This is a genomic window from Streptomyces sp. STR69 (assembly GCF_024519455.1).
Taxonomy (GTDB): Bacteria; Actinomycetota; Actinomycetes; order Streptomycetales; family Streptomycetaceae; genus Streptomyces.
In genome coordinates this window covers 232992-342223 of record NZ_JALJRY010000007.1, presented here as the reverse complement: position 1 = coordinate 342223, position 109232 = coordinate 232992, and the positions used below count along the sequence as shown (strand labels likewise).

General features: G+C 69.9%; 128 protein-coding genes and 2 pseudogenes (2 of these 130 cut by a window edge). 86 read left to right on the top strand and 44 right to left on the bottom strand.

Annotated elements, in window-relative coordinates:
• The 22 genes from OC490_RS15915 to OC490_RS15810 form a co-directional block, all read left to right on the top strand.
• Positions 1-713 carry the 3' portion of a hypothetical protein gene (locus OC490_RS15915; RefSeq protein WP_262058572.1) on the top strand. Its footprint begins 226 nt before the window's first position, so 713 of the gene's 939 nt are visible here — the last part of the coding sequence; its start codon lies beyond the left edge, outside the window; the stop codon is at positions 711-713.
• Positions 713-1870, top strand: a complete 1158-nt coding sequence (locus tag OC490_RS15910; RefSeq protein ID WP_262058571.1) for a hypothetical protein — start codon at positions 713-715, stop codon at positions 1868-1870. Before OC490_RS15915 ends, OC490_RS15910 begins: the two co-directional genes overlap by 1 nt.
• The gene (locus OC490_RS15905; RefSeq protein ID WP_262058570.1) at positions 1867-2619 is read left to right on the top strand and encodes an exonuclease domain-containing protein; all 753 of its coding nucleotides are present in this window, start codon (positions 1867-1869) and stop codon (positions 2617-2619) included. The genes OC490_RS15910 and OC490_RS15905 overlap by 4 nt, the downstream gene beginning before the upstream one ends.
• Complete coding sequence (locus OC490_RS15900; protein WP_262058569.1) at positions 2616-2990, top strand: hypothetical protein; 375 nt, start codon at positions 2616-2618, stop codon at positions 2988-2990. The genes OC490_RS15905 and OC490_RS15900 overlap by 4 nt, the downstream gene beginning before the upstream one ends.
• A complete protein-coding gene (locus OC490_RS15895; protein ID WP_262058568.1) occupies positions 2990-3328 on the top strand; it encodes a hypothetical protein in 339 nt (112 codons plus the stop codon). Before OC490_RS15900 ends, OC490_RS15895 begins: the two co-directional genes overlap by 1 nt.
• Positions 3325-3621: a hypothetical protein gene (locus OC490_RS15890; RefSeq protein ID WP_262058567.1), complete on the top strand. Its 297-nt coding sequence runs from the start codon at positions 3325-3327 to the stop codon at positions 3619-3621. The genes OC490_RS15895 and OC490_RS15890 overlap by 4 nt, the downstream gene beginning before the upstream one ends.
• Positions 3618-4211 carry a Holliday junction endonuclease gene (locus OC490_RS15885; RefSeq protein ID WP_262058566.1) on the top strand — a complete coding sequence of 198 codons (594 nt, stop codon included), beginning with the start codon at positions 3618-3620 and terminating at the stop codon, positions 4209-4211. Before OC490_RS15890 ends, OC490_RS15885 begins: the two co-directional genes overlap by 4 nt.
• Positions 4208-4663: a hypothetical protein gene (locus OC490_RS15880; RefSeq protein ID WP_262058565.1), complete on the top strand. Its 456-nt coding sequence runs from the start codon at positions 4208-4210 to the stop codon at positions 4661-4663. Before OC490_RS15885 ends, OC490_RS15880 begins: the two co-directional genes overlap by 4 nt.
• A complete protein-coding gene (locus tag OC490_RS15875; protein ID WP_262058564.1) occupies positions 4660-5967 on the top strand; it encodes a DNA cytosine methyltransferase in 1308 nt (435 codons plus the stop codon). Before OC490_RS15880 ends, OC490_RS15875 begins: the two co-directional genes overlap by 4 nt.
• Entirely contained in the window at positions 5964-6251 is a 288-nt protein-coding gene (locus OC490_RS15870) for a WhiB family transcriptional regulator (protein WP_262058563.1), read from the top strand. Before OC490_RS15875 ends, OC490_RS15870 begins: the two co-directional genes overlap by 4 nt.
• Positions 6248-6502 carry a WhiB family transcriptional regulator gene (locus OC490_RS15865; protein ID WP_262058562.1) on the top strand — a complete coding sequence of 85 codons (255 nt, stop codon included), beginning with the start codon at positions 6248-6250 and terminating at the stop codon, positions 6500-6502. The genes OC490_RS15870 and OC490_RS15865 overlap by 4 nt, the downstream gene beginning before the upstream one ends.
• Positions 6499-6687, top strand: a complete 189-nt coding sequence (locus OC490_RS15860; RefSeq protein WP_262058561.1) for a transcription factor WhiB — start codon at positions 6499-6501, stop codon at positions 6685-6687. The genes OC490_RS15865 and OC490_RS15860 overlap by 4 nt, the downstream gene beginning before the upstream one ends.
• 124 nt (positions 6688-6811) lie before the next feature.
• Complete coding sequence (locus tag OC490_RS15855; RefSeq protein ID WP_262058560.1) at positions 6812-7177, top strand: hypothetical protein; 366 nt, start codon at positions 6812-6814, stop codon at positions 7175-7177.
• Between the two features lie 3 nt (positions 7178-7180).
• On the top strand, positions 7181-7990 hold the full coding sequence (locus tag OC490_RS15850; protein ID WP_262058559.1) for a YfdQ family protein: 810 nt from the start codon (positions 7181-7183) through the stop codon (positions 7988-7990).
• A gap of 312 nt (positions 7991-8302) precedes the next feature.
• On the top strand, positions 8303-9802 hold the full coding sequence (locus OC490_RS15845) for a DnaB-like helicase N-terminal domain-containing protein (RefSeq protein ID WP_262058558.1): 1500 nt from the start codon (positions 8303-8305) through the stop codon (positions 9800-9802).
• Positions 9803-10130: 328 nt separating this feature from the next.
• Positions 10131-10937 carry a hypothetical protein gene (locus OC490_RS15840; protein WP_262058557.1) on the top strand — a complete coding sequence of 269 codons (807 nt, stop codon included), beginning with the start codon at positions 10131-10133 and terminating at the stop codon, positions 10935-10937.
• Positions 10938-10942: 5 nt separating this feature from the next.
• The gene (locus OC490_RS15835; RefSeq protein WP_262058556.1) at positions 10943-11389 is read left to right on the top strand and encodes a DUF2493 domain-containing protein; all 447 of its coding nucleotides are present in this window, start codon (positions 10943-10945) and stop codon (positions 11387-11389) included.
• Positions 11390-11466: 77 nt separating this feature from the next.
• Entirely contained in the window at positions 11467-12297 is an 831-nt protein-coding gene (locus OC490_RS15830) for a hypothetical protein (protein ID WP_262058555.1), read from the top strand.
• Between the two features lie 2 nt (positions 12298-12299).
• Positions 12300-12431, top strand: coding sequence for a hypothetical protein (locus OC490_RS15825; protein ID WP_262058554.1), 132 nt, complete (start codon positions 12300-12302; stop codon positions 12429-12431).
• Positions 12428-12814 carry a hypothetical protein gene (locus OC490_RS15820; RefSeq protein ID WP_262058553.1) on the top strand — a complete coding sequence of 129 codons (387 nt, stop codon included), beginning with the start codon at positions 12428-12430 and terminating at the stop codon, positions 12812-12814. The genes OC490_RS15825 and OC490_RS15820 overlap by 4 nt, the downstream gene beginning before the upstream one ends.
• A 159-nt stretch (positions 12815-12973) precedes the next feature.
• Entirely contained in the window at positions 12974-13681 is a 708-nt protein-coding gene (locus OC490_RS15815; RefSeq protein ID WP_262058552.1) for a hypothetical protein, read from the top strand.
• 134 nt (positions 13682-13815) lie between these two features.
• Entirely contained in the window at positions 13816-14073 is a 258-nt protein-coding gene (locus tag OC490_RS15810; protein ID WP_262058551.1) for a hypothetical protein, read from the top strand.
• 66 nt (positions 14074-14139) lie between these two features.
• Here OC490_RS15810 and OC490_RS15805 read toward each other — a convergent pair whose 3' ends face one another.
• From OC490_RS15805 to OC490_RS15785, 5 genes are all read right to left on the bottom strand, one after another.
• Positions 14140-14580, bottom strand: coding sequence for a DUF6233 domain-containing protein (locus OC490_RS15805; protein ID WP_262058550.1), 441 nt, complete (start codon positions 14578-14580; stop codon positions 14140-14142).
• A 53-nt stretch (positions 14581-14633) separates the two neighbouring features.
• Positions 14634-14870: a hypothetical protein gene (locus OC490_RS15800; RefSeq protein WP_262058549.1), complete on the bottom strand. Its 237-nt coding sequence runs from the start codon at positions 14868-14870 to the stop codon at positions 14634-14636.
• A 72-nt stretch (positions 14871-14942) separates the two neighbouring features.
• On the bottom strand, positions 14943-15140 hold the full coding sequence (locus OC490_RS15795; RefSeq protein ID WP_262058548.1) for a hypothetical protein: 198 nt from the start codon (positions 15138-15140) through the stop codon (positions 14943-14945).
• Complete coding sequence (locus tag OC490_RS15790) at positions 15137-15520, bottom strand: DUF6221 family protein (protein WP_262058547.1); 384 nt, start codon at positions 15518-15520, stop codon at positions 15137-15139. The genes OC490_RS15795 and OC490_RS15790 overlap by 4 nt, the downstream gene beginning before the upstream one ends.
• A gap of 5 nt (positions 15521-15525) precedes the next feature.
• Positions 15526-15822, bottom strand: coding sequence for a hypothetical protein (locus OC490_RS15785; protein ID WP_262058546.1), 297 nt, complete (start codon positions 15820-15822; stop codon positions 15526-15528).
• Positions 15823-16018: 196 nt separating this feature from the next.
• On the opposite strand from OC490_RS15785, the gene OC490_RS15780 reads away from it, so the two are divergent.
• The 47 genes from OC490_RS15780 to OC490_RS15550 all read left to right on the top strand — a co-directional run bounded on the left by OC490_RS15780 (position 16019) and on the right by OC490_RS15550 (position 47599).
• Positions 16019-16222: a hypothetical protein gene (locus OC490_RS15780; RefSeq protein ID WP_262058545.1), complete on the top strand. Its 204-nt coding sequence runs from the start codon at positions 16019-16021 to the stop codon at positions 16220-16222.
• On the top strand, positions 16222-16416 hold the full coding sequence (locus tag OC490_RS15775; protein ID WP_262058544.1) for a hypothetical protein: 195 nt from the start codon (positions 16222-16224) through the stop codon (positions 16414-16416). The genes OC490_RS15780 and OC490_RS15775 overlap by 1 nt, the downstream gene beginning before the upstream one ends.
• Positions 16417-16556: 140 nt before the next feature.
• Complete coding sequence (locus OC490_RS15770) at positions 16557-17657, top strand: DUF2637 domain-containing protein (protein ID WP_262058645.1); 1101 nt, start codon at positions 16557-16559, stop codon at positions 17655-17657.
• Complete coding sequence (locus OC490_RS15765) at positions 17654-18202, top strand: hypothetical protein (protein ID WP_262058543.1); 549 nt, start codon at positions 17654-17656, stop codon at positions 18200-18202. Before OC490_RS15770 ends, OC490_RS15765 begins: the two co-directional genes overlap by 4 nt.
• Positions 18199-18708, top strand: coding sequence for a hypothetical protein (locus OC490_RS15760; RefSeq protein WP_262058542.1), 510 nt, complete (start codon positions 18199-18201; stop codon positions 18706-18708). The genes OC490_RS15765 and OC490_RS15760 overlap by 4 nt, the downstream gene beginning before the upstream one ends.
• Positions 18708-19373 (top strand): hypothetical protein, encoded by a 666-nt coding sequence (locus tag OC490_RS15755; RefSeq protein ID WP_262058541.1) that lies wholly within the window; start codon positions 18708-18710, stop codon positions 19371-19373. The genes OC490_RS15760 and OC490_RS15755 overlap by 1 nt, the downstream gene beginning before the upstream one ends.
• Positions 19374-19451: 78 nt before the next feature.
• A complete protein-coding gene (locus OC490_RS15750; protein ID WP_262058540.1) occupies positions 19452-19703 on the top strand; it encodes a hypothetical protein in 252 nt (83 codons plus the stop codon).
• A 157-nt stretch (positions 19704-19860) separates the two neighbouring features.
• Positions 19861-20223, top strand: a complete 363-nt coding sequence (locus tag OC490_RS15745) for a hypothetical protein (RefSeq protein WP_262058539.1) — start codon at positions 19861-19863, stop codon at positions 20221-20223.
• Positions 20224-20379: 156 nt separating this feature from the next.
• The gene (locus OC490_RS15740) at positions 20380-20631 is read left to right on the top strand and encodes a hypothetical protein (protein WP_262058538.1); all 252 of its coding nucleotides are present in this window, start codon (positions 20380-20382) and stop codon (positions 20629-20631) included.
• Between the two features lie 15 nt (positions 20632-20646).
• Positions 20647-20937 (top strand): HNH endonuclease, encoded by a 291-nt coding sequence (locus OC490_RS15735; RefSeq protein ID WP_262058537.1) that lies wholly within the window; start codon positions 20647-20649, stop codon positions 20935-20937.
• A 2-nt stretch (positions 20938-20939) separates the two neighbouring features.
• Positions 20940-21242: a hypothetical protein gene (locus OC490_RS15730; protein ID WP_262058536.1), complete on the top strand. Its 303-nt coding sequence runs from the start codon at positions 20940-20942 to the stop codon at positions 21240-21242.
• Positions 21243-21244: 2 nt separating this feature from the next.
• On the top strand, positions 21245-21550 hold the full coding sequence (locus OC490_RS15725) for a hypothetical protein (RefSeq protein ID WP_262058535.1): 306 nt from the start codon (positions 21245-21247) through the stop codon (positions 21548-21550).
• Position 21551: 1 nt separating this feature from the next.
• Positions 21552-22091, top strand: coding sequence for a hypothetical protein (locus tag OC490_RS15720; RefSeq protein WP_262058534.1), 540 nt, complete (start codon positions 21552-21554; stop codon positions 22089-22091).
• Positions 22092-22110: 19 nt separating this feature from the next.
• Positions 22111-22293: a hypothetical protein gene (locus tag OC490_RS15715; protein WP_262058533.1), complete on the top strand. Its 183-nt coding sequence runs from the start codon at positions 22111-22113 to the stop codon at positions 22291-22293.
• 142 nt (positions 22294-22435) lie between these two features.
• On the top strand, positions 22436-22843 hold the full coding sequence (locus tag OC490_RS15710; RefSeq protein ID WP_262058532.1) for a hypothetical protein: 408 nt from the start codon (positions 22436-22438) through the stop codon (positions 22841-22843).
• 28 nt (positions 22844-22871) lie between these two features.
• On the top strand, positions 22872-23069 hold the full coding sequence (locus OC490_RS15705) for a hypothetical protein (protein ID WP_262058531.1): 198 nt from the start codon (positions 22872-22874) through the stop codon (positions 23067-23069).
• 2 nt (positions 23070-23071) lie between these two features.
• Complete coding sequence (locus tag OC490_RS15700; protein ID WP_262058530.1) at positions 23072-23284, top strand: hypothetical protein; 213 nt, start codon at positions 23072-23074, stop codon at positions 23282-23284.
• Between the two features lie 4 nt (positions 23285-23288).
• Positions 23289-23729, top strand: a complete 441-nt coding sequence (locus OC490_RS15695) for an ATP-binding protein (protein ID WP_262058529.1) — start codon at positions 23289-23291, stop codon at positions 23727-23729.
• Positions 23730-24274: 545 nt separating this feature from the next.
• A complete protein-coding gene (locus OC490_RS15690) occupies positions 24275-25864 on the top strand; it encodes a terminase (RefSeq protein WP_262058528.1) in 1590 nt (529 codons plus the stop codon).
• Positions 25858-26097, top strand: a complete 240-nt coding sequence (locus OC490_RS15685; RefSeq protein WP_262058527.1) for a hypothetical protein — start codon at positions 25858-25860, stop codon at positions 26095-26097. Before OC490_RS15690 ends, OC490_RS15685 begins: the two co-directional genes overlap by 7 nt.
• Positions 26094-27428 (top strand): phage portal protein, encoded by a 1335-nt coding sequence (locus tag OC490_RS15680; RefSeq protein ID WP_262058526.1) that lies wholly within the window; start codon positions 26094-26096, stop codon positions 27426-27428. The genes OC490_RS15685 and OC490_RS15680 overlap by 4 nt, the downstream gene beginning before the upstream one ends.
• Positions 27428-28672: an HK97 family phage prohead protease gene (locus OC490_RS15675; protein WP_262058525.1), complete on the top strand. Its 1245-nt coding sequence runs from the start codon at positions 27428-27430 to the stop codon at positions 28670-28672. The genes OC490_RS15680 and OC490_RS15675 overlap by 1 nt, the downstream gene beginning before the upstream one ends.
• A 67-nt stretch (positions 28673-28739) precedes the next feature.
• Entirely contained in the window at positions 28740-29984 is a 1245-nt protein-coding gene (locus OC490_RS15670; RefSeq protein WP_262058524.1) for a phage major capsid protein, read from the top strand.
• Between the two features lie 67 nt (positions 29985-30051).
• Positions 30052-30456: a hypothetical protein gene (locus OC490_RS15665; protein WP_262058523.1), complete on the top strand. Its 405-nt coding sequence runs from the start codon at positions 30052-30054 to the stop codon at positions 30454-30456.
• The gene (locus tag OC490_RS15660; RefSeq protein WP_262058522.1) at positions 30456-31139 is read left to right on the top strand and encodes a hypothetical protein; all 684 of its coding nucleotides are present in this window, start codon (positions 30456-30458) and stop codon (positions 31137-31139) included. The genes OC490_RS15665 and OC490_RS15660 overlap by 1 nt, the downstream gene beginning before the upstream one ends.
• Positions 31140-31151: 12 nt before the next feature.
• Entirely contained in the window at positions 31152-31967 is an 816-nt protein-coding gene (locus tag OC490_RS15655; RefSeq protein WP_262058521.1) for a hypothetical protein, read from the top strand.
• Positions 31967-32434, top strand: coding sequence for a hypothetical protein (locus OC490_RS15650; RefSeq protein WP_262058520.1), 468 nt, complete (start codon positions 31967-31969; stop codon positions 32432-32434). The genes OC490_RS15655 and OC490_RS15650 overlap by 1 nt, the downstream gene beginning before the upstream one ends.
• Positions 32435-32448: 14 nt before the next feature.
• Positions 32449-32652, top strand: a complete 204-nt coding sequence (locus OC490_RS15645) for a hypothetical protein (protein ID WP_262058519.1) — start codon at positions 32449-32451, stop codon at positions 32650-32652.
• Positions 32653-32655: 3 nt separating this feature from the next.
• A complete protein-coding gene (locus OC490_RS15640) occupies positions 32656-33642 on the top strand; it encodes a phage tail tube protein (protein WP_262058518.1) in 987 nt (328 codons plus the stop codon).
• Positions 33643-33649: 7 nt separating this feature from the next.
• Positions 33650-34165, top strand: a complete 516-nt coding sequence (locus OC490_RS15635; RefSeq protein ID WP_262058517.1) for a hypothetical protein — start codon at positions 33650-33652, stop codon at positions 34163-34165.
• A gap of 11 nt (positions 34166-34176) precedes the next feature.
• On the top strand, positions 34177-34764 hold the full coding sequence (locus tag OC490_RS15630) for a hypothetical protein (RefSeq protein WP_262058516.1): 588 nt from the start codon (positions 34177-34179) through the stop codon (positions 34762-34764).
• Positions 34765-34829: 65 nt separating this feature from the next.
• A complete protein-coding gene (locus OC490_RS15625) occupies positions 34830-38486 on the top strand; it encodes a hypothetical protein (RefSeq protein ID WP_262058515.1) in 3657 nt (1218 codons plus the stop codon).
• Between the two features lie 4 nt (positions 38487-38490).
• Complete coding sequence (locus OC490_RS15620) at positions 38491-40944, top strand: LamG domain-containing protein (RefSeq protein WP_262058514.1); 2454 nt, start codon at positions 38491-38493, stop codon at positions 40942-40944.
• An 11-nt stretch (positions 40945-40955) separates the two neighbouring features.
• Positions 40956-41420: a hypothetical protein gene (locus OC490_RS15615; protein ID WP_262058513.1), complete on the top strand. Its 465-nt coding sequence runs from the start codon at positions 40956-40958 to the stop codon at positions 41418-41420.
• Positions 41417-41914, top strand: coding sequence for a hypothetical protein (locus tag OC490_RS15610; RefSeq protein WP_262058512.1), 498 nt, complete (start codon positions 41417-41419; stop codon positions 41912-41914). The genes OC490_RS15615 and OC490_RS15610 overlap by 4 nt, the downstream gene beginning before the upstream one ends.
• A 10-nt stretch (positions 41915-41924) precedes the next feature.
• Positions 41925-42167 carry a hypothetical protein gene (locus tag OC490_RS15605; RefSeq protein ID WP_262058511.1) on the top strand — a complete coding sequence of 81 codons (243 nt, stop codon included), beginning with the start codon at positions 41925-41927 and terminating at the stop codon, positions 42165-42167.
• A 157-nt stretch (positions 42168-42324) separates the two neighbouring features.
• Positions 42325-42564, top strand: a complete 240-nt coding sequence (locus OC490_RS15600) for a hypothetical protein (protein WP_262058510.1) — start codon at positions 42325-42327, stop codon at positions 42562-42564.
• Positions 42564-43421 (top strand): peptidoglycan-binding protein, encoded by an 858-nt coding sequence (locus OC490_RS15595; RefSeq protein ID WP_262058509.1) that lies wholly within the window; start codon positions 42564-42566, stop codon positions 43419-43421. The genes OC490_RS15600 and OC490_RS15595 overlap by 1 nt, the downstream gene beginning before the upstream one ends.
• Before the next feature lie 21 nt (positions 43422-43442).
• Positions 43443-43748: a hypothetical protein gene (locus OC490_RS15590; RefSeq protein ID WP_262058508.1), complete on the top strand. Its 306-nt coding sequence runs from the start codon at positions 43443-43445 to the stop codon at positions 43746-43748.
• Positions 43748-44236 carry a hypothetical protein gene (locus OC490_RS15585; RefSeq protein WP_262058507.1) on the top strand — a complete coding sequence of 163 codons (489 nt, stop codon included), beginning with the start codon at positions 43748-43750 and terminating at the stop codon, positions 44234-44236. The genes OC490_RS15590 and OC490_RS15585 overlap by 1 nt, the downstream gene beginning before the upstream one ends.
• Positions 44236-44589, top strand: a complete 354-nt coding sequence (locus tag OC490_RS15580) for a hypothetical protein (protein WP_262058506.1) — start codon at positions 44236-44238, stop codon at positions 44587-44589. The genes OC490_RS15585 and OC490_RS15580 overlap by 1 nt, the downstream gene beginning before the upstream one ends.
• Positions 44590-44705: 116 nt before the next feature.
• Positions 44706-44900 carry a DUF397 domain-containing protein gene (locus OC490_RS15575; RefSeq protein WP_262058505.1) on the top strand — a complete coding sequence of 65 codons (195 nt, stop codon included), beginning with the start codon at positions 44706-44708 and terminating at the stop codon, positions 44898-44900.
• Positions 44901-45059: 159 nt separating this feature from the next.
• A complete protein-coding gene (locus OC490_RS15570; RefSeq protein WP_262058504.1) occupies positions 45060-45308 on the top strand; it encodes a hypothetical protein in 249 nt (82 codons plus the stop codon).
• Positions 45305-45799 carry a DUF6879 family protein gene (locus OC490_RS15565; RefSeq protein WP_410098626.1) on the top strand — a complete coding sequence of 165 codons (495 nt, stop codon included), beginning with the start codon at positions 45305-45307 and terminating at the stop codon, positions 45797-45799. Before OC490_RS15570 ends, OC490_RS15565 begins: the two co-directional genes overlap by 4 nt.
• A 7-nt stretch (positions 45800-45806) precedes the next feature.
• The gene (locus tag OC490_RS15560; RefSeq protein ID WP_262058503.1) at positions 45807-46658 is read left to right on the top strand and encodes a helix-turn-helix domain-containing protein; all 852 of its coding nucleotides are present in this window, start codon (positions 45807-45809) and stop codon (positions 46656-46658) included.
• A gap of 177 nt (positions 46659-46835) precedes the next feature.
• Positions 46836-47180, top strand: coding sequence for a hypothetical protein (locus OC490_RS15555; protein ID WP_262058502.1), 345 nt, complete (start codon positions 46836-46838; stop codon positions 47178-47180).
• A gap of 20 nt (positions 47181-47200) precedes the next feature.
• Positions 47201-47599, top strand: coding sequence for a hypothetical protein (locus tag OC490_RS15550; RefSeq protein WP_262058501.1), 399 nt, complete (start codon positions 47201-47203; stop codon positions 47597-47599).
• 88 nt (positions 47600-47687) lie between these two features.
• On the opposite strand, the gene OC490_RS15545 is transcribed toward OC490_RS15550, so the two are convergent.
• Positions 47688-47873, bottom strand: coding sequence for a helix-turn-helix domain-containing protein (locus tag OC490_RS15545; protein WP_262058643.1), 186 nt, complete (start codon positions 47871-47873; stop codon positions 47688-47690).
• Between the two features lie 581 nt (positions 47874-48454).
• Here OC490_RS15545 and OC490_RS15540 point away from each other — a divergent pair.
• Positions 48455-48583, top strand: a pseudogene (locus OC490_RS15540) (3-hydroxyacyl-CoA dehydrogenase family protein); the annotation flags it as partial.
• A gap of 204 nt (positions 48584-48787) precedes the next feature.
• Positions 48788-49045, top strand: a complete 258-nt coding sequence (locus tag OC490_RS15535; protein WP_200714457.1) for a hypothetical protein — start codon at positions 48788-48790, stop codon at positions 49043-49045.
• Here OC490_RS15535 and OC490_RS15530 read toward each other — a convergent pair.
• From OC490_RS15530 to infC, 10 genes and pseudogenes are all read right to left on the bottom strand, one after another.
• A complete protein-coding gene (locus OC490_RS15530; protein ID WP_262058500.1) occupies positions 49042-49656 on the bottom strand; it encodes an NUDIX hydrolase in 615 nt (204 codons plus the stop codon). The genes OC490_RS15535 and OC490_RS15530 overlap by 4 nt on opposite strands.
• 69 nt (positions 49657-49725) lie before the next feature.
• On the bottom strand, positions 49726-51066 hold the full coding sequence (locus tag OC490_RS15525; protein ID WP_262058499.1) for a transcriptional regulator: 1341 nt from the start codon (positions 51064-51066) through the stop codon (positions 49726-49728).
• A 200-nt stretch (positions 51067-51266) separates the two neighbouring features.
• Positions 51267-52382, bottom strand: coding sequence for a PP2C family protein-serine/threonine phosphatase (locus tag OC490_RS15520; protein WP_262058498.1), 1116 nt, complete (start codon positions 52380-52382; stop codon positions 51267-51269).
• A 192-nt stretch (positions 52383-52574) separates the two neighbouring features.
• Positions 52575-55079: a phenylalanine--tRNA ligase subunit beta gene (gene pheT / locus OC490_RS15515; RefSeq protein WP_262058497.1), complete on the bottom strand. Its 2505-nt coding sequence runs from the start codon at positions 55077-55079 to the stop codon at positions 52575-52577.
• On the bottom strand, positions 55079-56206 hold the full coding sequence (pheS, locus tag OC490_RS15510; RefSeq protein ID WP_262058496.1) for a phenylalanine--tRNA ligase subunit alpha: 1128 nt from the start codon (positions 56204-56206) through the stop codon (positions 55079-55081). The genes pheT and pheS overlap by 1 nt, the downstream gene beginning before the upstream one ends.
• Before the next feature lie 155 nt (positions 56207-56361).
• Positions 56362-57489, bottom strand: a complete 1128-nt coding sequence (locus tag OC490_RS15505) for an ATP-binding protein (RefSeq protein WP_262058495.1) — start codon at positions 57487-57489, stop codon at positions 56362-56364.
• A 56-nt stretch (positions 57490-57545) separates the two neighbouring features.
• Positions 57546-58394 carry a TrmH family RNA methyltransferase gene (locus tag OC490_RS15500; protein ID WP_262058494.1) on the bottom strand — a complete coding sequence of 283 codons (849 nt, stop codon included), beginning with the start codon at positions 58392-58394 and terminating at the stop codon, positions 57546-57548.
• Positions 58395-58572: 178 nt separating this feature from the next.
• A complete protein-coding gene (gene rplT, locus OC490_RS15495) occupies positions 58573-58956 on the bottom strand; it encodes a 50S ribosomal protein L20 (protein WP_019066261.1) in 384 nt (127 codons plus the stop codon).
• Between the two features lie 102 nt (positions 58957-59058).
• Positions 59059-59253, bottom strand: coding sequence for a 50S ribosomal protein L35 (rpmI, locus tag OC490_RS15490; RefSeq protein WP_073499621.1), 195 nt, complete (start codon positions 59251-59253; stop codon positions 59059-59061).
• A 108-nt stretch (positions 59254-59361) separates the two neighbouring features.
• A pseudogene (infC, locus tag OC490_RS15485) lies at positions 59362-60097 on the bottom strand (translation initiation factor IF-3).
• Between the two features lie 340 nt (positions 60098-60437).
• Here infC and OC490_RS15480 point away from each other — a divergent pair.
• Entirely contained in the window at positions 60438-60809 is a 372-nt protein-coding gene (locus OC490_RS15480) for a DUF1844 domain-containing protein (RefSeq protein ID WP_200714450.1), read from the top strand.
• Between the two features lie 4 nt (positions 60810-60813).
• On the opposite strand, the gene OC490_RS15475 is transcribed toward OC490_RS15480, so the two are convergent.
• Positions 60814-61548 (bottom strand): SseB family protein, encoded by a 735-nt coding sequence (locus tag OC490_RS15475; protein WP_262058493.1) that lies wholly within the window; start codon positions 61546-61548, stop codon positions 60814-60816.
• A 150-nt stretch (positions 61549-61698) separates the two neighbouring features.
• Between OC490_RS15475 and OC490_RS15470 the strand changes: the two genes are divergently transcribed.
• Positions 61699-62697: a class A beta-lactamase-related serine hydrolase gene (locus tag OC490_RS15470; RefSeq protein WP_262058492.1), complete on the top strand. Its 999-nt coding sequence runs from the start codon at positions 61699-61701 to the stop codon at positions 62695-62697.
• 69 nt (positions 62698-62766) lie between these two features.
• Here OC490_RS15470 and mycP read toward each other — a convergent pair whose 3' ends face one another.
• Together mycP and OC490_RS15460 are read right to left on the bottom strand one after the other, a co-directional pair.
• Positions 62767-63942 carry a type VII secretion-associated serine protease mycosin gene (gene mycP, locus OC490_RS15465; RefSeq protein ID WP_262058491.1) on the bottom strand — a complete coding sequence of 392 codons (1176 nt, stop codon included), beginning with the start codon at positions 63940-63942 and terminating at the stop codon, positions 62767-62769.
• Positions 63939-64811 (bottom strand): hypothetical protein, encoded by an 873-nt coding sequence (locus tag OC490_RS15460; protein WP_262058490.1) that lies wholly within the window; start codon positions 64809-64811, stop codon positions 63939-63941. Before OC490_RS15460 ends, mycP begins: the two co-directional genes overlap by 4 nt.
• Positions 64812-66859: 2048 nt before the next feature.
• On the opposite strand from OC490_RS15460, the gene OC490_RS15455 reads away from it, so the two are divergent.
• The gene (locus tag OC490_RS15455) at positions 66860-68062 is read left to right on the top strand and encodes an amino acid deaminase/aldolase (RefSeq protein ID WP_262058489.1); all 1203 of its coding nucleotides are present in this window, start codon (positions 66860-66862) and stop codon (positions 68060-68062) included.
• Between the two features lie 45 nt (positions 68063-68107).
• Here the strand turns inward: OC490_RS15455 and OC490_RS15450 are convergent, their stop codons facing one another.
• The 3 genes from OC490_RS15450 to OC490_RS15440 are packed head-to-tail and all read right to left on the bottom strand — an operon-like array spanning position 68108 to position 71654.
• Entirely contained in the window at positions 68108-68890 is a 783-nt protein-coding gene (locus OC490_RS15450) for a 3-oxoacyl-ACP reductase (protein ID WP_262058488.1), read from the bottom strand.
• The gene (locus OC490_RS15445; protein WP_262058487.1) at positions 68887-70281 is read right to left on the bottom strand and encodes an aldehyde dehydrogenase family protein; all 1395 of its coding nucleotides are present in this window, start codon (positions 70279-70281) and stop codon (positions 68887-68889) included. The genes OC490_RS15450 and OC490_RS15445 overlap by 4 nt, the downstream gene beginning before the upstream one ends.
• Positions 70282-70289: 8 nt before the next feature.
• A complete protein-coding gene (locus tag OC490_RS15440) occupies positions 70290-71654 on the bottom strand; it encodes a glutamine synthetase family protein (RefSeq protein WP_262058486.1) in 1365 nt (454 codons plus the stop codon).
• Positions 71655-71750: 96 nt separating this feature from the next.
• Here OC490_RS15440 and OC490_RS15435 point away from each other — a divergent pair, with 96 nt between their 5' ends.
• On the top strand, positions 71751-72485 hold the full coding sequence (locus tag OC490_RS15435) for a FadR/GntR family transcriptional regulator (RefSeq protein WP_262058485.1): 735 nt from the start codon (positions 71751-71753) through the stop codon (positions 72483-72485).
• A 64-nt stretch (positions 72486-72549) separates the two neighbouring features.
• Positions 72550-73266, top strand: a complete 717-nt coding sequence (locus OC490_RS15430) for a gamma-glutamyl-gamma-aminobutyrate hydrolase family protein (protein ID WP_262058484.1) — start codon at positions 72550-72552, stop codon at positions 73264-73266.
• On the opposite strand, the gene OC490_RS15425 is transcribed toward OC490_RS15430, so the two are convergent.
• Entirely contained in the window at positions 73238-74206 is a 969-nt protein-coding gene (locus tag OC490_RS15425; protein WP_262058483.1) for a phosphotransferase, read from the bottom strand. The two genes, OC490_RS15430 and OC490_RS15425, sit on opposite strands and share 29 nt — an antisense overlap.
• A gap of 73 nt (positions 74207-74279) precedes the next feature.
• Positions 74280-75203 (bottom strand): LysR family transcriptional regulator, encoded by a 924-nt coding sequence (locus OC490_RS15420; protein WP_262058482.1) that lies wholly within the window; start codon positions 75201-75203, stop codon positions 74280-74282.
• Between the two features lie 70 nt (positions 75204-75273).
• Between OC490_RS15420 and OC490_RS15415 the strand changes: the two genes are divergently transcribed.
• Positions 75274-76398 (top strand): TDT family transporter, encoded by a 1125-nt coding sequence (locus OC490_RS15415; protein ID WP_262058481.1) that lies wholly within the window; start codon positions 75274-75276, stop codon positions 76396-76398.
• On the opposite strand, the gene OC490_RS15410 is transcribed toward OC490_RS15415, so the two are convergent.
• The 4 genes from OC490_RS15410 to OC490_RS15395 form a co-directional block, all read right to left on the bottom strand.
• The gene (locus OC490_RS15410; RefSeq protein WP_262058480.1) at positions 76310-77029 is read right to left on the bottom strand and encodes a helical backbone metal receptor; all 720 of its coding nucleotides are present in this window, start codon (positions 77027-77029) and stop codon (positions 76310-76312) included. The two genes, OC490_RS15415 and OC490_RS15410, sit on opposite strands and share 89 nt — an antisense overlap.
• Complete coding sequence (locus tag OC490_RS15405) at positions 77029-77592, bottom strand: helix-turn-helix domain-containing protein (RefSeq protein WP_019066149.1); 564 nt, start codon at positions 77590-77592, stop codon at positions 77029-77031. Before OC490_RS15405 ends, OC490_RS15410 begins: the two co-directional genes overlap by 1 nt.
• 339 nt (positions 77593-77931) lie before the next feature.
• Positions 77932-79728 (bottom strand): ABC transporter permease/substrate binding protein, encoded by a 1797-nt coding sequence (locus OC490_RS15400; RefSeq protein ID WP_262058479.1) that lies wholly within the window; start codon positions 79726-79728, stop codon positions 77932-77934.
• Complete coding sequence (locus OC490_RS15395) at positions 79706-80779, bottom strand: glycine betaine/L-proline ABC transporter ATP-binding protein (protein ID WP_262058478.1); 1074 nt, start codon at positions 80777-80779, stop codon at positions 79706-79708. The genes OC490_RS15400 and OC490_RS15395 overlap by 23 nt, the downstream gene beginning before the upstream one ends.
• Before the next feature lie 221 nt (positions 80780-81000).
• Here OC490_RS15395 and OC490_RS15390 point away from each other — a divergent pair, with 221 nt between their 5' ends.
• Together OC490_RS15390 and OC490_RS15385 are read left to right on the top strand one after the other, a co-directional pair.
• Positions 81001-81930 (top strand): 5'-3' exonuclease, encoded by a 930-nt coding sequence (locus OC490_RS15390; protein ID WP_262058640.1) that lies wholly within the window; start codon positions 81001-81003, stop codon positions 81928-81930.
• Between the two features lie 89 nt (positions 81931-82019).
• Positions 82020-82859 carry a siderophore-interacting protein gene (locus OC490_RS15385; protein ID WP_262058477.1) on the top strand — a complete coding sequence of 280 codons (840 nt, stop codon included), beginning with the start codon at positions 82020-82022 and terminating at the stop codon, positions 82857-82859.
• A gap of 169 nt (positions 82860-83028) precedes the next feature.
• On the opposite strand, the gene OC490_RS15380 is transcribed toward OC490_RS15385, so the two are convergent.
• The 3 genes from OC490_RS15380 to OC490_RS15370 all read right to left on the bottom strand — a co-directional run bounded on the left by OC490_RS15380 (position 83029) and on the right by OC490_RS15370 (position 85635).
• Complete coding sequence (locus tag OC490_RS15380) at positions 83029-83805, bottom strand: ABC transporter permease (protein ID WP_262058476.1); 777 nt, start codon at positions 83803-83805, stop codon at positions 83029-83031.
• Entirely contained in the window at positions 83802-84830 is a 1029-nt protein-coding gene (locus OC490_RS15375; protein WP_262058475.1) for an ATP-binding cassette domain-containing protein, read from the bottom strand. Before OC490_RS15375 ends, OC490_RS15380 begins: the two co-directional genes overlap by 4 nt.
• Before the next feature lie 184 nt (positions 84831-85014).
• Positions 85015-85635: a PadR family transcriptional regulator gene (locus OC490_RS15370; protein WP_262058474.1), complete on the bottom strand. Its 621-nt coding sequence runs from the start codon at positions 85633-85635 to the stop codon at positions 85015-85017.
• Positions 85636-85857: 222 nt separating this feature from the next.
• Between OC490_RS15370 and OC490_RS15365 the strand changes: the two genes are divergently transcribed.
• The 3 genes from OC490_RS15365 (at position 85858) to OC490_RS15355 (ending at position 89937) form a co-directional block, all read left to right on the top strand.
• The gene (locus OC490_RS15365) at positions 85858-87390 is read left to right on the top strand and encodes an amino acid permease (RefSeq protein ID WP_262058473.1); all 1533 of its coding nucleotides are present in this window, start codon (positions 85858-85860) and stop codon (positions 87388-87390) included.
• 378 nt (positions 87391-87768) lie between these two features.
• Entirely contained in the window at positions 87769-88884 is a 1116-nt protein-coding gene (locus tag OC490_RS15360) for a terpene synthase family protein (RefSeq protein WP_262058472.1), read from the top strand.
• A 108-nt stretch (positions 88885-88992) separates the two neighbouring features.
• Positions 88993-89937 (top strand): RluA family pseudouridine synthase, encoded by a 945-nt coding sequence (locus OC490_RS15355; protein WP_262058471.1) that lies wholly within the window; start codon positions 88993-88995, stop codon positions 89935-89937.
• 17 nt (positions 89938-89954) lie between these two features.
• Here the strand turns inward: OC490_RS15355 and OC490_RS15350 are convergent, their stop codons facing one another.
• The 6 genes from OC490_RS15350 to OC490_RS15325 all read right to left on the bottom strand — a co-directional run bounded on the left by OC490_RS15350 (position 89955) and on the right by OC490_RS15325 (position 95436).
• A complete protein-coding gene (locus tag OC490_RS15350) occupies positions 89955-91433 on the bottom strand; it encodes a cytochrome P450 (protein ID WP_262058470.1) in 1479 nt (492 codons plus the stop codon).
• A gap of 53 nt (positions 91434-91486) precedes the next feature.
• Positions 91487-92107, bottom strand: coding sequence for a GTP-binding protein (locus tag OC490_RS15345; protein WP_262058469.1), 621 nt, complete (start codon positions 92105-92107; stop codon positions 91487-91489).
• Entirely contained in the window at positions 92088-92486 is a 399-nt protein-coding gene (locus OC490_RS15340; protein WP_262058468.1) for a DUF742 domain-containing protein, read from the bottom strand. The genes OC490_RS15345 and OC490_RS15340 overlap by 20 nt, the downstream gene beginning before the upstream one ends.
• Positions 92483-92890, bottom strand: coding sequence for a roadblock/LC7 domain-containing protein (locus OC490_RS15335; RefSeq protein ID WP_019066134.1), 408 nt, complete (start codon positions 92888-92890; stop codon positions 92483-92485). The genes OC490_RS15340 and OC490_RS15335 overlap by 4 nt, the downstream gene beginning before the upstream one ends.
• Entirely contained in the window at positions 92887-94470 is a 1584-nt protein-coding gene (locus tag OC490_RS15330; RefSeq protein ID WP_262058467.1) for a sensor histidine kinase, read from the bottom strand. Before OC490_RS15330 ends, OC490_RS15335 begins: the two co-directional genes overlap by 4 nt.
• A gap of 330 nt (positions 94471-94800) precedes the next feature.
• Positions 94801-95436, bottom strand: coding sequence for a TetR/AcrR family transcriptional regulator (locus tag OC490_RS15325; protein ID WP_262058466.1), 636 nt, complete (start codon positions 95434-95436; stop codon positions 94801-94803).
• 174 nt (positions 95437-95610) lie between these two features.
• Here OC490_RS15325 and OC490_RS15320 point away from each other — a divergent pair, with 174 nt between their 5' ends.
• Genes OC490_RS15320 through atzF form a run of 4 tightly spaced genes read left to right on the top strand, consistent with a single transcriptional unit; the run spans position 95611 to position 102213 of the window.
• Entirely contained in the window at positions 95611-96435 is an 825-nt protein-coding gene (locus OC490_RS15320) for an urea amidolyase associated protein UAAP1 (RefSeq protein WP_262058465.1), read from the top strand.
• A complete protein-coding gene (locus tag OC490_RS15315) occupies positions 96432-97031 on the top strand; it encodes an urea amidolyase associated protein UAAP2 (RefSeq protein WP_262058464.1) in 600 nt (199 codons plus the stop codon). The genes OC490_RS15320 and OC490_RS15315 overlap by 4 nt, the downstream gene beginning before the upstream one ends.
• Positions 97028-100537, top strand: coding sequence for a 5-oxoprolinase/urea amidolyase family protein (locus OC490_RS15310; protein ID WP_262058463.1), 3510 nt, complete (start codon positions 97028-97030; stop codon positions 100535-100537). The genes OC490_RS15315 and OC490_RS15310 overlap by 4 nt, the downstream gene beginning before the upstream one ends.
• Before the next feature lie 20 nt (positions 100538-100557).
• Positions 100558-102213, top strand: coding sequence for an allophanate hydrolase (gene atzF / locus OC490_RS15305; protein ID WP_262058462.1), 1656 nt, complete (start codon positions 100558-100560; stop codon positions 102211-102213).
• Positions 102214-102302: 89 nt separating this feature from the next.
• On the opposite strand, the gene OC490_RS15300 is transcribed toward atzF, so the two are convergent.
• From OC490_RS15300 to OC490_RS15270, 7 genes are all read right to left on the bottom strand, one after another.
• A complete protein-coding gene (locus OC490_RS15300) occupies positions 102303-105167 on the bottom strand; it encodes a DEAD/DEAH box helicase (RefSeq protein ID WP_262058461.1) in 2865 nt (954 codons plus the stop codon).
• A gap of 86 nt (positions 105168-105253) precedes the next feature.
• A complete protein-coding gene (tatC, locus tag OC490_RS15295) occupies positions 105254-106216 on the bottom strand; it encodes a twin-arginine translocase subunit TatC (protein ID WP_262058460.1) in 963 nt (320 codons plus the stop codon).
• Positions 106217-106264: 48 nt separating this feature from the next.
• Positions 106265-106546, bottom strand: a complete 282-nt coding sequence (gene tatA, locus OC490_RS15290) for a Sec-independent protein translocase subunit TatA (protein WP_262058459.1) — start codon at positions 106544-106546, stop codon at positions 106265-106267.
• A 260-nt stretch (positions 106547-106806) separates the two neighbouring features.
• Entirely contained in the window at positions 106807-107001 is a 195-nt protein-coding gene (locus tag OC490_RS15285; RefSeq protein WP_262058458.1) for a hypothetical protein, read from the bottom strand.
• A gap of 19 nt (positions 107002-107020) precedes the next feature.
• Positions 107021-107323, bottom strand: coding sequence for a hypothetical protein (locus OC490_RS15280; RefSeq protein WP_262058457.1), 303 nt, complete (start codon positions 107321-107323; stop codon positions 107021-107023).
• Positions 107320-108345 (bottom strand): helix-turn-helix transcriptional regulator, encoded by a 1026-nt coding sequence (locus OC490_RS15275; protein WP_262058456.1) that lies wholly within the window; start codon positions 108343-108345, stop codon positions 107320-107322. Before OC490_RS15275 ends, OC490_RS15280 begins: the two co-directional genes overlap by 4 nt.
• A gap of 19 nt (positions 108346-108364) precedes the next feature.
• Positions 108365-109232 carry the 3' portion of a helix-turn-helix transcriptional regulator gene (locus OC490_RS15270; protein WP_019066121.1) on the bottom strand. 86 nt of this gene lie beyond the right edge of the window, so 868 of the gene's 954 nt are visible here — the last part of the coding sequence; the start codon falls outside the window, past its right edge; it ends in the stop codon at positions 108365-108367.

The following is a 109232-nucleotide window of genomic DNA, read 5'->3' as shown; positions in this document are numbered from 1 at the left end:
CCGCGATGGCGAACCTCCCGTACCTCGTCCGCTCCAGCCTCTTCCCGGACCAGCGCACCGAGGCCTACGACTGGCTCCGCCGCGCCCACACCCGCAAGAAGGACGAGCGCAAGGACGTCGGCTCCGCCGTCCACAAGCTGATCGAAGCAAAGGTCCTCGGCACGCCGATCCCCGAAGAACTCCTCGACGACGAGGAGTTGGCCCCCTTCCTCGACCACTTCCTCCGTTTCGTCGCCGAGTGGCAGGTCGAGTTCGAGGCCTCCGAGATGGTCGTGGGCAACGAGGAGCAGGGCTACGCCGGCACCCTCGACTACCTGCTCCGCTCGCCGCTGATCGCCGCCGCACTCGCCGCGTACCTCGGCACCGCCGTGCCTATGGACTCCGTGTTCTGCGGCGACACCAAGACCGGCGGTGAGCTGGACGTCAAGGGCGTCTACCCCGAGGCCTCGTTGCAGATGGCCGCGTACCGCAAGGCGAAGGTCGCGTGGCTGCGGGACGGCACGCAGGTGCCGATGCCCGCCACGTTCCCGACCGGTGTGGTGCTGCACCTGCGGCCGGAGGGCTACCGGCTGATCCCCGCGGTCGCGGACGACGCGGTGTTCGAGGCCTTCCTGACCGTGAAGCGCAACTCGGAGTGGACGTCCGGGCTGTCGAAGACGGTCATCCGTCCCGCCCTCACCCTTCCCACGATCACCGAAGAGAGGGCCGCCTGATGCCCATCCTCGACCTCCAGATGCGGATGCGTCAGCTCGGCGAGATCCGCCTCGGGCACGTCGTCGCCACCTCCAACGGCAAGACGCGCCCCGCCAAGCTCGACAAGTTCCGCTTCACCTCCGCCTCGCGCGAGATCCTCACCAGCGTTGCCGAGCTGTACGGCGGCGAGGTCAAGCCCTGGACGCCCGCGAACGGCGGCCCCAGCGAGTTCGAGGTGTACTCGACGGTCAACCGGCTCCCGGTGCTCATCCCGCCGCGGGACGCGGTCTCGCAGTGGTACGAGCTGTACGCCGGGTCGAAGTGCCAGCGGCGCTGCGACGGCGTCACCGAGCACAAGTCCGACCGGCCGTGCATGTGCGACCCCGAGAACCGCGACTGCGCCATGACCACCCGCGTCAACGTGATGCTGCGCAACGTTCCGGCGCTGGGCCAATGGCTGCTCATCTCCAAGGGCTACCACGCCGCGGTGACCCTGCCCCCGGCCGCCGAGCTGCTGGCGCAGGCCGGCGGGTACGTCGCTGGCTGGCTCGGGATGGAAGAGAAGTCGGCGATCGTCAAGGGGCAGTTGGCCCGCTTCAAGGTGCCGACGCTGGACGTGGAGATCACTCCGGCCGCGCTGATGGCGGGCGAGGTGATCGGTGGCAAGACTGAGGTGGCGAAGGGCCCGGAACGAGCGGCGATCGAGTCCGGCCCGACCAAGGCGGCGGGCCCCGACCGCGACTACCTCGCTGAGGCGAAGGCGGCTGGCACCCAGGCCGAGGCGCTGGCCGTGTTCCAGGCAGCCAAGAACGCCGGCGCGCCTGTCGAGTACCAGGAGCAGCTCAAGGCGATCGGGTTGACCAAGCCGACGACGACGCCGTCGAGTCAGGGCACGAAGCAAGAGCAGCCGATCGACGATCTCGCTCAGGACACGGAGTTGCAGTACGTCGAGGGCCAGCACCCAGCCGACGAGGTAGTAGACGCCGAGATCGTCGACCCGGCTGCCGCACAGGACGTGTGGTTCCAGATCATCGCCGCCGCAGGTCAGTTCCGCCTGACGACGGAGCAAGTGGAGGGCGCGTTCGCCGAGCGCCACGGCGGGCTGCACCCGTCCTCCGGGAGCGTCGGCCAGCTGGAGACCTTCCTCGCCGCGGTGAAGGCCGGTGAGGTCCGATGACCACCTTCGCCGAGATCCGCAAGGGCTCCTTCGACACCGAGACGACCGGCCCCAACCCGCTCGAAGACCGCATCGTCACCGCCGCCATCGTCGTACGCGGCGGCGGCCGGGACGACAGGGTCATGTCCTGGCTGATCAACCCCGGCGTCCCGATCCCGGCCGAGGCCACCGAAGTCCACGGGGTCACGGACGAGATGGCGGCCGAGGGCGCCGACCCGAAGGAAGCGCTGGAGGACATCGCCGAGACCATCGCCGCCGCGCTGCGGTACGGGATGCCCCTCGTCGCCTTCAACCTGTCCTTCGACTGGACGATCCTCGTCCGCGAGCTGGAGCGGAACGGCCTGCCGTCCATGGTCGACCGCCTGCCTGGCCTCCGCGCACTGCCGCTCGTCGACCCGCACGTCATCGACAAGCAGGTCGACAAGTACGTCAAGGGCACCGGCATGCGGAAGCTGAAGCCGACCGCCGAGCGATACGGCGTCGAACTGGCCGACTGGCACACCGCCGAGGCCGACGCGCTCGCCGCACTCCTCATTGCGGAGGCGCAGTTCAACCGATACCCGCACCTCAACACCTACGGCCCGCAGCAGCTGTTCGCGGCTCAGCGGACGTGGCGTGCGGAGCAACAGGCCGGGTTGCAGCAGTGGTTCCGCACCAAGGCCACGGCCGAGCAGGGCGGCGACCCCAAGAAGGTCATCGACGGATCGTGGCCGCTGGTCCCCGCGCCCCGGGCGGGTGAGGGTTCGTGAACCCCATGACCGGCGAGCAGCGCACCGCCGTGCAGAACGCGCTGGGCTTCAACGTGGCGGCCGACCCGGACGCAGTCGTCCGCGCAGTGCACGCCGCCAAGTACGCCGACCTCCACCGCAGCGACCCGGCCGCGATCACCCGGGCCGTGGCCGGCGCGCTGTCGCTGGCGAAGCGGCTCCTTGCCATCGAGGACGACTACGCCACGTTCCGCTCGACCGTCGCCCGCCTCGTCGTCGCGAACAACCGCGGTGATGACTACGGGCTCGGCGAGCTCGCCTCCGGGCTGGAGCAGGCCGGGATCGACCTCAAGGACGACTACGACGTCGCGGACACCCTCGCCCGCGCAACCGAGCAGGAGGGATGGTTGTGATGCTGATCTCCCGAGCCCGCTACGAGCGGGACATGGCCGGCCTTCGGGCCGAGGCCGCGCGCCTGATGAAGGAGCGCGACACCGCCCGCGAGGAGCGCGACGCCTTCCAGGCCGCGGCCAAGACGAGCGCCGAGCACTTCGTCCAGGCCGACGCCGACAAGGAGCAGCTCGCCGCCGCGGTCGAGGGCAAGCCGTTGATCGAGGGCGGTCGGACCGGCGGGCTGACGTCGCTCGCGGCTCTGGCTGCTCGCGATCACGAGCGTGCCCGCGGTCTCCAGAAGCAGCTCGACATCCTCCAGGCCGCCGTCCTGCGCTGCACCTGCGGAGGTGCGGCATGAACGACCAGATCACCGTCGGTGCCGCGTCGCTCGTGAGCGCGCTCATCCTCGCTGCCCTCGCTGGCCGTTGGTACGTGCGGCCGGAGCCGTCCGGTCAGCACCGTAGGCCCGCTCGTCCGCTGTTGCTGCGGCCGGTGGAGGCCCTCGACCGGACCGCTGCTCTGTGTGCCAGTCAGGGCATCGTCACGCTGCACGTCCGGACGCTGGTTACGCGGCAGTTCATCTGCCTGGAGTGCCGCAACCCGAGCCCCGACCCGCTCGCCGTAGACGCGTCTGCGGAGGGAGCGAAGTGAGCACCCCCTCTCTGTTCAGCACCGAGGTTCCGGCCGCCACCACGGCGGCCGGGCCCCGGCCCGCCGTCATCGGTCTCGACCTGTCGCTCACCGCGACCGGCATCGCCTACGCCGACGGCACCACCGCCACCATCAAGACCAAGCAGAGCGACGGCGACCGGCGCCTGCTTCACATCGCCGAGGCCATTCAGTGGGCTGTCGGCACCGGGGCCGGGCCGATGGGCTCCGACGTGCGCCCGTCGCTGGCCGTCATCGAGGACATCCCTCAGAACTCGTTCGCCGCCAAGCCGATCAGCATGGTGCACGGCGTCGTCCGCTCGGTCCTCATCGAGGCCGGCGTCCCGTACGTCCTCGTCACCGCCGCCACTCTCAAGGCGTACGCGACCGGGAAGGGCTCCGGCGACAAGGTCCCGATGGCCATGGCCGCGTACAAGCGGGCAGGGCGGGAGTTCGCCGACGACAACCAGTGCGACGCGGCCTGGCTCCGCTGGGCTGGCCTCGACTGGCTCGGTTACGCCGAGTTCGAACTCCCGAAGGCCCAGAAGGACCGTCTCGCGAAGGCGAAGTGGCCTCCGGCGGTGGCTCGATGATCGAGATCACCATCCGCCTCAAGCCCGGCCGCGCCCTCCACTTCGCCGCCCTCCTCCGCACCGCCGCCGACCTCGAAACCGACCCCGGCCAGGCCAAGCACTACCGCGGAGCCGCCCGCCACATCGAGCGACTGCCCAAGTCCCGCACCCTGCCCCGCCGTCGACCCGGCCGCCCGACACCCACCCGACCCGCATCCGGGCCGCGCCCCATCCGCTACACGCCCCGTGTCCAGCGCCCCCGACACCCGGGGATCGACGAGAGCGCAGTGCAGTGCGTCGTCCTCAACGTCCACCCGCTGCCCGTGCTCTCCCGCGCGGAAGCACGGCTCGCCTGCTGGCACCTCACCGGACGCGGGTATAGCGCGGCGGAGATCGCCGACCGGCTCCAGGTCGCGCAGCGCACGATCAACCGCTGGCGCGCCGAGGACCGACAGGCGGTGACCACCCGATGAGCTGGACTTTCCAACACGACTGGGACATCGACTTCACCGACCTGTTCTGCGGACTCGGTGGATCCACCCGGGGCCTCGTCGAGGCCGGCATGCGCGCCCGCCTAGTGATGAACCACAACCGCGTCCAGGTCAACGCGCACGAGGCGAACCACCCGGGCGTGGAGCACCTGTGCGAGGACATCCATGCCTTCGACAAGCGCAGCCTGCCCAAGACGCGTGTCCTGTGGGCGTCTCCGATCTGCACCGAGATCTCCCCGGCTGGCGGACGGAAGAGGACGTACGGGCAGACGTACATCCTGGGAGCGGACGGCAAGGAAGTCCGGGTCGACGAGCACGGCAACCCGATCCAGCCCGGATTCGAGCGGACCAGGGCCACGGCGCTGGACATCATCGCCGCGGCCGAAGTCCACCGGTACGACGCGGTGCTGTGCGAGAACGTCATCGAGTTCTTCACGGACTGGGAACTCTTCGACTGGTGGCTCGGCGGCTTCAAGATCCTCGGCTACAACCACCAGATCGTGTGTGCCTCTAGTGCGCACCTCGGCGACGACGACAACGAAGCCGCCCCACAGCACCGCAACCGCGGCTATGTCGTCTTCACCCGCGAAGGCATCCCGCTGCCCGACCTTGAGGTCCGTCCACGGGCTTTCTGCCCCGAGTGTGGGCCCGTTGAGGCACGGCAGGTGTGGCGCAACCCGCGTCGCCGCAAGATGGGCAGCTGGGGCGTGCAGTACGACTACCGCTGCCCGAACCGGCAGTGCGGGTATCTCATCCTCGACCCGGCCGTACGGCCCATCGGCGATGTCATCGACTGGTCGATGCCCGGCACTCGGATCGGCGACGGGCGCCCGGACCGGAAGAAGTTCACCCCGTACGCCGCCTCCACGCGCGAACGGGTCGCGGCTGGCCTGGCGAAGCACGGGCATGATCCGCATGTCGCGATGCTGCGCCGCAACACCACAGCTGTGGCCACGACGGGTCCCGTCCCCGCGGTATCCGCACAGGGACGTCATCACGCCCTGATCGTTCCCAATGGTCGCAAGGGCGCCGTCCGTACGACGGCGGAGCCGCTCACCACGGTGGCGTGCAAGCCGCACCACAGCCTCGTGCGGCCCGCTCCGGAGGTCGACGACTGCACTCTGCGGATGCTCAGCCCGCGCGAACTGGCGAGCGCGCAGCGGTTCCCGACGGACTACATCCTCCCGGACAGCACCCAAGAGGATCAGATCCTCGGCATCGGCAACGCCGTCAGTGTGAACGCTGCCCGCTGGCTCGGCGAGCGCGTGAAGGCGGTGCTGTCGTGAGCCAATCCACCGAACCCACCACCGACTGGCGGAAGTTCGCCATCTGCCGCGAGGTCGACGACGACACCTTCTTCCCCGGCCCCGGCGACATCCGCGGCATCAACTACGCCAAGGAGATCTGCGCCGGATGCCCGGTGGCGCGACCCTGCCTCATCAGCGCGCTCCGCGAAGAGGGCGGCCGGGCGAAGAGCAACAGGTTCGGCGTCCGTGGCGGAAAGTCAGCCGGGCAGCGGTACGCGATGTACACGGCGTACCGGCGGCAGCAGCAGCGGGCAGCGGCATGAGCGGCCGATACCCCGCCTTCGACACGGCCTTGGACTGGGCCAAGGCCGCCGCCTGCCAGGGCTACGACGTCGAGGAGTTCTTCACCGAGAGCAAGATCCGGGTGCGCGAGATCAAGAACCTGTGCGCCCGTTGCCCCGTCCGCCGGCAGTGTCTGGACGAGGCGATGCGCACGGAGGACACCTCCCGCTACGGCATCTACGGCGGCCACACCGCAGCCGAACGCGCCGACCTGGCACGAGGCATCCGATGAGCGGCTGGCTCGGCGGCGTCCAAGTCCGTCGCACCGACTGGGGACAGACCCCCATCGCGGACTTCCTGTGCACCGCCTGCGGCACTCACAAGCGGGTCGCCGGCCGGGACAAGGTCCGCGACTTCATGAAGGCCAACCCCATCGGCGACCACAAGCCCAACTGCCAGCCCACAGAGGCCACTTGACGGGCGGTCGACCTGACAGCGCACCCCCAGCGCTGCGACCGCCACCCGGGGCCAGCGACTTCCCCCAAGCGCTGGCCCCGGGACCCCACGCCAGCACCACCAACGCAGAAAGGCACCACCGCACATGACCGTCCAGCAGACCGAGACCGAGGCGCAGCCCGCGGAGTTCGCCGCCTTCCTCGTCGGCCACCTCAACGGCCGCGTCCACCACTCGCTCAGCGAGGAGCTGCACGAGCTGCTCCAGGCCGTCGCCACGCACGGCAAGAAGGGCCAGCTCGTCATCAAGGTCCTCGTCGAGCCATCCAAGGGCCACGTCGAAGGCGACCCCCTCGCCATCAGCGTCGAGTCGGACCTGAAGGCCCCCAAGTCCACCCCGCCGGCCGCCATCTACTTCGTCGACGACGACGGCAACCCGACCCGCAACGACCCCCGGCAGATGCAGCTCGACTTCCGCACCGCTCCCGCCACCACCGACTACAAGGACGCCTGATCCATGACGAACACCGACAACGCGCAGGTCATCGTTGACACCGCGCTCCGCGCCGCACCACCCGTCATCCTCGAACCCGGCAAGGTCCACGCCTTCAACACCCCGGGCGGCGTCCAGAAGTTCGACCTCACGGGCCCCGAGTACACGGGCATCCCGCCGCGGAAGGCCGGCACCACCACCGTCCGCGACGCCCGCTCCTGGAACGCGTACTTCACCAAGCACAGCACCGACGCCAGCGAGGTCTACGCCGACAGCGAGCGCCTCACCGTCACCGCGGTCCTCGACGCACACGCCGCCGACGAACCGTCGTGGGGCAATCACCGTCTCGTTCTGTCCCTGTTCATCACCGACGCGTGGAAGCAGTGGCTCAAGAACGACGGCGAACTCCTCAGCCAGGAAGACTTCGCCGAGTTCCTCGAAGACCACCTCCCCGAACTCCTCGACCCGTCCTCCGCGGACATGCTGGAGATCGCGCAGTCCCTCCAGGCCAACACGAAGGTCGACTTCCAGTCCGGCATCCGGCTCGCCACCGGCCAACGGCAGTTCCAGTACGTCGAGACCCAGACGACGAAGGCCGGGCAGAAGGGACAGCTCACCGTCCCGGAGACGTTCGTCATCGGCCTCATCCCCTTCGAGGGCAGTGAGGGCTACCGGCTCACCGCCCGCCTCCGCTACCGCATCACCGACCGCGGCCTGCGCATGGGCTACAAGCTGGAACGGCCCGGCGACATCCTGCGTACCGCGTTCGCCGACGTCGTCAACGCGATCGACGGGGACATCGCGCAGCCGATCCTGAACGGGACCCCGGCCTGATGGCCGGCCGTACGAGGGGCAGTGCTGGCCCCCGGCGCTGCCCCTCGTGCGGCGCCCCGATCCTCACCCAGTCGGTCGGCCAGGTCGCCGCCATCCAGGCCTGCGTCGACCTCCCGCCGCCGGACGAACCCCGCCCGTACGGGCCCGCGCGAGCGGCAAGCACCGCGCACGACCTCGTCTGGTGCCTGCCCCGCCGCCCCTTCGGCGCCCTCCGACTGCGCTGGACCAGCGGCCGACACCCACCCGACTGCCCACACCAGCACCTGACCACCCACCAGTGCCCGCCAACCAGACTTTTCTGAGGAGACGAGCGTGACCAACGTCCGCCACATGAGCCCGCACGACACGGCGGACGACGACGGCCTCAACCGATTGCCCCCCAGCGACCCAGATGCCGAACGCGCCCTCATCAACCGCTGCATCAACTTCAGCGACGAGTACAAGACAGCCGCAGACATCGTCGGAAGCGACGACTTCACACAGCCCGCCTACCGCACCCTGTGGGACGCCATCGGCCAGCAGCTCGCCGAGAGCAAGCCCGTCGACCCCGTCAGCCTCCGCGCCACCATCGAGACAGCCGGACAGCTCCGCCTCTTCAGCAACGGCGCCCTCATCTGGGACATCGCCCGCGAGATCGGGCCCGGCGACGCCGAGTACTACGCCGGTCTCGTCCACGCCAAGACCCGGCTGCGCCGCATCGACGACCTGGCCGTACGCCTGCGCTCCGGAGTCCTCAACGGGGGTGCCGCCGAAGACCTCGAAGAGCAGATCACCGGCTATGTCCAGCAGCGCAGCAGCCACGCCACCGGGGGCTCACGCTTCGTCCCCGGCGGATCGTTCATCCTCGACCGGCCCGACACCGTCCCCGCCATCTGGGGCGAAGGCGACAACGTCCTGTGGGCCGAAGGCGAAGCGCTCATCATCGCGGGCCCCGCTGGCGTCGGGAAGACCACCGTCGGCCAGCAGGTCCTCCTCGCCGCGATCGGCATCCGCCCGCACGCCCTGGGCCTCGCCGTCCGCCCCGCCAAGCGCGTGCTGTACCTCGCGTCCGACCGTCCCCAGCAGGCCGCCCGCTCCATGGCCCGCATGGTCACTCACGAGCACCGAGACCTCCTCAACCAGCACCTCACCTTCTGGCCCGGGCCGCCGCCGAAGGACTTCATCAAGGACCCCGGCGTCCTGCTCCGCCTGTGCAAGCAGGCCGACGCCGACATGGTCTGCCTCGACTCTCTCAAGGACATGGCCGGCGAACTCGCCTCCGAGGAAGGCGGACAGGCCATCAACTCCGCGATCCAGCGCACCCTCGTCGAGGGCATCGAGGTGCTGGCCCTGCACCACCACCGCAAGCAGGGCGGCGGCAAGGAAGGCGGCAAGGAGCCCACCAGCCTGGACGAGCTGTACGGATCCACCTGGATCACCGCGGGCGCCGGTTCGGTCGTGTCGCTGTGGGGCGCGGCCGGCGACCCGATCGTCTCCTTCAAGCACCTCAAGCAGCCCTCCTCGGAGTGCGGCCCGTGGCGCCTGAAGCACGACCACCCGGCCGGTGTGACGGAGGTGTGGCACGAGGTCGACGTGCTCGACATCCTCGCGCACGCCCGCGGCCCGCTGACTCCGCACCAGCTGGCGTGCCAGATCTACAGCCCGGACAAGGGCAAGCCGTCCGCGTCGGAGGTTGAGAAGGCCCGTCGGCGGCTCGACCAGCTCGTCGAGAAGGGCCTCGCCCACAAGATCTCGAACGGTGGTGGGCGAGGGAGCCAGACGGGATACGTGGCTGCGTTCTCGGCGACCGGCGAACTCCCCGAGGCGGGCTGATGACCTGTCACAAATTAACTCACGCGAATACTCACGATGCTCACGCTAACGCTGCAAACAAACTCACGCAGGAACTCACGCAGCTCACGGTAACCGGCATCAGTGCAGGCCAGAAACTCACGCCGAAACTCACGCGGTTCACGATCACACAGAGTGAAAACTCACGGCAAATACTCACGCCGAAACTCACGCGGTTCACGTTTTCGACGAAACCGCAGGTCAAAAACTCACGCGAAACTCACGCCACTTACTCACGGACCCCCCTCTCTAAAGAGAGGGAGGGGGGTCCGACTCCGTGCAAACAACCCACCCACCCCAGGAGCACCCAATGCCCCACCGCCTCGACCCGAACCCGCACAGCCCGTACGCCGACGCCACCCCCAACGTCCGCCACATCTTCCCCAGCCCGATCTTCTTCCCCGAGGCCAGGCCCGGCGTCCTCGCCCTGACGGCCTGCGAGGGCATGGCCGTCGTCCCCGAGGCTCTCGTCGAGACCGAGCCGGACGCCGAACTGCCCGATGGCCTGTGCCCGGACTGCGTGACCGTGATGCGCGGCGGTGAGCCGCCGAAGCGGCCGTCGTCGGAGTGCGGGGAGTGCGGGACGGCGACGTGGCACGGCGCTCTGTGCGCGCTCTGCCGTCAGGAGAAGCACGAGGCCTGGTGGCCGACCCGACCGGGCGCACCCCGCACGAACACCCCGGACGTCGTCACCGTGGACGCCGACGGCCGCAAGCACACCGCCGTCGTCATGAAGCGCTACTGCAACGGCTGCGACAGCCCGGTCGGCGACGTCACCGACGCCGAGGTCGCCCGCGCCGTGGCCGGGCAGCCGCTGGCCGACGTCCGCGCCGAGTGCGCGCACTGCCGGCCGCTCGTCGAACTGGAAGCCGCGGGCTGCAAGACCTGGCACCTGACCCCGCGCAACTACGAACTCATCGACTGGCAGCTCGACCGCGACGGCGTCTTCACCAAGGCCTTCACCGAGGTCGTCGACGGCAAGGTCACCACCGTCGGCCTCCGCGTCGGTCAGAAGCCCGGCCACGTCGTCGCCCGCTTCGGGGACTGGCTGATCCGGCACCGCGACGGCACGTTCACCGTCCACGCGGCCCCGGCCGCCGTCGAGACGAGCGAGTGACCGCCATGACCACGACCTACCGCATCCTCATTACCGGCAGCCGCGACTGGACCGACCACCGGGCCATCGAGAACATCCTCACCACCGCCGGCGCCCTCGCCATCGCGCAGGGGCAGCGCCTCGTCGTCGTCCACGGCGGATGCCCCACCGGCGCTGACCGGATCGCCGACGCCTGGGCCCGCTGGCACCAGAACCGCGGCCAGAACTTCGACATCGAGGAGCACCCGGCCAAGGGCCACCCGACCGAGGACTTCGGCGAGTGGCCGGGCGCAGGGCCGCGCCGCAACGCCTACATGGTCCGGCTCGGGGCGGACGCGTGCTTCGCGTTCATCGGCCCGTGCACGTCGCCCCGCTGCCGTCGTACGGAACCGCACCCGTCGCATGGGGCAAGCAGCTGCGCGGACCTTGCCGAGCAGGCCGCGATCCCGACCAGGCGCACGTACTCCGCATGACCACGAGCACGGCCGCCCGCGCTCGAATCGCGGGCGGCCGGCCACCCCGATCCCACCACACCACCAGGAGCCACACCATGACCATCACCGTCGCCTATCGAGTCCAGTGCTCAGGCCCCTGCCGCCGCTGGCTCTCCCTGCCCGACTGGTACACGCCCGGCGAAGACCTCCCCCTCGCCGCACTCGAACCGCGCGAGACTGCGGCCCGAGCCGGACTGTGGCCAGACGAGACCGCCGCTCGCCGCGCAGCGTTCGCGGCTGGCTGGTCCAGCGGTACATGCCCTGACTGCCGCACTGTTGAGGAGCGGGGCGATCCCGCTGCCCCGGCTGCCGTGCCGCCCGCAGACCAGACCGCGCTCCGCGACCGCATCGCCACCGCCATCATCCAGTCCGATGGCGTGCCGTCCCAGGAGTTCGTGGCGGAACTCCACTGGACGGCTGCTCTTCGCGAAGCCGACGCGGTCATGGCCGTACTGCGGAACCTCACGCTGCGGGAGCTGGAGCAGCTTGCCCGGCCGAACACACCGCCATCAAGGCCGAAGCGCCCCCGCTGCCCGCACTGCAACCTCCCACACGACCTCACCCCCGGCGGCCTGACCGAGGCCGCGTGCCAGTCGATCCGCGCGCGCATCGCGGCGGCCGAGCAGCGTCACACCGAAGGCGACCACGGTGGGTGCGCAGCCGTCGACTGCGAGACGGTCCGGGCCCGGCGCGAGGCGCGGCAGGACCCGACACCGGACGGCGAGGCGGCCATGCTGCGTCCGCACTTCAACGTCACACCCGGCAACGCCACCGTCGACCCGGCGATGTGCCCGTCATGCAAGGGCGACAACCAGGAGGCGTTCGCCCTGTGCCCGCGCTGCGCCGCCGTCTCGTCCGGGCAGCCTGGCGCGGACCGGGAGACCTGACCGTGCACCAGGTCCCCGCGGCCCCCGGCTGGTACCTCATCGCCGGACTCACCTGCCTCACCCTCGGCGCCTGCTGCTTCATCGCCTTCCTCATCTCCGCCACCCGCGCCGCACTCCGCCGGAGGAACAGATGACACCCGCCCTACGCACCGCCCGCACCTGCACCGCAGCCGCCATCCTCAGCGCCTGCGCAGCCGCCTACGGAGCCACCGTCAGCCCCTTGCTCATACTCCCCGGCACCTACGTCGGCGCCATCGCCTACTGGTGCGCCAGCCGCGCCTACGACACCCATCGCCAGATCCTCGCCCGCCACGTGCAGGAGCAGCGCGCCGCCGCCGGACCGGCCGAACTCCCGTCGCCGTGCTGCCAGTTCTGGCTCCACTCCGACGGCGAAGTCCACGGGCCCGGCTGCAAGCGACCGGTGTTGCCGCGCCGCGACACCTACCGCCTCGACTACGCGGACCGCCGCGCGTTCGAGGAGATCACCGCCCACCTCAACGACCGGAGCGCCTCATGACCGATCTGGCCACGCCCGAAAGGTGGAAGCAGGCCGGCCTCCACGTCGCGCAAGGACGCTGACACGACGAAGGGGCGCGCCTCACGACCTCCCCAGGCCAGGCACGCCCCATCCGGTGGCCATCACGATACGCCGCCCCACCAGCAACACGGAGCCCCGATGACCACCACCGCCACGCACCTCCGTACCATCGCCCTCCACTGGACCGACCTCCACCAAGCCGCCGGCCAACCCACCACTATCGGCGCCTTCGGCCTCGGCCTCCGCAGCTACCTCGCCGCCCTCGAAGACGCCGACCAACTGGAATACCGCCAGCACCAGGCCGCGCACCTTCGATCGTTGGAGCGCGACCCGATCCAACTCGGCGACCGCCCCACCCCCGTACGACTCCACATCCTCGACACCATGCGCGCCGTCGAGGCAGCACTCCACGACTGCGCCGACCACATCGCCGCCACAGTCCAGCGGCCACCCATGCCGTTCGCCCCGAAGCAGTGGCCAGCCGCCGACCGCCAGCGCCGCAACGCCCTCGCCCACGCCGATATGGCGGACCCGCGCCGCTGGAGGTGGACCGGGCACCGCCGCCCCGTCCCGTACACGGCGCTGTGGCTGCTGGCCCGGGTCGAGTCGAAGGCCGGCCCTTTCCGGAAGCTGACCGTCGTAGAGGTGGATCAGATCGGGATCGTCGCCGCGGGCGCGGCCGAGCGCGTCGAGCGCGCCCTGGACATCGCGGCGCAACGCCGGACGCTGGAACAGCGGCACGACTGCGGCGGCCGGATCGACATCCACGGCGGGGACGGCCGTCCGCCGGTCGCGCACTGCACGGGCTGCGGGCGGGTATGGGGCGAAGGAGTTATCGCGGCATGAGCGGGCGGGACGAGGCAATTCAGCAGGCCATGGGGCGGATCCGTCGGAGCATGGAGCGCACGATCAAGAGCTACTTGGTGATCCAGCCGGAACGATTGCGGTTCACGCCCGGACACCCGCTACCCTCTCCGGCCATGACGAGCAGAGAGCCGGAAGTCGCCGGCGACGTAGACGAGCAGGACTGGCCCGCGGCACTCAACCGGGCCCTGGAGAAGAACCGTCAGCTGGACGCCCAGATCGTCCGCGAGCGGGAGGAAGCCGCCGCGAGGACCGGCGCGCTTGTGGCCAAGCTGGGCGGCAAGGTCGTCCTCACGGCGGCGGAGATCAGCGCCGCGCAGGGCACCTACACGGAGTACCTCGATGACGGAAGCCTCAGGCTGACGGTCCGATAGCAGCAGGCGCAGAGCGCTCGTCCTCCAGTGTGGGGGCGGGCGTTCTGCGCTTTGCTGCTCCGGCCCTCACGCGACGTCGATGCCCAGCTCGGTGTCCGGCCGGCAGAACTGGCAGGCCTCCAACTGCGCGTCCGTGAGCGCCAGTCGGGCGTCCTGCGGCGAGACGGGATGCGTGCGGTTGCTGCTCATCGTGCAGTCGTCGAGGTGCACGGCCGCCTCCTGCGGGCCCGTCGGTGTCCGCCGTTGCTCGATCATGAATCCGGTGGACTGGCGCTGTGCGCGCGTGGGCGCGGGACCGAGCGCAGCTGGAGCAGCGGACGTCGTACGGTGCGGCGAGGGGGGCGTGGTGTTGGCCGGTCCTCGGTTCTCGGCCACGGTGAGGGCGTGCCGTACGGCCTCGACCTGGAGCCGCAGGTACGTGATCACGGTCTCCTCCTCGGTGAGCTGCTGCTCCAGGTATCCGAGGATCGCCCGGAGGCGGGCGGGATCCGGAGGCAGTTCGTTCATGCGTTCGATTCAAACACCCCGCCTGTGCCCCGTCGAGCCAGGGGCCTGCCCGGCTATCCGGCCGGATCCTCCTCGGAGTGCCGCGCAGCCGTCTTGACGGCCTTCTCGACCTCGTATCGGTTCTCGCCGGACTCCGCCGCATGCTCGGTGATCGCGGCCTGGACCGTCTCGGATGCCGTGCGCCAGGCCTGCCACTGCGCCTCGTACTCGTCGCCGATGAGGCCGGCCAACTTGGCCCGTTCGGTCTCGGCGGCGCGCTCCAGCGGGATCAGGCGTTCGATGTCTGCCACGTGCACGGAGTGTAGGTGGGGCAGCAGCGAGCCCCCGACCGGCGCGCAGACGGGGGCTCGGGGATAGCGCGGCTACTCGCCGTACAGCTCGACGCAGAGTCGCAGTTCCTCGGGCGTGAGGTCCTCCCCGAACAAGAACGCGTCCCGTACCGTGACCTCCTGCTCGGTCGGCTCGACAGTGCGGTGCGTGCGGACCTGTTGGGCCGGGTCGTGGCCGTGCGGGAGAGCGCAGCCTCGGGCGCCCCAGTAGACGCGGCAGACCTCGCTCACGGCCGCCATTCCTCGCGGTAGCCGGGGCGGCCGACGTAGGACAGGGCAATCACTCGCACCGCTTCACTTAGCGCGTTGGCGTACCCGCGCGCGTACTTGACATCGATGACGCCGGTCGGGGCGCCCCGCGACCAGGCGGCGAGCATCTGTCGCTTGGCGTCGATCTCCCGCAGCACCCGAGCCGGATCATGCTCCGCGATGTGCTCACCGCGCTCCCGGTCTATGAAGTCCTGCGATCCGACCGCCACCAGGTCGCGCTCCCGATGCGTGATGACGGCACGCCCGTCGTAGTGCCAGTTGGGGCCGTCTTCCTCGGCCGCAGCCGTGGCGCGCGCCGTGTCGATGTCGAGCTGGACGTTGAGCCACTGGACCAAATCCACGCCGCTCACTCCTCGGACTCGCCCTTCTTCGGTGGCCGCTTCGAGCCCCTTAGTCCCTTCGCGATCTGCTGCGCCCGTGTCGGATGCACGCCGAGCACGGCGCCGATCTGCTGCCATGTCATCCCGGAGTCCTTCATCCGCTGGACCCGCGCCTGACGCAACTCACGCAGACGCGCATGGTTATCCGGCCAGGTATCGAGTACCTGCGTGACCGCCTTGGCACACGCCTCATCGTCCTGCATCCGCTCCAGGCGCTCGATGGCTTCCAAGAGTCGACGCACCTCCTCGACCTGCTCGTCCACTGACGCTCCCTCCGTGCCGTGGAGCGCGACAACCCGACTCTAGACCCTAGGGTCTTGCACAAGCTAGACCCTAGGGTCTAGCGTGCTGAGTCGGGGGAGCCGCGATCGGTTCCCTGCAACGCACAAGCCCCCGGCCCGGAGCTGGAACTCCACATGGACCGGGGGCACCTACCCCGACTCTCTCGAAAGGGCAGGCATGCCCGAGCCTACCGATCAGGCCCCTGAGCAGCACAGCCCCGGCACGCAAGAGCCCGTCGACACCGACCCCCAAGCCTCCGTGCCCGAACTCCTCCGGCGCTGCGCCGCCGACTACACCCACACCACCACCGTCGCCGACGCGCACGAAGCGCAAGGCGGCACCGGCGAACGCGAAGGCGTACTCCCCGGAGGCGACAGCTGATGGTCTGGCGCCGCAACCGAGACCAGTCCACCCGCGACTACCCCGCCGCCGGAACCTCCGTCACAGGCAACGCCGGACGCTTCCGCCGCGCCAAGACCGCCGGCGCCCGCCAGGCCGCGAGCGAGGGCCAGGACTGGGAGGACGACCACTGGCGCCGCATCCCTAAGACCGCATGGTTCCGCGGCCAGGGCTGACCACCCACCAACCCCACCCCAAGCCGCCGCGCCCCAGACGTCCCCGCCGGGGCGCGGCCCTCTTCACGCAGCAGGGAGCCACCGTGGAGACGCCCACCGGCGACCGCCCCACCCTCACAACTCTCCAGCGCCGACTCGTCATCGCGGTCGCCGCCGGCGCCGCCATCATCGCCGCGATCGGATTCGCCGGCTCATACGCCGCCGTCCGTCACCTCGCGGAGCGCAAGCACTTCGGTGCGTTCGCCACGGTCTTCCCCGTCGGCATCGACGCCGGAATCCTCGTCCTGCTCGCCCTCGACCTGCTCCTCACCTGGCTGACCATGCCGCTCGCGCTGCTGCGTCACACGGCATGGCTGCTCACCGCGGCAACGATCGCGTTCAACGGCGCGGCGGCCTGGCCCGACCCGCTCGGTGTCGGCATGCACGCGACGATCCCCGTCCTGTTCGTGGTCGTCGTCGAGGCGGCACGACACGCGATCGGCCGCACCGCCGAGATCGTGGCCGGACGCCACATGGACTCCGTCCGCCTGGTCCGGTGGCTCCTCGACCCGATCTCCACTTTCCGGCTGTGGCGGCGCATGAAGTTGTGGGAGCTGCGCTCCTACGACCAGGTGATCCAGTTGGAGCAGTCCCGGCTCGTCGAGCGGGCCCGGCTGCGCGCCCGGTACGGCCGTCGTTGGCGGAGCAAGGCTCCGGTGTCGGCCGTCATGGCGTTGCGGCTCACGCGGTACGGGCGGCCCCTGGCCCCGGTCTCGGGCGTGCTCGACATCGAGCACGGCTCAGCCCCCACCGCGCCCGAGCTGCCCTCGGCTCAGCCCGTTGTGAACCGTGAGCCCGAGCCGTCTGAGCCTGAGCCGGTCGACTATGAGACGACCGTCGCCACCGCGCTCCACGTCACCGGCCGTGAGCCGAAGCCCGTGCTCGACGACCCCGTGAAGTTGCCCTCGCAGACCTCTGACCAGCACGTCTCACGTGAGCCCGTCTTGAGCCCGGCTGATCCGGTCATCGTGAGCCGCCCTGAGCCGGGCGAGCCGAGCCCTGAACCCACTGGCGAGACGGGCGGCTCAGGAGACGACGAGATCGAGCAGCAGATCCTCACCCTGGCTCACCGGCTCAGGGCTGGCGAGCGGCTCACCAAGACCACCGCGGCTCACCTCCTCGGCGTGAGCCCGGCCACCGCCGGCCGACGGCTCAAGGACGCCCGCGACCGGATCGGCGACGGAACGGGGTTCTACACATGAGCCGCGAGCCGGGCGCCGACGAGCGCCGAATCCGCCACCTCCTACGCCAGCACGGCGTAGGCCCCGACGCGCACGGAGACGCCATGGCCACCGACGACTGGTGGGAGCAGCTCTACGACGACAAGGTCACCGACACGGAGCCGAAGGGCGACGAGCCGGATCATCGCTTCCAGCCCCAGCCCGACTACTGGCCGCGCCCCCACATACCGGCCATCCTCACCCAGCCGCGCGAGCGCGCCACCGCCGCGATCAGCCCCAAGACCCGCCGCTTCCTCTACAACGCCAGCGCAGCCGGGACGGGCTGGCTCCTCGGCCTCTACCAGCAGTTCGCCTCAGCGATCGCCGACTGCGGCCACCAGACCAGCATCGCGGGCGCACTCACCCTCGGCATCGGCGGTACCGCGCTCATCGCCCATCTGTGGGACCGCCGCACCCGCCACTGGTGGCCCGGCATCGCCTGGGCCGCCCGCATCCCCCTTGCCACCGCCCTCGTCGCGCTCGCCCTCTACGCGCCCGCCGCCTCCGGAACAGGACTCACACCGTGAACACCCACCTGCTCGCCGCCGCCCCCGCCATCAGCGTCGAGGGCGGGAAGATCCTCGGCACCGTCGGCGCCGGCGGTATCGCCACCGTCCTCACCCTGATCCTGTGGGTCGGGATCCGTGAGCCCAAGGGTGGTGGAGGTGACGGTCCGGGAGGCAAGGGCGGGGGGAAGAAGTCCCGCATCCGTAAGCGTCTGACCAGCGACCAAGCCCAGTGGACGGGCGTGGTCGCGGGCACGCTGTACATGGTGGCCGGGTCGATCTGGGTCGTGGGCAAGAACCTCAGCGACGCGTTCGCCTCGGTGTTCACCAACGGCGGCTTCGGCACGGCGGGCCTGGGCGCGGTGTCGCTGCTCCTCGCCAGCATCATGTACTTCCGGGAGCTGTCCCCGGGCAAAGCTGCGATCACGGGCATCGTCGCAGCCGGGGTGTGGGCGCAGGCCGGGGGGATCTGGGGGCTGCCGCAGGCTGTGATCCTGACGGGCGCGCATGCGGTGGGGGCCGTCTGATGAAGATCGTTAAGAAGGTGGGGGAGCAGATCCTCCCCCACTGGCTCCGCGCCGAACTCCGGCCCGTCCTCGTCTTCACGGGGGCAGGCACCGCCCTCTGGGCCGGGTCCTGTGAACTCGTCGAACGCGCCTGGAAAGCCGCCGCCGACTACAGCACCCGCGACCGATTGTTCGCCCTCGGAATCGCCGGATATCTTGCCGCGTACGGCTGCTGGCACGCTCCGCAGATCGCACGGTTCGCGATCCCCGGGGCCGTTGTCGCGTGGTGCGTGGCCGCATGGTGGGTCACCCCGATAGCCCCCCGTCCCGGACCTGCCGAGCAGCTGGTCGACACCGCACCGGAACTCACCCTCGCCGAACTCGTCGCCATCGTCCGCCGCGTCGCCGCACACAGACAGGGCGCACACCTCGCCGACCTCCTTGCCGAACCCGAACTCGACGGCTGGACACAGGCCGAACTGAAGGCCACCGTCACCGGCCACTTCGGGCTGCCCGTCGAGGAGTTCAAGCTCATCCTCGGCAGCCGCCAGCGCGTGCGCGACGGGGTCCGCGTACGGGACCTCCCGCCGGCCCCCGCCCTCGCGGACCCCGTGGGGGCCCCGCAGGACCCGGCCGCAGGCCCCGCTCCCCAGCCCCTTCCGCCCGCCTCCCAAGGGCCCGGGTAGGACGGTAGGAATCGCAGGTCAGCGTTCGTTTCCTACCCTTCACCTACCGGCCGCCTACCGCCCGACAGGGGAGCCCTGATGCCATACGAGTACCGCTGCCGGAAGTGCCGCGCGGCCAGCCCGCCGGTGACCCGCAGACAAGCGGAGGGGTACCGGGAGGAGCACCGAAACGTCGAGCACGGCGGCCTCGTCCCGAGGGGTGAGTCGATCGTGCGGGTGCCAGGGAGTGCCCCGGATCCGGACGGCCGGTACGTGTCGACGGGTCTGGTGCTCGCCACCCTTGTGGTGTTGGCGGTGGCGGAGGAGATCGCCCGGCTGTGGGGGCGGTAGGCGACTGCCGCTGCCACACTGGAGACTGCGCGCCGGGTCACGCCCGGCAACGAGGCCCCACCGCGTTCCCCCGTCGCGGTGGGGCTTTCGCGTTCCCGGGGTGCCATGCGATGGCCGCGGCTACGATCCCCGCACGCGCCGCACCCCGGGGGAAACCATGCGAAACACCACTGCCGCTTTGCTCGCCCTGCTGCTCACCGGAGCCGCCGTCGGCTGCTCCTCCAGCGGACACGACAAGGCCGACGCGAAGCCGCTCGCCACCATCACGGTCACCAAAACCGCTGCGCCCTCACTCAGCCGGGACGAGATCAAGGAGCAGTGCACCAACGCCGTTGCCGAAGCGGCCCCAGGGTGGGAGGACTGGAGCTTCGACCCTGGAGCGTGGGCCGACGATCCGCGAACCCCGAAGGTCTGCCTGGGGTTGAAGGATGACGAGGACCCGACGCGGGGGAACCTGGACTACTCAAGGGCGCTGATCGACGGCCTGAACGCGGCAGACGACCCACGGGCGAGTCAGTAGACAGAGAGCAACCTGGGGCCGCACTGAACCTCAACCATGCTTGACGTTTCCGCCGATCATGCCGCACCATGGGCCGCAGATCTGGCATGCCCGGAACCAGGAGCCCCAGACCCGGCATCATGACCCCCGACAGCACCACACGCCCTTGGGGGGACCATGAGCGACTACAGAGCCGTCCAGACCGCCGTCCGCGTCGAGAAACTCCGCATCTGGTTCGCCTGGGCCTGCGGCAACTTCATCCTCCTCGCCATCGCCCTCGCCACCCAGCACACCCACATCGTCAGCGTCATCACCCAACTGCTGCTCGTCGCCGGCTTCCTCGCCCTCACCGTCGCCCTCTTCCGCATGACCGGCGCCCTCAACCGCAAGGCCGCAGCAGCCCGCAACGAGGTCCTCGGCGACCTGTAGCGCGAGGAGGCGCCCGTGCCCCGCAACCCGCGCAACGGGCGCCCCTACCGCACCCTCTGCATCAAGCAGCGCGCCCTGCTCCTGCCCTGCTGGTGGTGCGGCGGACCCATCCGCTACGACATCACCGGGTACGCAGCGCAACGCCACCGCGACGCCTTCACCCTCGACCACGCCACCCCGCTCAGCCGCGGCGGCGACCTCCTCGACCCCGCCAACGCCCGCAGCGCCCACCGCCGCTGCAACAGCGCCCGCGGCAACCGCACCGACGCCGCACGCCAGCCAGTCCGAGCCTCCCGGAAGTGGTGACCATGCCCGACTACGAGAACGTCCACCCGCCCCTCGCCCAACACCTGCCGGGACCGGACCTATCCGAGGCACAGCCGCTCCGACCGCGCGTGTTCTCACTGATCCGCGACCACGACGTGACGGGCGTGTCCGGTACCGGGCGCGTCGCCAACGGCGTGCTGTGGCCCGACGGCTCGGTGTCGATCCGCTGGGTCGGTCCTCGCCCGTCCATCGTGTTCTGGGACACCCTCGTGTACGCCGAGGAGGTCCATGGGCACGGCGGTCACACGCGCATCGTGTGGGACGACGAGACCCAGGAGGCCTGACCATGGCGACCGACCCTGACCGACCCTGCCCGCACGAGAACTTCGACGCCTTCGTGGACGTCAACCGGATCACCGCGAGCGACAACGACCCGACCGTGGTCGGCTACGCGGCCGGCATCAAGGTGAAGTGCCGCGACTGCGACGAGCCGTTCCGTTGGACTGGTGTCCCAGCTGGTGTCTCCCCTGCCCGACCGACATGCAGCGTGGACGAGACCGAGTTGCGCGCGCCGCTGCGCCCCGCGTCCGCCGACCCGGACTTCGGACTAGGTCTGCCAGGGTTCGCCGTGCAGTTCCACGGTCAGGGGTGACGTGACCGTCATCGTCGGCCTGGTCCACCGCAAACGCGTCCACCTCGCCGGCGACTCCGCAGGCGTCGCCGGATACCAGCTCACCATCCGCCGCGACCCCAAGGTGTTCACCAACGGCCCCTACGCCTTCGGCTTCACCACCTCCTTCCGCATGGGCCAGCTCCTCCACCACGCCTTCCAGCCCCCGCACCCCGAAGGCGACCTCGACCGCTTCATGGCGACCACCTTCGTCACCGCCGTCCGCACCTGCCTCAAGGACGGCGGCTGGGCACGCAAGGACGCAGAACAGGAACAGGGCGGCACCTTCCTCGTCGGCATCCACGGACGCCTCTTCAGCGTCGACAGCGACTACCAAGTCGGCGAGCCAGCCGACCAGTACGCCGCCGTCGGATGCGGAGACGAACTCGCCCTCGGCGCTCTCCACGCCACCGCTGGACTCGGCCTGTCCCCACGTGAACGCCTCACCGCAGCCCTCCGAGCTGCCGACCACCACAGCGCTGGCGTGGCGGCCCCGTACACGTTCACGAAGACCCCCCGCTGACCTACCGGAGGTAGCGATAGTGGCCGACTCACGGGTTGAGCTGCACCTGTGCCACGAGTGCCAGGGGCTGGAGGTCATCGAACTGCGGAAGGTGGAGATGCCGCCCTCCGTCATCGTGGTGGACGGCGTGCCACTGACCATCATCGGAACTCGGTACGAGTGGCCGCAGCGCGCTCCATGCCCGGGCGCCGAAAGCGCGTGAAAGGTGTCCCGACACGCCTCCAGGTCCCTCCCGTGCGCCATGGTGCACACCTGGGCAGCGGCGGGATGCGGCAACCGTAAGGCCCGCACCGGCGCCCCGTCCTAGGCAACGGGGCGCCGCTCACACCACAGAGGCGGTGACCGTGAACGGCCCTCACCTCACGCTCTTCAGCGCCGACCTGCTGTCCAAGTGGGGCTTCAACGACGGCAGCGACCCCGACGTCTGGCTGGACTACTGCGAGGCCAACCACGTCGACTACAACGAGGTCGACTTCCCGCTCACCACCCTGGTCCGCCAGCACCTGATCCCCGCCCTCAACCAGGCAGTAACCGTGTGCGACATCGAGACCAGCCACAACCCCATCAGAGTCGACAGCATCGACGGCCGCGACGTGACATACCTCTGGCACGACAGTCACTCCGCCGACGTCGATGCACTCCTCACCCCCGAGCACGTCGACGTGCCGCTCGCCAACGTTCTGCGCCTGGTGCTCGCCGAGGCAGGGCTCACGGAAGCACCCCGCTACACCGGACCGCTCGGCACCGCCTGACACCGCGAGCCTCACGGAGGTGGTGACCGTGCGCGAGCTGCTTCACCGCATCGCCCGGCGCTGCCCCACCCACGACCGAGCCTCGTACGCCAAGACGCGCCGGCTGGAACAGAGCCTCGGCATGGCACCCGGCCCGCCACCCGACAGCTTCACCGACGCGCACAGAGACCCCGACCTCATCGACTGTGGCAACTCCTGGTGCCAGCAAGCCTCACGGAGGTGGTGACCATGGCCGTACTCAGCAGGCAGCAGCTTGTGCTCATCGCACAGGCTGCCGAGGTACTTACACAGCTGCGGGGCGCCGCGTTCGACAACAGGACACCCAAGCCTCCAGAGCGCATTGACATCGTGCCAGGCGTCCTGGCGCTGATCGTCACTAAGAACCAGGGCCTCAGCACGGAGCACTACGCACTGGAGACTGCGCCAGGCGAACAGGAGTGACGCCATGCTGTATGTCGTCACCGGGCCGCCGGCCGCAGGCAAGTCCTCCTGGATCGAGGCCCGCGCCAAGCCGCGCGACATCGTCATCGACCTGGACCGCATCACCCGTGCCCTCACCGGCCCCGGTGCACCCCAGTGGAACCACGAGCCGATCGCGTCCAAGGTCGCGATGCGCGCCCGCTACGCGGCCATCGACGAGGCGGTCAAGCACCTCGAGTCCACCGACGTGTACCTGATCCACACCATGCCCAGTGACGCCTGGCGCGCCCGCTACCAGCGGCTCGGTGCCGAGATCATCACCGTTGACCCGGGCGAGCAAGTGGTGCGCGAGCGTGTCCGAGCGATGCGATCGAGCTCGATGGAACGCGTGGTCACGCGCTGGTACCGGCACTACGGCGGGGGCAAGAGCAGGCCGGCCACCGCGCAGTCGTCGCGCGAGTGGTGACGCACCGCCACCGTCCTCCGGCCCATCACGGAGTGCTACACCACGGCCCGTTCGGGACGCTCCGCGCGACTCGCCCATGATCGTTCAGGTGGTCGGGGGAGAGAGTGGATCAAAAGTTCAGCGCTTCCCTGGGCGACCCCAAACGCCCTTGTCGCCCGGTTCTCTCCCCGAGCCGATCGCTAATCACCGCGAACCGAGTTCGACCCATTTAGCGGACCATGATCACGACCCGAGGCCGTCACACTCCGTGACGATCACCTGTTGTCACGCTCCGTGATGGCGTGTCGGATCGGAGGCGATCATGGACGAGCCCGGAGCGAAGCGAGTCCCCGCGGACGAAGTCGCCAAAGCGACCCGCGCAGAACTCGATGACCTCGGCGTATCTCCCGATTCGAACGCCTCTGCCGCCGCCGCGATGCGCCTGGCGAAGATCATGGACTCGTCGGTGGACCCCAAGGAGATCGCGGCAGTCGCCCGTGAGCTACGCCAGGCCATGCACGTAGTGCGAGCGCTGGCGCCTCCGAGGGACAGGGGGGACATCGTCGATGAGCTCGCTTCTCGCCGCCCCCGCCACAGCGCGTAGCAGGCCCGACCCGATCGGCTGCCAGAGCCCGCGGATCATCTCCACCCCGCACTACCGGCGCGTCGAGACCGGCCGCTGGAGCGGCATCGAGGACCGGGCCGCGCTCGACTTCCGCTCCCCTGCTGGTCAGGAGGCCATCGAGCTGGCTGCGGACGCCGGGCTGAAGCTGGACTCGTGGCAGCAGCTCGGCCTGCACCACAGCCTCGCCGAGGATGACGAGGGCCGGTGGACCTCCTTCGAGGTCGTCCAGAACGTGACCAGGCAGAACGGCAAGGGCGGATACCTCGAAGCCCGGCAGGTCGCCGGCGTGATGCTGTTCGGCGACAAGCTGGTCATCCACACCGCGCACGAGTTCAAGACCGCGCGCGAGTCCTTCCGCCGACTGGACGAGCTGATCAGCGGCTCGTACGCCCTCAGCCGCCGTGTGAAGCGCGTCATCCGTGCGCACGGCGAGGAGGGCTTCGAGTTCCACAACGGCGCCCGGATCCTGTTCCTGGCGCGTACGGGCAGCTCAGGGCGTGGCTTCTCCGGCGACCTGGTCGTGATGGACGAGGCAATGTCGCTGCGGTCCGCGCCGATCGGCGCGCTGCTGCCGATCATGTCCGCGCGTAGGAACCCGCAGCTCGTCTATACCTGCTCGGCCGGCATCGGCCAGGACAGCGAGCAGCTGGGTCTGCTGCGAGCCCGGGCGCTGGCGGACAGGCCGGAGCCGGACGAGTCGCTGACGTACCTGGAGTGGTCCGCCGAGCTGCACACGCGGGAGTGCCCGCGGGACGAGGACGGGCGGATTGTGTGTGCCGAGCACGATCACCGTGAGGACGTACGGACGTGGCAGCGGGTGAACCCGGCGCTGGGGATCCGGATCCGGGTGCAGGCCGTACGGCGCGAACTGGCGACCATGCGGCCTGACTTGTTCGACCGTGAGCGGCTGGGTGTGGGCGAGTACCCGGCGCAGGCCGAGGAAACGTGGCAGGTCATCGCCGAGGACGCATGGCGAGCGCTGCGCGTGCGCCAGTCCGGTCTGGCCGATCCGGTGGGTTTCGCCATCGACACGAACCCCGAGCGGTCCTGGTCGGCCATCAGCGTCGCCGGCGGAACGACCGATGACGGACGGCACGTCGAGGTGGTGGACCACCGGCCCGGTACGGACTGGGTGATCGAGCGCGCGGCCGATCTCGACGAGAAGTGGTCACCATGCGTGTGGGTGATCGACGAGGGCGGACCCGCTGGATCTATGGCTCCGCTGCTGCGGAAGAAGCTCGCCGAGCGCGGCCGTGACCACTTGGTCGTGGCACCGAAGGTTCGTGAACTCACGCAGGCCACCGGGCAGTTCTACGACCGCGTACAGGACCGGAGCCTGCAGCACCTGGACCAGGCGCCCATGGCGACCGCGTTGAGCGGCGCGACGAAGCGCGATGTCGGCGATGCGTGGCTGTGGTCACGGCGGGGCGACGGTATCGACGTGTGTCCGCTGGTGGCCGGGACGTACGCGCTGTGGGGCTGGGAGCAGTACCACGACGTGGAGCCGGAAGGGGCGCCGAACCTGTGGTGAAGAAGGAGCCGGCCGAGCCGGAGGCCCGTACGAGCGCCGGTGACCTGTTGGTCCTGGAGGTGGTGTTCGTTCTCGTCGGGGTCGCCGGGCTGGCGCTGTGGAGTGTTCCCGCCGCGCTGGTCGTGGCTGGCGTGCTGGGGGTGCTGGCGTGCGAGCGGGCGATGTCGCGGGCGGACAGGCGTGCCGCAGGGGCGGGGCGCGGGCGGGAAGCGACGGGAGGTGAGCGGACGTGAGCGGGCTTTTCGGGCTGTTCGACGGGCGGACTGAGCGGGGGTTGGAGAGCCCTGCACAGCCGCTCACCTCCGCCGCGCTGAGCGAGTTCCTCGGCGGGGTGCCGTCGGATGCCGGGGTGCCGGTGTCGGAGACGACGGCATTGCGGACCCCAGCGGTATGGCGGGCGGTCAACGTGATCGCAGGTGTGTCGTCCGCGTTGCCACTGCCGACCTACAAGGTCGGCACGAAGGAACGGCAGACCTCCGACTTGCTGGCCAACCCGCACCCCGACCTGACGCCGGTGGAGCTGTGGCGTTTCGTCTACACGTACCGAGTGTTGTGGGGCAACGGCTACGCTCAGAAGATTCGCGACGGCGCCCGACAGATCCGCGAGCTGTGGCCGATCTCCTCGGACCGCGTGCAGGTGGACCGGGAGAGGCCGTCTGACGAGAACCCGTCGGGGAAGTGGTTCTGGGTTACGGACGACTGGGGCGTGGTCCACCGGCTGACTCCGTACGACGTCTTGCACATCCCGGGCCTGGGTTACGACGGTCTCACCGGCTGCTCGCCGGTGCGGATGGCGTCGCAGGGCATCGGCCTGGCGCAGGCCGCCGAGAAGTCCGCTGCCCGGCTGTTCGGCTCCGGGAACCTCGTAGGTGGCGTGCTGCAGACGGAGCAACGCCTCGACCAGGACCAGGCCGCGCGGCTCAAGGAGCGCTGGAAGTCGAAGCTGTCCGGCGTGCACAACAGCCACGAGATCGCCGTGCTGGACAGCGGGGCATCGTTCCAGCCGGTCGCGATGCCCAACGTGGACGCCCAGTTCCTCGAGTCGAGGGAGTTCGAGAACGCCGAGATCGCGAGGATCTTCGGCGTTCCGCTGTTCCTGCTCATGGAGACCAGCAAGTCCACGAGTTGGGGCACGGGGCTGGAGCAGCAGGCGCAGGGCTGGGTGACGTTCGACCTCAACCCGACGTGGCTGACGCCGACCGAGCAGCGCGTGACGAAGGAGCTCTTGCCGCCGGAGCAGTACGCGAAGTACCAGATGGGCGGGCTGCTGCGCGGCGACAGTCAGGCGCGGGCGACTTTCTACCGGGCGATGCGGGATGTGGGCGCGTTCTCGGCGAACGACATCCTCGATCTTGAGGACAAGCCGCCGTTGGAGGGGCCCGAGGGCGACTTGCGTCTGCAGCCGCTGTACATGGCCCCGCTCGGCAGCAACCCCCTTGCCCCGGACGGCGATCAGTCATCGTCGTCGGCTGCGGCGGGGTCGAACAGGGCGCGGGCGGTCGCGCTGATGCTGGAGGCGCAGCGACTGCTGGCGGCCCCTGACGAGACAGAGGAAGGCTTGTGATGAGGACTCTGACGAGGACGACGACCGAGGAGCGCCGCCGCCTGCCTCTGTCGACGGCGGACGTGATGATCCGGGCCGTCGAGGGCGATACCGCGGATGAGCGGTTCCGCGGGTACGCCGCGAAGTTCAACTCCCGTACGGCGATCGGGAATCCGCTGCGGTGGGGGTTCTACGAGGAGATCGCCCCGGGTGCTTTCACCAAGACCCTGCAGGAGGGCGACGCCCGTTTCCTGGTCGACCACGACTCGTACTACGTGGTCTCCCGGGTCACGGCCGGCACGCTGGCCTTGGCGGAGGACGCGGTCGGCCTGCCGGTCGACTCGGCACTGGACACGGCCCTGTCGTACGTCAACGACCTGAAGGCCAACGTCCGCAACGGCAACATCACCGGGATGTCGTTCGGGTTCTATGTCCTCAAGGACCAGTGGTCGGTCGAGACGATCGACACGTCCGAGGGGCCGGTTGAGGTCGAGGTTCGGCGGATCCTGGAGGTCCGCCTCATCGAGGTCAGCGCGGTCACTTTCCCTGCGTACGAGGACACCGAGGCGGAGCTCGCCTCCGTCGCCTCCGCGCTCGTCAGCCGCGGGGACCAGGCTGCGATCGAGAAGCGCGCCGCGTTCCGTCCGGAGCTGCGGGACCTGCTGCAGCTGGTCGGCGGCAACCAGGGCGACCAGGCTGCGGGCGACGTCGCGCCGGCGGAGCGGGCGGCGGCGGTCGCCGAGGAGCGGGGCGCTTTGGCGGTCCACTCCACCGACACGTCGGATTCGTCCTGGGACGGGCCGGCCAACTCCAGCGACCTGCCGGGCAGTGAGTCGGCGCTGCGGCAGGCGCACGCCTGGGTGGACCCCGACGGTGACGCTGACGCGAAGGCCTCGTACCGGCTCATCCACCACTTCGTCGATCCCGACGGGAACGTGGGCGCGGCGTCAACGGCCGCGTGCACCACGGCGATCGGCGTCCTCAACGGAGCCCGCGGCGGGACGACGATCCCCGAGGAAGACCGCGCAGCTGTCTACAAGCACCTGGCCCGGCACCTGAAGGACGCCGGGATCAAGGCACCAGAACTCAAGCAGGTCGAGGGCGAGCCGGGTGAGTCCACTCGCGAGACCAGCACAACGGAGAACGCAGTCGCGGACGCGGACGGCGCCGAGCCGGCAGAGACCACTCGGACCCGACTGGACGCGCGCGAACTCCGCATGAGGGGGCTGGCAGCACGCTACGGCCTGCCGCTCACCTCCTCGTAGTCCCCACTCACCCCGAGGCCCTGGCCGTTCCTGGCCCGGGCCTCTCGCATGCCTGGGAAGGACAGACATGCCCGCACAGCTCGACAGGCTGATCGAAGAGCAGAACAAGACGTGGCAGCGGATGCAGGACATCCAGACCCTCGCCGAGACCGAGAGCCGCGAGTGGACGGCCGAGGAGCGCACCAACTGGGACGCGGCCGAGGCGCGGCTGACCGAGGTGTCCGGCGACATCGAGCGCCTCAACAAGATGGCCGCGCTCGACAAGATCGACCGGTCCAAGGTCGTCACCACGACCGGTGAGCCCGCGGACCGGCGCGGCGGAGACAGCGAGGAGCAGGCGAAGCGGTACGCCGACGCGTTCTCCACCTACCTGCGCGGAGGCATGGACCGCCTCACCTCCGAGCAGCGCAACATGATGATGGACCAGCAGGTCGACCTGCGGGCCATGGGCGGCAACACCGACGTCGGCGGCGGATTCACCGTCCCGGACGAGTTCCGCAACATCATGACCGAGACGATGAAGGCTTTCGGCGGTGTCTTCGGTCTGGCCGACGTCATCACGACGTCGACCGGCGCGGACCTGAACTGGCCCACCAACGACGACACCTCCAACGAGGGCGAGATCCTCGGCGAGAACACCGCCGCGGGCGAGCTGGACATCCAGGTCGGCGGCAAGAAGCTGAAGGCCTACACGTTCAGCTCGAAGCAGGTCCGGCTGTCCCTGCAGCTCCTGCAGGACTCGGCGTTCGGCCTTGAGGCGTGGGTGCCGAAGAAGCTCGGCGAGCGCATCGGCCGCCGAGCCGCGCGGGCCTGGACCACCGGCACCGGTGTGGACCAGCCCGAGGGCATCACCACCAACGCGATCGTCGGCAAGACCGGCGCGGGCGGCCAGGTCACGTCGATCATCTACGACGACCTGGTCGACATCGAGCACTCCGTCGACGTGGCCTACCGCGCCGGCGCGCAGTACCTGATGCACGACCTGATGCTCAAGGTCATCCGGAAGCTGAAGGACACCCAGCAGCGTCCGCTGTGGCAGCCGATCCCCGCCCCGGGCTTCCCGGCCACCATCAACGGGTTCACGTACAACATCGACAACTCGATGCCCGTCCCGGCGGCCAGCGCCAAGTCCATCGCGTTCGGCGACTTCAAGGCCGGCTACCTGATCCGTCAGGTCCTCGACGTCCAGACGCTCCGCCTGGTCGAGCGGTACGCCGAGTACCTGCAGGTCGCGTTCCTCGGCTTCTCCCGCATGGACGGCATGATCAACGACTCGTCGGCGATCCGCCTGTACCAGCACCCCGCCAGCTGACCAACTCCGCTCACGGGCCCAGGACTTCGCGCCTGGGCCCGTCCGCGTTCACAGAGAGGAGCGCGTCGTGAGGGACGCGTACGCAAACGTCACCGTCCGGGAGACCCTGGCGATCGTCGCCCGCACCGCTTCGGCGAACGGCACCGGCGTGGACCGGGTCGCCGCCGGGGTGATGTTCCAGGACGCCGCGATCATCGTCCACACCGGGACGATCACCGACGGCACGCACGCCATCGACGTGCAGGAGTCCGACGACAACACCACGTTCACGTCGGTGGCAGCCGCTGAGCTGCAGGGCACGGAGCCGAGCATCGGTGCGGCCGACGACAACAAGATGTACGTCGTCGGCTACAAGGGCACGAAGCGGTACCTGCGCGCCGCGGTGACCGCGTCCGGCACCACGTCGGGCGGGATCTACGGGGCGTCGGTGCTGCTGGCCAACCCGCGTAACGCGCCGGTGGTGCAGCCCTGATGAGGCGCATCCGCGTACTGGAGGCGATCGCCGGGGCCGACTTCTCGTGGGCTCCCGGCGACGTCGTCGAGGTGAGCGAGGAAGCCGCCACGTCGTGGGCGGACGGGCACCGCGCCGTCCTCGTCGACGGCGGCCAGGAGCAGGACGGCGTTCAGCAGCCGTCGACGGTGCACCACCAGGTGCCCGTGGTGTTCGGCGAGGACGGCGCGCCGCTCCAGGTCCTCGCCTCGACCGTCGAGGAAACCGGGCCGCCGGATGCTGCCGAGGACAACGGCCAGAAGTGGGTGCGCTGGTCGGTCACCATCCGGCTGCCCGTCCCGGCTGCCCCGGACGACGAGCAGCCCCCAAGGCCTGAGGATCCTGCGGACCTTGAGAACGAGGACCCCGACCAGGAGGCCGAGGCGCCGGCGCCCCCGACCCCGTTCGATCCGCGCGAGCACACCAACAGGGAAGTGCTCGCCTACCTCGACACCGTCGGAGAACAGGAAGCGCTGCGCGTGCTCGACATCGAGGCGGACCAGGACACCCCGCGGGCCGGCATCTGCAAGAACCGCGACCAGGTCCTCGCCGATGCGCGGGCACGCGACGCCGCGACCGGCGGCAGCCAGGCCGGAGCGGAGAAGGCCGCGGACTACTCGCGGGGCGGAGGCGGGGAGCCCTCGCCCGAGACCCGCGCCTGGTAGAGGAGGTGTGCGGTGCCGTACGACCTCGGCGCGACTGCGCGCCTGACCGCCGAGTGCCGGGACCCGGGCGGCGCCCTCACCACCGCGGCGACCGCCGTAGTGACCGTGACGCTGCCCGACGGCACCCTCGCCACCCCCACGCCAGAGGAGACCGCGACCGTCGGCCTGTACCAGGCCGACTACGTCACGGACGCTCCCGGACGGCACACGGTGCGCTGGCTGTTCACCACCCCGGCGCACGCCTACACGGATTCGTTCGACGTCCGTGACGAGGCGCCTCCCACGGTCCTGTCCCTGACCGACGCCAAGAGCCTGCTCAAGAAGGAGGGGTCGGCCGACGATCCGCTGGTGCGGTTCTGGCTGGAGGCCACCACCCGGGCCGTCGAGTACTTCGTCGGACCGGTCGTCGTCCGCACGGTGACCGAGGACCAGCAGGTCAGCCTCGCCCAGGCGATCACCCTGCGCAAGGTCCCGGCGATCGCCCTGCAGTCCGTCACTTCTCTGCGGAACGGCGGCTCCGGGTACGACACCGCCGCCCTCCATCTGGACCCGGTCACCGGCCTGGTGACCCGGAGAGACGGAGGCCTGCTCCGGGGCCCGTTGCAGTTCGTCTACAGCGCCGGCCGCCCAGTCATCACCGGCAACATCCTCGGCGCCGCTCAACTGATCCTGCAGCACCTGTGGCGCACCCTGTCCGGTCCCGGCCGGCCGCAGCGCGGGGGCGACGACTTCGACGTCACCGAGCCCATCCCGGGCCTTGGCTACGCAATTCCCAACCGGGCGAAGCAGCTGCTCTCTCCGGACGACGACGGACCAGGAATCGCCTGATGCCCACGACTTCAGCCCTGCCCGGCGCGATCACTCAGCTCCTGGTCATCCTGCGGGAGCCCGCCATCGACAAGGTCGACGTCATCGACGGGCCACCCGTCAACGACGTTCAGACGCAGGACTTCATCGCCGTCGGCTGGGTGCCCGACGGCGACCAGGCCGCCGAGCTCCAGCAGAGCTTCAACTCGGCCGGCGCACGGACCAAGGACGAAACCTTCGCGATCAGCGGCTGGATCGACTGCTGGTCCGGCGACACTGACTTCCCCGCCGTACGGGCCCGGGTGTTCGAGCTGCTCGGCGAGATCGAGCAACGCATCCGCGCAACAGGCCTGCACCCCGAGGCGCCGACCCTCAACGGCTCGGTGCTGTGGGCGGACCTCTCGGCCGGCGTGCTGCGCCAGTCCCACACCGATCAGGGCGCACGGGCCGCCCTGGGCTTCACGGTGACCTGCCACGCCCGGATCTGAGGAGGAGGACCCCCATGGCGCGTGTGCGCTTCCTGGGGCACGAGCCGGTGACCGTGCCCGAGCTGGGCCGGACCGTCGAGCCCGACGAAGTCGTCGAGGTCCCCGATGACCGCTACGAGGGCTACGTCTGCCAGCCCTCGAACTGGGAGCCGGTCGAGGAGCCCAAGACGGCAACCTCGAAGAAGCCCGCGGCCAAGACGCCGCAGAAGGAGAGCTGAGTCATGGCCATCGGATCGGGCCTCGGCGCCCAGATCGGGATCATCGCCGAGAGCAGCTACGGCACCTTCGCCGCTCCGACCAAGTTCATCGAATTCACCAAGGAGTCGCTGGTCCTCAAGAAGACGACGGCTCAGTCGGCCGGCATCGCGGCCGGCCGACTCCTCCCTCTGTCCTCCCGCCGCGTCCTGACGCGCAAGGAGGTCCAGGGCTCCTTGGAGATGGAGATCGCCAACAAGGGTATGGGGCTCATCCTCCAGACCCTGATGGGTACTTCGGTCACTCCCGTGCAGCAGGCCGCGACGACCGCCTACCTGCAGACCCACACCCTGGCCAGCGTCGCAGGCAAGTCCTTGGTCATCCAGAAGGGCGTGCCGCTCACCAGCGGGACCGTCACCGACAAGACGCTGCTCGGCTGCAAGATCACGTCGGGCGAGTTCTCGTGCGGTGTCGGCGAGATGCTCAACGGCAGCTTCGAGATCGACGGCAAGGACTGCGACGAGACGCAGACGCTCGCCGTGGCCAGCTACTCGAACATGTCTCCGTTCCACTTCGGGCAGATGGCGCTGAAGATCGGCACTTTCGGCGCGGAGGCGGCGCTGGACGGGATCCGGAAGGTGTCGTGCAAGATCGAGCGCCCGCAGGACGTCGAGCGGTTCTACGCGAACCAGTCGGCGTTGAAGAAGGAGCCGATCGAGAACGACCAGGTCAAGATCACCGGCACGTTGGAGTCGGACTACACCGGGACCACCCTGGACGACCTGCACACCAGCGACGGCGCGACCAGCCTGGTGTGGGAGTTCATCGGCCCGATCATCGCGTCGACCTACACGGAAACGTTCCGGATCACCCTGCCCGCGATCAAGCTGGACGAGGGGCCGCCGACGGTCGACGGGTTCGGTGTCGTGAAGCCGACGTTCAACTTCACCGGTCTGTACGACGGCACCAACCTCCCCAAGATCGAATACATGTCGACCGACGTCACCCTGTGAGACCGCCATGGTGCGCGACATCCGTATCACCGGTACCGGCCAGCTGATCGAGCTGGCGGCGCGGCTGCGCCGGGCCGGTCACGAGAACATCCGCCAGTCCTTCACGCGCCGCATCCGCCGTGCGGCCGAGCCGCTGCGCGCGGACCTGCAAGACGCCGTACGGAAGCAGTCCCTTCAGTCCACGGGGCGTGGCGCTGGCAAGCGCAGCGGCCCCTCTCCGACCACCCGGCCGTTCCGCGAGAACATCGCCCAGGCCATCCGGATCAGCGTCCGGACCACGGGCAGCCCTGGCGCCAAGGTCTGGCTGGACAAGGCGCTTCTCCCACCGGACATTCCGGTCGGCGCGGTGAACCAGATGAACGACACCGGTCGCCTGCGCCACCCGGTGTTCGGCAACAAGAAGCGCTGGTCCACGCAGTCCGCCGACCGCGGCTTCTGGGACAACACCGTGCGCGCACACACCGACCGCATCACCAACGAAGTCGCGCGCGTGACAGATGACGTGCGCCGACGCCTCGAATAGGAGCACCCCCGTTGATCGTCATCTACACGCCCAAGGGCGGCGAGCCCGAGCAGTACGACGCCAACAGCCTGAAGGTGTCGGAGGCGTCGATCGTGCAGCGCACCGTCGAAATGAAGTGGCAGGAGATCCTCACTGGCCTGGAGCGGGACGACCTGGAGGCGATGCGCGGCATCGTCTGGGTCATCAAGAAGCGCTCGCAGCTGGCGCTGCGCTGGGGCGACTTCGACCCCGGCGTGCTGGAGATGACCTCCCGCATGGACGACGACGAGATCGAGCGGTGGATCACCAACGCGGTCGCGAGCGCCGACCCCGAACTGGAATGGGAGACCATCCAGACCATCATCGGCAGCCGGATCGATGAGGTCGCCGCCAACCCGGAGCGGGCCCGCGCGGTACTCGCGGCGCAGGCCCCGGACCCAAAAGCCGAGCCCCCCGAGCCGGACAGCGAGAGCGCGCCGGCGGCAGTGACGGCGGAGGGTTCGAGCCCGAGCCCGACATCGTTCGAGCCCGAGACAGCTACCTCGCGCTCTTCGCCCACCTCCTCCACATCCCGCCGCGCGCGGTCGACGACCTCCTCGTCAGCGACTTCTACAACCTGACGGCCTGGATCGACCGACACCAGGCGGCGCAGCAGACACAATCCGGGGGGTAGCCGATGCCGTCCATGACCTTTGTCCTCAACGGCCGGGACGCGCTCACCCGGGTCCTGGACCGGGCGGGCGACGCGAGCGACCGGCTCGGCCGCCGCCTGATGACGGCCTCCATCAACGGGGACGCGGCGGTACGGCGCTTCACCGACAATGCCAGCCGGAACCTGGCTGGTCTGCAGCGGGACAGCGACGCCGGCGGCAAGGCCCTTGAGGAACTCGGCAAGGTCACCAAGCTCCTCGCCCCGGCCGCGATCCCGGCCGCCGCCTCGCTCGCGCCCATCGCCGCCGGGGCGGGCACGGTTGCCGTTGCCACGCTGGCGATGACGGCGGCGATCATCCCGCAGATCGGTGCGCTCTCCGATGCGGCCGAGGCGGAGAAGAAGTACCAGGACGCGGTCGCGAAGAACGGCCCCCGGTCGCAGGAAGCGATCGCTGCCCAGACCGCGTATGTCCAGTCGGTCAGCAAGCTCCCGCCGGAGACGCGCGAGGCCGCGGCGGCGCTCGGTGTCCTGAAGAACACCTATCAGCAGTGGTCGGACAGCCTGGCCGGTGACACGATGCCGACGGTCACCAAGGGCTTCGAGATCCTCAACAGCCTGCTGCCCAAGACCGAGGGTTTGGTCAAGGCGACGTCGGTCGAGGCCGACCGGTTCGTGACCATCATCGGCGGGGAGATGGCCTCACCTGGCCTCGACCGGCTGGACAGCAGGTTCACGTCGTTCGCGCAGAAGACTCTGCACAAGGTCAACGACGAACTCGTGCACCTGCTCAACGCGGGTCAGGGGACCGACGTCGGCGGCCCCGCCCGCAAGTTCATGGACTGGGCCAAGGCTCAGGGCCCGGCGGTCGCGAGTGTCCTGATGAGCGTGGCGAACGCGCTGATCCACGTCCTCGACGGGGCCAGCGGCGTCGGTGTCGGCCTGCTCCAGGTGGTTGAGGTGGCCGCCCGGCTGGTCGGCGCCGTACCGCCCAGCGTGATCGCGACGTTCCTGCAGCTCGCGCTCGCGCTGAAGGTCACGAAGGCGGCGGCGCTCGGCCTGGCCGCCGGGCGTAACGCTCTGGCCCTGTTCGGCGGTCAGCTGGTCGCGATGCGCACGGCTGCCGCCGCGACGCCCGGGAGCCTGGCCGCGGCGCGCGCCGCCATCATGGCCCTGTCCACCACGGCGAAGGTGGCGATCGCCGGGACGGGAATCGGCCTGCTGCTCATCGGGCTGTCGCAGCTGTCGGAGAACTCGCGGGAGGCGCCGCCGGACGTAGACAAGCTGACCAACTCGCTGCGTCAGCTGGGCTCGACCGGAGCCGTGACCGGCGAGGCAGCGCGCGCGTTCGGCAAGGACCTGGACGGCCTCCACGGCAAGGTCGCCGCGCTGACCGACCCGTCGACGACGGACAAGGTGCAGCAGTTCCTGGTGGGCTGGACCGGCTGGGACTCCACCCCGGTCAAGGACGCCAAGGCCAACATCGACGCGATCGACAAGAGCCTCGCGAGCCTGGTGTCCAACGGGCAGTCGGACCTGGCGGCAGCCGCGGCCAAGCGGCTCACCGCCGAGTACGGCAAGGGCGGCCGGGACACCTCCGAGTTCACGAGCAAGCTGAACGACTACAAGTCAGCGCTCGCCGACTCGAAGTTCGAACAGGACCTCACGGCTGCGTCGATGGGCCTGTTCGGCGCGCAGGCCCAGAGTGTGCAGGCCAAGCTCAACGCGCAGAAGCAGAGCGCCGACGGGCTGCGCCAGAGCATCCAGGCGCTCAACGATGTGCAGCGCAAGGGCCTCGACGGCATGGTCGGGTTCGAGGCGAGCATCGACGCCGCGACGAAGGCAGCGCGCGACAACGCCGGCGCGCTGTCGATGTCGCACGGGCAGCTCGACCTCAACAGCGAGAAGGCCCGCAACGCGGCCACCGCCCTGAGCGACCTGGCCTCGAAGACGGACAGCGCGGCGGCGGAGGCCCGGGAGTCCGGCGCCTCCTGGAGCGCGGTCAACGACATCTACGAGCGCGGCCGGACGGCGCTTCTCCGCTCAGCCGAGGCCATGGGCCTGACGGAGACCCAGGCCAAGCATCTCGCGGACCAGATCCTGCGGACGCCGGACAAGACTGCCCAGCTGAAGGGCAACATCGAGGACCTGGAATCCAAGGTCACCGCGGCGAAGAGGAAACTCTCGTCGGTGCCGTCCTCGAAGAAGGCGGCCGTCAAGGGCGACATCTCCAACCTGCTCTACGAGGTCTCGCGCGCCCAGGCGAAGCTTCGCGCCATCGACGGAACGACGGCCGTCACCTACATCCTCATGAAGACGAAGACCTCGAACGCGGGGAGCGTCTTCCACGAGGGCGGCAACTACGCCACCGGCGGCCCCATCGGGTTCCCCGGCGGCGGCCCGATCAGCGGCCCGGGTACGGGCACCTCGGACAGCATCCCGATCATGGCCTCGAACGGCGAGTACATGATCAACGCTCGTTCGACCGCCAAGTACGGGCCCCTTCTGGACGCGATCAACGCCGGCACCCTCGGCACGGGACACGGCATGTCGGGCGCGGGCGCGGCCGTTGCCCAGGGCCTCGCCTCCGGCATGTCCGCTGCCACCGGCGACGTTGACGCCGCGGCCCGGACGATGGCGGCGGCGGTCGTCACCGGCATCAGCGACGAGCTTGAGATCCGCTCGCCGTCGAAGAAGACGAAGGCGCTCGCCGCGGATGTCGGCCGGGGCTTCGTTATCGGGCTGACCGGCACCCAGGCCAAGATCAAGTCGGTGTCCGCCGACCTGGTCAAGGACATCAGGACGGCCTTCTCCGGGAAGAAGGAGTCCGGCCTGGTCCGGATGGTGGACCAGGACACCAAGAAGCTGCTCAGCATGGCGGCCAAGCGGGACAAGGTCGCCGCGACGATCGCCACGGCGAAGGCCTACGCGTCCGACGTCACCAAGAACGCGCGGGAAGGCGCGGGCCTGTCCAACCTCGGGCTGGAGCCGGAGCAGGTCTCCGCCGGGAGCATCAAGGCGGGGCTCGCGGGCAAGCTCGCGCAGGTCAAGCAGTTCACGAAGTACATCGACATCCTCGCGAAGAAGGGCCTGAGCAAGGGTCTGCTGCGGCAGATCCTCGACATGGGCCCGGACGCGGGCTACGCCTACGCGAGCGCCCTCGTCGGCGCGGACAAGAGCACGTTCAAGTCCATCAACTCCCTTCAGTCCCAGCTCGACACGAGCACGACGACGCTGGGGAAGCTGGGCGCGGACAAGCTGTACGACAGCGGCAAGAACGCCTCGAAGGGCTTCCTGGCTGGGCTCCTCTCCCAGGAGGGGGACCTGGAGAAGGCCATGCAGAAGCTGGCGCTGAGCATGCAGAAGAGCCTCAAGAAGGCTCTCGGCATCAAGTCGCCCGCGACCAAGATGATCCCGGACGGCATCAACACCGCGAAGGGCGTGGCGGTCGGTGTTCTTGCAGGCTTGCCGCACGTCGACCGTGCCATGGACACCATGGCCGGCCGGATGGTCGGCCGCCCGGCGGTGGCCGGACGTCCCGCTGTCGCGGGTGGGGGCGGCGGCCAGTTCTTCAACGTCCAGGTCGATATCCACGACGCCATGGACCCCGTCGCTGTCGCCCGTGAATTCCAGCGGATTCTCGTGCAGTTCGGCCGGGTCCAGGGCACAACCGTCTCGCTGAAGGTGGGGTGATCGTGTGGCTCTGCTGGTCGAGATGGGATGGGGCGGGCTGATCCAGTACCCCGACACCATCACGTGGACGGACATCAGCACCCGCGTCGACATCCTCAAGTCGGGGGTGGCCGTCACCCGGGGCGCCTCCGACGAACTCTCGGAGACGCAGCCCGGGACCGCGACGCTGCGGATCGACAACAGCGACGGCGCCTTCACCCCGGGCAACGCGTCCTCGTCCTACTACCCGTTCGTGCGGCGCAACGCCCCGATCCGGATCAGCGTGGCCGTGATGCCTACGCTGACCGGGTCGGCGCCGTACCCGCTCGCGATGCTGGGCGACGACTTCGACGACGGCCGCATCAACACGACGCTGTGGTCGGCCAATTTCGGTACGGTCTCCGAGGTCGGCGGCAGAGCCCGTATCAACGCTGCGGCGGGAGTGACCAGCGCGTTTGTGTCGGCCCGCCAGTGGCGCCTGTCGTCGTCGAACACTGCGGTCAAGCTGGTGACGGTTCCCGCCGGCGGCACCAACGCCCGTACCTCGATCATGGCCAACTCGGTCACGAGCGGCACACGGATCGGGTTCGAGTACAACGCCACCACCGGGTTGCTGTCCTGCAAGAGCGACGTTGGGTTCGCCGACGGCGCGGCGGTCGCGCTGACCTATGCCCCTATCGATCACGCGTGGCTGCGGATCCGCGAAACGTCCGGCACCGTGTACTGGGAGACCGCACCGGACGGCTACGACTGGACAGTGCGCCGCACCCTGGCCACACCGGCCTGGGTCGGCACCGACCAGGTCACCGTGCAGCTCTCCGCCACCCGCGACGCGGGCACCACCGACTTCGCCGAGTACGACCTGATCGGCGCCGAGGTCCGCCCGCGGTTCTACGGCACGGTCAACGAGTTCCCCATCGCATGGGAGGGACTCGCCTCCTACGCCACGATCTCGTGCACGGACCTGTTCAAACGCCTCAACCGCCTGCCCACCCTGCGGAGCATGCTCGCCGAGGAGATCCTCAGCGAGGACCTCACCGGCGTCACCGACTTCATCGGCGCCTACTACCCGCTCACCGAACCGAGCGGCTCGGCCGCGGCCGGCGACCTGTCCGGCACCGGCTGCGGCGCGCTGGCCGTCACCCAGGTCGGGGCCGGCGGCACGCTCGACTTCGGCGCGGACGGCCTGGCTGAGACCGGCGACACCTCGCTCACCCTCACCCCGTCCACCGCCACCGCCGGCAAGTACCTGACCGGCGACCTCGGCTCCGCCTTCGCCGCGAACACCAACTCGTGGGCGTTCAACATCGAGTTCTGGATCAAGACCACCACCGTGGGCCGGGCCATCCTCGGCCTGTACGAGCCGAGCCTTGACCATCAGCTCGTCCTCGCCCTGAGTGCCTCCGGCGAGCTGACGGTGGAGGACACCGACAGTGGCGGCTCCCTCGTCGTGCACAACTCCGGGACCGTCCTGACCGACGGGAACTGGCATCACGTCGTCTACGACACCTACGGCACCGCCCAGGTCTTCATCGACGGCGCGCCGGGCCCGGTCATCTTCACGTTCACCCCGCAGTACGCGCTGCGGAATCTGCACGTCGGCGGATACCGCAGCGGCCGGCTGTTCAACGGACAGATCGCCCACCTCGCGATCACCTTCGCAGGCGGTGACGTGGGCACCCAGCTGATGACCCACTACTCCGCGGGCACCGCCGGATACTCGGGCGAGACCGCAGACGTGCGGATGCAGCGCCTGGCCCGGTACGCGGGCATGCCGTCCGTCACCGTCTTCGGCACCATCCATGACCCGATCGCCTCCCAGGGGCCCGCCGGATCGACGGTCGTCGCCCGCATGCGGGAGGTCGAATCCACCGAGTCCGGCAAGTTGTACGCCGAGCGCGACTATTTCGGGCTCGCCTACCAGTCCCGGTCCGTGCGCTACAACCCGAGCCCGGCCAGCGACGTTTTCACCATCGCCTACGCCGACCTGGAGACCGGGCAGGTCGGCCTGGCCGACGACGACCAGAAGCTGGTCAACGACGTCGAAGGATCGAGGCCGGGCGGCGCCACCCAACGGGTCACCGCCCCCTCCTCGGTCCTCGCGTTCGGCTCTTATCCGAAGCAGCTGAACATCCTCAAGACGTCCGACAACAGCGTGCTGGACGCCTCCTACTGGCTGGTGTCCCGCTACGCCAACCCCAGCCCCGAGCTGCGCGAAGTCCCGATCGAGGCGTACACGATGTCGAACTACCTCGACATCCTCGACGCCGAGATCAGCGACTGCTTCTCCGTCACCGCGCTGCCCTCGCAGTCCCCGGCCTCGACACTGCGCGTCACCGTCGAGGGCTACACGGAGACGATCAAAGAGAAGTCGCACGTCATCCAGTTCCACACGTCGGCCGCGCTCACCGACAGCGTGTGGGTCCTCAACGACACCACCTACTCGGTCCTCGACTCCACGACCCGCCTCGCCTACTGAAAGGGGACGCCGTGGCCATCGCCGTCGTGCGCGCCGAGACCTTCTACACGCCGCCGCCTCCCGAGCCCGCGGACGCCTGGGCACTTCTGCCCGCCGCGCTGCTGGTGTGGCGCTGGTACGAGACCCGCATGGGGCGCCGGGTCAGCCCGCCCGAGGACGACGTCGAGGACGTGTACTTCGCGCGCATCAACCAGAACCGGTGGATCGCCGACTGCACCAGCTGCGGATCGGCGGCCGTCGTCTCCCCGACCGACCCTCGCTACGCCTGCACCGAATGCCAGTGGGGCTGGTGCGCGCTGATCTTCCCGTCCGACGTCGCCGCGGTCGAGGCCGGACTCGTGGGGCTCAAGCCCGGGCTGCGGAACTGGTGGAACGAGGACGACCCGAACAATCCCGACCGGCTCACCGCGGTCCTCGACGCCATCCACATCCCCGAGGGCGACGTCGAGGACGACTACGAGGGGGAGGGCTCGTGACGTTCGCCCCGCGTACCTGGGTCGTCGGCGAGGTCGTCTCAGCGGCGCTGATGAACCAGGAGCTGCGCGATCAATTCAATTCCTTCTTCGGGGCCTGGTCGTCGTACACCCCGACGTGGACGGCGTCGACCACCAACCCGGTGCTGGGCAACGGGACGATCGTCGGCCGGTACATCAAGGTCGGCCGGATGGTGTTCGGCCACATCAACCTGATCATGGGGTCGACCACCACCTACGGCAGCGGCAGCTACAACTGGACACTGCCTGTCGCCTCCGCCAACGCGGGCGCGAACTTCATCGGGACCTGCCAGTTCCTCGGTACCGACCGGTGGCCCGGCACCGCCGTCCTCGCCGGGAACGCCACCACCGTCAGCGCGTTCTTCAACATCACCAACGCCAACACCCGCGTCGACTTCATGAACGCGACCCGGCCCGAGACCATCGCCTCCGGTCACCAGGTCCGCATCACCTTCTTCTACGAAGCCGCATCCTGAGGAGCTGTTCATGGAGTTCACCACGCCTGTCCCCATCGGCACGGACACCAGCCCGCTGTACCAGGTCACCGTCAACGACAACGGTCAGGACGGCGGCTCCACCAGCCAGCTCATGGTCTCCGGGTTTCCCTCCGCCCTCGACCTCACCGCCGCCGACGCCGCGGTCCGCGCCCTGGCGGAGTCGTTCACGCAGGCCACCGGTTCACGCATCGTCGGCATGAGTCGCATCACGGTCGCCAACACCGACCTGTAGTCGCGCCCCCACACCGCCCGCCCCGAGCCAGATGGCCGGGGCTTTTCTCATGCCTGGAGGCCCGATGGCCGGACAGGACTGCCGCTGCTCGGTCTGCGGATGCTGCCGTCACGACCACCGCGGCTGGAACCACCCCTGGACACCGAAGGAGAACCCTGTGCCTCAGCAACAGCCGTCCATCGGACGGATCGTTCATGTCCCCGTCGATCCGGCGACCAGCAACGGGGCTGTCATTGCCCCGGCCGTCATCACCCGCGTCTGGTCCGAGACCACAGTCAACGTCCGCGTGCTGCACGACGGAGAGTCCATCACCTGGCGGACCTCCGTCGTCTACCGAGAGAACCTCGACGGTGTCGAGGGCACGCCTGCGGTGTGGACCTGGCCGGAGCGTGTCTGATGCCTGAGCTGTGGATGCCGGGCGCGACCCGGCTGGACATAGGCGACCACGCCGCGACCGACGGCGGACCCGCGAAGGCCATCCCGCACATCACCTGGGACGAGAACGGCACCGCCGCCCGCCCGCTCCCGCTCGTCCCGTACGAGACCCTCGTCGCCTACTTCGGGAAGAACGCGTTCGGCCGCACGGTCGCCCCGCACATCCTGTGGGACCCGTTCACCGGTCGGTACACGCAGTTCGTCCCGGCGACCTCCCGCAGTAAGAGCCTGGCCGACAAGGCTGGCGGGACCCGCACGAACCGCGCGGGCAGCGTAGTGCTCCAGATCGAGGCCTTGTTCTTCCCGTACTGCGAGGTCGGCGGGAAGGTCTACGCGAAGCTGAAAGACACCCCGTGCAAGGGGTGGGCCGAGCTGCACGCGTGGGTGAAGTCCTGGGGTGTGGCGGATGCGTGGCCGAATGGCCGCCCGGAGAACTGCATCCGCAACGAGAAGACGTGGGAGACCAAGAGCGGCTGGTACCCGCACAAGGCCGTCCCCGAGAACGACCACAGCGACCCGCTGTCGTGGCCTGAGTTCCCGACGGCCCCGGCGCAACCCCCGACGAAGCCGACGTACGAGCCGTTCCCCGGCGAGGCCTGGTTCAAGAAGGCACCCCGGTCAGCGATCGTCACGGCAATGGGGAAGCGGCTCGTCGCCGAAGGCTGCTCCGCCTACACCGACGGTCCGGGCCCTCAGTGGACGGCGGCCGACAAGGCGTCGTACGCGAAGTGGCAGCGGAAGCTCGGCTACACGGGCACCGCCGCCGACGGCTGGCCCGGCGCCACCTCCTGGGCCGCTCTCAAGGTCCCCAACGTCTGACCTCCCGAAAGGAACCCCGCCATGCAGGTCCACCTCGACAGAGCCTACGCACTCGCCCTCGTCGCGAACTTCTTCCTGCCCGTCCTCGTCGGCCTGGTCACCACCCGGGTCACCTCAGCCGGGCTCAAGGCCGTACTCCTCCTCGCGCTCTCGGCGGCGAGCGGCTTCGTCGTCGAACTCGCCAACGCAGGCCCCGGCTACAGCGTCACCACCGGCGTGATCCTGACTGTGGTCGCGTTCGTCCAGGGCGTCGCAGCGCACTTCGGCTTCTGGAAGCCGGTCGGCGTCGCAACCAAGGCGCAAGACGCCTTCGCCAAGGCAGCCTGATGCTTGGCCCGGCCCAGCGAGTGTCCCGGCGCCTGGGCCCGCTCGGCGCCGGGCTCCTCATCGTTGGCCTCCTCTGGATCAACTGGGGCATCGGCCTCGCGCTCGACCCGAGATACGGCACCGTCCGGGGAGCCGCGGCACTGACCGCGGTCGCCGACGTCTGTGTGTGGGGCTGGGCCTGGATCGGTGCCGGACTGCTTTCCACTCTGGCGGCGTTCCTGCCGAATCGGTGGACGTGGGTCGGCTTGGTCCCGGCCGCCGGGATCCCCGCGATCTGGGCAGCGGCCTACGTCATCGCGCGCCTACTCGGCGAGTTCCCGCAGGGCTTCAACAGCGGCTTCACCTGGCTCGGCTACCCGGTCCTGCTCGGACTGCTCGCAGCGGCGACCCGGCACCTACGCGCTGAGCGCCGACAACGGCGCGCGCTGGACGAGGAGGTGGAGCACCTGCGGCTCACAGCCGCGAACACCGCGAGAGGGGGAGCTTGATGGGCGGGGACATGACGCTGTACGGGCTGATCGCGATCGTCGCCGGGTCGGTGACCTCGGTCGCGATCGCCCTGATCAACCGGGACCGCCCCGACGAGGACCCGCCGGCACTCGGCCTGGCGATCGTGGAGGATCTCGCCGATCCGGATCTGACGACCGTTGAGGGCATCGCCCGCATGGTGGTGCGGCAGGGTCGGCGCATCCGCCAGTTGGAGCTTGCGCAGGCCGACGACCGAGCGCGGATCGGTGCGATGTCCCGATACATGCATGTACTGAAGACGACGATTCGCACGCTGGGCGGATCAGTACCCGAGCCGGACCCGCGCGACGCCCACCTCATCGACCAGCGTTGAACGATTTCGGCCCTCACTGCCTTCGGGCGGTGGGGGCCGTTTCGTCATGCCCAGGGGCAGGCCCGGTCTTCTACGCTGCGAGTCGGGAACACCATCGGCGAAGTGAGGGGCGCGTTGTGCAGGGACCCCAAGACGAGCCATTGGACTGGAAGACGTCTACGTACACCGACACGGGATCGTGCGTCGAGTGGGCACGTCCCGCCGCTGGCATCCTGGTCCGCGACACCAAGTGCCGCGAGCGCGCCCACGTGGCGATCGCAGGCCCCGCGTGGACGGGCTTCGTCGGCTGGGCAAAGACCGCCACGGTCTGAACGGCCAAAGGCCACCTGCCAGTTGTCGTGACTTGGCGGGTGGCCTTTCGTCATTTCCGGCCGAAGTCACTTGGCGTGACGCCGTCTTGACGAGTCGTCGCTGATCGGACGACGGTGTGATGCACCAACGTGCAACACACCGACACGACGGAGATCGCCATGCAGCTAGAGTTTCTGGGCATCATCCCGAACACGCCGCACGTGGACTCGCCGACGATCTGGCTCGACAAGGAGACAGGCGACCTACTCATCCAGTCCTACAAGGCCACGGAGGACGAAGTGGCGGCCTGCCAGGAGATCGGCTCGATCCCTGGGCACTCCACCGACGTCCCCGACCACGAGACGATCATCCGCCTGCCGAAGGTGATGCGGCAGTTCATCCCCCGCGACGACGAAGGCGACCGGTGACCTTTACTGAACGACTCCGGGCCGCACAGCGGACGGCCTTCCACCTGGAGATGCGCGACAGCTACACCCCGAACGACCCGACGTATCTGAGCTGGAGGCGTGGCGAGCACCTCGACATGGCCGAGTTCTACCGGCCGTGGACGGAACTGGTACAGGAGGCCGTCGGGCGCGGTGTCGTCATGCGCCGGGCCCGCATCGTGTCCGAGCCGGTCACGGACTACATCCGGTTCGAGCACGCCACGACTCCGCAGAACCTCGCGGCCGGAGAAGCGGTGCGGTGGCTGCCGCGTCGGCGGGCCTCGGACATCGCGCTGCCAGGCAACGACTTCTGGATCCTGGACGGCAAGGTCGTGCGCTTCGGGCACTTCTCCGGCGACGGAGACGTCCTCGGCGACGAGTGGACCCAGGACCCTGCCGTTGCTCGACTGTGCTCGTCCGCATTCGAGGCCGTATGGGAGCGCGCCATCCCGCACGAGGACTACAAGGTCTGACCGAGCGATGCCCGCGCCACCGTCTTCCAGCGCCCAAGCCGCACGCCAGGCCCTCGCCGCCCGGCTGCGAGACCTACGCCTGGACGCGGAATTGACGGTGCGCGGGCTCGCATCGAGCACGAGTTGGAGCCACTCGAAAGTCTCCCGAATCGAGAACGGGCGGACGGCGCCGGCGCCTGAGGATGTGCGCGCGTGGGCGCGCGCGTGCGCGGTCGAGGACCAGGCCGAGGAACTCGTCGCCGCGCTGCGGGCCGTCGAGGGAATGTGGATCGAGTGGAGCCGGATGGAACGGTCCGGACTCAAGGCCGCTCAAGAATCCGTCCGTTCCCTGTACGAGCGCACGCGCGCGCACCGCGTGTATGACTCCTGGCTGATCCCTGGTCTGCTGCAGACCGTGGGCTACACCACAGCGATCCTCCACGCGACCCGCCGGCGGCGACGGCTGATCGACGATGTGGACGCTGCGGTCGCCGAGCGCATGGATCGTCAGCACGTCCTCTACGAGGGGCGCCGCATCTTCGCGTTCGTGCTGGAGGAGGCCGTGCTGCGGAACGGTATCGGCGGTCGGGAAGTGATGCGGGAGCAGCTGCGCCACCTGCTCACCGTGGGATTCCTGCCGAACGTCAGCTTGGGCATCGTGCCGATGCAGCCGGACCGTTCGGCGATGCGCCCCGTGGAGGACTTCTGGATCTTCGATAGCGCTCAGGTCGCCGTCGAGCTGGTCTCCGGATACCTCACCATCACCCAGCCGCGCGAGCTGGCCATGTACGTGGACGTGTTCCAGGAACTCGCTCACCTCGCGGTACACGGCGACAAGGCCCGGTCCCTCATCCACGACGCCATCGCCGCACTGGGATGAATTCGTGCACCAACGTGCACCAAAGTAGAGCCCGGAGTCGCACTCTCCGTACGGTCCGTAACAGACCCGGACGGACGGAGGTGCACGGACATGGCTATGCCCAAGAGCATTGCCCGGCTGCATGAAGCTGGGGACGCGTGGCTCGCCGGATGCTCCCCGCATCCGACCGTCGTCCGTATGACGTGGGAGAAGGAAGAACTCGCCCCGATAGCCACCGGCACACGCTGGCTCGCAGCCGAGACACGCCTCCTCCCCGCGATGCGCGCCCTCAATCGGAAGTGCCACGGCCCTGTCCTCTGCGACACAGAGACAGACGCTGCCTGGTGGCTCATGCCCGCCACCGCCGCTGACGCCTTGTCGGGGATTCAAGAAGTCCGCGTCCGGCGCGCTGGATGGACGCTGCGCTGCCCGCCGACCGGCTGGCAGTTGGAGGGCCGCTTCTGGATGAACCGCCCTGACGGCTCGGGACTCCTGACCGACCCCGCGGCGCTCGTTGCCGCACTCGGCCATGCCGGAAAATGACTCTCTGCGGAGGTATCAGGATGACGATCACCGAGGGGACCGCAGCAGTCGAGGACGAAGTCCCGACGCTCGGCCAGCTGCTCGTGCAGTCCGCGAGGGCCGGTCGGGACAGGATCGCCGCGCAGGCCCTCGCGGACGAGGGGACGATCCTCGCCCAGTCGGCCGTCCGCGCCGTGCTCGTCGCCGAGGAGGACGGCGCGCCGATATGCAGGTGGGAAGGGCTGATGGGGCGTCTCTACGGCCTCGGCCTGGACGACCACCAGAGGGCGTTCCTCGGCCTCGTTCTGTCGATCGTGGGCATCGGGCACATCACGTTGGCTGTCGTCCCGGATCTCGACGAGCGGCGGATGCTGATCGTGCAGCGGACGATTCTGCGGCTAGCGGGCAACGACCGGGTCGCGATCGGCCCCCGCCTGTGAGACCCCCGGGGCCGGCAGCCCCCTAAGCTCCGCCGGTCTCGGGCTGAACGGCCGTCTGTGACGGAGCGGGGTAGGGCGGGTGGCCGCTCTACTTCACCAGTTCCGTGAGAGGGACGCCCATCGCGTCGGCGATGCGGATCAAGGTGTCGAGGAGAGGCGATGCGTGGCCTCCCTCGATCCGGCTGTACGTGGCGACGTCGATCCCAGCCCGTCCGCACACGTCAGGTTGCGTCATGTTGTGGGCCTCGCGCACGCGACGGATCTGCTCCCCCACCTGGCGGCGGCGGGCGAGGACCCGAGCGTCGGGCGGAGTAGGACGAGACACCCGTCAACGCTCGCCACCTCATGATCAGCAAGGAATAGGGTCGACCCTAATTTGTGTGATCTTGCTTGAGGCTGGGCATCCTGATGATCGCCCCACTCCTGCAACAGCGGCGCCTTCGCGACCCACAGCCCTGCGGCTCTGGCATATGCCGCAGGGCTAAGGCTAGTGTGGGGTATTCGAACGTGTGTTCACTCGAATGGGTGAGTGACACATCTATATCGAATCAGTTAGACATGACGTCAGCTGCCGCTCGACTGCGGCATAACCCAGAACGCCCGTCGACGAAGCCGTTGGGAAGCGCGCCTCATCGACGGGAGGGCAGTCCCTCTTGCGCCGCCAGTCAGCGCAAGGGGGACTTGTCGTTTGCCCACTTCAGGGGCCGTTTCGCGAGGGGGCCCTGAGGGAGGTTTCGTCGCCCCAGGGGGGTTCCAGGGGGTTCCGTAGCGGGCTAACACGGAACATGAAGGAATAACGCGACACAAGCATGTTGCCTGGTCAGCACCACCCGGAGACTCAACGCCGCAGATCACTCCACCCACAGCTCGATGTACGAGGAGTACAAGGAGCCGCTCTACGCCGCTCCCCCGCTGCTCCAGCGCATGGTCGACGCGGGCCGCCTCGGCCGTAAGTCCGGCTCGGGGTTCTACACCTACGGCTGAGCACCCGCCTCGCGGCAACTCACCGTCACATTACGGCCGTTACGGGCCCGGCGCTCATCGGAGTGCCGGGCCCGCGGCATTCACACACCGTGTGCGCGCCGGGCCCGCATATGCCGCTCGCACACTCTCCCCTGGCGTCCACCAGGCGAGTTGACTCTTCATGCGCATGCAAGGGATGTTCCGACTACGGAAAGGAGCGGACACGTGACCGCCGACCCCGAGCATCCCGTGGTACATGGAGAACTCGCAGAGTTACGCCGCCGCCTCGACGTCGCCTACGCGCGCGTCGAGGGAGGGCTGGCCCTGCTCAGCCATCGCACCGAGGAGACCGACAAGGAAGTGGATGATCTGAGCGCGCGCATCGTTGCACTGGAGCACACACGGTGGCCGCTGCCGGCCATTGCCGCACTGACCGCCGTGGGTGCACTTGTCGTGACTGTCTGGCAGGCGTTGGGACGCTAGAGCCCGAAGGGCGGTCGGTCGGCTGCGGGTCCGTCGTGGCTGGTCGCGCAGTTCCCCGCGCCCCTTTGGGGCGCTGCATCCTCCCCCAGCCTCAAGTGGTGCAACAGCAGTAGTGCGGCTGCCATGTTGGCGGCCGGGACCTCCCCGCGGGCGACCATGTCGGGTACGAGTTTGAGCGGTACCCATTCCCGGCGGTCCGACTCGAAGTCGTCCACGGGGTGTCCGGTGTACTCGCCCTCGTCGGCCCAGTAGATGTGGTGCCGGGCGTCCGTGAGCCCGTTGGACGGCTCCACGCTCATCAGGTGGTGCAGGGGCCCCGGCCGCCAGCCGGTCTCTTCCTCCAGTTCCCTGGCGGCTGCGCGCACGATGTCCTCGCCGTCCTCGACGACGCCCGCCGCGAGCTCCCACCCCCAGCTGTCGGTGATGAAGCGGTGGCGCCACAGGAGGAGAACCTCGTTCGCCTCGTTCACGACCGTCGCCACCGCCACCGGCCTCAGCCGTATGAGGAAGTGGTCGAGGTGTCGGCCGTCGGGTAGTTCGACATCCGCGAGATTGACGCTGAACCAGCGGTTTGAGTACACAGTTTGTTCGTTCTGTTTCGTCCACTGCACGGTTCTGCCACCTTCCGTCGAGTAAGTGGCAATATCGCAGCAGGGACTGTGTTGTGGTCTACGACGCCTTTACAGCGGTACGCGCAGTGCCCCGTCGATGAGTTCGGCCGCCTCGGCCGTACCCGCGCAGTCGCTGCGCACCAGGTACTCGCGCACCGCGCGGAGTCTGTCGCGCAGCCGCTGGGACTCCATCCCCCGGGCCTGCTCGGCCATCTGCACCGCCGTGGCCACCGCTTTGTCGGCGTTTCCCCGGCGCAGTTCGATCTGGCTGAGCATGGCGAGGCGGTGCACCCGGCCCCGGTCGTGCGCCGGAGTGTCCACGGCCGCCATGGCGTGCTCCCCCGCAGCCGTCAGATCGCCCAGGCTGAGCAGCGCCTCCGCCACCTGGACGTTGACCAGGCCCGGCTGGACATAGCCGGTCTCGTCGGGCTCGTATCCGCGCCGGATGCGTTCGGCGGCCTGTTCGGCACGACGGATGCAGGAGAGCGCGCTCGTGCCGTCGCCGAGGTGTGCGTACGCCTTCGCCTGCATCGCGTACAGGTCGGAGGCGAGCGCCGGGGTGATCTGCCGCCCCGCAGCCCGCAGCGCGGCCTCCGCGAAGGCGACGGCCTGGCGGAACTCCCGCATGAACAGGGACTGGTTGACGAGCAGCGCGATGACGTACGCGCCGAGTCCCCTGTCATTGCTGGCCTTTGCGAGCCTGAGCGCCTGGTGGAAGTAGCGCTGGGCGAGTCCGTGCGCGTCCGAGTCGTAGGCGCAGATGCCCGCGATGGCCACCAACCCGCCGGTCGCCCGGTGCAGTTGACGGCCGGTGGCGTCGGTGTAGCTGCCGCGCAGCAGTGGGGCGGTCTCGGAGTTGAGGAAGCCGACAATGCGGGTGCGGGTCGCCACGCCGCCGGCCTTGCGGTACATCTGCTCGTAGTGGGCACGGGCCGCGCGCAGCATCTCGATGTCCGCCATGCTCACCCGGTGCCGGCCGCCGCGCGAGACGTCCACGTCGTCCGGTGGGTTCTCCCACTCCCACACCGGCATCACGGCGGGCGTTCCGGTGACCGCGGGCGCCCCGAGGATGTGCGGGCGCTGCTGTTCGTCGGAGCGCCACAGGGCGGTGGCCCGCTCGACGAAGCCGGAGAGGGAGGTGCCGTGCGGGGTGGCCGGTTCGCCCGGTACGCCGAGGCCGATGTCGTCGAGGGTGACGGGTCTGTGCAGGCGGGTCGCGAGGACCTCACAGATCAGGTCGGGGACCTGGCCCCGCGGGCGCTGGCCCTTCAACCACCTTGCCACGGCGGTGTGTTCGTACCGGAGTGCGAGGCCTCGGGCGCGGCCCGCCTGGTTCACATGTGCGGCAAGTCCCGCGTGCGAGATGCCCGCCTCGTCCAGGATCGCGTCGAGGAGTGTGTTGGGCTGCATGGATGGCCCCCCGGTGACTCGGTGCGGACAGAGTAGTGCGGTTGGGTTCACACGGGGTGTGAACGGAGTGCGTGGATCCGGGGTGTGTGCGCGCTGTTGCGGAGAGTTTCCAACCGGTTGACTGGATTGCCTCGCAAGAGGCCGGCCGGGCCGCCGGCTCCCCCTCGTAAGTGCGGCGGCCTGGCTCTGCGGTGCACTGGCTAACGGTAGTTCGTCGGCTGCGGGTGCGTTGTGGCTGGTCGCACGGTTCCCCGCGCCCCTGGGTTGGCGCACTTGGCCTTGCGGTCATTGCGGAGGACGAGTAACGCCACGTCGTCCGTCGGGGTGCCTCCGGTGTGGCGCAGCAAGGCCGTGAAGACCGAGCCCAGCAACGACTGGGGCACGGGGAGCGGGTGTTGGGCCGCCGACGCTGCCAGGACGTCCGCCAGCGGGAAGAATTCGCCCCTTGCGTCCCGCGCGTCCTCCGCTCCGTCCGTGTACAAGAACAGCGCCTCGCCCGGGAGCAGTTGACCGCAGCAGACGAAAGGCAGCAGCGCCGGCAGGGGAAACGGGCCGAGAGGCGGGAGAGGATCTGCTCGGGCCAGCAGCTCGGCACCCGTCCCGCTCAACCGATAGGGCCACGGATGACCGCAGTTGAGGGCGCGGAGTTCGCCGTCCGCGCCGATCTCCAGCAGCAGTACCGTGACGAACTCCTCGGCCACCGGGCTGTCGGGGTCCAGCGCGCCCGACGCGGGGTGTTCCGCGCGGGCGCGTTCGCGCAGGTGGCGGGCGAGGGCGCGGTCGAGGCGGCGTAGGACGCCCTCCAGGTCGGGTTCGTCGTGGGCGGCCTCGCGGAAGCTGCCGAGGACCGCGGCGACCGTGCCGATCGCGGCGATGCCGTGGCCGCGTACGTCGCCCATCACGACCCTGACGCCGTGCTCGGTGGCGATGACCTCGTACAGGTCGCCGCCCACCACCGCGCCGCGTTCGGCGGAGAGTTGGGCGGCGGCGATGTTCAGGCCGTCGAGGCGGGGTGGCAGTGGGCGGAGCAGCGCGTTCTGGGCGGCGCCCGCGATCTGGCGGATCTGGCGGAGTTCGCGCAGCAGGGAGCGGCGGACCTGGACGATGAGACCGGTGCCGACCGCGAAGAACACCGCGCTGGTGACGATGCGTGCGCCCATGTCGTTCTGCTGGGCGAGCGGGCAGGTGAGTTTGTAGGTGATCGCCATGGCGCCCCACATCGTGGGCAGCCCCAGGGCGAGCGCCCGGCGCAGTGGACGGCGGGTGCGCGGCCTCGGGCGCGGCCTGCGGGGAACCCCAGCCTTGATGCGGATCATGCCTGTGGCCCCCCAAATAGGCCCCGACAGCGCAATCGGACCGACCCCGAAAGGCCGGTCCGATTCTGTCGACCGCATGCCTCGATCGGGCCAGATCGCCCGAACTTCTCACCCGAACGAGTGAGGTGACATGAGACAGGTGCATTTATGCAGGTAGGGACCGTCTCGATACGGAATCGGCCCCTCCCGCGATCAACCCCTCAGTACGGCTCCCGTGCGCTCGGCCGCCAACGCCACCGCCGCGTCCCGAGCCGCCGACGCCTCGTCGACGGTCAGCGTCCGGTCCGCCGCACGGAAACGCAGCGCGTAGGCGAGGGACTTCTTGCCCTCGCCCAGCTGTGCGGCGTTGTCGTAGACGTCGAACAGCCGGATGGACTCCAGCAGTTCACCCGCGCCCTCGCGCAGCGCCGCCTCGACGTCCGTGTGCGGGACCGAGGCGTCGACGACCAGGGCGACGTCCTGCGTGGCGACCGGGAACGTGGAGATCTTCGGCCCCTTGGGGACGCCCGCCGACGCCGACTCCAGGACGTCCAGGTCCAGTTCCATCGCGCTGGTGCGCGCGGGCAGACCGAGCGTCTTCAGGACACCGGGGTGCAACTCACCGGCGTACCCGATGACTTGCTCAACACCCTCGACGACGACCGCGAGTTCGGCGCAGCGGCCGGGGTGCCAGGGACCGTACTGGCCCTTGCGGACGAGGAGTTCGGTGCCGGCCTCACGCGCGAGGACCCGCGCCGACTCGACCGCGTCGGCCCAGTCGGACGGGCGGCCCTTGCCCCACCAGCCGGCCTGCTCACGGGCGCCGGTGAGGACGACGGCCGCGTGCCGGGGCTGCAGCGGGAGCGCCTCGGTGAGGGAGGCGATCTCCTCGTCGGTCGGGCGCCGGTCGACCGGGAGTCGTACGGCGATCTTCAGCTCTTCGCGCGGGTGGAAGACCAGGCCCGTCTCGAAGAGCGCGAGGTCGTGCGAGCCGCGGCCGTCGTTGCGCCGCAGGGCACCCAGCAGGCCCGGCAGCAGAGTCGTGCGGAGTGCGGGCTCCTCGTCGGAGAGCGGGTTGACCAGCTTGACGACCTTGCGGTTCGGGTCGTCGGCGGTCAGACCGAACTGGTCGAAGACGTGCTCGCCGACGAAGGGGTAGTTCGGCGCCTCCACGTAACCGGCGCCCGCGAGTGCGCGGCCGACGCGGCGGTGCAGGCGCTGGCGGTCGGTGAGGCCCCGGCCCGCGGGGGGCTTGGGGAGCGTGGAGGGCAGGTTCTCGTAGCCCTCAAGGCGGATGACCTCTTCGGCCAGGTCGTTCGGGTCGGTGAGGTCAAGGCGCCAGGACGGGACGGTGACGATCAGCTCGTCCTGCCCGTACACGTCGCAGCCGACCTGCTGGAGTCGGCGTACGACGGTCTCGCGGCCGTAGTCGACACCCGCCACCGTGTCCGGGTGGTTGGCCGGAATGGTGATGGTGTGCGGGGCCGAGGGCGCGATGACCTCGGTGACACCGGCGTCCGCCGTGCCACCCGCGAGGAGGACCAGGAGGTCGACCGTGCGCTGGGCCGCGGCCGACGCGGCCTGCGGGTCGACGCCCCGCTCGAAGCGCTTGGACGCCTCGGAGGCCAGCTTGTGGCGGCGGGCAGTGCGCGAGATGGAGAGCGCGTCGAAGTGCGCGGCCTCGACGACGACCTCGGTGGTGGTGTTCTCGGTGTCGTCGATCTCGGTGTTGGCGCCGCCCATGACGCCCGCGAGGCCGATGGGGCCGCGGTCGTCGGTGATCACCAGGTCCTGGGCGTCCAGCGTGCGGGTGACGCCGTCGAGGGTGACGAGCTTCTCGCCCTGCTCGGCCCGGCGCACGCCGATCGGTCCCTGGACGCGGGAGCGGTCGTAGGCGTGCAGGGGCTGGCCCAGTTCCAGCATCACGTAGTTGGTGATGTCGACGGCGAGCGAGATCGGGCGCATGCCCGCCTTCTGGAGGCGGCGGGTCAGCCAGAGCGGGGAGCGGGCCTCGGGGTCGAGGCCGGTCACCGTGCGGGCGGTGAAGCGGTCGCAGCCCATCGGGTCGGAGACCTGTACCGGGTAGCCGAAGGCGTTCGGGCCGGGTACGTCGAGGAGGGCCGGGTCGCTCAGCGGGAGGCCGTAGGCGATGGCGGTCTCGCGGGCGACGCCGCGGATCGACAGGGCGTAGCCGCGGTCGGGCGTGACGGCGATGTCGAGGACCTCGTCGACGAGCTGGAGCAGCTCGATCGCGTCGGTGCCGACCTCGTGCTCCGGCGGCAGGACGATGATGCCGTGGGAGCCGTCGTCGCCCATGCCCAGCTCGTCGCCGGAGCAGATCATGCCGTGCGAGGTCTTGCCGTAGGTCTTGCGCGCGGCGATCGCGAAATCGCCCGGCAGGACCGCACCGGGGAGGACCACGACGACCTTGTCGCCGACGGCGAAGTTGCGGGCGCCGCAGACGATCTCCTGGGGCTCACCGGTGCCGTTGGCCTGGCCGACGTCGACCGTGCAGAAGCGGATCGGCTTCTTGAAGCCCTCCAACTCCTCGATGGTGAGGACCTTGCCGACGACGAGCGGGCCCTTGAGGCCGTCGCCCAACTGCTCGACGGTCTCTACCTCGAGGCCCACGGAAATGAGCTTGGCCTGGACGTCGCGGCCGGTCTCCGTCGCCGGCAGGTCGACGTACTCCCGCAGCCAAGAAAGCGGGACGCGCATCAGATCTCCATCCCGAACGGCCGGGTGAACCGGACGTCGCCCTCGACGATGTCTCGCATGTCTTCGACGTTGTGGCGGAACATCAGCATCCGCTCGATGCCGAACCCGAAGGCGAAACCGCTGTACTTCTCCGGGTCCACACCACAGGCGACGAGCACGCGCGGGTTGACCATGCCGCAGCCGCCCAGCTCGATCCAGCCCTCGGAGGAGCAGGTACGGCAGGGGCGGTCGGGGTTGCCGACGGACTCGCCCTTGCAGACGTAGCAGAGCATGTCCATCTCGGCGGACGGCTCGGTGAAGGGGAAGTAGTTCGGGCGCAGCCGGGTCTTCATCTCCGCGCCGAAGAGCGACTGGACCATGTGGTCCAGGGTGCCCTTGAGGTCGGCCATGGTCAGGCCCTCGTCGATGGCGAGGAGCTCGATCTGGTGGAAGACCGGGGTGTGCGTGGCGTCCAGCTCGTCCGTGCGGTACACGCGGCCGGGGCACACGATGTAGACCGGCGGCTCGCGGTCCAGCATGGCGCGGGCCTGCACGGGCGAGGTGTGGGTGCGCAGCACGACACCGGACTCGTCGCCCTCGGTGCCCTTGGGGCCCTGGACGAAGAAGGTGTCCTGCATCTGCCGGGCCGGGTGGTCCGGGGTGAAGTTGAGCGCGTCGAAGTTGAACCACTCCGCCTCGACCTCGGGGCCCTCGGCGATCTCGTATCCCATGGACACGAAGACGTCCGCGACCCGCTCCATGAACGTGGTCAGCGGGTGCCGGGCGCCGGCCGGGACGCGGTCGTACGGCAGCGTGACGTCCACCGCCTCCTCGACCAGGACGCGGGCGTCGCGGTCGGCCTCCAGCTCGGTCTGGCGGGTGGCGAGGGCCTTGTTGACGGCGCCCCGGGCCTGCCCGACGAGCTTGCCGGCCGCGGCCTTGGCCTGCGGGGGCAGCGCGCCGATCTCGCGGTTGGCGAGGGCGAGCGGGGAGGTGCCGCCGGTGTGGGCGACCTTGGCCTCCTGGAGCGCGTCGAGATCACCGGCGGCGGCGAAGGCGGCGAGCGCCTCGTCCCGCATGCGCTCGATCTCTTCCGGTTTCAAGGCCTCGACCTCTACAGGGTCGTACGACTTATTCGGTGCCGACATCTCTTCCCGTGCTTCCGGTTGGCTGGCGGATGGTCCCCGTCCCGACTCGACTCGGGGGACGCGTCGTCGTCCCTGAAACGGGGACGCAAAGGTGCCAAAGGCCGAGTCTAACGGGGGTGAAGTGTGCGGACGCGCCCGTGGGTCCTCGGTCGGCGCTACTGGAGATACGCCGGGGTGCCCACGGGCAGCATAAATCGGAACTCGGCGCCGCCACCGGGGGCGCGGCCGACCGTGATGGTGCCGCCGTGGGCTTCGACGATGCCCTTGACGATGTACAGACCGAGTCCGGTGCCGCCGCGCTTGCTGCCCCGCCAGAAGCGGGTGAAGACGCGGTTCATGGACTCCTCCGGGATGCCTGGGCCCTCGTCGCTGACCGTCACCGAGGTGCCGGTCTCCTCCCCTTCGCGGGGGGATGCCGAGGCCGTGACGTCGATGGTGACGGTTCCCTCGCCGTGGCGCACCGCATTTTCCAGCAGGTTGCTCAGCACCTGGTCGACCTTGTCGGGGTCGGCCCACAGGTCGGGCAGCGGCTGCTCGACGCGGAGCATGAACCGGTCGGCGGGCTGACCGGCGGCGACGTACGCCTGGATGTGACGGCCGACCGCCGCGCCCATGTCGACGGGCTGGCGGCGCAGTTCGAGCCGCCCGGAGTCGATGCGGGAGATGTCGAGCAGCTCGGCGATGAGCCGGGTGACGCGGTTGGCGTCGGCGTCGACGGTCTCCAGCATCAGCCGCTTCTGGTCGTCGGTGAAGCGTTCCCACTTGGCGAGCAGGGTCGCGGTGAAGCCCTTGACGGAGGTGAGCGGGGAACGCAGCTCGTGGGCGACGGTCGCGATCAGCTCGGCGTGACTGCGCTCGGTACGGCGACGGGCCTCGGTGTCGCGCAGCGAGACGACGACCCGGCGGACCGGACCGAGGGGTTCCGCCCGGACATAGCGTGCGGTGACGAGCACTTCATGCCCGCCCGGCAGCAGCAGATTCCGCTCGGGCTGCCGTACCCGGATGGCCAACCCGCCGTAGGGATCGGTCAGTTGCCACCAGCGGCGGCCCTCCAGGTCCTCTAAGGGGAGGGCCTTCTCCAGCCGCTGTCCGAGGGCGTCGGCGGCGCGGACGGAGGTGATGCGCTCGGCGGCGGCGTTGAAGCAGACGACATGGCCGTGCTCGTCGGCGACGACCAGGCCGTCGGCCAGTTGGTCGGGGTCGATGCCGAGGTCGTCGTGCCGGGCCGTGGACGGCCGGGGCACGCCGCGTGCTCCCGGCGCGCTGCTCGTGCCGACAGTCATCCCCGTACCCCACCTCTTCTCATACGGCGCAGGTGGCCCCCGAGCTGGTCACCCTACTAGCTGTCGGTGACGGAGCGGCACCCTCCGGAGCCGCGCTGTGCACGGGCAGACGCATACAGACATACGGCGGCGGCGGTGGCGAGGTTCAGGCTCTCGGCCTTCCCGTGGATCGGAACCCGCACGACGGCGTCCGCGAGTGCGCGGGTCTCCTCCGGAAGCCCCCAGGCCTCGTTGCCGAACACCCAGGCGGTGGGCCCGCCCATGGTTCCCTGGTCCAGCTCGTCGTCGAGGTCGTCGGTCCCGGCCCCGTCTGCGGCGAGGATCCGCACCCCGATCTCCTTGAGCCCGGCCACGGCCTGCTCGACGGGCACCCCGACAGCGACGGGAAGGTGGAAGAGCGAGCCGACGGAGGCGCGAACCGCCTTCGGGTTGTAGAGATCGACAGAAGCGTCGGTCAGTACGACGGCCTCGGCACCGGCGGCATCGGCACAGCGCAGGACGGTGCCGGCGTTCCCGGGATCGCGCACATTCGCCAGTACGGCAACGAGCTTGGGCCGACCCTTGAGGATCTCCTCGAAGGGGGTGTCGAGGAACCGGCAGACCCCGACCAGCCCCTGCGGGGTAACGGTGGTCGAGATGTCGGCGATCACCTGCTCATCGGCGAGATGCACCCGGGCACCGGCGTCACGGGCCTCGCCGACGATGTCGGCGTACCGCTCCGCGGCTTCAACGGTGGCGAACAGCTCGACAAGCGTGTCCTTGTACCCGGCGGCCTCCCGCACGGCTTGCGGCCCCTCAGCCAGGAACAGCCGCTCCTTGCTCCGAAAGTTCCGCCGAGCGAGCCGCCGGGCGGCAGCAACACGAGAGGAACGGGGAGAAATGAGTTCGGGACCACCAGGGGACATGTTCTGCTTCACCTTCAAATCTCCGGACAACCGCAACCCCCAGGGGGCGCGGGGAACTGCGCGACCAGCCACAACCGGTCGGCACCCGAACAACTACCGAGGCCGGGCCAGCAACAAAGGACCCGCAGGATTCAACCTGCGGGCCCTTCAATCACGTCGGCTCAACGCCAGCGCAGCGTCACGCGGCCTTCGGCGCGTTGACGTCGCTCGGCAGCGCCTTCTGCGCAACCTCGACCAGCGCGGCGAACGCACCGGCGTCGTTGACAGCCAGCTCCGCGAGGATCTTGCGGTCGACCTCGATGTTGGCCGCGTTCAGACCCTGGATGAAGCGGTTGTAGGTGATGCCGTTGGCGCGGGCAGCGGCGTTGATGCGCTGGATCCACAGCCGGCGGAAGTCGCCCTTGCGCTTCTTGCGGTCGTTGTAGTTGTAGACCAGCGAGTGGGTGACCTGCTCCTTGGCCTTGCGGTACAGACGCGAACGCTGACCGCGGTAGCCGGAGGCGGCTTCGAGGATCGCCCGGCGCTTCTTGTGGGCGTTGACTGCCCGCTTGACGCGTGCCACTTGTTTAACTCCTTGTAGCGGGGCCGTGGTTGGACTCACACGGCCCGGAATCGATGGGGTCCCGGTCCAGACGTACGGCGCTCGACGGGAGCGCCGCGTACGTCACTTGCCGAGAAGCTTCTTGATCTTCTTGGCGTCGCCCGGGGCCATCTCGGCAGTGCCGGTGAGGCGCCGCGTCACGCGGGACGACTTGTGCTCAAGCAGGTGGCGCTTGCCGGCACGCTCGCGGAGCACCTTGCCGGAGCCGGTGATCTTGAAGCGCTTACTGGCACCGCTGTGCGACTTGTTCTTCGGCATAGCGCCGTTATCTCCTCGTCGGTGGCGCTCCGGTGCCCGGTCGTGAAACCGGGCACAGGTGGAGCGTCGCTCTTGTTTCGGTTACGTCCCTGGACTGGCGTCCGGGGATCAGGCGTCGGCGCGAGCCTCGGCCGGGGCCTCGACGGTCTCGACCTCGGCGGCGATGTCCTCGTCCCCGATGACTTCGCCTTCGATGTCTTCGCCTTCGAAGTCGGACTCCGCGGCGTTCTGCGACTTGCCCGGGTTGGCCTTCGCCTCAGCCTTGCGGGCCGCCTGGGCCTCACGGGCCTCGGCCATCGCCTCGGTCTTCTTCTTGTGCGGGCCAAGCACCATGATCATGTTTCGGCCGTCCTGCTTCGGGTTCGACTCGATGAACCCGAGGTCCTCGACGTCCGTGGCGAGCCGCTGCAGCAGTCGGTAGCCCAACTCGGGCCGGGACTGCTCGCGACCACGGAACATGATCGTGATCTTGACCTTGTCGCCCTGCTTGAGGAACCGGACGACGTGACCCTTTTTGGTGTCGTAGTCGTGCGGGTCGATCTTCGGCCGGAGCTTCATTTCCTTGATGACCGTGTGCGCCTGGTTCTTGCGCGCCTCACGGGCCTTCATGGCCGACTCGTACTTGAACTTCCCGTAGTCCATGAGCTTGCAGACCGGCGGACGTGCGTTCGCCGCCACCTCGACCAGGTCGAGGTCGTACTCCTGCGCCAGCTCCAGGGCCTTGGCAAGCGGAACAATCCCGACCTGTTCGCCGCTCGGGCCGACAAGTCGAACCTCGGGAACGCGAATCCGGTCGTTGATACGGGGCTCGGTGCTGATGGATCCTCCTCGGTTAGCACCACACGGCCATCTGGCGGACGGCCGCGTTTGTCTCTGTTAGACAGACCCAACCGCGCCGGAACATGAAAAATGCCCCGGACGATCACAAGACGGGGCTCCAAAACACTGCCGGAGCACCGCCGCGATGATCGCGGGGCGCGCTTTCGGGCGACTCCATCGTCCGTACGGAACGATGGCAACCGCCTGACCGGGGGTGACCCGCCGTCCGTGAGGACAGTCAGGTGGGAGATCGGAGCCTCCACTTGTTGGCCGGGCACGCGAGTGCCTGGCCGGTCATCACACAAGGTTAGCAGCTACCCGGGGGTGGTGCGAACCGCCGTACACCGGGCCCTATCGTGTGGGGCATGAGTGACACGCCCCCCGAGTCCGCGAATCCCGACTCCCCCGACTTCGACGCCCTGACCCGCGACATCGCGGAGGTCCCGGCTGTCGAGGTGATCGTGACGGTCGCCGTCAATCTGATGAGCGCCGCCGCCGTGAAGCTCGGTCTGACCGACGAGGGCGACAAGTACAAGGACCTGGACGAGGCCCGCAAGCTGGTCACCGCCCTCGCCGGGCTCCTCGACGCGAGCACGACCGAGATCAGCTCCTTCCACGCGGCCCCGCTGCGCGACGGTCTGAAGTCGCTCCAGCTGGCGTTCCGCGAGGCGTCCCTCGTCCGCGACGAGCCGGGCCAGGGCCCGGGCGAGAAGTACACGGGCCCGGTCTACGGCTAGCGGCTCACCCCACACGTACGTAAAAGGGCTCGCCCGGAGGCGTCGTCCCGGCCGGCAGGACTGCCAGGTCGAGGCCGCGCACCAGGCGGGCCCGCAGCGTCTCCTCGGCCGCGAGCCGGCGCGCGACCGCGTGAATGCCGCCGGCGTGCGGCACGGCGGGCTCGAAGACGAGGGCGAGGGTGCCGTCACCCCGGCCCGGACCGAGGTAGGCACGCAGCACCGCGCGCACATCGGTGAGCGCGGCGCGGACCGCCTCCGCGACCGCCGGATCGGCGAGCGGGTCCACGCTGGTACGCCCCTCGGCGAGGGCCAGCAGCGCGGGCCCCGACAGCTCGAAGGACACCGGCCCGGCCAGGTCCAGCACGATCGTGTCCGCCTTCTCGTGCGCGGCGGCCTGCAGGGCCTGGTGCAGCGGTACGGCCACGGGTCGCGCCGCCGGGTCCCAACGGGCCAGCGAGTCGCTGGACGTGAAGGCGGGCAGCGCGGTGCGACCGCCGGCCTTCAGGGTGGGGACGGCCATGTCACTGGTCTTCTCGCGGCGCAGCCCCTTCTCGTCCACCTCGACCTCACCGAGCACGGCCACCACGGGCACGAGCAGCCGGGCGCCCTTGAGGGCCGCCAGGACGGGATCCACGGCGGTGCGGTCCTCGGCCCAGGCGGCGAGCGCCGCGCTCAGTGCGGGATCGGCCGAGCCGTCGTCGTCGGAGTAGCCGGAGTCGGGAATGTTCTTGTTCGCCACGGTGACCGACCCTATCGGGGGGATGCTGCAGGGCTTGTGCGGGTCCTGAAACGCGGGGGACACAGCTTTCACACGTTTCTCAGACAGCGTTGACAGACATCTAACTTTCGCCTCACGGTTCGCACAGTCGCCGCCTCCACGATCGCGGGCATGGAGTCTTCCAGAGCCGCCCGCCGAAACCACCGCGCGCGTCCCTCCCGGCGCCGTCCGCTCCTCTACACCGCCCTCGCCACCGTGGCGGTCGTGGGCGGTACGGCGGCCGGAACCGTGTACGTGAAGGCACAGGCGCACTCCGGCCCCGTATCGTCGGCTGCGGCGCCGTCCGCCTCGGCATCGGCGTCCGCATCGGGCAGCGGGGAGGCGACGGTGGAACCGGTGACACAGCCGGCGGTGGACTACGACGCGCTGCTGGCCAAGGCCATGAAGTCGGTGACCCCGGCCGGCGACCAGAAGGTGTCGGTCGCCGTGCTCGACGTGGACTCCGGCGAGAGCGCGACGTACGGCAGCGCGGCCTACGACACGGCGAGCATCGTCAAGGTCGACATCCTGGCGACACTGCTGCTGCAGGCGCAGGACGCGGGGCGGCAGCTGACCGCGACGCAGAAGGCGTACGCCACCACGATGATCGAGAACAGCGACAACAACTCCGCGACGGCGCTGTGGAACATGATCGGCACGGCGGACGGGCTCGACACGGCCAACAAGACGTTCGGGCTGACCGGCACCAAGGGTGGCGACGGCCCGCTCTGGGGGCTCACGCAGACCACGGCGGCGGATCAACTCACCCTGCTCCAGCAGGTGTTCGGGGACGACTCCAAGCTGAGCTCGGCCTCGAAGTCGTACCTCCAGGGGCTCATGGGGAAGATAGAGGCCGATCAGCAGTGGGGGGTGTCGGCGGCGGCCGACGGCTCCCAGTGGCGGCTGAAGAACGGCTGGCTGGCGCGGAGCGCGACCGGGCTGTGGGACGTCAACAGCATCGGGCGGGTGACGGCCCCGGACGGGCACGAGTACCTGATCGCGGTGCTGTCGAAGGGCAGCACGACGCAGAACAAGGGCATCACGCTGATCGAGGCGGCGGCGAAGGCGGGGGTCGCGGCGTTCGCGGGGTCCGACTCCTCCACGTCGGCCTCCGCGTCCGCCACCGACTGACTGACTGCCGTACGGCTGTTCCTGGTCGCCGGAAGATTGCTTGCGGGAGAAGATTGCTTGCGCGGGTCCCTAGAAGCCCGCGGGTCGTCTGCGTCGGCCGCGCCACAGGACGACCGCCGCCACGAGCAGGACCCCGCCGGCGCCGCCCGCGAGGGGGCCCGCCCAGTCGGACGTACGGCTGTCGGTCTTGACGGGGTCGGGTCCCGCGCCGAAGTACTTGTTGCCGTAGGCGGCGGCGTGCAGGCTCGTCGGCTTGAGGGCGGCGGCGGCCTTGATCGCGGCGGCGGGGTCGATGAAGCCGAAGCCCCGGGAGTCGTCACGGCCGCCGGCCGGGGGGTTGCGGGCGGTGTCTTCGAGGAGCTTCTTGATCTGGGCCGGGGTCAGCCCCGGGTGGGCCGCCTTGAGGAGCGCCACCGCGCCCGACACGAAGGCGGACGCGGCGCTGGTGCCCCAGCCCTCGTAGTACTTGTGGTCGGGGTCGGCGATGACGACGTTCACACCGGGCGCGCTGACCGTGGCGTACCAGCGGCGGGTGGAGAAGGAGGCGCGGGTGCCGTAGCGGTCCACGGCGGTCGCGGCGATCACCCCCGGGTAGGCGGCCGGGTAGGAGACGTGGTCGCCCTTCTCGCCGCCGTTGCCGGCGGAGGCGACGACGGCGACGCCCTTCTTCAGGGCGTACTGCACTGCCTCGTCCTCGGCGGGCTCGGGGTGCGCGGAGGCGGAGTCGTCGCCGAGGGAGAGGTTGATGACGTCGGCGCCGTGGTCGGCGGCCCAACGGATGCCGTCCGCAAGGGCGTTGCCCCGGGTGGTGCGGGCCTTGCTGCGGGCGGAGTCGCCGTCTTCGAGGATCACGCGGACGGGCAGGATCTTCGCCTCCGGGGCGACACCCATGACGCCGTCTTCATCCCCGGGACCATGTCCGTGCCCGGCGATGATGCCGGCCATGGCGGTGCCGTGCCGCGCCCAGGCCCGGTCCCCCGGCTTCGCCCCGAAGCCGACCATGTCCTTGCCGGTGAGGACATTGCCGGTGAGGTCGGGATGGTCGGCCTCCACTCCGGTGTCGAGGACGGCGACGGTGATGCCCTTGCCCTTGGTGGTCTGCCAGATCTCCTGGGTGTTCATGGCGTCCAGGGCCCACTCCTGGGCACGTATGCCGTCGGCGTGCGCGACGGTGGACGGGACCAGGGCGAGGGAGGCGGCCAGGAGGGCGCTCACCAGCCCGGCCCGGCGGGACGTGACGCTCATGAGTTCCCCTCCGAAGCCTTCGAGGTCGCCGCCGCCTTCGACGTTTTCGACGTCTCTGAAGCCGAGGTCTCGGAGGGTGAGTCGACGGTCTTGCGCAGGCTCCGCTCCACACGGTCGGCGAGCCCCTCCGCCTCGTTGCCGAGACCCGACTGCGAGGGGGCCGTGGTGGAGCCGGAGGTGACGGCTTCGTCGGCGGGTTCGGGTGCGTCGACGGTACGGCCGTCCGCCCAGCCGGAGACGGCGTAGACGACGACGGGCGCGTCGGTGAGGACGGAGACGGTCCAGGAGGCCCGCTGTTTGTCGCCGAAGGAGGCGGCGACGGTGCCCTTCGCGGTGTACGGGCGGGGCAGGAGGTCGGTCCGGTCGCCGAGCTTCTCGTTCTTGAACCGGTTGGACAGCGAGGTCATCGCGGCGATGTCGGCCTTGGTGAAGAGGAGGCCGACCGTCGTGACATAGCTCTGGGTGGCGTCGGTGTAGGTGGCGCGCAGGAGCCGTTGGCAGCCGACCGGGGCGAGCACCCTGCTCAGCAGCGGGTCGAAGGCGCCCGCGCAGCCGGTGTCCGGGGCCACGGCGATCCGGGTCCAGGTGCGGTCGGCGCCGCCGGGGCCCGCGCCCTGGCCCTGCACGGTGGGCGGGAACAGCTGGTCGACGGGCACGCTGTGCCACAGCTGTCCGGCGGCGGCGAAGGTGCTCGCACCGCCGTCGTCCCCGTCGTCGCCGGTGAGCCAACTCCCGGTCACCGCACCGCCGATGAGACCGAGACCGAGCACGACACAGGCGGCGACAGCGACGGTACGGGACCGTATCCGCGCCCCCAACGGCCGCGGCCGTACCCGCTCGTCGTACCCCTCGGGCTCCCCGAACGACACAACCGGCCGCCCGCCGACGGGAGTTACCGGCGCGCTCCAGGAAAAGGCGGGATCGGGACCGGAGTTGACCCCGGGCCGCGGCATTTCGGACGCGGGACGGAGGGGCGTGCCGGGGGCGGCGGGCGACCAGGCACTGGTACCGGTGTCGTTGGGGACGGGGGCTGGAGTGGGTGCGGGAACGGCCTGAACTGAGCTACTGGGAGCGGCAGATGACCAGGGGGCGGTGCTGGTGCCGGTGCCTTCGGCGGTGGGCCCGGAGGAGCCCGGGCCCGGGCCGGACGCCGCGGGGCCGGCGGGAGGGGCATCGGCAGGCCGGGACCCGGCAGTTCCGGTACCGGTACCGGAGGAGGGATACGGCGCACCGGCACCTGAAGGCGACCACACACCGCGCGTGGGCGCACCGCCCGTGGGATCCGTGAACGATTCACCCCGCCACGGGGCGGCGGGGGACGGCCCCGGCCGAGAGGTGGTCTCCGACGGGTCCTCGGGAGCAACAACCGGGCGCGACGGGGGTGTTGCCGGCCGTGCGGGGGTCTCGCGTTGCCGGTCGCCCGTCGGCGATGCGGCCTCGGTCGCGGGCCGTGACGGTTCTGCGGGATCGGGAGACGTCACCGGACGGGGCGGCGGCGAAACAGGGGAACCGGGAGGCGTCGCCGGGCGGGACGGCTCCTGCCGCGACCGATCGGACGGCTGACGCGGAGCCTCACCCGCAGGACGGGGCGGAACAGTAGGACTGGGAGGCGTCGCCGGGCGGGTGGGGTCCTGGCGCGGTCGGTCGGGTGCCTCGCGCGGAGCCTCGGGCACAGCGCGTGGTGGGGCAGAGGGGCGCGGTGGGCCGGGCGGGGTGTCGGAGGCTGTCGACGGGGCCGGGCGGAGGGGTGTGGTCGTCTCCTGCCTGGTTTCCCGGGGTGGTTCGTCGGCCCCCGTCGCCGCCGTGGGTCGATGAGGCGGCCGGGGCGGGACCGTGCCGGGTCGTTCGGGGTTCGTGCGGCGCGGGTCGGTCGCGGATGCCGGCGGGGTGTCCGGGAAGCGTGCCGAGGCCGGTGGAGGCGGGGGGCTCACCGCGTCGGCGGCGGCGGGCGAGAAGGGGCGAAGACCGGGGAAGCGCGGCCTGGTGTCGGAGGAGCCTGATGTCGACGAGCCCGCGGAACCTGAACCGGCTCCAGCTCCGGACCCGGCTCCGGCCCCAGATCCATTGCGGGCCTCCGAGCCGTCGTTCCCGGAGCTGTCGTTCTCGAAGTTCTCGAAGCCGCCGCTCTCGAAGCGGTTGCCCGGAGAAACCGAACCCGCGTCGAACACGTTGCCCGGAGCCGGAGCGCGGTCCGTCTCCGAACCGTTGGCCCGGAGTCCCGCGCCCGCGTCGGCCCCGGCGCTCCGCCTGGCCGCGCGCCTGGCGTTGCCGCCCTCCCACCATCCCGTGCCGGGCCGGTCGCCACCCCAGGTGGCCCTGCCGTTCCCGTCGCTCTGGGTGCCGCTGCCGGCCGACGCTGCATCCGACCCCGACGTCTCCGGTCCGCCCTGCGCAGCCTCCGTGCCCGACGCCGACGGAATCGGACCACGCCCCGAAACTGTCCTCGAAGCGGCTCCGGAAGATCCCCCGGTGCCGGAATGCGGTCCGTCCAAGTCCTCGCCTGTTGTGTCGTTCACGGGCTGCGTCGAACTCCCCGAAGGGGCCTGCGGCGAGGTGGGGTGTGACGGTACGGGGGCGCGCCGCGCTTCCGTGCTCATGCACCCCCCGTTTCCTCGTACCCGGGCCACCGTTTGTTCGTCTGCGGGCCGGTGTGCTCCTGCCCTTGTTCGTATACGCGCCGACGTCCACCCCGCCTCACCCGGCACGCACACAAAAAACAAAAGTCGTCCCGAGCACGCATACCCGCCGCGGCGGACCGCCATCCCGAGCGCGGTCGAACGACCGGCGGCGTTTCCTCCGTGCGTGCGCGTCACTCTACGGGTTGCCCCCGCTCGAACGGGAACCAGTCCACGCCCCCGGGGCATCTGCCCGGAACGTCCCCCTACCCTGCGGTAATCCTGTCTGGCAGGCTGCGTTCATGACTGCGCGCGCCGCCGACCGGGCCCGTTACGACCGGGCCACCGCCCACCTCGACGCCCCTCTCGCGATCGTCGACCTGGACGCCTTCGATGCCAATGCGGACGACCTCGTCCGCCGGGCCGGCGGCAAGCCGGTCCGCGTCGCCAGCAAGTCCGTCCGCTGTCGAACCCTCCTCGAACGCGTCCTGGCCAGGGACGGCTTCGCGGGCCTCATGTCCTTCACCCTGGCCGAGTCCCTCTGGCTCGCCCGCTCCGGCTTCGACGACGTCCTCCTCGCCTACCCCTCCGCCGACCGCGCCGCCTTCGGTGAACTGACCGGCGACCCCAAGCTCGCCGCCGCCGTCACCGTGATGATCGACGACCCGGCCCAGCTCAAGCTCATCGACGACTCCCGCGACGGCGGGACCGAAGTGGTGCGTGTCTGCCTGGAGTTGGACACCGCGCTGCGGATGCTCGGCGGCCGGGTGCGCATCGGTGCGCTCCGTTCCCCCCTCCGCTCCCCCGCCCAACTCGCCGACATCGCAAGGACGGTGTCGCGTCGCCCCGGCTTCAAGGTCGTCGGAATCATGGCCTACGAAGGCCACATCGCCGGTGTCGGCGACTCCGTCGCGGGGCGGCCCTTCCGGTCCCGCGCCATCCGGCTGATGCAGGCCACCGCCAAGCGTGAACTCGCCGAGCGGCGCGCGGAGGTGGTGCGGGCCGTACGGGCCGTCGTACCGGATCTGGAGTTCGTCAACGGCGGTGGCACCGGCAGTGTCCAGTACACGGCGGCCGAGGATTCCGTGACCGAGATCGCGGCCGGTTCCGGGCTGTACGTACCGCGTCTCTTCGACAACTACACGTCGTTCACCGCCCGTCCGGCCGCGCTCTTCGCCCAGCCCGTCGTACGGCGCCCGGGCGTCGGCGTGGTCACCGTCCTCGGCGGCGGCTACCCCGCCTCCGGCGCCGCGGGCCCCGACCGGCTCCCGGTGCCGTATCTCCCGGAGGGTCTGCGCTACGACCCCCAGGAGGGGCCCGGCGAGGTGCAGACGCCGCTGCTCGGCTCCCCCGCCGACGATCTGCTCATCGGCGACAAGGTGTGGTTCCGGCACGCGAAGGCGGGTGAACTGTGCGAGCGGTTCGACTCGTTGCACCTGATCGAGGGCGACCGGGTGACGGCCACGGTCCCGACCTACCGGGGCGAGGGCATGACCTTCCTGTGAGAGTTCACGGGGTCGACTGCCCCCGCTCCGGCGGGGGTTCACGGCTTACATCGGGGTGACGTACGCCCCTGCGATACCGCCGTCGACCAGGAAGTCGGCGGCGTTGACGAACGACGAGTCGTCGCTGGCCAGGAACGCGACGGCGGCGGCGATCTCGGTCGCCTCGGCGAAGCGGCCCACCGGGATGTGGACCAGGCGGCGGGCGGCCCGCTCGGGGTCCTTGGCGAACAGCTCTTGCAGGAGCGGGGTGTTGACCGGTCCCGGGCACAGCGCGTTGACGCGGATGCCCTCGCGGGCGAACTGCACGCCCAGTTCACGGGACATGGCCAGCACACCTCCCTTGGAGGCGGTGTAGGAGATCTGGGAGGTCGCCGCGCCCATCCTCGCCACGAAGGACGCCGTGTTGATGATGGAGCCCCTGCCCTGGCGGCGCATGTACGGGATCGCGGCCTTGCAACACAGGTACACGGAGGTGAGGTTGACGTCCTGGACGCGCTTCCAGGCCTCCAGCCCCGTGTCGAGGATGGAGTCGTCGTCGGGCGGCGAGATGCCCGCGTTGTTGAAGGCGATGTCGACGCTGCCGTAGGTGTCGAAGGCGGCCTTGAAGAGCGCCTCGACCTGCTCGGGGTCGGTGACGTCGACCTTCACGAAGAGTCCGCCGACCTCGTCGGCCGCCGCCTTGCCGTGGGTCTCGTCGATGTCGCCGCAGACGACGTTGGCCCCTTCGGAGGCGAGCCGCCGCGCGGTGGCGAGGCCGATGCCGCTGCCGGCTCCGGTGATGACCGCGGTACGGCCGACGAGACGCCGGCAAACAATCTCTGAGGTCACTGTGCTGGGCCCTCCGTGCTGGTGGAGACGTCGCTGATGAAGACGTTCTTGGTTTCGGTGAAGGCGGTGAGCGCGTCCGGGCCGAGTTCGCGGCCGATCCCCGACTGCTTGAAGCCGCCGAAGGGGGTCCAATAGCGGACGCTGGAATGGGAGTTGACGGACAGGTTGCCCGCCCGGACGGCCTTCGAGACGCGCAGCGCGCGGCCGACGTCACGGGTCCAGATGGAGCCGGAGAGGCCGTAGTCGGTGGCGTTGGCGAGGGCAATCGCCTCCGCCTCGTCCTCGAAGGGCAGGACTACGGCGACGGGGCCGAAGACCTCCTCGACGGCGACGCGTGCGTGCGGGTCGACGCCGGTGACGACGGTGGGCGGGAACCAGAAGCCGGGGCCTTCGGGGGCCTTGCCGCGGATGCCGGCCAGGTCGTCGGTGACGTACGAACGGACGCGCTCCAGTTGGACCTTGGAGATCAGCGGGCCCATGTCCGTCTTCTCGTCGGCCGGGTCGCCGACCGTGACCCCCTCGATCGCGGGGGTCAGGAGGTCCAGGAACCGGTCGTAGACGCTGCGTTGGACGAGGATGCGGGTGCGGGCGCAGCAGTCCTGGCCGGAGTTGTCGAGGAAGGACATGGGCGCGGCTGCCGCTGCGGCCTCGATGTCGGCGTCGGCGAAGACGATGTTGGGGCTCTTGCCGCCGAGTTCGAGGGTGACACGCTTGAGGAGTTCCGAGCCCTTCGCCAACACCTGTTTGCCTACGGCCGTTGACCCGGTGAACACGATCTTCGCGACGCCGGGGTGCTCGACGAGCGCGGTGCCCGCGACCGGGCCGTGGCCGGGCAGCACCTGGAAGAGGTCCTCGGGAAGGCCTGCCTCCAGGGCGAGTTCGGCCAGTCGGAGCGCGGTGAGCGGGGTCGTCTCGGCCGGCTTGAGGATGACCGCGTTGCCCGCGGCGAGCGCCGGTGCGGTGCCCCAGGCGGCGATCGGCATGGGGAAGTTCCAGGGCGCGATCACGCCCACCACGCCCAGCGGTTCGAGGATCGTGATGTCGAGGCCGCCCGCGACCGGGATCTGCCGGCCGGTCAGCCGCTCCACTCCCCCGGCCGCGTAGTCGAGCAGATCACGGACGTTGCCGGCCTCCCAGCGGGCGTTGCCGACCGTGTGCCCGGCCTCGCGCACCTCCAACTGGGCGAGTTCTTCGAGGTGTTCGTCGACCGCGGTCGCGAAGCGGCGCAGCAGCCGGGCGCGGTCGGCGGGCGGCAGCGCGGCCCACTTCGCCTGGGCCCGGGCGGCGCGTACGACGGCGGCGTCCACGTCGGCCGCGGTGGCGGCCGGGACGGTGGCGATGACCTCCTCGGTGGCGGGGTTCAGTACGTGCAGCGGGTGCTCGGCAGGCAAGGGGGTCCTCACAGGCGTTCGAAGGAGCGGCGCAGCTCCCAGTCGGTGACGGCGGCGTCGAAGGCCTCCAGTTCGACGCGCGCCATGTTGCGGTAGTGGGCTACGACCTCGTCCCCGAAGGCGGCCTTGGCGATCGGACTGTTCTCCCACAGCTCGGCGGCCTCGCGGAGGTTGGTGGGGACGTGGGCGTAGTCGCCGCTGTAGGCGTTGCCCGCGCAGGCCTCGGGCAGCTCCAGCTTGTGCTCGATGCCGTAGAGCCCGGCCGCGACGAGCCCCGCCACCGCCAGGTGGGGATTCACGTCCCCGCCGGGCAGCCGGTTCTCGAAGCGCATGGAGCGGCCGTGGCCGACGACCCGGAGGGCGCAGGTGCGGTTGTCGTAGCCCCAGGCGACGGCGGTCGGCGCGAACGAGCCCGGCTGGAACCGCTTGTAGGAGTTGATGTTCGGGGCGTAGAGCAGCGAGAAGTCGCGGAGCGCGGCGAGCTGTCCGGCGAGGAAGTACCGCATGACCTCCGACATGTCGCCCTCGGCGTCTCCGGCCATGGCGTTGCCGCCGTTGCCGTCGCCGAGCGAGAGGTGGATGTGGCAGGAGTTGCCCTCGCGCTCGTTGTACTTCGCCATGAAGGTGAGCGAGACGCCTTCCTGGGAGGCGATCTCCTTGGCGCCGGTCTTGTACACGGCGTGCTGGTCGCAGGTGACGAGGGCGTCGTCGTAGCGGAAGGCGATCTCGTGCTGGCCGGGGTTGCACTCGCCCTTGGCGGACTCGACGGTGAGACCGGCGGCGGCCATCTCGTTGCGGATCCGGCGCAGCAGGGGCTCGATCCGTCCGGTCCCCAGCACCGAGTAGTCGATGTTGTACTGGTTGGCCGGGGTGAGGTCTCTGTAGTTGGCGTCCCAGGCCTGTTCGTACGTGTCCTTGAACACGATGAACTCCAGCTCCGTACCGACCTGCGCGGTGAAACCGTGCTCGGCGAGGCGCTCCAGCTGGCGGCGCAGGATCTGGCGGGGTGCGGCGACCACCGGCGATCCGTCGTTCCAGGCGAGGTCGGCGATGAGCAGGGCGGTGCCCGCGTTCCAGGGCACACGGCGGAGGGTGGACAGGTCCGGGTGCATGGCGAAGTCGCCGTAACCGCGCTCCCACGAGGACATCGCGTAGCCGTCGACCGTGTTCATCTCGGTGTCGACGGCGAGGAGGTAGTTGCAGCCCTCGGTGCCGTGTTGGAGCACGTCGTCGAGGAAGAAGCGGGCGGCGAACCGCTTGCCCTGGAGCCGGCCTTGCATATCGGGGAAGGCCAGGACGACAGTGTCGATCTCGCCACTGGCGACGAGGCGTTGCAGTTCCTCGACGCCGAGCGGGGGTGTGCGGTCTGCCACGGGAAAGCTCCTTCGGCTTCTGCGCGCTTTTTCCGGCCGGGCCGGAAGCCATAAGGTATTGCGGAGAACCATTGCTTGGGAAGGGGGTGCCGCCATATGTCGCTGGATGCGGAGGAAGGCGTCGAGGACCGGTTGACCCCGGTGCTGCGGCCGGTGCGGGCGGGCAACGGCTTCGAAGAGGCGCTGGAACAGATTCTGCAGGTCGTACGGCTGGGTCTGGTGCCGGGGGGCGAGCGGTTGCCGGCCGAACGGGAGCTGGCCGAGCGGCTGGGGATCAGTCGGGTGACGCTGCGCGAGGTTCTGAAGGTACTGCAGGACCAGGGGCTCGTGGAGTCGCGGCGCGGACGCTACGGCGGGACGTTCGTGCTGCCGAAGTCGGACGCCGGCGGCGAGGACGAGCTGCGGCGGCGGATCAGCGCGGTCGACATCGAGGACGTACTGCGGTTCCGGGAGGTGTTGGAGGTCGGCGCGACGGGCCTGTGCGCGACGCACGGGCTGAGTGCCGAGCAGGGCGGGCGGCTGCGGGACGCCCTCGCCCGCACGCACGACGCCCCGCTCGCCGACTACCGCCGCCTGGACACCCTGCTCCATCTCACCCTGGCCGAGCTGTGCGGTTCGCCGACGCTGACCGCGCAGTACGCGGCGGTACGGGCCACGGTGAACGATCTCCTCGACTGCATCCCCCTCCTGGTCCGCAACCTGGAGCACTCGCAGCGGCAGCACATCGCGCTGGTGGAGGCGGTGCTGGACGGGGACGCGGACGGGGCGCGGGAGATGATGCGGGAGCACTGCGCCGGGACGGCGGCTCTGCTGCGGGGCTTCCTCGCGTGACGGGTGGGGTAGTTCAATGGTTTCCTTCGAGTCCATTCACGTCGCTTCGCGGTCGGAGGAAAGCATGGCGGGCAGGCCGCTGATCGGCATCAGTACGTATCTGGAGGCGGGGGCGCGCTGGGGCGCCTGGGAGCTGGAGGCCGCGCTGCTGCCGGCCGGCTACCCGCGGCTGGTCCAGCAGGCGGGCGGTCTCGCCGCGATGCTGCCGCCGGACGCCCCCGAGCACGCGGCGGCGACCGTGGCCCGGCTCGACGGCCTGGTGATCGCGGGCGGTCCGGACGTCGAACCCGTCCGCTACGGCGCCCGGCGCGAGCCCCGCACCGGCCCGCCCGCCCTCGCCCGGGACGCGTGGGAACTCGCCCTGATCGAGGCCGCGTTGGCGGCCGGTCTGCCCCTGCTGGGCATCTGCCGGGGCATGCAGCTGCTGAACGTCGCCGTGGGCGGCACCCTCGTCCAGCACATCGACGGGCACGCGGAGACACCGGGAGTCTTCGGCCGCCACCCGGTCAAGCCGGTGCCGGGAACGCTGTACGCGTCGGCGGTACCGGAGGAGACGTCCGTACCGACGTTCCACCACCAGGCCGTGGACCGATTGGGCGCGGGCCTCGTGGTCTCGGCCTGGGCCGCGGACGGCACCGTGGAGGCGGTCGAACTCCCTTCCGCCGACTGGGTGTTGGGGGTGCAGTGGCACCCGGAGATGGGCGAGGACCTGCGCGTGATGCGGGCCTTGGTGGCAGCGGCCACGGTCGCCGCTACGGCACCGTCTCCCACCGGGTCCTGAGCCAGGCGAGGGCCGCGTCGCCCTGCGCCCGCTGGAAGGCGCGCAGGGTGGGCAGGCCCGGCGGCGGTGGCCGCAGCGAGTGCTCGACGAAGAAGCCGGCGAGGCCCGCCAGGGTGGCGGTGACAGCGGACGGGTCGGCGCCCTCGGCGAGCGGATGTCGGGTGAACAACCCCTCGGGATCCGGCCCGCCTTGGGCCCGCACGCACGGCAGCATGACCAGCAGGTCGAACCAGGGGGCGGCCCGGACGGCGTGCGGCCAGTCGACGAACACGACCCCGCCGTCGTCCGTGAGCAGCATGTTGTCGGCCCGCAGATCGGCATGCGCGAGGGTGTCACCGGCCGCGGACTCGGCCCAGGGGGCGGCGAGTTGGGCGAGTTCGGGGAGGTGCGTGACTGTCCACGGGTCGAGTCGTCCAGTGACGTCGTCCACCGCGCCGTCGAGCAGGTGCCGCCAGCCGTCGAAGGCGCCCGCGAGGCTTTCGGCCACGGTCGGGGCGGCCACGGGAGACGGTGTGAGAGCGCGCCCCAACTGCTCCACGGCATGCAGGACCCGTGCCAACTCAGCCTCCTGCCAAGGGACATGAGGCTGCCGCCCCACCACCTCCTCGAAGACCAGGACGACCCAGGTGCCGTCGTCATGGGTGCCGAGGAGGCGAGGGGCGGGGACTGCGGCCGGGAGAGCCGCGGCGTTGCGGGCTTCCATGCGGTGCAGCTTCGGGCTGTGCGGGTTGGCCTCGGCACTGACCGCCTTGACGAAGGCGCGCGTACCGTCGACGGTCCGCACCCGAGCGGCGGTCCCCGGGGAGAATCCGCCGGCCTGAGTGACGGCCCGCGTCACGGGCGATCCGAGCAACCGCGCGACGGCGTCGTGCACGTGGGCTGGGAGGTCTTCCCAGGGGGTGCGGACGCCGGTGGCGGGCGGGGCGGTGGGAGGAGACATGCGGGCCATGGTGCGGGAGCGGTACGGGCGCGTGCCAAGGGTTTTCACCCTCGGGGCTCCTGCAACAGGGACCTCAGCCCCGGGTCAGGGACAACAGCTCACGGGCCGGGCCCGTTGGTCTGTGGCCTGTGGGCCAGACCGCTCTCAGGTCTCGGGCCAGGGTGACTCCCTCCACCGGGATGCGGACCAGGCGTCGCGTCGACAGTTCCTCGCCGACCGCCAGTTCGCTCAGGACAGCCGGCCCCGCTCCGCTCACCGCCGATGCCTTGACCGCCGTAGTGGAGGACAGCTCGATGAGAGGGCGGGCCAGGCCGCCCAGCGCCGCGTCCAGGACCTGGCGTGTGCCCGAGCCCTTTTCCCGGAGGATCAGCGGTGTCGACGCCAACTCCGTTGCGGGGACGGGGCGTCGGCGGCGGGCCCAGGGGTGGGTGGGGGCTGTCACGACGATCAGGTGGTCGTGGGCTATCACCGTGGAGTCCAAGCCGGGTGGGACCGACAGGCCCTCCACGAAGCCCAGGTCCGCCTCGTCGGCCAGCAGTTGTTCCGCGACCGTCGTGGAGTTGCCCGCCAGCAACGACACTGCCGTGTCGGGGCGTTGGGAGCGCAGAGCCAGGAGCCAGCCGGGGAGCAGGTACTCCGCGATGGTCATGCTCGCGGCGACCCGGAGCCGGGAGTCGCGCCGGTGCCGTAGCGCCTGGGCTCCCGCGTCGAACGCGGCGGCGGCCTCGACGACCCGGCGCGCCCAGTCGGTGACCAGGGCCCCGGCATCCGTCAAACGTGAGCCGCGCGGGGAGCGGTCCACCAAGGCCACGCCGAGCTGGCGTTCCATGGAGCGGATCCGGCTGCTGGCCGCCGGCTGGGTGATGCCGAGCTCGCGTGCCGCGCCGCCGAGGCTGCCGAGCCGGGCCACCGCCAGCAGCAGTTCCAGCGCGCCCAGATCCGGCACCCGATGCGCTATCGAACCTTCCCGCCCGCCATCCGTCTCGTCACTGCTCATAAATCCAGTTTATGTCCCCATAGACACATACTCCCTGGTCGCCCGTCTCAGCCGGCGAGACGCTGGACACATGGTCACCGCAGTCCGTCACCTCGGACCCAACTGGTACGCGTCCGTCATGGGCACCGCCGTCGTCGCCACCGCCGGCGCCGGGCTCCCCGGCCACCTCCCGGGACTGCGCACGGCCTGCACCGCCGTCTGGGCCCTCTCCCTCGCCCTGCTCCTGACCCTGCTCGCCGCCCGCGCCCTGCACTGGACCCACCATCGCGACCAGGCCCGCGCCCACCTCCAGGACCCGGCGACGGCCCCGTTCTACGGCTGCCTCGCGATGGCCCTGCTGGCGGTGGGCGGCGGCACCCTGGTCGTCGGGCAGGACTGGATCGGGCTGCGGGCGGCGGTCGTCCTCGACGCCGTGCTGTTCGGCACCGGCACGGTCGTAGGACTCGTGGCCGCCGTAGCCGTCCCGTACCTGATGGCCGTACGCCATCACGTGCATCCCTCGGAGGCGACCCCGGTGTGGCTGCTGCCCGTCGTCGCGCCGATGGTGTCCGCCGCCCTCGGGCCGCTGCTGGTGCCGCATCTGCCGGCCGGGCAGCCCCGGGAGACACTCCTCCTCGCGTGCTTCGCGATGTTCGGGCTGAGTCTGCTGGCCACACTCCTGATGCTGCCGCTGGTCTTCGCCCGGCTGGTCACCGGCGGACCGTTGCCCCTCGCGCTCACCCCTACGCTGTTCCTGGTGCTCGGCCCGCTCGGTCAATCCACCACCGCCGTCGGCAAGTTCGCGGACTTCGCCCCCGGTGTCGTACCGGCCGCCTCCGCGCAGGCCTTCAGCCTCCTGGCCGTTCTCTACGGCGTCCCGGTCATGGGCTTCGCGCTGCTCTGGTTCGCCCTCGCCACCGCGCACGTGGTGCGCGCCCGGCGCCGGGGCATGGGTTTCGCGATGACCTGGTGGGCGTTCACCTTCCCGGTCGGCACCTGCGTCACAGGCGCCGAGTCCCTGGCCCGGCACACCGGCCTCGCCGTCTACGACGGGCTCGCGTTCGTCCTGTACGGCGTGCTCGTCGCCGCCTGGGCCACCGCCGCCGTGCACACGGCCCGGGGTCTGGTCAGCGGTGCGCTGCTCGCAGGGCCCCGACCAGCACCCGTGGCGCTTCGGCCAGTGACGGCCCGTACCACGTCAGGTGCCGACCGCTGACGAGCGCGCAGGGCAGGCCGGGGAAGGCCTCCGGTCCGTCGTCGGCCGTGAAGCGGTACGGCTCGTCCGGGAGGACCACCAAGTCCCTTGCCGCCGCCCGCAGTTCGGCGATCGTGGCGCGCGGGTAGCGCTCGGCGTGCGTCGCGTACGCGTGGTCGACTCCCAGGCGGGACAGCACATCGCCCGCGAAGGTGTCCCGGCCGAGCACCATCCAGGGGCGGCGCCAGACGGGGACGACGGTGGTCAACCGGCGTTCGGGGACCGGGAGTTCGGCCCATGCGCGCTCGGCCTCGTCCAGCCAGCGCGGCCGTACGGGCGCTCCGCAGGCGTCGAGGACCCGGTCCAGTTCACGGAAGGCCCCCGGGACGTCCCGCACCTCCGTGACCAGGACCTCGACGCCCGCCTCCCGCAGGGCCGTCAGGTCGGGCTCGCGGTTCTCCTCCTCGTTGGCGACCACCAGGTCGGGCGCGAGGGCGAGGACCGGGTCGAGCTTCGGGTTCTTGGTACCGCCGACGCGGGTGACGTCCAGGCCGGGCGGATGGCTGCACCAGTCCGTCGCGCCGACCAGAACCCCCGGCAGCGATACGGCGATTGCCTCTGTCAGGGACGGTACGAGCGAGACGACGCGCATCAGCGCGGGCGGTCCTGGACCGCCTCGATGTGCTCGGCCACCGCGACCACGACGACCCGGGTGTCCGGCACGGTCGCGCGCCAGCGGTGGCGCACCCCGCCGGTCAGGTACATCGTGTCGCCGCGCACGAGGCGGTACGCGCGCCCCTCCGCCTCGATCTCGACGGCGCCGTCCGCGACGTACATCAACTCGTCGTTGCGGTGCTGGAATTCGCGCCCGGCGTCATGGTCGCCGGTGAACTCCGAGGCGTGCAGCTGATGATGACCCCGTACCAGCGAACGCATCCGGGGTGCGGCCGACTCGGGTTCCTCGGCGCGTACGACGTCGACGCTGCACGCGGGGTCGGCGGCGGCGAGGAGTTCGACGGCCGTGGTGCGCAGCGCGTCGGCCACCTTCTCCAGGGAACTCCGGCTGGGGCGTGCCCGGTCGTTCTCGACCTGGCTCAGGAAGGGCACCGACAGACCGCTGCGCTCGGCCACGACGGCGAGCGTCAGGTCCAGCGCGCGGCGCCGCCGCCGTACGGCCGCGCCCACCCGGAGGGGCTGTTCTTTGTGGTCGCCCATCGCTCCGGCTCCCTCCTTCGCTCGTCGGCCTGCGGCTGATTCTGAAACTGCCTCTGATGAGTTCTCTGCACCCTACGCATGTTCGGCAAACCGTTTCATGCGCCTGTCACATCCACGTCACACAGCGTGCGATCAGACCTCACGGTTCTGGCCAGTGTGCGGGGGCCCGCCGCCCCTCGAACAGCGCGGGAGTTCCTCCCTTCTCTTCAATGCGTACGCAGTCGCCTGTGTTCCCGCTCACATCGCAGGCCTGATTGCGGGGCTTCGTAGCGCTATGTGGTTGGCCGGATCCTTTCCGTACCGGCGAGGCCCACTTCCGGGGCGGCGGCTGCGGGACCGTCAGTTCACCGGTGCCCACTTGTCGACGAGGCCCGGGTGCTGCTTGAGCCAGGTGCGGACGGCGGCCTGCTCCTGGCCCTTGCCGGACTTCTGGATCTGCGCCTCCAGACCGGTGAGCTGTACCTCGGTCATCTTGAAGTTCTTCAGCCACGTGCCGACGTCGGGGTTGTCGGCGGCGAAGCCCTTGCGGGACACGGTGTGCACGCCGTCGCCCTTGCCCCAGGCGCCCTTCGGGTCGGTGAGCTTCTTCAGCTCGTAGTCGCTGTACGCCCAGTGCGGCGACCACAGCGTGACGACGATCGGCCCCTTCTTGGCGTACGCGCGCTTCAGCTCGGCCAGCATCGCCGGGGTGGAGCCGTCGACGACGTCGTAGGAGCCCTGAAGGCCGTACTCCTTGAGGACCTTGGACTTGAGGAGGCCCATCATTCCGGCGCTCGGTTCGATGCCGGTGATCTTGCCGCCGAACTCGGCGGCGTGGGTCTTGAGATCGGCGAGCGTGTTGACGTCCTTCACATACGAAGGGACGGTCAGCTCCAGGGACGTGGAGCCGTACCAGCTGCCGAGGTCGTCGAGCTGCTTGCCGTACTTCTTCCAGTACTCGGCGTGGGTCGTGGGCAGCCAGGCGTCGGTCTGGAAGTCGACCTGGCCGGTGGCGACGCCGGTGTAGAGGGGGCCGGCCGCGTACTGGGTGGTCGTCACCTTGTAGCCGCGTTCCTCCAGGAGTTCCTTCCAGAGGAAGGTGGAGGCGATGCCCTCGTCCCAGGGGATGTAGCCGATGGTGATCTCCTTGCCCTTGCCCACGTCCGTGGCGGAGGTCGCCTTCGTGCCGGAGGCAGAACCGAAGACACCCAGGCCGCCGGCCACCAGGGCGAGGACGACCACGCCGATCACGGCGAAGGCCGGGCGGGGGCGGTGGTTCCAGGGCTTGACGCTCTCCGCCGTACGGGCCTTGGCGGCGGCCCTGCGGCCGAGCGGGGAGATCTGCGTGCCGAGCGCGCCGGTCATCCGGTCCAGGTAGATCGCGAGGACGACGATGCCGACGCCCGCCTCGAAGCCGAAGCCGATGTCGAGCTGGCCGATGGCCTCGTTGACGGCGCCGCCGAGCCCGCCGGTGCCGACCATGCCGGCGATGACGACCATCGACAGGCCCAGCATGATGACCTGGTTGACGCCCGCCATGATCGTCGGGAGGGCGAGCGGCAGCTGGACGCGCAGGAGGGTGTCGCGCGGTGAGGTGCCGAACGCCTCGGCGGCTTCGACGAGTTCGGCGTCGACCTGCCGTATGCCCAGCTCGGTCATGCGGACGCCGGGGGCGAGCGCGAAGATCAGGGTCGCGATGATGCCGGCGGAGGTGCCGAGCCCGAAGAAGAGGATCGCCGGGATCAGCAGCACCATCGACGGCATCGTCTGGAGCAGGTCGAGGGCGGGCCGGACGACCGCGCTGACCGTCTTGGAGCGGGCCGCCCAGATGCCCAGCGGGATCGAGATCACCAGGGCGATGACGGTCGCGACCAGCACCAGGGCCAGCGTCGACATGGACCGGTCCCACAGGTCGAGCGAGTCGATCAGCAGGAACCCGGCGAAGGCCAGGACACCCGCGACCAGCCCGCGCAGCCACCAGGCGAGCACCGCCAGGATGCCCGCGAGGAGCAGGGGTTGGGGCGCGGTGAGGACCGCGTCGACGCCGTCGTACATGCCCTCGACGACCGTCTTGATCGCGTCGAAGAGCCAGGACATGTGGGCGACCAGCCAGTCGACACCGGAGTCGACCCAGTCACCGAGCGGAAGCCTGGGCACGGGCGGTCACCTCCTCCGGCTCGGTGGCGGTTTCCCCGCCGAGGAACGCGACCAGCCGTTCCTGCGCCACGACTCCTACGACCTCGTCGGCCGCGTCGAGCACCGCGACCGGGTGGGTGAGGCGGGCGCTGAGGGCGCACAGGTCGGTGAAGGAGGTGTCCGGCGTGGCCGTCTCGCAGTCGCAGTCGGCCTCGTGGCCGTCGACTCCGGTGTCCATGACGGCGGACGCGGTGAGCACCCGGGAACGGTCGACGTCCTGGATGAAGGAGGCGACGTAGTCGTTGGCGGGGCGCAGCAGGATGTCCTCGGCGGTGCCGGTCTGGACGATACGCCCGTCGCGCATGACGGCGATGCGGTCGCCGAGGCGCATGGCCTCGTTGAGGTCGTGGGTGATGAAGACGATCGTCTTCTTCAACGACTTCTGGAGTTCCAGGAGTTGGTCCTGCATGTCCCGGCGGATCAGCGGGTCGAGCGCGCTGAAGGACTCGTCCATGAGGAGCAGATCGGCGTCGGTGGCCAACGCCCGGGCCAGGCCCACGCGTTGCTGCATACCGCCGGACAGCTCGTCGGGCCAGGAGTCCTCCCAGCCGGCCAGACCGCACAGGGCGAGCGCCTCGCCGGCGCGGGCCTCGCGCTCGGCGCGGGGCACGCCCTGCACTGCCAGGCCGTAGGCGGCGTTCTCGCGGACGCTGCGGTGCGGGAAGAGCGCGAAGTGCTGGAAGACCATGCTGATCTTGTGGGCGCGGACCTCGCGCAGTTCGCGGTCGCCGAGCGCGGTCAGGTCCTGGCCGTCGAAGAGGACGCGGCCCGCGGTGGGGTCCAGGAGTCCGTTGAGCATGCGCAGGAGGGTGGACTTGCCGGAGCCGGACAGGCCCATGACGACGAAGATCTGGCCCGGTGCGACGGAGAAGGAGGCGTCGATCACGGCGGCTGTGGTGCCGTCGGCGCGCAGTTCCTCCCGGTCGGCTCCTGCTCGGAGCCGTTCGACTGCCTGGTCGGGTCGTCTGCCGAACACCTTGTGCAGGTGTTCGGCTTCTAGCCTGGCTGACACGCGTACCTCTCGATCGGGGGCAGGACGTGGAGGGGTGGGCCCGAGGGCCGTAGAAGGTTGAATGCACAACCAGCACCGCTCCGCAGCCGCGCCTGCCCCTGCGTTCCGCGCGCAAACGCAGAGTGGTCCAGCTCACCGGCCGGTCGTCCGTCTCACCGGCCGGCCGTGTTCGTCTCTCCGGGTGACAGGCAGAGGTGGTCGTCGGGCCGTCGTGCGGCATGATGCGTGACGTGACCGGACGACTGATGCTCCTCGACACCGCCTCGCTCTACTTCCGCGCCTACTTCGGCGTCCCGGAGTCCGTGAAGGCACCGGACGGGACGCCGGTGAACGCCGTGCGCGGGCTGCTCGAATTCATCGACCGGCTGGTCAAGGACCACCGTCCGGACCAGTTGGTCGCGTGCATGGACGCGGACTGGCGGCCCCAGTGGCGGGTCGACCTGATCCCCACCTACAAGGCGCACCGCGTCGCCGAGGTGCGCGAGAGCGGCCCGGACGCGGAGGAGGTGCCGGACACCCTCTCCCCGCAGGTCCCGATCATCGAGGCCGTCCTCGACGCGGTCGGCATCGCCCGCGTGGGCGTCGAGCCGTACGAGGCGGACGACGTGATCGGCACGTTCACCGCGCACGCCAAGGGCCCGGTCGACATCGTCACCGGTGACCGCGACCTGTACCAGCTCGTCGACGACGCCCGCGGTATCCGCGTCCTGTATCCGATCAAGGGTGTCGGCACGCTCCAGCTCACCGACGAGTCCGTGCTGCGCGAGAAGTACGGAGTCGACGGCCGGGGGTACGTGGATCTGGCGCTGCTGCGCGGCGACCCCAGCGACGGTCTGCCGGGGGTGCCGGGCATCGGCGAGAAGACGGCGGCGAAACTGCTCGCCGAGTTCGGTGACGTGCCCGGGATCATGGCCGCGATCGACGACCCCAAGTCCAAGCTGACCCCTTCGCAGCGCAAGCGGCTCGACGAGGCGCGGCCCTATGTCGCGGTCGCGCCCAAGGTCGTACGGGTCGCGGACGACGTACCGCTGCCCGATGTCGACCCCGCCCTGCCGCGCGCCCCGCGTGATCCGGAGTTGGTGGGCGCACTGGCGGAACGCTGGGGGCTGGGCGGATCATTGCAGCGACTGCTGACCACGCTGGGCGCGTAAGCATTGTTCTTGCCCTCGTTTTCTTGCCTTTCACAGAGAATGTAGTGCTAGCTTAGGTAAGCCTAAGCATGGGAATTCGGGAGGCTGTCATGGCAGAACGTCCGGCACGGAAGCCGCGTAAGCCCCACTCCGCGCAGGTCGTCCGCACCGAACGGCTGACCCCCCACATGCAGCGCGTGGTGCTCGGTGGCGAGGGTCTGGCCGAGTTCTCGGCGGACACCTGCACCGACCATTACGTGAAGCTTCTCTTCCCGGCCGGGGGCGCCACCTACCCCGAGCCCTTCGACATGGAGCGCATCCGCGCCGAGTTCCCGCGCGAGCAGTGGCCGGTGACCCGGACCTACACCGTGCGCGCCTGGGACGCCGAACACCTCGAACTCACCCTGGACTTCGTCATCCACGGCGACGAGGGCCTGGCCGGCCCGTGGGCGACCCGCGTCCAGCCGGGCGAGTCCGTCCTCTTCATGGGCCCCGGTGGCGCCTACGCCCCCGACACCGACGCCGACTGGCATCTGTTCGCCGGGGACGAGAGCGCACTGCCCGCGATCGCCCGCGCCCTGGAGTCGCTGCCCGAGGGCGCTACGGCCCACGCCTTCGTGGAGATCTCCGGGCCCGAGGAGGAGCAGAAGATCGACTCGGACATCGAGGTCGTCTGGCTGCACCGCGGTGACCGTCCCGTCGGCGAGACACTCGTGGAGGCCGTACGGGCCCTGGAGTTCCCCGAGGGCCGGGTGCACGCGTTCGTGCACGGCGAGGCGGCCTTCGTGAAGGACCTGCGGGCCCTGTTGCGGGTCGAGTCGGCGATCCCGCGCGAGGACCTGTCGATCTCCGGCTACTGGCGGCTCGGCCACAACGAGGACGGCTGGCAGGCCTCCAAGCGGGAGTGGAACGCGAAGATCGAGGCGGAGCAAGAAGGCGTTGCCGCGTAGGTGCGCCAACGGGGGTGCCACGACGGGCCATTGGTATGTCCGGCGCCGTCGTGGCTGGTCGCGGCCACGCGGCAGAGCCGCACATGGGCACAGCCCCGCGCCCCTTTGGGAGCGCCCCTTCGGGACACCTCCTTCGGGACACCTCCTTCGGGACACCTCCTTCGGGGCTCTACACCGACCGTTGATACGACCTGAACGTACGTATCGACAGCCACACCGCCACCACCGCGAGCCCCAGCAGCGCGCCGCCCCGGCTGAGTACGTCACCCCAGTCGGGATGCTCGGACATCGCCGAACGGCCCGCCACCATCGCCCAGTTGAGCGGGTTGAAGTCTGCGATGTGCCGCATCCACGAGGGCATCTGCGAGGGCGCCATGAAGGCGCTGGACAGGAACGTCAGCGGCAGCAGCAGGAAGGTGTTGATGCCGATGATCGACTCCCGCTCCTGCACCAGCATCCCGAGCGCGTTGGACAGCGCCCCGAATATCGTGCCGAGCAGCACCGAGGCGACTGTCAGGATCGCGATGCCGCCGACGCCGCCCGGATAGTCGGCGCCGCCGAGCAGTCCGAGCAGCACGATGACCATCGACTGGAACGCGGTCACCAGGCCGTTGTTGACGACATTGCCGTTCATCAGCGCGGCCCGGCTGACCGGAGTGGTCAGGAAGCGGTTGAGGGTGCCGCGCTGGATCTCCTCCAACGTGCCCATCCCCGCCCACATGTTGGAGCTGAGCGCGCTCATCACGACCACACCGGGGACGAGGTAGTCCAGGTACGAGGTGGTGCCGAAGCCGCCGAGTTCGACGACCTTCTTGAAGAGGTTGCCGAAGAGGAACAGCCAGATCACCGGCTGGATGAGAGTGATGATCGCGAAGGCGGGCTGCCGCGCGAACACCATGAGTTGACGCTGCGTCATGTACCAGGTCTGGGAGACGGCGGTGCTCATCGCACACCTCCGGCGACCGCGAGCTGCTCGGCGCTGTCCGCGTCGGCCTCGGAGTAACGGCGGCCCGCGTAGCGGAGATAGACGTCGTCGAGCGAGGGGCGGGCAACGGTCGCGGCGGCGACCCCGACCCCGACGCGCTCGAACGCCGCCAGCAGGACGGGCATCGCGGCTGCTCCGTCGTCGGCGCGGGCACTGACCCGGCGTCCGTCGACCAGCACCTCGTGCACGCCGGGCAGTCCGACGAGGGCGCTCCTGAGCAGCGTACGACCGGCGTCACCGACGGCTTCGCGCAGCTCCAAGTGGACGGCGTCGCCCCGGAGTTCACCCTTGAGTGAGTCGGGGGTGCCCTCCACGACGACCCGGCCGCGGTCGACGATCGCGATGCGCTCGGCGAGCCGGTCGGCCTCTTCGAGGTAGTGCGTGGTGAGCAGGATGGTCAGCCCCTCCTCCCCCGCGAGCCGGCCGATCTCGTCCCACATCGCGGTGCGGGCCTCCGGGTCGAGACCGGTGGTGGGCTCGTCGAGGAACAGCACTTCGGGCCGGTGCACCAGGCCGAGCGCCACGTCCAGGCGGCGGCGCATTCCGCCGGAGTAGCCCTTCACCGGGCGCCTGGCGGCATCGGCGAGGGTGAAGCGGTCGAGGAGTTCGTCCACCCGCCGCGTGAGGGCGGCGCCCTTCAAGCCGTAGAGCCTGCCCTGGAGTTGGAGGTTCTCGCGGCCGGTCGCCGTCGGGTCGGCGCCCGAGTTCTGGGCGACCACGCCGATCGCGCGGCGCACCCGGTCCGGGTGGCGCAGCACGTCGTGTCCCGCGACGGTGGCCGTGCCGGAGTCGGGCCGGGCCAGGGTGGTGAGGATCTTGACGGTGGTGGACTTGCCGGCGCCGTTCGGCCCGAGGAGGCCGAAGACGGTGCCGGGTTCCACGGTGACGTCCATGCCGTTGAGGGCGGTGACGTCGCCGGGATAGGTCTTGATCAGTTGGCGCGCCTCGACCGCGGGCGCACGGGTGCTCGTACGAGTACTGCTCATGTCGACTGCTCTCCATGAATGAGCGGATGTGAGTGTGAAAGGTCACGACTGATCCGCGTGCAGAGCGCCGGGCTATCCTGGGTGTGCCGCACCTCGATCGCCTGGCTTGCCGCACGGCGGGTCGGTCTCGGGGTTCGTGACCCCGGCAGGGCTGCTGCAACAGCCCGGTCGGGGTCAGTCCTCGCTAGCTGAACTCCGTTGGCTGCTCCCCCGTTTCGTGGAAGTGGCGCCAGCCTTCGACGCCGAGCATCGAGCCCTTTCTGAGCTCTTCCAGCAGGCCGCGGACCCACTCGGTCTGCGCCTCGGTCATGTGCAGCTGGTACTCGACCTCGACGAGGAAGAGTCGGGGCACCGATTCGTAGAGCTTCTCCAGCGCTCCGCGCTCGCCGGCCGCCTGCACCTCCAGGTTCTTCACCCGCTCCTCCAGCAGCGTCGCCGCCTCGTCGGGGTGCAGGGCGCCCAGCAGTGAGAGGGCCGTCTCGAAGATGGGGAACTCCTTGACCGGGCGGGCCAGCAGCTCCGACAGCCACTCGGTCATCTCCTCGCGCCCGGCGCCGGTCAGGCCGTAGACCGTGCGCTCGGGGCGGTTGCCCTTGCGCTCTATGTCGGCGACCTCGACGAAGCCGTGCTTCTCCAGGTTCTGCACGACCGTGTAGAGCGAGCCGTAGTTGATCTTCGTGCTGGTGTCCTTGCCCTGGCGGCGCAGGGTCTGGGCGATCTCGTACGGATGCATGGGGCCCTGGCAGAGGGTCACCAGCACGGCGAGTGCCAGCGGGTTGCTGAGCTTGCGACGCTTCGCGGCCACGGGGACCACCACCTCCACCCACACCTCGCATCCGGATATTCGTGACCGAACATATCGCGAGTCACCGCGGAACGTCAATACACGATGTATCGCGATTTTGCGGCGAGGGCAAGGGCGTGAGGACTTGGGCCCGCCATGGACACGGTCGCGTGACGCGTCCGAAACAGGCCGTCCCTAATTTCTGTCACCCGACAGGAATTCGCGCCGAAGGCAGGTGCCGCCGTGGCCACAACCACCCCCTCCGACGTACGCCCCGATCCGCCCCACTCCCCCGACGACGGCTCCCTCGCCGAGTTCGGCTACCGCCAGGAGCTGCATCGCAGCCTCGGCCGGTACGCGTCGTTCGCGGCCGGGTTCTCCTTCATCTCCGTACTGACGACCGTCTTCCAGTTCTTCGCCTTCGGGTACGCGTTCGGCGGCCCGGTCTTCTTCTGGGCCTGGCCGATCGTGCTGGCGGGCCAGTTGCTGGTGGCGGCCTGCTTCGCGGAACTGGCCGCGCGCTACCCGATCTCGGGCGCGATCTACCAGTGGTCCTCGCGCCTCTCCACCGCGACCTTCGGCTGGTTCGCCGGCTGGATCATGGTGATCGGCCAGATCGTCGTCGTAGCGGCGGCGGCGCTCGCGCTCCAGATGGTGCTGCCCGCCATCTGGTCGGGCTTCCAGCTGGTGGGCGGCGACCCCGCGCCCACCTCACCGGACGGCGCCGCCAACGCGGCGGTCCTCGGCGTGATCCTGCTGGTCCTGACGACGCTGGTGAACATCCTCGACAACCGCGTGATGTCGGTGATCAACCGGGTCGGGGTGACGGCCGAGATCATCGGCGCGATCCTGATCGTCGTCCTCCTCCTGACCCACTCGAAGCGCACCCCGAGCATCACCTTCCACACGACCGGCAGCCTGGAGGGCGGCCTGCTCGGCGCGCTGCTGGTGGGCTCGTTCACGGCGGCGTACGTGATGATCGGCTTCGACAGCGCGGGCGAGATGAGCGAGGAGACCCACAACCCCCGCCGCACCGCGCCCCGCACGATCCTCACCGCGCTCGGCGCGGCGGGCCTGCTCGGCGGCCTCATCATCCTCGGCGGCCTGCTCGCCGCGCCCAGCCTGACCGACGGCCACCTGGGCGTCGACGGCCTCAGCTACGTCCTGACGAGCCGCCTCGGCGACGGCGTCGGCAAGGCCCTGCTGGCCGACGTGGTGGTGGCGATCGCGGTGGCGACCCTGGCCATCCAGACGGCGGCCTGCCGCATGCTGTTCTCAATGGCCCGCGACGGTCAACTCCCGTTTTCCGCCCGCCTGTCCAAGGTCAACCCCCGCACCGGAATGCCCAGCGCCCCGGCCCTGGTCGTGGGCGTCCTCGCGGCGGCCCTGCTCCTCCTCAACTTCGCCTCCCCGGACGCGTTCCTGGCCATCGGCACCACCTGCATCGTGATGCTGTACCTGGCCTACGCGATGGTCACGGGCCCCCTCCTGCTCCGCCGCCTGCGCGGCGAGTTCACGACAGAGGGCACGGACGAGACGGGCGCCCGGCTGTTCTCCCTGGGCCGCTGGGGGGTGCCGGTCAACGCCCTGGCGCTTCTCTACGGCCTGATCATGACCGTCAACCTGGCGTGGCCCCGGGCCGCGGTGTACGACCCGGCGGGCGGGCACTGGTACTTCCAGTGGTTCACGGTGTTGTTCTTGGGGGTCACGGTGGGGGTCGGGGTCCTGTATCGGCTGACGCGGGCACAACGGGTGCGCGCTGCCGAAGGGACTTGATCCGCCGAACCGAGTGCGGGACTGGAAGCCACCACGGACGATCAGCACCAAGCCGGCCTGGACCGACGTGGTGCTGATCAGTCTCCACGACTGAATACAGCCCATCCGGTTTCGGCCATGCAATCTTTACGGCGTTTCCCCCGCAGCCGACAATGGCCTGCCAGGCGAGATCATCTCGCCGGCGGGCCGGTACCGGGCCCGCTGTAGCGTCGAAATCGCGCCCTCGCTCACGGTCGGCCCCACTGCCAGAATCGAGCACAAATTCCCATCCGACAGGGACAGTTGGTGCTGCCGCGAGAGGATGGTCCCGGGAACCGATATTTTGTGGCCAGAAGTAGCTGTTCCAAAAAGAGTCCAACATCTCGCATCATAAATTATATGAATAGCGACACGTTCACACGGGAGTTGTCAGTTCCAAGTGTGTTGTGCCCTTTTCCGGTCACGTACGACGAGACGGCGGCCGACAGGGCGGACGCGGAAATCGCCGCTTGGGCACTGAGCCTTGATCTCTTCCCGGGGCAACGGAGTGAGCTGAACGGATACCGGTTCGGCACGTTCGCGGTGTTGACGCACCCGGACGCAGTCGATCATGACCACCTGATGCTCGCGGCCCGCAACATAACCGCCCTCTTCGCCGCGGACGATCACTATTGCGACGAGGGAGTCGAAGGCGTCCGTCTCGCCATGAGCGCCTCACGCCTCGCGGCGTCGCTGACCGCACTGGAAAACGGCTCCCGGCTGCCCGACTGCCCCTCGGTCGAAGGCTTTGTCGGCGATGACCCGGTGGCACGTGCGCTCCGTGAGACCGCCGAGCACATCACACGCTTGGGCACGGCGGCCCATGTGGGCCGTCTGCGCCACGAGACGATCGCCACCTTCTTGGCGATGGCGGCGGAGAACGCCTGGCGTATCGCCGGGCACGTTCCCGATCCCGCGGAGTACCTCGCTCATCGCAAGTACAACGGGGCCATGGCCTGTCTGGTACTGATCGATGTCGTCGGCGGCTACGAACTGCCCGTCCGTGACTGGGAAGAGCCCGGCGTTCGTTCTCTGTCGCTCGCCGCCTCATTGATGATCATGCTGGTGAACGACCTGTATTCGGTCGCCAAGGAAAGCACCGACATCGGCAGCCACAGCTTGCCCACCGTGCTCTCCGCACGCCACGACTGGACCCTCGAACGGAGCATGCGCGCGACAGGCGAGCTCCACGACCGCCTCATGCGTGCGTATCTGCGGCTGGAACCCGAGGTCGCCCGCCGTGCCTCGCCCGAACTCGCCCGCTATCTCGCCGGACTGAGGCACTGGATGCGGGGAAATCTCGAATGGCACACGCTTACCGGGCGACACAACCATCGCGTGGGACGCCCCACCCCGAAGACGGGGCCCCAAGGTCCCATTCATGACCGGATCGAGGCCGACGCGCGCGACGTGCCCGCCCTCGGTGTCTGCCCACACTGCGGAGACCTTCATGCCCCGGCCACAGCTGTCGCATAGACCGACCCGAAGGAAGTGTTGCCAGGGGCAGCTCTCCGACCTGCGGTGAGAGAACTGCCGGGCGATGACGGGCGGGGCGGCACACCGCACCCCCTCGTATACTCAGGCGTGGTCAGACGCCGTAACCCGCTCCCGCCGTCTCCCCTGCCGCAGCGTAGTGGGGTGGATGCGGTGCGGGTGCGGTTGCCGGCCGGGGACGCGTGGGCGACCGTACGGGATCATCTCGTGGCGCGGCTCTCGGCCGACGCCGGGGTGATCGACACCATGCTCGGCGAAGGCCGAATCGTGGATGTCACCGGGCGTCCGGTGCCGCGGGACATGGCGTACGTGCCCGGGATGTACGTGTGGTTCCACCGGGAACCGCCCGACGAGGAACAGGTGCCGTTCGAGATCGAAGTCCTTTACCAGGACGAGCACTTGGTGGTGGCCGACAAACCGCACTTCCTGGCCACCACTCCACGCGGCAGCCATGTCACCGAGACGGCCCTGGCGCGGCTGCGGCTCCGGCTGGGCATTCCTGCGCTGGGCGCCGCCCACCGGCTGGACCGGCTGACGGCCGGGCTGGTGCTGTTCACCGTCCGCCCCGAGGAGCGCGGCGCGTATCAGTCGCTGTTCCGGGACCGGCGGGTGGCGAAGGAGTACGAGGCGGTGGCACCGTACGACCCCGCGCTGGCCCTGCCCCGCACCGTGCGCAGCCGGATCGTCAAGGAGCGCGGGATCCTCGCCGCCTTCGAGGTCGAGGGCGAGCCCAACGCCGTCAGCCGGGTCGAGTTGCTGGAGCACCGTGACGGACGCGCGCGGTACCGACTGTTGCCGCAGACCGGACAGACGCACCAACTGAGGGTGCACATGAGCGCGTTGGGAGTGCCGATCCTCGGTGATCCCCTCTATCCGGTGACGGCCGGCCCCGTGCCGGCCGGTGACTTCTCCCGCCCGCTCCAACTGCTGGCGCGAGTGCTGGAGTTCACCGATCCGGTCACGGGGCACGAGCACCGCTTCGTCAGCCGGCGGACACTGCGGTCCTGGCCCTCCTACGAGGAGTGGGCAGGGTAGTTCCGTGCCCGGTCGACTCACTCACCGCGCCACCAGCGCAGGAAACGCTGGAACACGCCCGGCCTACGGATCGATTTGGGCGCCGCCGGGCGCGTGGGCTGGGCGGCCGGGACGGCGGTTTCCTGGCTCCTGGGCTGTGGCTGCTCCTCTCCCACCGGCCAGTTGTTCGGTCGTGGCGACGGCACCGCCCTGACGGCAGGCCCCTCCATGACCTCCTGTGGGCTCTTCGGCTCGAACTTCACCGGCAGTTCCACGAGATGCCGGTTCGCGACGGATGACCGCCAGCGCAACTCACCCTCCTCGCAGGCGAGTTGGATGTCCGGTACGCGGGCCAGCAGTGCGTCGACGCCGACATCGGCGATGGCACGACCGATGTCCTGGCCCGGACACCCGTGGGGTCCGCCGCTGAACGCGAGATGGGAGCGGTTGCCCTGCATATTGGCCTTGAGGTCGGGTCGAACGCGTGGGTCGACGTTGCCGGGTGCCATGCCGAGAAGGAGTCCGTCGCCCTTGCGGATGCGCTGGCCGCCCAATTCGGTGTCCTGTTTGGCGATATAGGCGAAAACCGTGCTGAACGGCGGCTCGTCCCACAGGGACTGCTCGACCGCCTCGGGCACGGTCATCTGGCCGCCGTTCAACTGGGCGCGGAAGCCCGGATCGGTAAGTACCACACGCAGCACGTTGGCCAGGAGGTTGGCGGTGCTCTCGTACGCGACGATCAGAATGAGTCGCAGATGATGGCCGATCTCCTCGTCGGTGAGCCCCGCCGGGTGGTTGACGAGGTGGCTGGTGAAGTCGTCCCTGGGTTCGGCCCGGCGCCGGGCGGTGAGCCGCATCAGGGCGTCCATGACGTACTGGTTGCTGATGATCGCGGTCTCGGTGCCCTTGAGCATGTCGCGGGCGGCCTGCACCAACCGGTCGCCGTACTCCTCGGGCATGCCGAGGATCTCGCACATCACCGCCATCGGCAGATGTTCGGAGAACTGGGCCACCAGATCGGCCCTGCCCTTCGTGATGAACTGGTTGACGAGGTGCTGGGTCGCACGGTTGATGTGGCGGCGGATGCCCCGGTGGTCGATGGTCGACATGGCGCCGGTGACCGCGCTGCGCAGCCGCAGGTGCTCGTCTCCTTCGGCGTGGGCGCACATGGGCTGCCAGGCGAAGTGCGGCATCAGCGGGTGGTCGGGCTTGACCGTGCCGTCGAGCATCGGGGTCCACAAACGGCTGTCCTTGCAGTACTGCGTGGGGGTACTCACCATGTGCAGGTTCTCGCCGTGACCGAGAACGATCCAGATCGGCACGTCCTCGTGGAGGAGCGCCGGGGCCACCGGGCCGTGTTCGGCGCGGAGTTGCTCGTACACGGCTCCCAGGTCCTCGGCCTCGGGGCCGTAGAGCCGGCGCAGCCCGCCTGGGCCCGTGCCATGTGCGGGGCAACCTGAGGGCGGCCCGAGCATGGGGTCGTGCGTACCGGTCGGGGAGTGGGATTCAGGCGTCACGGTGATCGCTCCGAAAGTGAAGTGGATTCGGTGCCAGCAGAGTTGACGGACCGTCAAGCAGACGTCTTCGTCATCTCCAGGGAGTGCAGGAAGCGCATCAGCGCCATGAGCGTGTCGCGGCTGGAGGCCCGGCGGCGTGCGTCGCACTCCACGATGGGAATCTCCGGCGCCAGGTCGAGTGCCGAGCGCAGGTCCTCGATCGGGTAACGGGGTGCGTCCGGAAAGGAGTTGACGGCGATGACGAACGGCACCCCCTGCTCCTCCAACCGTCCTATAACGTCGAAGCTCACTTCCAGGCGTCGGGTGTCGATCAGCACCACCGCGCCGAGCGCCCCTTCGAAGAGGCCGTTCCACAGGAACCAGAAGCGTTCCTGGCCGGGGGTGCCGAAGAGGTACAGCACAAGTTGCTCGGTGATGCTGATGCGGCCGAAGTCCATGGCGACGGTGGTGGCCGTCTTGGTGTCCGAGCCGTAGTTGTCGTCGACTCCGACGCCGGCCTGCGTCATGGTCTCTTCCGTGGTCAGCGGCCTGATCTCGCTGACCGAGCCGACCATGGTCGTCTTGCCGACCCCGAAGCCGCCGACGATCACGATCTTCGCCGCGGCCTGGGCCGTGGACGGGAGATGGTCCTCCGTTCGTGGACCCGTGATGGTGTCAGAGCTTTTGAAGTCCATGCATCACCGCTTCGAGGAGGGAACGGTCGGGGAGCGCCTGGCGGACGATCGGGGCGCGCGCCTGCACCAGTTCGGCCGCCAGCAGCTCGGTGAGCAGGACGGTCACCACGCTGTACGGCAGATTGAGGTAGGCCGACAGCTCGGCCACGGACAGCGGGGCGATACAGAGCCGGAGCAGCGCCGCCTGCTCAGGCGTGGCGGACTGCGGCACGTCGGTGCGAGCCACGATCAGCGTGACCAGGTCGAGTTCGGCGCGGTCGCCGTCCTCGGTGGCGCCGGTCAGCACGTACAGCCGTTCCGGGATCTTTCCTTCGCCCTGTTTCCCGGCGGGCTGCGGTTCTTCCCTTGGATGTCGCCGCCGGCGTTGCGGAGGAGTCATACGGTCTGCCCGTTGCGCCTCGGCGGGCTGGTGAGGTGGGCGCCGATTCTGACGACGAGGTCGCGCATGCGGTTGCTCATCAGGCCGGGCTCGGCGACCACGTCGGACAGGACCGCCAGGTATGCGTTGGCACCCGCGGCCATCAGGTAGAAGTAGCCACCGTTGATCTCGATGATGACCATCTTCATGCGGCCGTCGCTGCCCGGGATCTCGGAGGCGACGGCACCCGCCAGGCTCTGCAGTCCGGCGCAGGCCGCGGCGACACGGTCTGCCGCGTCGGGGTCACCGCCGTAGCGGGCGATGCGCAGTCCGTCGGCGGAGAGCACCACGATCTGCTGGATGCCAGGCACGCCGTCGGCGAGATCCTTGAGCATCCAGTCGAAGTTGGCTCGCTGCTGGATCACTTGAGATCCCCCTCGTCGTCGGCCTCGACACGGGCCGGCTCAGTCTTCTGGGTGAAAGCGGTGGGGTCCGGGTCGCCCTTGAGGCCTTCCATGAACGCCTCGACCCACAGGCCCGGTTCGGGCTCTTTCTCTTCCGGCTCGGGCTGGGGCGCCCCCCAACCGGATCCGGCCTCCCGTGCGGCAGCCTCGGCGCGCTCGGCGGCGGCAGCCTCGGCATAGCGCTGCGCGAGCGGGATCTTCACCCGGCTGCGGCGCTGCGGCAGGCCGCCCGTCGTCCACTCGGTGACCTCGGGGACGTCGTCCTCCATGGGCACCGAGCCCGCGATGCGCGGGTTCGTGGGCCGACGGCGCTTGATCGTCCGCTTGGGGCCTTCCACGGCTCCGAGCTCCACCTTGGGCAAGGCGGTGGCGCCGATGCCGTGGGCGAGTCCGGGAGCCGTACCGGCGGTGAGCATCTCGCTCGGCACGACGAGCACGGCGCGGACCCCGCCGTAGGCCGAGGCACGCAGTGAGATCTGCATGTTGTACGCGGCGCAGAGCCGGCCGACGACGGCGAGGCCCAGGCGAGGGCTCTCACCGAGGTCCTGCAGGTCGGTGCCGGCCTTGGCCCGTTCCAGCATGCCCTCGGCACGGGCCCGGGACTCCTCGCTGAGGCTGACACCGCCGTCCTCGATCTCGATGGCAACACCGGTCTGCACTTCTACGGCAGTGACGTGCACCTTGGTCTGCGGAGGCGAGTAGCGGGTGGCGTTGTCCAGGATCTCGGCGGCCGCGTGGATGACCGGTTCGACGGAGATGCCGCGGATGTTGACCTTGGCGATGGAGTGCAGCTCGATGCGCCGGTACTCCAGGATGCGGGACATCGCGCCACGCAGCACGCTGTACAGCGGTACGGGCTCGGGCCACTGGCGTCCGGGGCGGCCGCCTCCGAGCACGGAGATGGAGTCGGCGAGGCGGCCGATCAGCGCGGTGCCGTGGTCGATGCGCAGGAGGTCGTCGAAGACCTCGGGGTTGCGGCCGTGGTCCTCCTCCATCTCCCGGAGTTCCTTGGCCTGTTGGTGGACGATGGCCTGGACGCGCCGGGCGATGCTGACGAAGGAGCGCTGCGCGGAGTCGCGCATGTTCTCCTCGCGTTCCACGATGCCGAGCACGGTCCTCAGCAAGTCGCGCTGCGGCGCGGGAAGTTGCCGCCAGTCCGGATCGGTGTCGACGACTTGGCGAATCACCTCTCCGGGGGATTCTCCGCTGCTGAGCCGGTACAGCGCCGCGGGCAGGATCTCCGTGCCGAGGCGGACCGTCTCCTGGTTCTGGTCGGCGATCCGCTGTTCCAGATACGCAGCGTGACGGTCGTGTCGGGCGCGTTGGTCCCGGAGGCTGCGTCCACGGCGTACCGCTTCGGCCGCCGTGGCGATCACCAGGAGCGTGGCGACGGCTCCGCAACAGCCGACGGCGAGCCGGGCCGGCCCCGCCACCAAGGCGACGGCGGCTCCGGTCGCCGCGGCCATGACTATGGCGGGCAGCAACAGCACGCGCGCGTAGGGAAGTTCACGGTCACCGGGAGGCGATTGAACACTCACCATGTATGCCCTCTGAGACGGGTCGGCTGGGGGTTGGGGGGAGCTTCTATATCTTTTGCATGTTTGGGAACAAACGCACGAATACAGCCCAACTCGGTGCGCTGCGGGCGAGCTTAGTCCGACCGGATCATCGCTGTGTCATATTCAGCAAGCCCCTGAAAAGGGACAGGGAAGAGGAGTACGCTCAACCCATTTACACGCTGCGCCACCGTTCGAACACGACACGTGACGGTGAACGGGCATGCGGAAATCACTCACCGTAAGGAGTGAAGCCCCGATTCCGGCCCCGAATCCGACTGGGCTTCCGACCCGGTTTCCGGCAGCGCTTCCGGCTCAGATCCCCGCGATGCGCAGCGCCGCGTCGGCCGTCGCCTCCGCGAAGGCGGACACCGGGCGCTCGGGGTCGGAGCGGTGCACCAGGATGACGCCCTCGATGAGCCCGAACAGCAGATCCGTGCGCAACTCCAACTCGCTTTTCGCGAGCGCCCCGCCGGCAGCGGTCGCGGCGAGCAACTGCCGGTAGGCGTCCTTGAGTTCGGCGCGTACGGCATGGAAGCCGGCGAAGCGCTCGGCGCGCACCTCGGGCAGCAGATAGAGCCCGCCGAGGTTGTGCGTGCCGCCGCACAGCAGCTCTACGTCGGTGCGGCACAGCTCCCACAGCCGGTCCCCGGCCGGGGTGACGTCGTCCGCGAGGAGTTCCCGGGCGCAGGTCAGCGAGGGCGTGACCGTGGACTCCAGGAGGTCCGCGAGGAGTTCCTCCTTGCCGGAGACGTAGTGGTACATGGACGCCTGCCGCATCCCCGCGAGTTCGGCGACGGCCCGGGTGGTGGTGGCCGCGTAACCGCGGGTGGTGAACAACTCGGCCGCCGCGGCGAGCAGTTCGGCGCGCGGGGACAGTCCGCTGTCCGGCCGCTGATCGGCCCGCGGCCTGCCTACCCGGCGTCCGCCCGTGGCTCCCGTGGCTCCCATGGCTTCGATCCTCGCACACGGCACCCCACGCCGACCGTGCGGTGATCTTGGTGAGGGCTCGGTAACCGACCGGCAACACCCGGGCAACCCCGGCGACCCGGCCGCCTCCTAATTTCTGTCGAGCGACAGAAATGTCGTACGACCCAGACGTTCCCGCAGCCGGAGGTCCCCGCGATGGCGACAGCGACCACTTACGGAGCCCGCGCCCACGCCCGCGCCCAGGAGGGCACACGTGCCGAGGCGATGCCCGTCGTCCCGGCCGCCGACTGGCCGGCCCCGCCCTGCGCGGCGGGCCACCTGGTGTGGGCCGAGACCGTCGCGGGCGGCAACTACACGCACCGCGTCCTGGCCCGCGGCACCGAACTCCGCCTCACGGACCTGCGCGGCGACGCCTGCGCCCATCTGCTCCTGCACGCGGCCGACCGCCCCTGGGAGCGACTGAACGTCGCCGACACGGTCAAGGTCCAGTGGAACGCCTACCTCGGCGAGGGCCAGCTCCTCCTGTCCGACCAGGGCCGCGTCCTCGCCTCCCTCGTCGCCGACACCTCCGGCCGCCACGACGCCCTGTGCGGCACCTCCACCCTCGTCCGCAACACCGAGCGCTACGGCGACGGCACCCCGCAGTCCGACTCCCCCGCCGGCCGCGAGCTGTTCAAACTGGCCGCCGCCAAGAACGGCCTGGAGCCCCGCGACCTGCCACCGTCCCTCTCCTTCTTCCAGGGCGTCGAGGTCCGCGACGACGGCTCCCTCGACTTCACCGGCTCGGCCGGCCCCGGCGGCAGCGTGACCCTGCGCGCCGAGCAGGACGTGACCGTACTGATCGCGAACGTGCCCCACCCGGCCGACCCGCGCGCCGACTACGTCAGTACCCCGCTGGAGGTACTGGCCTGGCGCGCCGAGGCCACCGGACCGGGCGACCCGCTGTGGGAGGCCACGCCCGAGGGCCGCCGCGCCTTCCTCAACACCACCGAATTCCTCGCCGCGAGGGGGCTCGCATGAGCACGACCGTCGTTCCCGCACGCGCCGCCTGGTCCGCCGTCGTCCGCACCGGCGAGACCCTCACCATCACCGACCTGCACGGCAACCAGGCCGTCGACTTCCTCGTCTACGACGCCCACGACACGTCGGTCCGCTACAGCGCCCCCGACACCATCCACGCCCAGGGCGGCATCTTCCTGACCACCGGCAGCGTGCTGATGTCGAACGAGCACACCCCGCTGATGACCGTCACCGAGGACGAGGTCGGCCGGCACGACACGGTCGGCGGCGCCTGCTCCAAGGAGTCCAACACCCTGCGCTACGGCCATCACACCTGGTCGCAGCACGCCTGCGTGGACAACTTCCTCGCCGAGGGCGCCAAGTACGGCCTGGGCAAAAGGGACTTGGTGTCCAACATCAACTGGTACATGAACGTGCCCGTTGAGAAGGACGGCACCCTCGGCATCGTCGACGGCCTCTCCGCACCGGGCCTGAAACTGACCCTGCGCGCCGAACGCGACGTCCTCGTCCTGGTCTCCAACTGCCCCCAGATCAACAACCCTTGCAACGGCTTCGAGCCGACGGCCGTACAGATGACGATCGGAGTCTCTGGATGAGCTTCGACACGCTGCTGATCGCCAACCGGGGCGAGATCGCCGTCCGCATCATCCGCACCGCCCGCGAACTCGGCCTGCGCACGGTCGCCGTGTACTCCGACGCCGACCGCTCCGCACCGCACGTACGACTCGCCGACGAGGCGGTACGACTCGGCCCGGCGCCCGCGAAAGAGTCGTACCTGGACGCCGACTTGGTCCTCAAGGCGGCCAAGGACACCGGCGCGGGGGCGATCCACCCCGGCTACGGCTTCCTCTCCGAGGACGCGGCCTTCGCCCGGCGCTGCGAGGACGCCGGGATCGTGTTCGTGGGCCCGACGCCCGCCCAGCTGGAACTGTTCGGCGCCAAGCACACGGCACGCGCGGCGGCCGAGGCGGCCGGCGTCCAACTGGCCCCGGGCACAGGCCTGTTGGCGGACCTGACCGAAGCGCTCGCCCAGGCCGCGCTCATCGGCTACCCCGTCATGCTCAAGGCGACCGGCGGAGGCGGCGGTATCGGTATGTCGGCATGTCACTCCGCCGATGAACTGGCCGAGTCCTGGGAACGGGTGCAGCGCGTGGCCGCCGCCTCCTTCTCCTCCGCCGGCGTCTTCCTGGAACGCCTCGTCGAGCACGCTCGCCATGTCGAGGTACAGGTCTTCGGCGACGGCGAGGGCGGGGTCGTCACCTTCGGCGACCGCGACTGCTCCCTCCAGCGCCGCAACCAGAAGGTTGTCGAGGAGGCCCCCGCACCCGGACTCCCCGGCCACATCCGCGACCAACTGGCGGCGAGCGCCCGTGACTTGTGCGCCTCGGTCGGCTACCGCTCCGCCGGAACCGTCGAGTTCGTCTACGACGCGGGGCGCGAGGAGGCCTACTTCCTGGAGGTCAACACCCGCCTCCAGGTGGAACATCCGGTCACCGAGGAGATCTACGGCGTCGACCTGGTCGCCTGGATGCTGCGCCTGGCGCGCGGCGAGCGTGACGTCGTCCGCGACCCGGGCAGCCCGCGCGGCCACGCCGTCGAGGCCCGCGTCTACGCCGAGGACCCGTCCCGCGAACACCGGCCCAGCGCTGGCCTGTTGACCAGGGTCGAGTTCCCGCACGGCGTGCGTGTCGACGGCTGGGTGGAGACCGGCACCGAGGTGACGACGTCGTACGACCCGATGCTCGCGAAGGTCATCGCCTACGGCTCCGACCGCGCCCACGCTCTCCGCCGGCTCGACGAGGCGCTGGCCCGCACCCGTGTGGACGGCATCGAGACGAACCTGGGCCTGGTCCGGGCGGCCCTCGCCGAGCCGGACTTCCGTACGGCCGCCCACTCCACGGCGACCCTCGCCACCGTCACCGACCCCACGCCCCGCATCGAGATCGTCGCGGGCGGCACCCTCACCACGGTCCAGGACTGGCCCGGCCGCACCGGTTACTGGCAGGTCGGCGTCCCTCCGTGCGGCCCGATAGACGACCTCTCCTTCCGCCTCGGCAACCGCGCGCTCGGCAACGAGGAGGGCACCCCCGGTCTCGAATGCACGCTCCAGGGACCGACGTTGAGGTTCACCCACGCCACCACGGTGTGCGTGACGGGCGCCCCGGCACCGGTGACGGTCGACGGCGTTCCGGTCCCGCAGTGGGAGCCGGTGACGGTGCCTCCAGGTGCCGTACTGGAGATCGGCGCACCGGCCGAACACGGCCTGCGGACCTACGTGTTGTTCGCCGACGGCCTGGACGTACCCGCCTTCCTCGGCAGCGCGAGCACCTTCACCCTGGGCCGCTTCGGCGGCCACGGCGGCCGGGCACTGCGCACCGGCGACGTCCTGCACGGCGGCACGGTCGCCGAGGGCACACCGGTACCGTCCGCCGACCGCCCGGCCTTCGGCACCGTGTGGAACGTGGCGGCGGCCGAAGGCCCGCACGCGGCACCGGAGTTCTTCACCGAGGACGACATCCACGACTTCTACGCGGCCGACTGGAAGGTCCACTTCAACTCGGCGCGCACGGGTGTCCGGCTGGTCGGCCCGAAGCCGCGCTGGGCCCGCACCGACGGCGGCGAGGCGGGCCTGCACCCGTCCAACATCCACGACACCCCGTACTCGGTCGGCGCGGTCGACTACACGGGCGACATGCCGGTACTCCTGGGCCCCGACGGCCCGTCCCTCGGCGGCTTCGTCTGCCCGGCGACGGTGATCAGCCAGGAGCGCTGGAAACTGGGCCAGTTCAGGCCCGGCGACACCGTCCGCTTCCGCCCGGTGAACGTCGACGGCTCACCCCGCCCGTCCATCGTGGACGGCGGAATACTCGCCCGGGACGGAGACGTCACCTTCCGCCGCAGCGGCGACGACAACCTCCTGGTCGAATTCGGCCCCATGCAGCTGGACCTGGCGCAGCGCATGCGCGTCCACGCCCTGATGGAGGCGGTGTCGGAGGCGGACTTCGAGGGCGTCACGGACCTCACCCCGGGCATCCGCTCCCTCCAGATCCAGACGGACCCGAGCCGTCTCCCCCAGTCCGAACTCCTCACCTCCGTAAGGGAGATAGCGGCGGCACTCCCGCCCACCGACCAGCTGATCGTCCCCTCCCGCACGGTCCACCTCCCCCTCTCCTGGGACGACCCGGCGACCCGCGAGGCCATCGCCCGCTACATGGCGGGCGTCCGCGACGACGCCCCCTGGTGCCCCTGGAACATCGAGTTCATCCGCCGCGTCAACGGCCTGGACTCGGTCGAGGACGTCTACGGCACGGTCTTCGACGCCGAATACCTCGTACTGGGCCTGGGAGACGTCTACTTGGGCGCCCCGGTGGCGACCCCGCTGGACCCGCGCCATCGCCTGGTCACCACCAAATACAACCCGGCCCGTACCTGGACCGCCGAGAACTCGGTCGGCATCGGCGGCGCGTATCTCTGCATCTACGGCATGGAGGGCCCCGGCGGCTACCAGTTCGTGGGCCGTACGACCCAGGTGTGGTCGGGCTGGCAGCAGCGCGGCGCGTTCGAACCGGGCTCGCCCTGGCTGCTGCGCTTCTTCGACCGCATCAAGTGGTATCCGGTGGAGGCGGACGAACTCCTCGAACTCCGGGCCGACATCATCTCCGGCCGTTTCGTCCCGCGCATCGAGGAGGGCACGTTCTCGCTCGCCGAGTACGAGGCGTTCCTCGGCGAACACGCCGAGTCCATCGCGGAGTTCAGGTCCAGGCAGCAGACCGCGTTCGGCGCGGAACGCGATGCCTGGGAGGCGGCGGGCGAGTTCACCCGGGCAGAGGCGGCAGCCGCACCGGCCCCACCACAGGCCGAGGTGACGATCCCGGTCGGCGGACGCCTGATCGAGGCCGAATTCGCCGCCTCCGTCTGGCAGTTGAACGTCGAGCCCGGCGACGAGGTGACCGTCGGCCAACCCCTCCTGGCCCTTGAGGCGATGAAGATGGAATCCAGGGTCCACGCCCCGATGACCGGTGTGGTGGCCGAGATCCTGGCCAGGCCCGGCGACCAGGTCGAAGCGGGCACGGCGCTCCTCGTCCTCGCCCCCGCAAGCTGAACAGCAAGGAGCACCAAGAGATGTCGACCACCGTGTCCCGAGTCCGTGCCGCCTACGCCCGTATCGAGGCCGTGGACCGCCCCGAGATCTGGATCGACCTGCGCCCGCGGGCGGACGTCGAATCCGAAGCGCGGGCGATCGACGAGCGGGTGGCAGCGGGCGAGCAACTCCCGCTCGCGGGCCGCCTGTTCGCGGCCAAGGGCAACATCGACGTGCACGGCCTTCCGACGACGGCGGGCTGCCCGGCGTACGCCTACGAGCCGGAGACGGACGCCCCGGTCGTCGCCCGGCTGCGCGCGGCCGGCGCGATCGTGCTCGGCACCACGAACCTCGACCAGTTCGCCACAGGGCTGGTCGGCACCCGCTCCCCGTACGGCGCGGTCCGCAACGCCCATGACCCGGCGCGGATCAGCGGCGGCTCCAGCGCCGGTTCGGCGGTCGCCGTGGCCCTGGGCATCGTCGATTTCGCCCTCGGCACCGACACGGCGGGCTCGGGCCGGGTCCCCGCCGCCTTCAACGGCATCGTCGGCCTCAAGCCCACCCGGGGCCTGGTCCCGACGACGGGAGTGGTCCCGGCCTGCGCCTCGATCGACTGCGTGACGGTCTTCGCCCGCACCCTCCCCGAGGCCGAACAGGCCCTGTCCTTCATGACCTCCCCATCCGACCGTGACCTCCCGTCCCTCCCCCAGCGCACGCCGGGCCCGTGGCGGATCGCGGTAGCGGCAAGGGATCAACTGGGCGAGCTGGACGAGGGCTGGGCCGAGGCATACGAGGCGGCGGTGGAGCAGCTCAGGGACGCGGGCGCCGAGATCCGCACCCTCGACCTCGCCCCCTTCACTGAAGCGGCGGCCATGCTCTACCAGGGAGCGTTCGTGGCCGAGCGCTACACGGCAGTGGGGAGCTTTGTCGACAAGGCGGTAGCGGACGGCATCGAGGGCCTGGACCCCACCGTCACCGGCATCATCACCCGCGCCCGGGACATCCCGGCCCACCAGCTGTACGCCGACCAGGAACGCCTCGCGACCCTCCGCACCCGGGCCCTGTCGGAACTGGCCGACGCGGACGCCCTGTTGCTCCCGACCACACCGGGCCACCCCACCCTGGCCGAGGTGGCGGCCGACCCCCTGGGGGCCAACGCCCGCCTGGGCCGCTTCACCAACTCCACGAACCTCTTCGACCTGGCGGCGGTGGCAGTCCCCTCGGGCAAGGTGAGCGGGTTGCCCTTCGGCGTGATGCTGATCGGCCCGGCGTTCACGGACAGCCGCCTGGCGCAGATCGCGCGCGAGCTGGAACCGCCGGTCCAACTGGCAGTCGTAGGAGCCCACTTGACGGGCCAGCCCCTCAACCCCCAACTCCTGTCCCTGGGCGCCCGTCTGGACCGCACGACGACAACGGCCCCGGTGTATCGCCTGCATGCCCTGGCGACGACGCCGCCCAAGCCGGGCCTGGTACACGTGGGCAGTGAGGGCGGCGCGTCGATAGAGGCGGAGGTGTGGCGCCTACCGGCGAAAGGCTTGGGCAAGCTACTGGCCGCACTCCCCCGCCCGATGGCCCTGGGAAGCGTGGAGTTGGCAGACGGCACGAGGGTCCCGGGCTTCCTGTGCGAGCCGAGTGCGCTTTCCGACGCAGACGACATCACGAACTACGGTTCCTGGCGAACCTACGTGAACCGGTAGTCCGTTAGGGGCGCGGGGCCGTGTCGATTTGCGGCTCCGCCGCGTGGGCGCGACCAGCCCCCACACACCCGCAGCCGCCAACGAACCCGTCACCCCACAGACGAGTACGCCACCACTCCCCGCAGCAACAGATCAACAGCCTTACGCGCATTCTTCGCCACAGTAGAAGTCGCCTCCCCACCGGAAACCGGCGCCGCAGCCGAAATCTGCCCCAGCACGTCAATCACCTGCTTGCACCACCGAACGAAGTCCCCGGCCGGCATCTCCACCTCCCGAAGCACCTCGTCCAGCCCCTTCCCGCTGGCCCACATGAACGCGGCCCAGGCGAAGCCGAGATCAGGCTCGCGCTGCCCGACGCCCTCGGTCTGGGTGATCCGGAAATCCTCCTCCAGGGCGTCGAGACGCCCCCAGATCCGCACCATCTCCCCCAGCGCGGCCTTGGCCGCACCGGACGGCACCTTCGGCGTCGTGGCGTCGTCACTGACCCGTGCCTCGAACACCAACGCCGAGACGCACGCGGCGAGTTCGGCAGGGGCAAGCCCCTCCCAGACCCCCTCGCGCAGACATTCGCTGGCGAGCAGGTCGAGTTCGCCGTAGAGCCGGGCCAGCCGCTTGCCGTGCTCGGTGACCTCGTCGCCGCGCAGATAGTCCAGCTCGGTGAGGAGCGCGACGATCCGGTCGAAGGTCCGGGCGATGGTGTTGGTCCGCCCCTCGATCCGCCGCTCCAGCTGCGTGGTGTCCCGCTGCAGCCGGTGGTACCGCTCGGCCCAACGAGCGTGGTCCTCACGGTCGTTGCACCCATGACACGGATGCGCCCGGATCGCCGTACGCAACTGCGCGATCTCCCGGTCGTCCGCGGCCTGCGAGCGCTGCTTGCGGGCCCGCTCCGGCGGGATGTGCCCGGCCTTGGTGCGCAGCGCGGAGGCCAGGTCCCGACGGGACTGCGGGGAACGGGGGTTGAAGGACTTCGGGATCCGCATCCGGTCCAACGCCTCGACAGGCACCGGGAAGTCCATCGACGCGAGCCGCTTGACCTGCCGTTCGACCGTCAGGACGAGCGGACGCGGGCCGTCGTGCTGCTCGAAGCCGCGGTGGCCGTTGGACCGTCCGGCGGGCAGGCCCGGGTCCAACACCAGTGCCAGGCCCGCGTACTTGCCGGTCGGGACGTGGATGACGTCTCCCGGCTTGAGCTTCTCCAGGGCGACGGCGGACTCTGCGCGCCGCTGTGCCACGCCCTGCCGGGCGAGCTCGGTCTCGCGGTCCTTGAGCTCGCGACGCAGCCGCATGTAGTCGTCGAAGTCGCCCAGGTGGCAGGTCATGGAGTCCTTGTAGCCCTCCAGGCCCTCTTCGTTGCGCTGCACCTGCCGTGAGATCCCGACGACCGACTTGTCCGCCTGGAACTGCGCGAAAGAGGTCTCCAGGAGTTCACGCGAGCGGTGCCGCCCGAACTGCTCGACGAGGTTGACCGCCATGTTGTACGACGGCTTGAAGCTGGAACGCAGCGGATAGGTGCGGGTGCCGGCCAGTCCAGCGAGGTGCTCGGGGCTGATCCCGCGCTGCCACAGCACGACGGCGTGGCCCTCGACGTCGATGCCGCGGCGGCCGGCCCGGCCGGTCAACTGGGTGTACTCGCCGGGGGTGATGTCGGCGTGCTGCTCGCCGTTCCACTTGACGAGCTTCTCCAACACCACAGAGCGCGCGGGCATGTTGATACCCAGTGCCAGGGTCTCGGTGGCGAACACGGCCTTCACCAGACCGCGCAGGAACAGCTCCTCGACGACCTCCTTGAACGTCGGCAGCATGCCCGCGTGGTGGGCCGCGATGCCGCGCTCCAGGCCTTCCAACCACTCGTAGTACCCGAGGACATGGAGGTCCTCGGACGGAATGGACGCGGTGCGCTCCTCGACGAGGGCACGCACCTTCTCCCGCGCCTCGTCGTCGTTGAGCCGCAGCCCGGCGTACAGACACTGCTGTACGGCGGCCTCGCAGGCGGCTCGGCTGAAGATGAACGTGATGGCGGGCAGCAGACCTTCGCTGTCCAGCCGCTCGATGACCTCGGGGCGTCCCGGTGTCCACACCTTCGAACGCGATCTGCGCTCGCGCTCCCGGTCGGCCTCACGCATGGCACGGCCACGCTTGCGGTCCTGGTAGGACGGGCGCTGCGCCTCCATGCGGGCCAGGCGGGTGAGGTCGGGGTTGACGGCCTTCTTGTTGCCCTCGCCCTCCTCGAAGAGGTCGTACATCCGCCGCCCTGCCAGCACGTGCTGGAACAGCGGCACCGGCCGGTGCTCGGAGACGATCACCTCGGTGTCGCCGCGGACGGTGTCGAGCCAGTCACCGAACTCCTCCGCGTTCGACACCGTCGCCGAGAGCGAGACCAGGGTCACCGACTCCGGGAGGTGGATGATCACCTCTTCCCAGACTGCGCCGCGGAAGCGGTCGGAGAGGTAGTGCACCTCGTCCATGACCACATAGCCGAGGCCGAGGAGGGTCTGTGAACCGGCGTACAGCATGTTCCGCAGGACCTCGGTGGTCATGACGACCACCGGTGCCTCGGAGTTGACGCTGTTGTCGCCGGTGAGCAGGCCGACCTTGTCCGCGCCGTAACGGCGGCACAGGTCGGCGTACTTCTGGTTCGACAGTGCCTTGATGGGGGTCGTGTAGAAGCACTTCTTGCCCTGCTGGAGGGCTAGGTGGACGGCGAACTCGCCGACGATCGTCTTGCCGGAGCCGGTGGGCGCCGCGACCAGCACGCCCTTCCCCGCTTCGAGCGCCTTACAGGCCTCGATCTGGAAGGGGTCGAGACCGAAGTCGTACATCTCGCGGAAGTCCGCGAGCGCGGTGGCCTGCTCGGCTGCCCGCAGGCGGGCTGCCGCATACCGCTCGGCCGGGGAGAGGTCCTCTGTCATCGTGCTTTCGAGCGTACCGGGCGCCACTGACAACAGGACGATCATTATCCGTTCCCATAGGTCCTCCACACACGGAGACCGGCCGCCCGCGCTGCGGGAACGGCCGGTCTCGGCGGAGGTAGGGAAGGTGATCAGGTCACGTCGTCGTACCCGTTGACCCGGTCCGAACCGGTGCCGCCCGCCTGCTCGGGCAGGGCTGCCCGGCCGGCCGAGACGGCTTCGACGTCGCCGATGTCCTCGGGGGTGAGGTCCAGGTCGGAGGCCTCGTCGTCGGCCGGTCCCGCCTCGTCGCGGCGGCGCTTGCGCCGGTCGTTGAGCAGGGAGAAGACGACCGCGCCGAAGTACAGCACCCAGATCGGCCCGGCCAGCGCGAGCATGGTCAGCGGGTCGGTGCTCGGGGTGGCGACGGCGGCGAAGACCGTGATGCCGAGGATCATGGCGCGCCACCAGCTGAGCATCCGCTTGCCGGTCAGCGCACCCGTGAGGTTGAGCATGATCAGCAGCAGTGGCAGCTCGAAGGAGAGCCCGAAGACCAGCACCATGCGCGTGACGAGGTCGAGCAGGTCGTCGAGCGGCAGCAGGTTCTGGACGCTGCTCGGCGTGAAGCCGATCAGGACCTTCGCCGTGGTGGGCAGCACCCTGTACGCGAAGTAGGCGCCGCCGAGGAACAGCGGAACGCCGGTACCGACGAAGGAGAGCGCGTACTTCTTCTCGTTCTTGTGCAGGCCCGGAGCGACGAAGCCCCACAGCTGGTACAGCCAGACCGGGGAGGCCAGTACGACACCGGCCATCAGGGACACCTTCAACGCCAGCGTGAACGGCGTCAGCAGACCGTTGATCGTGATCTGCGCGCACTGCTGGGTCTTCTCGGTCGACTTCGACAACTGCTCGAAGTTCTGGGAGCAGCCGACCGAGTGCAACACCGGCTTGGTGATGATGTTGACGATGTCGTTGTAGAAGAAGGCGGCCACGCAGGTCACCACGATGATGGCGAGCATCGCCTTCGCGAGCCGGTTGCGCAGCTCACGCAGATGGTCCGCGAGGGGCATCCGCCCCTCGGGGTCCTTCTCCTTCGTGCGGGCAGACTTAGGCAACCCACGTCCTCATCTCGTGCGGCAGGCCGGGGGCGTCCCGGCCCTGCGTCAGCGCTTGGTCGTGTCCGACGGCTCGGTGACGGGGCGCGAGCTGGTCACGTCGCCGGGGGCCGCCTGGATGGTGCGCTGCACGGGCTCGTCGGTGTTCGGCGGGCCGGCGGGGGTGGGCGTGCTGTTGCCCTCTTCCTTCATCGCCTTGGCCTCGCTCTTGAGGATGCGGGCGGACTTGCCGAGGGAACGGGCCATGTCCGGAAGCTTCTTCGCGCCGAAAAGCAGCACGATGACGACGAGGATGAGAATGATCTCGGGAGCTCCGAGCCTTCCGAACATAAGTCTTTACCTTCTCACCGAGGCGGCTGGGGTGGGGGTGCTGTCCGATGGGTCGGACATCTGTCCGACCTTCGTGCTGCCAGCGATCGTAACGCTCGGGGGTAAACGTCAGGCAATCCCCGTGCGTACTCCCGGTCCGCGCTCCGGGCCTCGTTATCCGGACCGCGATCAGCAGCGTACCTGCCCCCACCGACAACGTGACAGGGCAAAGTGACGCGAAGCGCATCAGGCGCGCAACTCACACCCCACGCATACGTGACTCACAGTGCGTCGACGGAACGGGCCGTCGCCACGGCCGCCCGTTCCAGGTCTTCGGCCGCCCTGTTGATGCGCTGCGCGGCCTCCGTGACCTGGCGTCCGAGCCGCTGCGCCTCCAGGAAGACCCGGACGGCGAGCACGCCGAGCACGGCGAGACCCAGAAAACCCACAGCTACCGCGACCATCGCCCAAACCATGGGGCGAGCCTAGACCCTGCTAGCCGACGGAGGTCAGCCGCAGGGTCCTGACCCCGCCGCCGGTGAGCAGCTCGACGATCCGCTCGCCCGCGGGTTTGCGGACGGCGGCGCCGCAGTCGGGGCAGGTGAAGGAGTAGAACGTGGTGCGGCTGGTGGCGCCGATGGCGAGGCGCAGGGCGCTCGCCGCCAGTTCGAAGTTGCCCCGGCAGTCCGGGCAGCCCGCTCTGAACACGACGGGCATCACGTTCTTCATCCCGGCGAAGGCGGCGGCCACCGTCATCTCCTGGACACCCGGGACACCGGACATCGTCGACTCGCTCACAGCTCCTGCTCCTGCCTGTCGTCAACACCGTGCACACCGTCAACCACGCTCTGCGGTCCGTCGTACGCAGCCAGTGCCTCGCGGGCGGCGCGGCGGGCGCTGTCGGCGAGATCGCTCGGGGAGACGATCCGGCCGTCGCGCCCGAGCCGCAGGGCCAGGCGGCGCAAGGACGTCGGGTCGGGGGTGCGCAAGGTAATACGCAACCCGCCGTCGGGAAGCTCATCAGCACTGTCGTGCGGGTAGTACTCGGCGACCCAGCGCCCGCCCGGGCCGACCTCGACGACGACCTCGGGGTCCTCGGCAGCGGGCTGCACCAGCGCCTCCGACAGGTCCCGCAGTTCGATCTCGGGCGGCGCGGACGGCTCGTCGAGGATCTTGATCTCGGCGACCCGGTCGAGGCGGAAGGTACGGCGTGCCTCGGAGCGGCGGCACCAGGCCTCCACGTACGTGTGCCCGACGCTGACCAGCCGGATGGGGTCGATCTCACGCTCGCTCAACTCGTCGCGTGCTGGCGAGTAGTAGCGGATCCACAGCCGGCGCCGCTCCGAGATCGCCCGGTCGACGTCCGCGAAGACCCCGCCCTCGGACTCGAAGGTCACCGACAGGCGTGCGCTGGCCCCGGCCGCCTCACCGGCCGCTGCCTCCACCTTGGCGGTGGCCCGCAGCAGCGCCTGCCGGTCGCTCTCGCGCAGACCCGGGAGGGTCGATACGGCGCGGGCGGCCACCAGGAGCGCGGTCGCCTCGTCGGCGGCGAGCCGGAGCGGTTCGGCGACGTCGTCCGGGTTGTGCCACCAGATGCGGTCGCCGTCGGTGTCGATGTCGAGCAGGTCACCGCCCCGGAAGCTGGTCCCGCACATGGGCAGTACGTCGAGGTCGGAGACCAGCTCGTCCTCGGTGATCCCGAAGGCACGCGCGACATCCTCGACGCGTGCTCCGGGGCGCTCCTTGAGATAGGTCACCAGGGAGAGCATCCGCCGGGTCTGGTCGATGGCGTTGACGGGCCTGACCGGTTTGCCTGCCACAGTTCTCTTCCGCTCCCCCTCAGCCCTTGGCCACGGCACGCAGCCGGTCCACCACGTCGGCCCGCAGCTCGGCGGGCTCCAGGACGACCACGTCCGGCCCGAACTCGACCAGCCAGGCGTCCAGTCCGTGGCCGTACGGAATCTCCAACTCGTCCCAGCCGTCCCCGAGTTCCCGAACCGCCGCGGCTTTCGCCCGCAGGGGGTACCCGGAGCCCGTGCGCAGCCGGATCAGGGCGGAGCGGTCGGCGGTCTCCCCCGCCCAGCTCGCGACGGTCTCGCGCACGGTGACGACATCGGGTACGTCCGCGGTGAACCGTCCGTTGCGGGAGCGCACCTTGCCGGTGATCCGGGAGAGGCGGAAGACGCGTTCGGCACCGCGGTCCCGGTCCCAGCCGGCGAGGTACCAGTGGCCGCGCCAGCACTCAAGGGCCCACGGCTCGACGCTGCGCGTCTCGGGGCGGGCGGCGGTGGCCTTGCGGTACTCGAACACGACCGGCCGACGGTCCCGGCAGGCCAGCATCAGCGGCTCGAACGACGCCTCGTGCACCGGAATGCGAGGCTCCAAGGCGCCGTGCGGCTCGTACGGGTCGAGGTCCTCGGGCATTCCGGCGGCGCGCAGTTTCTGCAGGGCGCCGCTGGCCGCGCCGGCGAGCCGGGCCTGCTGCCACACCTTCGCGGCGAGACCGAGGGCGGCGGCCTCCTCGGCGTCGAGGGTGATGGGCGGGAGGCGGTTGCTGTCGCGGCGGGCGAGATAGCCGACCTCGCCGTCCAGGTTCTCCACCGTCTCGATGACCAGCCCGAGTTCGCGCAGATCGTCCTTGTCGCGCTCGAACATCCGGTTGAAGGAGTCGTCGGACCCGGCTTCGAGGTAGGCCTCGATGGATTCC

What these genes read in the sequence shown, in the direction of transcription:
- OC490_RS15910 (WP_262058571.1), top strand. Translation starts at nt 713, where the DNA reads ATGCCCATCCTCGACCTCCAGATGCGGATGCGTCAGCTCGGCGAGATC.
- OC490_RS15905 (WP_262058570.1), top strand. Translation starts at nt 1,867, where the DNA reads ATGACCACCTTCGCCGAGATCCGCAAGGGCTCCTTCGACACCGAGACG.
- OC490_RS15895 (WP_262058568.1), top strand. Translation starts at nt 2,990, where the DNA reads ATGCTGATCTCCCGAGCCCGCTACGAGCGGGACATGGCCGGCCTTCGG.
- OC490_RS15890 (WP_262058567.1), top strand. Translation starts at nt 3,325, where the DNA reads ATGAACGACCAGATCACCGTCGGTGCCGCGTCGCTCGTGAGCGCGCTC.
- OC490_RS15880 (WP_262058565.1), top strand. Translation starts at nt 4,208, where the DNA reads ATGATCGAGATCACCATCCGCCTCAAGCCCGGCCGCGCCCTCCACTTC.
- OC490_RS15875 (WP_262058564.1), top strand. Translation starts at nt 4,660, where the DNA reads ATGAGCTGGACTTTCCAACACGACTGGGACATCGACTTCACCGACCTG.
- OC490_RS15865 (WP_262058562.1), top strand. Translation starts at nt 6,248, where the DNA reads ATGAGCGGCCGATACCCCGCCTTCGACACGGCCTTGGACTGGGCCAAG.
- OC490_RS15860 (WP_262058561.1), top strand. Translation starts at nt 6,499, where the DNA reads ATGAGCGGCTGGCTCGGCGGCGTCCAAGTCCGTCGCACCGACTGGGGA.
- OC490_RS15855 (WP_262058560.1), top strand. Translation starts at nt 6,812, where the DNA reads ATGACCGTCCAGCAGACCGAGACCGAGGCGCAGCCCGCGGAGTTCGCC.
- OC490_RS15850 (WP_262058559.1), top strand. Translation starts at nt 7,181, where the DNA reads ATGACGAACACCGACAACGCGCAGGTCATCGTTGACACCGCGCTCCGC.
- OC490_RS15840 (WP_262058557.1), top strand. Translation starts at nt 10,131, where the DNA reads ATGCCCCACCGCCTCGACCCGAACCCGCACAGCCCGTACGCCGACGCC.
- OC490_RS15835 (WP_262058556.1), top strand. Translation starts at nt 10,943, where the DNA reads ATGACCACGACCTACCGCATCCTCATTACCGGCAGCCGCGACTGGACC.
- OC490_RS15830 (WP_262058555.1), top strand. Translation starts at nt 11,467, where the DNA reads ATGACCATCACCGTCGCCTATCGAGTCCAGTGCTCAGGCCCCTGCCGC.
- OC490_RS15820 (WP_262058553.1), top strand. Translation starts at nt 12,428, where the DNA reads ATGACACCCGCCCTACGCACCGCCCGCACCTGCACCGCAGCCGCCATC.
- OC490_RS15815 (WP_262058552.1), top strand. Translation starts at nt 12,974, where the DNA reads ATGACCACCACCGCCACGCACCTCCGTACCATCGCCCTCCACTGGACC.
- OC490_RS15810 (WP_262058551.1), top strand. Translation starts at nt 13,816, where the DNA reads ATGACGAGCAGAGAGCCGGAAGTCGCCGGCGACGTAGACGAGCAGGAC.
- OC490_RS15805 (WP_262058550.1), bottom strand. Translation starts at nt 14,580, where the DNA reads ATGAACGAACTGCCTCCGGATCCCGCCCGCCTCCGGGCGATCCTCGGA.
- OC490_RS15780 (WP_262058545.1), top strand. Translation starts at nt 16,019, where the DNA reads ATGCCCGAGCCTACCGATCAGGCCCCTGAGCAGCACAGCCCCGGCACG.
- OC490_RS15775 (WP_262058544.1), top strand. Translation starts at nt 16,222, where the DNA reads ATGGTCTGGCGCCGCAACCGAGACCAGTCCACCCGCGACTACCCCGCC.
- OC490_RS15765 (WP_262058543.1), top strand. Translation starts at nt 17,654, where the DNA reads ATGAGCCGCGAGCCGGGCGCCGACGAGCGCCGAATCCGCCACCTCCTA.
- OC490_RS15755 (WP_262058541.1), top strand. Translation starts at nt 18,708, where the DNA reads ATGAAGATCGTTAAGAAGGTGGGGGAGCAGATCCTCCCCCACTGGCTC.
- OC490_RS15750 (WP_262058540.1), top strand. Translation starts at nt 19,452, where the DNA reads ATGCCATACGAGTACCGCTGCCGGAAGTGCCGCGCGGCCAGCCCGCCG.
- OC490_RS15745 (WP_262058539.1), top strand. Translation starts at nt 19,861, where the DNA reads ATGCGAAACACCACTGCCGCTTTGCTCGCCCTGCTGCTCACCGGAGCC.
- OC490_RS15740 (WP_262058538.1), top strand. Translation starts at nt 20,380, where the DNA reads ATGAGCGACTACAGAGCCGTCCAGACCGCCGTCCGCGTCGAGAAACTC.
- OC490_RS15730 (WP_262058536.1), top strand. Translation starts at nt 20,940, where the DNA reads ATGCCCGACTACGAGAACGTCCACCCGCCCCTCGCCCAACACCTGCCG.
- OC490_RS15725 (WP_262058535.1), top strand. Translation starts at nt 21,245, where the DNA reads ATGGCGACCGACCCTGACCGACCCTGCCCGCACGAGAACTTCGACGCC.
- OC490_RS15700 (WP_262058530.1), top strand. Translation starts at nt 23,072, where the DNA reads ATGGCCGTACTCAGCAGGCAGCAGCTTGTGCTCATCGCACAGGCTGCC.
- OC490_RS15695 (WP_262058529.1), top strand. Translation starts at nt 23,289, where the DNA reads ATGCTGTATGTCGTCACCGGGCCGCCGGCCGCAGGCAAGTCCTCCTGG.
- OC490_RS15690 (WP_262058528.1), top strand. Translation starts at nt 24,275, where the DNA reads ATGAGCTCGCTTCTCGCCGCCCCCGCCACAGCGCGTAGCAGGCCCGAC.
- OC490_RS15675 (WP_262058525.1), top strand. Translation starts at nt 27,428, where the DNA reads ATGAGGACTCTGACGAGGACGACGACCGAGGAGCGCCGCCGCCTGCCT.
- OC490_RS15670 (WP_262058524.1), top strand. Translation starts at nt 28,740, where the DNA reads ATGCCCGCACAGCTCGACAGGCTGATCGAAGAGCAGAACAAGACGTGG.
- OC490_RS15660 (WP_262058522.1), top strand. Translation starts at nt 30,456, where the DNA reads ATGAGGCGCATCCGCGTACTGGAGGCGATCGCCGGGGCCGACTTCTCG.
- OC490_RS15650 (WP_262058520.1), top strand. Translation starts at nt 31,967, where the DNA reads ATGCCCACGACTTCAGCCCTGCCCGGCGCGATCACTCAGCTCCTGGTC.
- OC490_RS15645 (WP_262058519.1), top strand. Translation starts at nt 32,449, where the DNA reads ATGGCGCGTGTGCGCTTCCTGGGGCACGAGCCGGTGACCGTGCCCGAG.
- OC490_RS15640 (WP_262058518.1), top strand. Translation starts at nt 32,656, where the DNA reads ATGGCCATCGGATCGGGCCTCGGCGCCCAGATCGGGATCATCGCCGAG.
- OC490_RS15635 (WP_262058517.1), top strand. Translation starts at nt 33,650, where the DNA reads ATGGTGCGCGACATCCGTATCACCGGTACCGGCCAGCTGATCGAGCTG.
- OC490_RS15625 (WP_262058515.1), top strand. Translation starts at nt 34,830, where the DNA reads ATGACCTTTGTCCTCAACGGCCGGGACGCGCTCACCCGGGTCCTGGAC.
- OC490_RS15605 (WP_262058511.1), top strand. Translation starts at nt 41,925, where the DNA reads ATGGAGTTCACCACGCCTGTCCCCATCGGCACGGACACCAGCCCGCTG.
- OC490_RS15595 (WP_262058509.1), top strand. Translation starts at nt 42,564, where the DNA reads ATGCCTGAGCTGTGGATGCCGGGCGCGACCCGGCTGGACATAGGCGAC.
- OC490_RS15590 (WP_262058508.1), top strand. Translation starts at nt 43,443, where the DNA reads ATGCAGGTCCACCTCGACAGAGCCTACGCACTCGCCCTCGTCGCGAAC.
- OC490_RS15585 (WP_262058507.1), top strand. Translation starts at nt 43,748, where the DNA reads ATGCTTGGCCCGGCCCAGCGAGTGTCCCGGCGCCTGGGCCCGCTCGGC.
- OC490_RS15580 (WP_262058506.1), top strand. Translation starts at nt 44,236, where the DNA reads ATGGGCGGGGACATGACGCTGTACGGGCTGATCGCGATCGTCGCCGGG.
- OC490_RS15570 (WP_262058504.1), top strand. Translation starts at nt 45,060, where the DNA reads ATGCAGCTAGAGTTTCTGGGCATCATCCCGAACACGCCGCACGTGGAC.
- OC490_RS15560 (WP_262058503.1), top strand. Translation starts at nt 45,807, where the DNA reads ATGCCCGCGCCACCGTCTTCCAGCGCCCAAGCCGCACGCCAGGCCCTC.
- OC490_RS15555 (WP_262058502.1), top strand. Translation starts at nt 46,836, where the DNA reads ATGACGTGGGAGAAGGAAGAACTCGCCCCGATAGCCACCGGCACACGC.
- OC490_RS15550 (WP_262058501.1), top strand. Translation starts at nt 47,201, where the DNA reads ATGACGATCACCGAGGGGACCGCAGCAGTCGAGGACGAAGTCCCGACG.
- OC490_RS15525 (WP_262058499.1), bottom strand. Translation starts at nt 51,066, where the DNA reads ATGCAGCCCAACACACTCCTCGACGCGATCCTGGACGAGGCGGGCATC.
- OC490_RS15520 (WP_262058498.1), bottom strand. Translation starts at nt 52,382, where the DNA reads ATGATCCGCATCAAGGCTGGGGTTCCCCGCAGGCCGCGCCCGAGGCCG.
- pheT (WP_262058497.1), bottom strand. Translation starts at nt 55,079, where the DNA reads ATGCGCGTCCCGCTTTCTTGGCTGCGGGAGTACGTCGACCTGCCGGCG.
- pheS (WP_262058496.1), bottom strand. Translation starts at nt 56,206, where the DNA reads ATGTCGGCACCGAATAAGTCGTACGACCCTGTAGAGGTCGAGGCCTTG.
- OC490_RS15505 (WP_262058495.1), bottom strand. Translation starts at nt 57,489, where the DNA reads ATGACTGTCGGCACGAGCAGCGCGCCGGGAGCACGCGGCGTGCCCCGG.
- OC490_RS15500 (WP_262058494.1), bottom strand. Translation starts at nt 58,394, where the DNA reads ATGTCCCCTGGTGGTCCCGAACTCATTTCTCCCCGTTCCTCTCGTGTT.
- rpmI (WP_073499621.1), bottom strand. Translation starts at nt 59,253, where the DNA reads ATGCCGAAGAACAAGTCGCACAGCGGTGCCAGTAAGCGCTTCAAGATC.
- OC490_RS15480 (WP_200714450.1), top strand. Translation starts at nt 60,438, where the DNA reads ATGAGTGACACGCCCCCCGAGTCCGCGAATCCCGACTCCCCCGACTTC.
- OC490_RS15470 (WP_262058492.1), top strand. Translation starts at nt 61,699, where the DNA reads ATGGAGTCTTCCAGAGCCGCCCGCCGAAACCACCGCGCGCGTCCCTCC.
- mycP (WP_262058491.1), bottom strand. Translation starts at nt 63,942, where the DNA reads ATGAGCGTCACGTCCCGCCGGGCCGGGCTGGTGAGCGCCCTCCTGGCC.
- OC490_RS15455 (WP_262058489.1), top strand. Translation starts at nt 66,860, where the DNA reads ATGACTGCGCGCGCCGCCGACCGGGCCCGTTACGACCGGGCCACCGCC.
- OC490_RS15435 (WP_262058485.1), top strand. Translation starts at nt 71,751, where the DNA reads ATGTCGCTGGATGCGGAGGAAGGCGTCGAGGACCGGTTGACCCCGGTG.
- OC490_RS15430 (WP_262058484.1), top strand. Translation starts at nt 72,550, where the DNA reads ATGGCGGGCAGGCCGCTGATCGGCATCAGTACGTATCTGGAGGCGGGG.
- OC490_RS15425 (WP_262058483.1), bottom strand. Translation starts at nt 74,206, where the DNA reads ATGTCTCCTCCCACCGCCCCGCCCGCCACCGGCGTCCGCACCCCCTGG.
- OC490_RS15420 (WP_262058482.1), bottom strand. Translation starts at nt 75,203, where the DNA reads ATGAGCAGTGACGAGACGGATGGCGGGCGGGAAGGTTCGATAGCGCAT.
- OC490_RS15415 (WP_262058481.1), top strand. Translation starts at nt 75,274, where the DNA reads ATGGTCACCGCAGTCCGTCACCTCGGACCCAACTGGTACGCGTCCGTC.
- OC490_RS15410 (WP_262058480.1), bottom strand. Translation starts at nt 77,029, where the DNA reads ATGCGCGTCGTCTCGCTCGTACCGTCCCTGACAGAGGCAATCGCCGTA.
- OC490_RS15405 (WP_019066149.1), bottom strand. Translation starts at nt 77,592, where the DNA reads ATGGGCGACCACAAAGAACAGCCCCTCCGGGTGGGCGCGGCCGTACGG.
- OC490_RS15390 (WP_262058640.1), top strand. Translation starts at nt 81,001, where the DNA reads ATGCGTGACGTGACCGGACGACTGATGCTCCTCGACACCGCCTCGCTC.
- OC490_RS15385 (WP_262058477.1), top strand. Translation starts at nt 82,020, where the DNA reads ATGGCAGAACGTCCGGCACGGAAGCCGCGTAAGCCCCACTCCGCGCAG.
- OC490_RS15380 (WP_262058476.1), bottom strand. Translation starts at nt 83,805, where the DNA reads ATGAGCACCGCCGTCTCCCAGACCTGGTACATGACGCAGCGTCAACTC.
- OC490_RS15375 (WP_262058475.1), bottom strand. Translation starts at nt 84,830, where the DNA reads ATGAGCAGTACTCGTACGAGCACCCGTGCGCCCGCGGTCGAGGCGCGC.
- OC490_RS15360 (WP_262058472.1), top strand. Translation starts at nt 87,769, where the DNA reads ATGAATAGCGACACGTTCACACGGGAGTTGTCAGTTCCAAGTGTGTTG.
- OC490_RS15345 (WP_262058469.1), bottom strand. Translation starts at nt 92,107, where the DNA reads ATGGACTTCAAAAGCTCTGACACCATCACGGGTCCACGAACGGAGGAC.
- OC490_RS15340 (WP_262058468.1), bottom strand. Translation starts at nt 92,486, where the DNA reads ATGACTCCTCCGCAACGCCGGCGGCGACATCCAAGGGAAGAACCGCAG.
- OC490_RS15330 (WP_262058467.1), bottom strand. Translation starts at nt 94,470, where the DNA reads ATGGTGAGTGTTCAATCGCCTCCCGGTGACCGTGAACTTCCCTACGCG.
- OC490_RS15325 (WP_262058466.1), bottom strand. Translation starts at nt 95,436, where the DNA reads ATGGGAGCCACGGGAGCCACGGGCGGACGCCGGGTAGGCAGGCCGCGG.
- OC490_RS15320 (WP_262058465.1), top strand. Translation starts at nt 95,611, where the DNA reads ATGGCGACAGCGACCACTTACGGAGCCCGCGCCCACGCCCGCGCCCAG.
- OC490_RS15315 (WP_262058464.1), top strand. Translation starts at nt 96,432, where the DNA reads ATGAGCACGACCGTCGTTCCCGCACGCGCCGCCTGGTCCGCCGTCGTC.
- OC490_RS15310 (WP_262058463.1), top strand. Translation starts at nt 97,028, where the DNA reads ATGAGCTTCGACACGCTGCTGATCGCCAACCGGGGCGAGATCGCCGTC.
- atzF (WP_262058462.1), top strand. Translation starts at nt 100,558, where the DNA reads ATGTCGACCACCGTGTCCCGAGTCCGTGCCGCCTACGCCCGTATCGAG.
- OC490_RS15300 (WP_262058461.1), bottom strand. Translation starts at nt 105,167, where the DNA reads ATGATCGTCCTGTTGTCAGTGGCGCCCGGTACGCTCGAAAGCACGATG.
- tatA (WP_262058459.1), bottom strand. Translation starts at nt 106,546, where the DNA reads ATGTTCGGAAGGCTCGGAGCTCCCGAGATCATTCTCATCCTCGTCGTC.
- OC490_RS15285 (WP_262058458.1), bottom strand. Translation starts at nt 107,001, where the DNA reads ATGGTTTGGGCGATGGTCGCGGTAGCTGTGGGTTTTCTGGGTCTCGCC.